This window comes from Hafnia paralvei ATCC 29927 (genome assembly GCF_001655005.1).
Lineage (GTDB): Bacteria > Pseudomonadota > Gammaproteobacteria > Enterobacterales > Enterobacteriaceae > Hafnia > Hafnia paralvei.
Genome location: NZ_LXET01000046.1, coordinates 115,344 through 230,686, shown reverse-complemented (window position 1 = coordinate 230,686; position 115,343 = coordinate 115,344). Strand labels below are relative to the sequence as shown.

General features: G+C 47.9%; 101 protein-coding genes, 8 tRNA genes and 2 pseudogenes (2 of these 111 cut by a window edge). 40 read left to right on the top strand and 71 right to left on the bottom strand.

Annotated features, from left to right (window positions below):
- Nucleotides 1–625: the 3' end of a glutamine hydrolyzing CTP synthase gene (gene pyrG / locus M988_RS14725; RefSeq protein ID WP_004847142.1), read on the top strand. 1,013 nt of this gene lie to the left of the window's left edge; the window shows 625 of its 1,638 coding nt (coding positions 1,014–1,638); the start codon falls outside the window, past its left edge; it ends in the stop codon at nucleotides 623–625.
- A gap of 83 nt (nucleotides 626–708) precedes the next feature.
- Nucleotides 709–2,013, top strand: a complete 1,305-nt coding sequence (eno, locus tag M988_RS14720) for a phosphopyruvate hydratase (protein ID WP_008812661.1) — start codon at nucleotides 709–711, stop codon at nucleotides 2,011–2,013.
- Between the two features lie 123 nt (nucleotides 2,014–2,136).
- On the opposite strand, the gene M988_RS14715 is transcribed toward eno, so the two are convergent.
- Nucleotides 2,137–2,364, bottom strand: a complete 228-nt coding sequence (locus M988_RS14715) for an HP1242/YdcH family protein (RefSeq protein ID WP_004847134.1) — start codon at nucleotides 2,362–2,364, stop codon at nucleotides 2,137–2,139.
- 354 nt (nucleotides 2,365–2,718) lie between these two features.
- Between M988_RS14715 and M988_RS14710 the strand changes: the two genes are divergently transcribed.
- The 3 genes from M988_RS14710 to M988_RS14700 all read left to right on the top strand — a co-directional run bounded on the left by M988_RS14710 (nucleotide 2,719) and on the right by M988_RS14700 (nucleotide 5,069).
- On the top strand, nucleotides 2,719–3,489 hold the full coding sequence (locus M988_RS14710) for a basic amino acid ABC transporter substrate-binding protein (RefSeq protein ID WP_061060320.1): 771 nt from the start codon (nucleotides 2,719–2,721) through the stop codon (nucleotides 3,487–3,489).
- 106 nt (nucleotides 3,490–3,595) lie between these two features.
- Complete coding sequence (locus tag M988_RS14705; protein ID WP_008812664.1) at nucleotides 3,596–4,360, top strand: amino acid ABC transporter permease; 765 nt, start codon at nucleotides 3,596–3,598, stop codon at nucleotides 4,358–4,360.
- Nucleotides 4,347–5,069: an amino acid ABC transporter ATP-binding protein gene (locus tag M988_RS14700; protein ID WP_008812665.1), complete on the top strand. Its 723-nt coding sequence runs from the start codon at nucleotides 4,347–4,349 to the stop codon at nucleotides 5,067–5,069. Before M988_RS14705 ends, M988_RS14700 begins: the two co-directional genes overlap by 14 nt.
- Nucleotides 5,070–5,119: 50 nt before the next feature.
- Here the strand turns inward: M988_RS14700 and M988_RS14695 are convergent, their stop codons facing one another.
- The 6 genes from M988_RS14695 to tesA all read right to left on the bottom strand — a co-directional run bounded on the left by M988_RS14695 (nucleotide 5,120) and on the right by tesA (nucleotide 12,832).
- Entirely contained in the window at nucleotides 5,120–6,553 is a 1,434-nt protein-coding gene (locus M988_RS14695; RefSeq protein ID WP_061060319.1) for an amino acid permease, read from the bottom strand.
- A gap of 164 nt (nucleotides 6,554–6,717) precedes the next feature.
- Nucleotides 6,718–8,253 (bottom strand): histidine ammonia-lyase, encoded by a 1,536-nt coding sequence (gene hutH / locus M988_RS14690; RefSeq protein ID WP_004847121.1) that lies wholly within the window; start codon nucleotides 8,251–8,253, stop codon nucleotides 6,718–6,720.
- The gene (gene hutU / locus M988_RS14685; protein WP_064574709.1) at nucleotides 8,253–9,941 is read right to left on the bottom strand and encodes a urocanate hydratase; all 1,689 of its coding nucleotides are present in this window, start codon (nucleotides 9,939–9,941) and stop codon (nucleotides 8,253–8,255) included. Before hutU ends, hutH begins: the two co-directional genes overlap by 1 nt.
- Before the next feature lie 498 nt (nucleotides 9,942–10,439).
- Nucleotides 10,440–11,294, bottom strand: a complete 855-nt coding sequence (locus M988_RS14680; RefSeq protein ID WP_064574706.1) for a co-chaperone YbbN — start codon at nucleotides 11,292–11,294, stop codon at nucleotides 10,440–10,442.
- A 71-nt stretch (nucleotides 11,295–11,365) separates the two neighbouring features.
- Nucleotides 11,366–12,139 (bottom strand): SDR family oxidoreductase, encoded by a 774-nt coding sequence (locus tag M988_RS14675; RefSeq protein ID WP_008812672.1) that lies wholly within the window; start codon nucleotides 12,137–12,139, stop codon nucleotides 11,366–11,368.
- A gap of 54 nt (nucleotides 12,140–12,193) precedes the next feature.
- On the bottom strand, nucleotides 12,194–12,832 hold the full coding sequence (gene tesA, locus M988_RS14670; protein WP_039187229.1) for a multifunctional acyl-CoA thioesterase I/protease I/lysophospholipase L1: 639 nt from the start codon (nucleotides 12,830–12,832) through the stop codon (nucleotides 12,194–12,196).
- Here tesA and ybbA point away from each other — a divergent pair.
- The 3 genes from ybbA (at nucleotide 12,803) to M988_RS14655 (ending at nucleotide 17,553) form a co-directional block, all read left to right on the top strand.
- On the top strand, nucleotides 12,803–13,489 hold the full coding sequence (gene ybbA, locus M988_RS14665) for a putative ABC transporter ATP-binding protein YbbA (RefSeq protein ID WP_064574704.1): 687 nt from the start codon (nucleotides 12,803–12,805) through the stop codon (nucleotides 13,487–13,489). The two genes, tesA and ybbA, sit on opposite strands and share 30 nt — an antisense overlap.
- Entirely contained in the window at nucleotides 13,486–15,891 is a 2,406-nt protein-coding gene (gene ybbP / locus M988_RS14660; RefSeq protein ID WP_064574702.1) for a putative ABC transporter permease subunit YbbP, read from the top strand. The genes ybbA and ybbP overlap by 4 nt, the downstream gene beginning before the upstream one ends.
- Before the next feature lie 243 nt (nucleotides 15,892–16,134).
- The gene (locus M988_RS14655; RefSeq protein ID WP_064574700.1) at nucleotides 16,135–17,553 is read left to right on the top strand and encodes a sensor domain-containing diguanylate cyclase; all 1,419 of its coding nucleotides are present in this window, start codon (nucleotides 16,135–16,137) and stop codon (nucleotides 17,551–17,553) included.
- A gap of 51 nt (nucleotides 17,554–17,604) precedes the next feature.
- Here the strand turns inward: M988_RS14655 and purK are convergent, their stop codons facing one another.
- Together purK and purE are read right to left on the bottom strand one after the other, a co-directional pair.
- Nucleotides 17,605–18,675, bottom strand: coding sequence for a 5-(carboxyamino)imidazole ribonucleotide synthase (gene purK, locus M988_RS14650; protein ID WP_008812677.1), 1,071 nt, complete (start codon nucleotides 18,673–18,675; stop codon nucleotides 17,605–17,607).
- Nucleotides 18,672–19,196 (bottom strand): 5-(carboxyamino)imidazole ribonucleotide mutase, encoded by a 525-nt coding sequence (purE, locus tag M988_RS14645; protein ID WP_004847104.1) that lies wholly within the window; start codon nucleotides 19,194–19,196, stop codon nucleotides 18,672–18,674. The genes purK and purE overlap by 4 nt, the downstream gene beginning before the upstream one ends.
- 314 nt (nucleotides 19,197–19,510) lie before the next feature.
- On the opposite strand from purE, the gene dnaT reads away from it, so the two are divergent.
- Both dnaT and dnaC read left to right on the top strand, forming a co-directional pair.
- The gene (gene dnaT / locus M988_RS14640; protein WP_061060310.1) at nucleotides 19,511–20,062 is read left to right on the top strand and encodes a primosomal protein DnaT; all 552 of its coding nucleotides are present in this window, start codon (nucleotides 19,511–19,513) and stop codon (nucleotides 20,060–20,062) included.
- Between the two features lie 20 nt (nucleotides 20,063–20,082).
- Nucleotides 20,083–20,811: a replicative helicase loader DnaC gene (gene dnaC / locus M988_RS14635; RefSeq protein ID WP_371272845.1), complete on the top strand. Its 729-nt coding sequence runs from the start codon at nucleotides 20,083–20,085 to the stop codon at nucleotides 20,809–20,811.
- Between the two features lie 27 nt (nucleotides 20,812–20,838).
- On the opposite strand, the gene M988_RS14630 is transcribed toward dnaC, so the two are convergent.
- Both M988_RS14630 and ppiB read right to left on the bottom strand, forming a co-directional pair.
- Nucleotides 20,839–21,564 carry a UDP-2,3-diacylglucosamine diphosphatase gene (locus M988_RS14630; protein WP_008812679.1) on the bottom strand — a complete coding sequence of 242 codons (726 nt, stop codon included), beginning with the start codon at nucleotides 21,562–21,564 and terminating at the stop codon, nucleotides 20,839–20,841.
- A gap of 10 nt (nucleotides 21,565–21,574) precedes the next feature.
- Nucleotides 21,575–22,069 (bottom strand): peptidylprolyl isomerase B, encoded by a 495-nt coding sequence (ppiB, locus tag M988_RS14625; protein WP_004847094.1) that lies wholly within the window; start codon nucleotides 22,067–22,069, stop codon nucleotides 21,575–21,577.
- 287 nt (nucleotides 22,070–22,356) lie between these two features.
- Here ppiB and cysS point away from each other — a divergent pair, with 287 nt between their 5' ends.
- Nucleotides 22,357–23,742: a cysteine--tRNA ligase gene (gene cysS / locus M988_RS14620; RefSeq protein WP_064574698.1), complete on the top strand. Its 1,386-nt coding sequence runs from the start codon at nucleotides 22,357–22,359 to the stop codon at nucleotides 23,740–23,742.
- Between the two features lie 65 nt (nucleotides 23,743–23,807).
- Here cysS and ybcJ read toward each other — a convergent pair whose 3' ends face one another.
- From ybcJ to folD, 3 genes are all read right to left on the bottom strand, one after another.
- Nucleotides 23,808–24,020 (bottom strand): ribosome-associated protein YbcJ, encoded by a 213-nt coding sequence (gene ybcJ, locus M988_RS14615; RefSeq protein WP_004847089.1) that lies wholly within the window; start codon nucleotides 24,018–24,020, stop codon nucleotides 23,808–23,810.
- A 226-nt stretch (nucleotides 24,021–24,246) separates the two neighbouring features.
- Nucleotides 24,247–25,614 (bottom strand): NAD-dependent succinate-semialdehyde dehydrogenase, encoded by a 1,368-nt coding sequence (locus tag M988_RS14610; protein WP_064574696.1) that lies wholly within the window; start codon nucleotides 25,612–25,614, stop codon nucleotides 24,247–24,249.
- Nucleotides 25,615–25,902: 288 nt separating this feature from the next.
- On the bottom strand, nucleotides 25,903–26,760 hold the full coding sequence (folD, locus tag M988_RS14605) for a bifunctional methylenetetrahydrofolate dehydrogenase/methenyltetrahydrofolate cyclohydrolase FolD (protein ID WP_008812683.1): 858 nt from the start codon (nucleotides 26,758–26,760) through the stop codon (nucleotides 25,903–25,905).
- A 204-nt stretch (nucleotides 26,761–26,964) separates the two neighbouring features.
- Between folD and M988_RS14600 the strand changes: the two genes are divergently transcribed.
- The 11 genes from M988_RS14600 (at nucleotide 26,965) to M988_RS14555 (ending at nucleotide 36,219) form a co-directional block, all read left to right on the top strand.
- Nucleotides 26,965–27,041 (top strand) — tRNA-Arg (locus M988_RS14600).
- Between the two features lie 218 nt (nucleotides 27,042–27,259).
- Nucleotides 27,260–27,667: a GFA family protein gene (locus tag M988_RS14595; protein WP_008812684.1), complete on the top strand. Its 408-nt coding sequence runs from the start codon at nucleotides 27,260–27,262 to the stop codon at nucleotides 27,665–27,667.
- Nucleotides 27,668–28,116: 449 nt separating this feature from the next.
- A complete protein-coding gene (locus M988_RS14590; protein ID WP_061060306.1) occupies nucleotides 28,117–29,229 on the top strand; it encodes an RNA ligase RtcB family protein in 1,113 nt (370 codons plus the stop codon).
- On the top strand, nucleotides 29,226–29,843 hold the full coding sequence (gene prfH / locus M988_RS14585) for a peptide chain release factor H (RefSeq protein WP_064574694.1): 618 nt from the start codon (nucleotides 29,226–29,228) through the stop codon (nucleotides 29,841–29,843). Before M988_RS14590 ends, prfH begins: the two co-directional genes overlap by 4 nt.
- Before the next feature lie 314 nt (nucleotides 29,844–30,157).
- Nucleotides 30,158–30,310 (top strand): hypothetical protein, encoded by a 153-nt coding sequence (locus tag M988_RS22870; RefSeq protein WP_156518181.1) that lies wholly within the window; start codon nucleotides 30,158–30,160, stop codon nucleotides 30,308–30,310.
- Nucleotides 30,311–30,635: 325 nt separating this feature from the next.
- Nucleotides 30,636–31,241: a CDP-alcohol phosphatidyltransferase family protein gene (locus M988_RS14580; RefSeq protein ID WP_039187198.1), complete on the top strand. Its 606-nt coding sequence runs from the start codon at nucleotides 30,636–30,638 to the stop codon at nucleotides 31,239–31,241.
- A complete protein-coding gene (locus tag M988_RS14575; RefSeq protein WP_008812689.1) occupies nucleotides 31,238–32,155 on the top strand; it encodes a phosphatidate cytidylyltransferase in 918 nt (305 codons plus the stop codon). The genes M988_RS14580 and M988_RS14575 overlap by 4 nt, the downstream gene beginning before the upstream one ends.
- Nucleotides 32,156–32,161: 6 nt before the next feature.
- The gene (locus M988_RS14570; RefSeq protein ID WP_039187422.1) at nucleotides 32,162–32,800 is read left to right on the top strand and encodes a lysophospholipid acyltransferase family protein; all 639 of its coding nucleotides are present in this window, start codon (nucleotides 32,162–32,164) and stop codon (nucleotides 32,798–32,800) included.
- Nucleotides 32,793–34,553 (top strand): bifunctional alpha/beta hydrolase/class I SAM-dependent methyltransferase, encoded by a 1,761-nt coding sequence (locus tag M988_RS14565; RefSeq protein WP_064574692.1) that lies wholly within the window; start codon nucleotides 32,793–32,795, stop codon nucleotides 34,551–34,553. Before M988_RS14570 ends, M988_RS14565 begins: the two co-directional genes overlap by 8 nt.
- The gene (locus M988_RS14560; protein ID WP_064574690.1) at nucleotides 34,550–35,836 is read left to right on the top strand and encodes a phosphatase PAP2/dual specificity phosphatase family protein; all 1,287 of its coding nucleotides are present in this window, start codon (nucleotides 34,550–34,552) and stop codon (nucleotides 35,834–35,836) included. Before M988_RS14565 ends, M988_RS14560 begins: the two co-directional genes overlap by 4 nt.
- Nucleotides 35,812–36,219 (top strand): hypothetical protein, encoded by a 408-nt coding sequence (locus tag M988_RS14555; RefSeq protein ID WP_064574688.1) that lies wholly within the window; start codon nucleotides 35,812–35,814, stop codon nucleotides 36,217–36,219. The genes M988_RS14560 and M988_RS14555 overlap by 25 nt, the downstream gene beginning before the upstream one ends.
- Before the next feature lie 272 nt (nucleotides 36,220–36,491).
- On the opposite strand, the gene M988_RS14550 is transcribed toward M988_RS14555, so the two are convergent.
- The 3 genes and pseudogenes from M988_RS14550 to megL form a co-directional block, all read right to left on the bottom strand.
- Nucleotides 36,492–38,024, bottom strand: a complete 1,533-nt coding sequence (locus M988_RS14550; protein ID WP_224452378.1) for a sigma 54-interacting transcriptional regulator — start codon at nucleotides 38,022–38,024, stop codon at nucleotides 36,492–36,494.
- A 135-nt stretch (nucleotides 38,025–38,159) separates the two neighbouring features.
- Nucleotides 38,160–39,395, bottom strand: a pseudogene (locus tag M988_RS14545) (amino acid permease); the annotation flags it as partial.
- 208 nt (nucleotides 39,396–39,603) lie between these two features.
- Complete coding sequence (gene megL, locus M988_RS14540; RefSeq protein ID WP_064574682.1) at nucleotides 39,604–40,797, bottom strand: methionine gamma-lyase; 1,194 nt, start codon at nucleotides 40,795–40,797, stop codon at nucleotides 39,604–39,606.
- A 606-nt stretch (nucleotides 40,798–41,403) separates the two neighbouring features.
- Between megL and M988_RS14535 the strand changes: the two genes are divergently transcribed.
- A complete protein-coding gene (locus M988_RS14535) occupies nucleotides 41,404–43,656 on the top strand; it encodes a TonB-dependent siderophore receptor (RefSeq protein WP_373368215.1) in 2,253 nt (750 codons plus the stop codon).
- A 45-nt stretch (nucleotides 43,657–43,701) separates the two neighbouring features.
- Here the strand turns inward: M988_RS14535 and M988_RS14530 are convergent, their stop codons facing one another.
- Nucleotides 43,702–44,628: an alpha/beta hydrolase gene (locus tag M988_RS14530; protein WP_064574680.1), complete on the bottom strand. Its 927-nt coding sequence runs from the start codon at nucleotides 44,626–44,628 to the stop codon at nucleotides 43,702–43,704.
- Nucleotides 44,629–45,052: 424 nt separating this feature from the next.
- On the opposite strand from M988_RS14530, the gene M988_RS14525 reads away from it, so the two are divergent.
- Complete coding sequence (locus tag M988_RS14525) at nucleotides 45,053–45,250, top strand: hypothetical protein (protein ID WP_004096344.1); 198 nt, start codon at nucleotides 45,053–45,055, stop codon at nucleotides 45,248–45,250.
- An 86-nt stretch (nucleotides 45,251–45,336) separates the two neighbouring features.
- On the opposite strand, the gene M988_RS14520 is transcribed toward M988_RS14525, so the two are convergent.
- Both M988_RS14520 and M988_RS14515 read right to left on the bottom strand, forming a co-directional pair.
- On the bottom strand, nucleotides 45,337–45,543 hold the full coding sequence (locus tag M988_RS14520) for a hypothetical protein (RefSeq protein WP_008812700.1): 207 nt from the start codon (nucleotides 45,541–45,543) through the stop codon (nucleotides 45,337–45,339).
- A 50-nt stretch (nucleotides 45,544–45,593) separates the two neighbouring features.
- Complete coding sequence (locus M988_RS14515) at nucleotides 45,594–46,169, bottom strand: TetR/AcrR family transcriptional regulator (protein ID WP_064574678.1); 576 nt, start codon at nucleotides 46,167–46,169, stop codon at nucleotides 45,594–45,596.
- A gap of 178 nt (nucleotides 46,170–46,347) precedes the next feature.
- On the opposite strand from M988_RS14515, the gene M988_RS14510 reads away from it, so the two are divergent.
- The 3 genes from M988_RS14510 to M988_RS14500 all read left to right on the top strand — a co-directional run bounded on the left by M988_RS14510 (nucleotide 46,348) and on the right by M988_RS14500 (nucleotide 49,629).
- Entirely contained in the window at nucleotides 46,348–47,445 is a 1,098-nt protein-coding gene (locus M988_RS14510; protein ID WP_008812702.1) for an MBL fold metallo-hydrolase, read from the top strand.
- Nucleotides 47,446–47,465: 20 nt separating this feature from the next.
- Complete coding sequence (locus M988_RS14505) at nucleotides 47,466–47,813, top strand: helix-turn-helix domain-containing protein (protein ID WP_008812703.1); 348 nt, start codon at nucleotides 47,466–47,468, stop codon at nucleotides 47,811–47,813.
- A 358-nt stretch (nucleotides 47,814–48,171) separates the two neighbouring features.
- Entirely contained in the window at nucleotides 48,172–49,629 is a 1,458-nt protein-coding gene (locus M988_RS14500) for an EmmdR/YeeO family multidrug/toxin efflux MATE transporter (protein WP_039187177.1), read from the top strand.
- Between the two features lie 63 nt (nucleotides 49,630–49,692).
- Here the strand turns inward: M988_RS14500 and lldD are convergent, their stop codons facing one another.
- The 6 genes and pseudogenes from lldD to M988_RS14470 form a co-directional block, all read right to left on the bottom strand.
- The gene (gene lldD / locus M988_RS14495) at nucleotides 49,693–50,838 is read right to left on the bottom strand and encodes an FMN-dependent L-lactate dehydrogenase LldD (protein ID WP_008812705.1); all 1,146 of its coding nucleotides are present in this window, start codon (nucleotides 50,836–50,838) and stop codon (nucleotides 49,693–49,695) included.
- Nucleotides 50,835–51,626 carry a transcriptional regulator LldR gene (gene lldR / locus M988_RS14490; RefSeq protein ID WP_008812706.1) on the bottom strand — a complete coding sequence of 264 codons (792 nt, stop codon included), beginning with the start codon at nucleotides 51,624–51,626 and terminating at the stop codon, nucleotides 50,835–50,837. Before lldR ends, lldD begins: the two co-directional genes overlap by 4 nt.
- Nucleotides 51,623–53,278 (bottom strand): L-lactate permease, encoded by a 1,656-nt coding sequence (gene lldP, locus M988_RS14485; RefSeq protein ID WP_020303880.1) that lies wholly within the window; start codon nucleotides 53,276–53,278, stop codon nucleotides 51,623–51,625. Before lldP ends, lldR begins: the two co-directional genes overlap by 4 nt.
- Nucleotides 53,279–53,517: 239 nt before the next feature.
- The gene (locus tag M988_RS14480; protein ID WP_082919462.1) at nucleotides 53,518–54,273 is read right to left on the bottom strand and encodes a helix-turn-helix domain-containing protein; all 756 of its coding nucleotides are present in this window, start codon (nucleotides 54,271–54,273) and stop codon (nucleotides 53,518–53,520) included.
- Between the two features lie 183 nt (nucleotides 54,274–54,456).
- Nucleotides 54,457–58,281: an autotransporter outer membrane beta-barrel domain-containing protein gene (locus tag M988_RS14475; protein ID WP_064574674.1), complete on the bottom strand. Its 3,825-nt coding sequence runs from the start codon at nucleotides 58,279–58,281 to the stop codon at nucleotides 54,457–54,459.
- 776 nt (nucleotides 58,282–59,057) lie between these two features.
- Nucleotides 59,058–59,950: pseudogene (locus M988_RS14470) on the bottom strand (LysR family transcriptional regulator).
- Nucleotides 59,951–60,134: 184 nt separating this feature from the next.
- On the opposite strand from M988_RS14470, the gene M988_RS14465 reads away from it, so the two are divergent.
- Entirely contained in the window at nucleotides 60,135–60,530 is a 396-nt protein-coding gene (locus M988_RS14465; RefSeq protein WP_008812709.1) for a (R)-mandelonitrile lyase, read from the top strand.
- Nucleotides 60,531–60,735: 205 nt separating this feature from the next.
- The gene (uraH, locus tag M988_RS14460) at nucleotides 60,736–61,149 is read left to right on the top strand and encodes a hydroxyisourate hydrolase (RefSeq protein ID WP_008812710.1); all 414 of its coding nucleotides are present in this window, start codon (nucleotides 60,736–60,738) and stop codon (nucleotides 61,147–61,149) included.
- Nucleotides 61,150–61,219: 70 nt separating this feature from the next.
- Here the strand turns inward: uraH and M988_RS14455 are convergent, their stop codons facing one another.
- Nucleotides 61,220–61,834, bottom strand: coding sequence for a TetR family transcriptional regulator (locus M988_RS14455; RefSeq protein ID WP_008812711.1), 615 nt, complete (start codon nucleotides 61,832–61,834; stop codon nucleotides 61,220–61,222).
- A 598-nt stretch (nucleotides 61,835–62,432) separates the two neighbouring features.
- Between M988_RS14455 and M988_RS14450 the strand changes: the two genes are divergently transcribed.
- Together M988_RS14450 and M988_RS14445 are read left to right on the top strand one after the other, a co-directional pair.
- The gene (locus M988_RS14450; protein ID WP_064574673.1) at nucleotides 62,433–63,596 is read left to right on the top strand and encodes an efflux RND transporter periplasmic adaptor subunit; all 1,164 of its coding nucleotides are present in this window, start codon (nucleotides 62,433–62,435) and stop codon (nucleotides 63,594–63,596) included.
- A 38-nt stretch (nucleotides 63,597–63,634) separates the two neighbouring features.
- Nucleotides 63,635–66,757: an efflux RND transporter permease subunit gene (locus M988_RS14445; protein ID WP_064574671.1), complete on the top strand. Its 3,123-nt coding sequence runs from the start codon at nucleotides 63,635–63,637 to the stop codon at nucleotides 66,755–66,757.
- A 237-nt stretch (nucleotides 66,758–66,994) separates the two neighbouring features.
- Here the strand turns inward: M988_RS14445 and M988_RS14440 are convergent, their stop codons facing one another.
- The 6 genes from M988_RS14440 to rhaB form a co-directional block, all read right to left on the bottom strand.
- Entirely contained in the window at nucleotides 66,995–67,600 is a 606-nt protein-coding gene (locus tag M988_RS14440) for a transglycosylase SLT domain-containing protein (protein ID WP_064574669.1), read from the bottom strand.
- A gap of 181 nt (nucleotides 67,601–67,781) precedes the next feature.
- Nucleotides 67,782–68,096 carry an L-rhamnose mutarotase gene (gene rhaM / locus M988_RS14435; RefSeq protein WP_064574667.1) on the bottom strand — a complete coding sequence of 105 codons (315 nt, stop codon included), beginning with the start codon at nucleotides 68,094–68,096 and terminating at the stop codon, nucleotides 67,782–67,784.
- A gap of 9 nt (nucleotides 68,097–68,105) precedes the next feature.
- Nucleotides 68,106–69,254: a lactaldehyde reductase gene (gene fucO, locus M988_RS14430; protein WP_064574665.1), complete on the bottom strand. Its 1,149-nt coding sequence runs from the start codon at nucleotides 69,252–69,254 to the stop codon at nucleotides 68,106–68,108.
- 76 nt (nucleotides 69,255–69,330) lie between these two features.
- Nucleotides 69,331–70,155 carry a rhamnulose-1-phosphate aldolase gene (rhaD, locus tag M988_RS14425; RefSeq protein ID WP_008812717.1) on the bottom strand — a complete coding sequence of 275 codons (825 nt, stop codon included), beginning with the start codon at nucleotides 70,153–70,155 and terminating at the stop codon, nucleotides 69,331–69,333.
- A 24-nt stretch (nucleotides 70,156–70,179) separates the two neighbouring features.
- Nucleotides 70,180–71,436 (bottom strand): L-rhamnose isomerase, encoded by a 1,257-nt coding sequence (locus M988_RS14420; RefSeq protein ID WP_064574663.1) that lies wholly within the window; start codon nucleotides 71,434–71,436, stop codon nucleotides 70,180–70,182.
- Nucleotides 71,433–72,854 (bottom strand): rhamnulokinase, encoded by a 1,422-nt coding sequence (gene rhaB / locus M988_RS14415; RefSeq protein WP_248846514.1) that lies wholly within the window; start codon nucleotides 72,852–72,854, stop codon nucleotides 71,433–71,435. The genes M988_RS14420 and rhaB overlap by 4 nt, the downstream gene beginning before the upstream one ends.
- Nucleotides 72,855–73,243: 389 nt before the next feature.
- On the opposite strand from rhaB, the gene rhaS reads away from it, so the two are divergent.
- The 4 genes from rhaS to M988_RS14395 all read left to right on the top strand — a co-directional run bounded on the left by rhaS (nucleotide 73,244) and on the right by M988_RS14395 (nucleotide 76,622).
- Nucleotides 73,244–74,065: an HTH-type transcriptional activator RhaS gene (gene rhaS, locus M988_RS14410; protein WP_008812720.1), complete on the top strand. Its 822-nt coding sequence runs from the start codon at nucleotides 73,244–73,246 to the stop codon at nucleotides 74,063–74,065.
- A gap of 134 nt (nucleotides 74,066–74,199) precedes the next feature.
- Entirely contained in the window at nucleotides 74,200–75,060 is an 861-nt protein-coding gene (rhaR, locus tag M988_RS14405; RefSeq protein ID WP_064574659.1) for an HTH-type transcriptional activator RhaR, read from the top strand.
- Between the two features lie 72 nt (nucleotides 75,061–75,132).
- Nucleotides 75,133–76,050, top strand: a complete 918-nt coding sequence (locus M988_RS14400; protein ID WP_008812722.1) for an aldo/keto reductase — start codon at nucleotides 75,133–75,135, stop codon at nucleotides 76,048–76,050.
- A 119-nt stretch (nucleotides 76,051–76,169) separates the two neighbouring features.
- Entirely contained in the window at nucleotides 76,170–76,622 is a 453-nt protein-coding gene (locus M988_RS14395) for a GNAT family N-acetyltransferase (RefSeq protein WP_039187158.1), read from the top strand.
- A gap of 6 nt (nucleotides 76,623–76,628) precedes the next feature.
- On the opposite strand, the gene M988_RS14390 is transcribed toward M988_RS14395, so the two are convergent.
- Together M988_RS14390 and rhaT are read right to left on the bottom strand one after the other, a co-directional pair.
- Nucleotides 76,629–78,053: an arabinose isomerase gene (locus M988_RS14390; protein ID WP_008812724.1), complete on the bottom strand. Its 1,425-nt coding sequence runs from the start codon at nucleotides 78,051–78,053 to the stop codon at nucleotides 76,629–76,631.
- A 10-nt stretch (nucleotides 78,054–78,063) separates the two neighbouring features.
- A complete protein-coding gene (gene rhaT / locus M988_RS14385; protein ID WP_008812725.1) occupies nucleotides 78,064–79,098 on the bottom strand; it encodes an L-rhamnose/proton symporter RhaT in 1,035 nt (344 codons plus the stop codon).
- 410 nt (nucleotides 79,099–79,508) lie between these two features.
- On the opposite strand from rhaT, the gene M988_RS14380 reads away from it, so the two are divergent.
- The gene (locus tag M988_RS14380; RefSeq protein WP_008812726.1) at nucleotides 79,509–79,832 is read left to right on the top strand and encodes a hypothetical protein; all 324 of its coding nucleotides are present in this window, start codon (nucleotides 79,509–79,511) and stop codon (nucleotides 79,830–79,832) included.
- Between the two features lie 57 nt (nucleotides 79,833–79,889).
- Here the strand turns inward: M988_RS14380 and M988_RS14375 are convergent, their stop codons facing one another.
- Nucleotides 79,890–80,312, bottom strand: a complete 423-nt coding sequence (locus M988_RS14375) for a rhodanese-like domain-containing protein (protein ID WP_039187153.1) — start codon at nucleotides 80,310–80,312, stop codon at nucleotides 79,890–79,892.
- A gap of 109 nt (nucleotides 80,313–80,421) precedes the next feature.
- Here M988_RS14375 and ftrA point away from each other — a divergent pair, with 109 nt between their 5' ends.
- Together ftrA and tatE are read left to right on the top strand one after the other, a co-directional pair.
- Entirely contained in the window at nucleotides 80,422–81,399 is a 978-nt protein-coding gene (gene ftrA / locus M988_RS14370) for a transcriptional regulator FtrA (protein WP_064574657.1), read from the top strand.
- 117 nt (nucleotides 81,400–81,516) lie between these two features.
- The gene (tatE, locus tag M988_RS14365; protein ID WP_008812729.1) at nucleotides 81,517–81,714 is read left to right on the top strand and encodes a twin-arginine translocase subunit TatE; all 198 of its coding nucleotides are present in this window, start codon (nucleotides 81,517–81,519) and stop codon (nucleotides 81,712–81,714) included.
- Between the two features lie 181 nt (nucleotides 81,715–81,895).
- Here tatE and lipA read toward each other — a convergent pair whose 3' ends face one another.
- The 13 genes from lipA to leuS form a co-directional block, all read right to left on the bottom strand.
- Complete coding sequence (gene lipA, locus M988_RS14360; RefSeq protein ID WP_064574655.1) at nucleotides 81,896–82,861, bottom strand: lipoyl synthase; 966 nt, start codon at nucleotides 82,859–82,861, stop codon at nucleotides 81,896–81,898.
- Nucleotides 82,854–83,525: a lipoyl(octanoyl) transferase LipB gene (gene lipB, locus M988_RS14355; protein WP_004096416.1), complete on the bottom strand. Its 672-nt coding sequence runs from the start codon at nucleotides 83,523–83,525 to the stop codon at nucleotides 82,854–82,856. The genes lipA and lipB overlap by 8 nt, the downstream gene beginning before the upstream one ends.
- Before the next feature lie 155 nt (nucleotides 83,526–83,680).
- Nucleotides 83,681–83,944: a DUF493 family protein YbeD gene (gene ybeD / locus M988_RS14350; protein ID WP_008812730.1), complete on the bottom strand. Its 264-nt coding sequence runs from the start codon at nucleotides 83,942–83,944 to the stop codon at nucleotides 83,681–83,683.
- Between the two features lie 109 nt (nucleotides 83,945–84,053).
- Nucleotides 84,054–85,265 carry a D-alanyl-D-alanine carboxypeptidase DacA gene (gene dacA, locus M988_RS14345; protein WP_008812731.1) on the bottom strand — a complete coding sequence of 404 codons (1,212 nt, stop codon included), beginning with the start codon at nucleotides 85,263–85,265 and terminating at the stop codon, nucleotides 84,054–84,056.
- 163 nt (nucleotides 85,266–85,428) lie between these two features.
- Entirely contained in the window at nucleotides 85,429–86,526 is a 1,098-nt protein-coding gene (rlpA, locus tag M988_RS14340) for an endolytic peptidoglycan transglycosylase RlpA (protein ID WP_020303877.1), read from the bottom strand.
- 8 nt (nucleotides 86,527–86,534) lie between these two features.
- On the bottom strand, nucleotides 86,535–87,647 hold the full coding sequence (gene mrdB / locus M988_RS14335) for a peptidoglycan glycosyltransferase MrdB (RefSeq protein WP_008812733.1): 1,113 nt from the start codon (nucleotides 87,645–87,647) through the stop codon (nucleotides 86,535–86,537).
- Nucleotides 87,648–87,666: 19 nt separating this feature from the next.
- A complete protein-coding gene (gene mrdA, locus M988_RS14330) occupies nucleotides 87,667–89,562 on the bottom strand; it encodes a peptidoglycan DD-transpeptidase MrdA (RefSeq protein WP_064574653.1) in 1,896 nt (631 codons plus the stop codon).
- A gap of 86 nt (nucleotides 89,563–89,648) precedes the next feature.
- Nucleotides 89,649–90,119 (bottom strand): 23S rRNA (pseudouridine(1915)-N(3))-methyltransferase RlmH, encoded by a 471-nt coding sequence (gene rlmH, locus M988_RS14325; protein ID WP_004096425.1) that lies wholly within the window; start codon nucleotides 90,117–90,119, stop codon nucleotides 89,649–89,651.
- Nucleotides 90,120–90,122: 3 nt separating this feature from the next.
- Entirely contained in the window at nucleotides 90,123–90,440 is a 318-nt protein-coding gene (gene rsfS, locus M988_RS14320) for a ribosome silencing factor (protein ID WP_008812734.1), read from the bottom strand.
- A 175-nt stretch (nucleotides 90,441–90,615) separates the two neighbouring features.
- Entirely contained in the window at nucleotides 90,616–91,278 is a 663-nt protein-coding gene (nadD, locus tag M988_RS14315) for a nicotinate-nucleotide adenylyltransferase (protein WP_008812735.1), read from the bottom strand.
- On the bottom strand, nucleotides 91,268–92,302 hold the full coding sequence (gene holA / locus M988_RS14310) for a DNA polymerase III subunit delta (protein WP_008812736.1): 1,035 nt from the start codon (nucleotides 92,300–92,302) through the stop codon (nucleotides 91,268–91,270). The genes nadD and holA overlap by 11 nt, the downstream gene beginning before the upstream one ends.
- Nucleotides 92,299–93,036 (bottom strand): LPS assembly lipoprotein LptE, encoded by a 738-nt coding sequence (lptE, locus tag M988_RS14305; RefSeq protein WP_020303876.1) that lies wholly within the window; start codon nucleotides 93,034–93,036, stop codon nucleotides 92,299–92,301. The genes holA and lptE overlap by 4 nt, the downstream gene beginning before the upstream one ends.
- Before the next feature lie 14 nt (nucleotides 93,037–93,050).
- Nucleotides 93,051–95,633, bottom strand: coding sequence for a leucine--tRNA ligase (leuS, locus tag M988_RS14300; RefSeq protein ID WP_064574651.1), 2,583 nt, complete (start codon nucleotides 95,631–95,633; stop codon nucleotides 93,051–93,053).
- A gap of 413 nt (nucleotides 95,634–96,046) precedes the next feature.
- On the opposite strand from leuS, the gene M988_RS14295 reads away from it, so the two are divergent.
- Nucleotides 96,047–96,529, top strand: a complete 483-nt coding sequence (locus M988_RS14295) for a zinc ribbon-containing protein (protein ID WP_008812739.1) — start codon at nucleotides 96,047–96,049, stop codon at nucleotides 96,527–96,529.
- Nucleotides 96,530–96,583: 54 nt separating this feature from the next.
- On the opposite strand, the gene rihA (M988_RS14290) is transcribed toward M988_RS14295, so the two are convergent.
- The 12 genes from rihA (M988_RS14290) to miaB form a co-directional block, all read right to left on the bottom strand.
- Nucleotides 96,584–97,516 carry a pyrimidine-specific ribonucleoside hydrolase RihA gene (gene rihA, locus M988_RS14290; protein WP_064574649.1) on the bottom strand — a complete coding sequence of 311 codons (933 nt, stop codon included), beginning with the start codon at nucleotides 97,514–97,516 and terminating at the stop codon, nucleotides 96,584–96,586.
- A gap of 11 nt (nucleotides 97,517–97,527) precedes the next feature.
- A complete protein-coding gene (gene rihA, locus M988_RS14285; RefSeq protein WP_039187138.1) occupies nucleotides 97,528–98,478 on the bottom strand; it encodes a pyrimidine-specific ribonucleoside hydrolase RihA in 951 nt (316 codons plus the stop codon).
- Between the two features lie 203 nt (nucleotides 98,479–98,681).
- Entirely contained in the window at nucleotides 98,682–99,407 is a 726-nt protein-coding gene (locus tag M988_RS14280) for an amino acid ABC transporter ATP-binding protein (RefSeq protein ID WP_008812742.1), read from the bottom strand.
- On the bottom strand, nucleotides 99,407–100,081 hold the full coding sequence (gene gltK / locus M988_RS14275) for a glutamate/aspartate ABC transporter permease GltK (protein WP_008812743.1): 675 nt from the start codon (nucleotides 100,079–100,081) through the stop codon (nucleotides 99,407–99,409). The genes M988_RS14280 and gltK overlap by 1 nt, the downstream gene beginning before the upstream one ends.
- Nucleotides 100,081–100,821, bottom strand: coding sequence for an amino acid ABC transporter permease (locus tag M988_RS14270; protein ID WP_004096447.1), 741 nt, complete (start codon nucleotides 100,819–100,821; stop codon nucleotides 100,081–100,083). The genes gltK and M988_RS14270 overlap by 1 nt, the downstream gene beginning before the upstream one ends.
- Nucleotides 100,822–101,161: 340 nt before the next feature.
- Nucleotides 101,162–102,076 (bottom strand): amino acid ABC transporter substrate-binding protein, encoded by a 915-nt coding sequence (locus M988_RS14265; protein WP_008812744.1) that lies wholly within the window; start codon nucleotides 102,074–102,076, stop codon nucleotides 101,162–101,164.
- 532 nt (nucleotides 102,077–102,608) lie between these two features.
- On the bottom strand, nucleotides 102,609–103,196 hold the full coding sequence (locus M988_RS14260; RefSeq protein WP_064574647.1) for an MSMEG_1061 family FMN-dependent PPOX-type flavoprotein: 588 nt from the start codon (nucleotides 103,194–103,196) through the stop codon (nucleotides 102,609–102,611).
- A 143-nt stretch (nucleotides 103,197–103,339) separates the two neighbouring features.
- A complete protein-coding gene (gene lnt, locus M988_RS14255; RefSeq protein ID WP_061060287.1) occupies nucleotides 103,340–104,863 on the bottom strand; it encodes an apolipoprotein N-acyltransferase in 1,524 nt (507 codons plus the stop codon).
- Nucleotides 104,864–104,870: 7 nt separating this feature from the next.
- Nucleotides 104,871–105,755 (bottom strand): CNNM family magnesium/cobalt transport protein CorC, encoded by an 885-nt coding sequence (gene corC / locus M988_RS14250; RefSeq protein ID WP_004096455.1) that lies wholly within the window; start codon nucleotides 105,753–105,755, stop codon nucleotides 104,871–104,873.
- Between the two features lie 111 nt (nucleotides 105,756–105,866).
- The gene (ybeY, locus tag M988_RS14245) at nucleotides 105,867–106,340 is read right to left on the bottom strand and encodes an rRNA maturation RNase YbeY (protein WP_020303875.1); all 474 of its coding nucleotides are present in this window, start codon (nucleotides 106,338–106,340) and stop codon (nucleotides 105,867–105,869) included.
- 26 nt (nucleotides 106,341–106,366) lie between these two features.
- Nucleotides 106,367–107,425 carry a PhoH family protein gene (locus tag M988_RS14240; RefSeq protein WP_008812747.1) on the bottom strand — a complete coding sequence of 353 codons (1,059 nt, stop codon included), beginning with the start codon at nucleotides 107,423–107,425 and terminating at the stop codon, nucleotides 106,367–106,369.
- Nucleotides 107,426–107,770: 345 nt separating this feature from the next.
- Nucleotides 107,771–109,195: a tRNA (N6-isopentenyl adenosine(37)-C2)-methylthiotransferase MiaB gene (gene miaB / locus M988_RS14235; RefSeq protein WP_004096460.1), complete on the bottom strand. Its 1,425-nt coding sequence runs from the start codon at nucleotides 109,193–109,195 to the stop codon at nucleotides 107,771–107,773.
- Between the two features lie 284 nt (nucleotides 109,196–109,479).
- On the opposite strand from miaB, the gene ubiF reads away from it, so the two are divergent.
- On the top strand, nucleotides 109,480–110,655 hold the full coding sequence (gene ubiF / locus M988_RS14230; RefSeq protein ID WP_064574645.1) for a 3-demethoxyubiquinol 3-hydroxylase: 1,176 nt from the start codon (nucleotides 109,480–109,482) through the stop codon (nucleotides 110,653–110,655).
- A gap of 97 nt (nucleotides 110,656–110,752) precedes the next feature.
- Here the strand turns inward: ubiF and M988_RS14225 are convergent.
- The 10 genes from M988_RS14225 to nagC all read right to left on the bottom strand — a co-directional run.
- Nucleotides 110,753–110,827: transfer RNA gene (locus tag M988_RS14225), tRNA-Gln, on the bottom strand.
- Between the two features lie 90 nt (nucleotides 110,828–110,917).
- Nucleotides 110,918–110,992: transfer RNA gene (locus M988_RS14220), tRNA-Gln, on the bottom strand.
- Between the two features lie 2 nt (nucleotides 110,993–110,994).
- Nucleotides 110,995–111,071 (bottom strand) — tRNA-Met (locus tag M988_RS14215).
- 45 nt (nucleotides 111,072–111,116) lie between these two features.
- Nucleotides 111,117–111,191 (bottom strand) — tRNA-Gln (locus M988_RS14210).
- 50 nt (nucleotides 111,192–111,241) lie between these two features.
- Nucleotides 111,242–111,316 (bottom strand) — tRNA-Gln (locus M988_RS14205).
- A 26-nt stretch (nucleotides 111,317–111,342) separates the two neighbouring features.
- A tRNA-Leu gene (locus M988_RS14200) sits at nucleotides 111,343–111,427 on the bottom strand.
- Nucleotides 111,428–111,455: 28 nt separating this feature from the next.
- Nucleotides 111,456–111,532, bottom strand: a tRNA-Met gene (locus M988_RS14195).
- A 226-nt stretch (nucleotides 111,533–111,758) separates the two neighbouring features.
- Nucleotides 111,759–113,426: an asparagine synthase B gene (asnB, locus tag M988_RS14190; protein ID WP_004096463.1), complete on the bottom strand. Its 1,668-nt coding sequence runs from the start codon at nucleotides 113,424–113,426 to the stop codon at nucleotides 111,759–111,761.
- A 327-nt stretch (nucleotides 113,427–113,753) separates the two neighbouring features.
- Nucleotides 113,754–114,506 carry an HAD-IIA family hydrolase gene (locus M988_RS14185; protein ID WP_020303874.1) on the bottom strand — a complete coding sequence of 251 codons (753 nt, stop codon included), beginning with the start codon at nucleotides 114,504–114,506 and terminating at the stop codon, nucleotides 113,754–113,756.
- 314 nt (nucleotides 114,507–114,820) lie between these two features.
- On the bottom strand, nucleotides 114,821–115,343 hold the final stretch of the coding sequence (gene nagC, locus M988_RS14180) for a DNA-binding transcriptional regulator NagC (protein WP_064574643.1). Its footprint extends 710 nt past the window's final position; the window shows 523 of its 1,233 coding nt (coding positions 711–1,233); the start codon falls outside the window, past its right edge — the gene reads right to left on this strand; its stop codon occupies nucleotides 114,821–114,823.

Below are 115,343 nucleotides of genomic sequence, written 5' to 3'. Positions count from 1 at the left end.
TGAACTGCTGAAAGGTCTGGATGCGATTCTGGTACCGGGCGGCTTCGGCTACCGTGGTATCGAGGGTAAAATCGCCACTGCACGCTATGCACGTGAAAATAACATTCCATATCTGGGCATTTGTCTGGGTATGCAGGTTGCCCTGATGGAGTTTGCCCGTAACGTGGCAGGCATGCCTGATGCGAACTCTACCGAGTTTGTACCAGACTGCAAATATCCGGTTGTTGCGCTGATTTCAGAATGGCGTGACGAAGAAGGCAACGTTGAAGTACGTACAGAAGAAAGTGACTTGGGTGGCACGATGCGTCTGGGTGGACAACAATGTAATCTGGTCGAAGGCAGTTTAGTTCGTCAGATGTATGGTTCACCGACAATTGTAGAACGTCATCGCCATCGCTATGAAGTAAACAATATGCTGTTGAAACAGATTGAAGATGCGGGTCTACGTGTGACCGGTCGCTCTGCAGATAACAAGCTGGTGGAGATTATCGAGTTGCCAAACCATCCGTGGTTTGTGGCCTCTCAGTTCCACCCAGAGTTTACTTCTACGCCGCGTGATGGACATCCGTTGTTCGCAGGTTTTGTTAAAGCGGCCGGTGAGTACCAGAAGCGTCAGGCAAAATAAGTGAATATACTGGTGGGCGCGGAACATGGGTTCCGCGCCTGTCGTCTGGAGTTTTTAGTTTAACTTGTATCGAGGAAAACCTAATGTCCAAAATCGTTAAAGTCATTGGTCGCGAAATCATCGACTCACGCGGAAACCCAACTGTAGAAGCTGAAGTTCATCTGGAAGGCGGCTTTGTAGGTATGGCTGCTGCACCATCAGGTGCTTCAACAGGTTCCCGTGAAGCGCTGGAACTGCGTGACGGTGACAAATCCCGTTTCATGGGTAAAGGCGTACTGAAAGCCGTTGCCGCTGTAAACGGCCCAATCGCTCAGGCGGTTATGGGTAAAGATGCGAAAGACCAGGCTAACATCGATAAGATCATGATCGATCTTGATGGTACAGAAAACAAATCCAAGTTTGGTGCTAACGCCATTCTGGCTGTTTCTCTGGCTGCTGCTAAAGCTGCTGCTGCCTCTAAAGGCCTGCCGCTGTATGCGCACATCGCTGAACTGAACGGCACTCCAGGCAAATATTCTATGCCTCTGCCTATGATGAACATCATCAACGGTGGCGAACATGCCGACAACAACGTCGACATTCAGGAATTCATGATCCAGCCTGTTGGCGCTAAAACTCTGAAAGAAGCGGTTCGCATCGGTTCTGAAGTGTTCCACAACCTGGCTAAAGTGCTGAAGTCTAAAGGCATGAACACTGCTGTTGGTGACGAAGGTGGCTATGCGCCAAACCTGGGCTCTAACGCAGAAGCTCTGGCTGTTATCGCTGAAGCGGTTAAAGCTGCAGGTTACGAGCTGGGTAAAGACGTTACTCTGGCTATGGACTGTGCTGCTTCTGAATTCTACAAAGACGGTAAATACGTTCTGGCTGGCGAAGGCAACAAAGCTTTCACTTCTGAAGAGTTCACCCACTTCCTGGAAGAACTGACCAAACAGTACCCAATCGTTTCTATCGAAGACGGTCTGGACGAATCTGATTGGACTGGCTTCAAATACCAGACCGACGTTCTGGGTAACAAAATCCAGTTGGTCGGTGATGACCTGTTTGTAACCAACACCAAGATCCTGAAAGAAGGTATCGAAAAAGGTGTTGCTAACTCTATCCTGATTAAATTCAACCAGATTGGTTCTTTGACCGAAACTCTGGCTGCAATCAAAATGGCTAAAGATGCGGGTTACACTGCCGTTATCTCTCACCGTTCAGGTGAAACTGAAGATGCTACCATTGCTGACCTAGCTGTTGGTACCGCTGCAGGCCAGATCAAAACAGGTTCTATGAGCCGTTCTGACCGTGTTGCTAAGTACAACCAGCTGATTCGTATCGAAGAAGCTCTGGCTGCTGCCGGTACTCCAGCTCCGTTCAACGGTCTGAAAGAAGTTAAAGGCCAGTAATTCGTTACTGAGCACTAAGCTTCATGAAAAAACCCGCCAATTGGCGGGTTTTTTCTATTCTGCGTAAATAAAGTGTCTGCGTAAAACAAAGCGTTTGCGCCAATAAAGCCGCTTGGGTTGCTATCAGGTTGTCGCTTCGTCTTCATACGATTTCAGGATTTGATAGAGCTCATCTTTTAATCTGAGCTTTTCCCTCTTCATGCTTGCAATTTGCTCATTGAACGGCGCTCTTGGCTGGTTCTCGGCCCTTCGAATGGTATGATCCAATTGGTTATGCTCATGAAAGAGCGTGGCAAAACGGACGTCTTCTGTTTTCAGTCTTGAGATGAGATCTCGATACTCTGGGAACATATGCACTCCTTTTTGTCAAAACCTAGTATGACTATGCCACAAAAAATCTGTTTATTTTGCAATCGATCTCTCAAGATGTTCGATAAAGCGTAAAGTTATGTCTGGATCCCAGCCTTGAAAGAGGAGCCTGAAATTCCTCTAATCCGAATAAAACGTGGTTAACTTACTCCCGCGTGAAATCTCCTTCTGTTATACAAACTCTCTGCAACAGCCAATGCTTAAATGTGATCAATGACTGAATTTTTATTCTAATGGTTTGGTTTTATGCCTAATGGTATTGAGTTGGTATGCTTTGTTGTGTATTTTTATGCATTAAAACTGCATAAATAAAAAACCTAACATCAGGGGACAGACATGTTGAAGAAGATGATATTGGCCGGATGCTTTGCAGCGGCAATGGTGAGCGGCATGACAATGGCGGCACAACAGACTTACGTTGTGGGTTCCGGTGGCACCTACCGTCCGTTCGAGTTTGAAAATAGCCAAAAGCAGCTGGAAGGTTTTGATATCGATATCATCAAAGCGATCGCTAAAGCTGAAAATTTTGATATCAAACTGGTTAACACGCCATGGGAAGGCATTTTTGCCACTTTGAGCTCAGGTGACCGCGACATCATTATTTCCGGTATCACTATTACAGACAAACGTCAGAAAATGGTTGATTTTTCTACGCCATATTTCCCTGCTGAGCAGTCTATTGTGGTGCCTAGCGGCTCTAAGGTGGATTCAGTGAATGCGCTAAAAGGGCAGAAAGTTGGGGTGGTGAATTCTAGCACCGGCGATATCGTGGTATCCGATGTATTGGGAAAAAATAGTACAGATATCAAACGGTTTGATAATACGCCGCTGATGTTGCAGGAACTGTATGAAGACGGTTTGGGTGCTGCCGTGGGGGATGTAGGCGTGGTGAAATACTACATTAAGAACCATCCAGAGAAAGAGTTCAAATTGGTGCCCGATAGCAAATTTGAACGCCAGTATTTTGGTATTGCAGTAGCAAAAGGGAATCAGGAGCTGTTAGGCAAAATTAACGCTGGCCTGCAAAAAATCGTTGCCGATGGTACTTACGCCAAAATCTATACCCAGTGGTTTGATGCTAACGTTCCCGTTCTTCCTACCAAATAAACCGCTTGTGTTGCGCTCATCAACGGGCGCAACAGCCTTTCACGATAAACAGGATTGTTGTGACTGTTGTAATAAATAAAAAAGCTGCAATGAACAGGAAAGCTGTATGACCGGATTCCGTTGGGAAATCATTCAGGAATATGCCCCGCTGTTTGCTGAAGGCGCGTGGATGACCATCAAATGCACGATTATATGCGTGATTTTAGGGACGCTGTGGGGGCTCACGTTAGGTTTAGGGCGGATGGCAAAGGCAGAAAACGGCCCGTGGCGCATCGTGCTGCGTTATTTTGTGCAGTGGCCAGTACGCGTCTACGTAAGTGCTTTCCGTGGCACCCCGTTGTTTGTGCAAATTATGGTGGTGCATTTTGCACTGGTTCCGCTGTTGATAAACCCGCGTGACGGCGTATTGGTTACCAGCGGGCTGATGTCGGCTGATTTCGCCCGTATGCTACGTTCAGATTACGGCGCGTTTCTCTCTTGTATTGTGGCGATCACACTCAATGCGGGCGCGTATGTATCAGAAATATTCCGTGCAGGGATACAGTCAATCGATCACGGACAGATGGAGGCATCTCGTGCACTAGGAATGAGCTGGGGCAAAACCATGCGCAAAGTGATTTTGCCGCAGGCGTTCCGACGCATTCTGCCACCGCTAGGCAACAACGCGATTGCGATCGTCAAAGATTCCTCACTGGCATCGGCGATAGGATTAGCTGATTTGGCCTACGCTGCGCGGACAGTCTCTGGTGCCTACGCCACTTATTGGGAACCCTATCTAACAATTTCAGTGATTTACTGGATGCTAACGTTCATCCTGTCGCTGCTGGTGCAACATATGGAAAAGAGGTTGAGCAAAAGTGATTCACGTTGATAACTTGCAGAAACAGTTTGGCGAAACACACGTGCTACGTGGGATTTCCTGTGAGATTAAGCCGCAAGAAGTCGTGTGTATCATTGGTCCGTCAGGCTCGGGAAAAAGTACCTTTTTACGTTGTTTGAATGCGCTAGAGAAGCCTGACGGCGGGGAAGTGTCGGTGAACGGCTTTGACGTTCACAACCCTAAAACCAATTTGAATAAAATGCGCGAAAGCGTAGGCATGGTGTTTCAGCGTTTTAACCTATTTCCACACATGACAGTGTTGGATAACCTGATTATGGCACCAATGTCGGTAAAAGGGATGTCTCGCGCCGATGCGCTAAAACGTGCAGAAATTTTGCTGGATAAAGTGGGTTTGCTCGACAAAATTGATGCGTGGCCTGCGAGTTTGTCCGGTGGACAGCAGCAGCGCGTGGCTATCGCCCGTTCAATGGCGATGGATCCTTCTATTATTCTCTTTGATGAACCCACGTCTGCGCTCGATCCTGAATTGGTTGGCGAAGTGCTGGAAGTGATGAAAAAACTGGCGCAGGAAGGGATGACAATGGTGATTGTGACGCATGAAATGGGGTTTGCCCGTGAAGTGGCCGATCGCGTAGTGTTCATTGATCAAGGCATTATTCAGGAGCAGGGCACGCCGGAACAAATCTTCACTGCGCCACAAAACCCACGCACGGCGGCATTTTTGAGTAAGGTGCTGTAGCGCGATCGTGAATTTCGCCTCCTCCTGTATAAGAGGAGGCGTGAATAGCCTTAGATTTCCGTCTCGGTTTCAGTGGTAAAATTGTTCAACTCAGCATTTTTGGGCTTTCTCACCCACATCCACCATGCCAGTGTGAGGAATGCCATCCACACCACGCCGACGGCGAGAGCGACTCGGCTATCTTCAAAGTACCCTAGCAACGCGATGACAAATGCCATGAACGCGATGGTCAGCGCTGGAGCTAACGGCCAAAATGGGACGGGGAATTTCAGCGTTGCGGCTTCTTCTTTACTCATTTGGCGGCGCATAGCGACCTGAGACAGCAGGATCATCAGCCAGACCCAAACGGTGGCGAAAGTCGCGATTGAGGCGATGATCAGGAATACTTTCTCAGGGATCAGATAGTTCAGCACCACGCCCGTCAGTAGCGCAATCGCCATCACCAACACTGTCATCCAAGGTACACCGCCCGCGGTGAGTTTGGTAAAGCATTTGGGAGCCTGTCCATCTTGCGCCATGCCGTACATCATACGACCTGCACCGAAAATATCGCTATTAATCGCGGAGATGGCTGCGGTAATGACCACGACGTTGAGGACGTGTGCCGCTGAGCTAATTCCCAGACTTTTGAAAATCTCGACAAATGGACTCCCGTGCTGGCCGATGCTGTTCCACGGATAAATAGCCATTAATACCATCAGGGTAAGCACGTAAAAAAGCAGGATGCGCACGGGTACGGTGTTAATGGCTTTCGGGATCACTTTGGCTGGATCGCGGGCTTCACTGGCGGTTACGCCGATAATCTCGATTCCACCAAAGGCAAACATCACGACCGCTAACGATGCGATAACGCCGGTGATACCGTTCGGCATAAAGCCGCCGTGTTGCCATAGATTGCTAAATCCAGTCGCCTGTTCGTGCTGACCAAAACCAAACATCATGATAGCTGCACCACCAACGATCATGGCCACAATAGCCACCACTTTAATCAGTGACAGCCAAAATTCCATTTCCCCAAACACTTTTACACTGCAAAGGTTTAAAGCGCCGATAAAGCAAACCACGCTTAAAACCCATATCCATTGGGAAACGTCGGGGAACCAGAGCCCCATGTAAATACCGAAGGCGGTAACGTCAGCCATACCGACAATCACCATTTCGAAAGTGTATGTCCAGCCGGTAATAAATCCGGCTAGGGGGCCTAGGTAACGGCTGGCGTAGTGCCCGAAAGAACCTGATACGGGTTGGTGCACCGCCATTTCACCTAGCGCACGCATGACCATAAATACGGCTAACCCCCCCACCAGATAGGCCAGTAGCACCGCAGGGCCCGCAAGCTGAATAGCGCCTGCTGAGCCGTAAAAAAGTCCGGTTCCAATGGCTGAACCGAGGGCAAGAAAACGAATGTGGCGAGCGTTCAGACCACGTTTGAGGTGCGATGGGTTGTGAGGTTGCAAGGCTGATGTTTCATTATTATTTTGCATGTTTTATCCCGTCATATTTTTGTTATGTGGCTGGCAGGTACAGACCACCAACGCAGGGGATAAATTCCCTGCGTGTATTTGTGCAGACGTTTAACCCCGTCACGCGTCAAGAGGTAGGCGTATTGGCTGCATCTTGACGTCGCTTGGGGTGATATAGATAGGGCTTAGGCTTGGCTAGGCAGCAGCGCGGTAGGAATCAGCGCTTTAAGCTGGCCGGAACCTAATAGCTGGCTGGCGGCTTCAATGTCGGGGGCGAAGAAACGATCCTTGTCATAATAAGCCACGCTTTCGCGTAACAGCTGGCGTGCTTGTTCCAGCCGCGGGCTTGTTTTCAAGCCGTTGCGAAAATCTAGCCCTTGACAGGCTGACAACCATTCAATAGCCAAAATTCCACGTACGTTTTCAGCCATTTCCCACAGGCGTCGGCCAGCAGCCGGAGCCATTGAGACATGATCTTCCTGATTAGCCGATGTTGGCAGGCTATCAACGCTGGATGGGTGCGCCAACGCTTTATTCTCGCTTGCTAAAGCGGCTGCGGTGACCTGTGCAATCATAAAGCCAGAGTTTACGCCGCCGTTGTTGACCAAGAACGGTGGCAACTGTGACATATGTTTGTCCATCATCAGCGATGTGCGACGTTCAGACAGAGCTCCGATTTCAGCCAGCGCCAGCGCCAGATTATCGGCCGCCATTGCAACGGGCTCGGCATGGAAATTACCGCCGGAAACCACGTCATTTTGTTCAGCAAAAACCAACGGATTATCGGAAACCGCGTTGGCCTCAATTTCAAGTACGGCGGCAGCGTGACGGATTTGGGTCAAACAAGCGCCCATGACCTGCGGCTGACAGCGTAATGAGTACGGGTCTTGCACTTTGCCGCAGTTGTGGTGGGAATCAGAAACTTCGCTACGCTCGCCGAGTAGATGGCGGTAGGCGGCTGCGCTGTCTATTTGTCCAATTTGGCCACGTACTTCATGAATACGCGCGTCGAATGGGCTGCGTGAACCTAGCACGGCTTCAACCGTTAATCCGCCGCACACCAGAGCAGAAGCAAACATATCTTCTGCATCGAACAGGCCTCGCAGCGCATAAGCGGTAGAAACCTGAGTGCCGTTGAGTAGCGCTAGCCCCTCTTTAGCGGCCAACTGAATGGGCTTCAATCCGGCTTTTTCCAGCGCTTGTGTGGCTGGCAGCCATTCACCTTGGTAACGCGCCTGGCCTTCACCCAGCAGAACTAAACTCATATGTGCCAGAGGAGCCAAATCACCGGATGCACCTACCGAGCCTTTCACGGGAATATGTGGATAGACTTCTGCATTGACTAAAGCAATCAAGGCATCCAGAACTTCTTCACGGATCCCTGAAAAGCCGCGCGCTAGGCTGTTGATTTTCATCACCATGATTAAACGTACTACCGCGTCATCGTTGGCACTGCCGACGCCTGCTGCGTGTGAAAGTACAATAGAGCGCTGCAGATTTTCTAAATCACAGGCTTCTATGCGCGTTGACGCAAGCAGACCAAAGCCAGTGTTGATGCCATAGGCTGTACGTCCTTCAGCAACGATGCGTTCAACACAGGCGACGCTTTGGCGAATGGGATCGCGAGCGCTGCTATGCAACTGAATATGAACGGGATGATGATAGATCTCACGTAGCTGGCTAAGGGTTATTTTTCCTGGCTGAAGCATTAATTCGTACATTATTTTTTCCCCTGAACGGAGGTAATCATTGGCAGGTTGAGTCCCTGCTCGCGTGCACATTCAATCGCAATCTCATAGCCTGCATCTGCGTGACGCATCACGCCGGTTGCCGGATCGTTATGCAATACTCGGGCAATACGCTCCGCCGCTTCATCAGTACCATCGCATACGATAACCATGCCGGAATGTTGTGAGAAGCCCATACCCACGCCGCCGCCGTGATGCAATGACACCCAAGTCGCGCCGCTGGCGGTGTTCAGCAGGGCGTTCAGTAATGGCCAGTCAGAAACCGCATCAGAACCGTCCTGCATGGATTCGGTTTCGCGATTTGGGCTGGCGACTGAGCCGGAGTCCAAGTGGTCACGACCAATCACGATAGGGGCTGACAGTGCGCCGCTGCGAACCATTTCGTTGAATGCAAGACCCAGTTTGGCGCGTTGGCCAAGGCCAACCCAGCAGATACGTGCTGGTAATCCTTGGAAATGAATCCGCTCGCGTGCCATATCCAGCCAATGGTGCAGGTACTCATCATCAGGAATGAGTTCTTTCACCATAGCATCGGTTTTATAGATGTCTTCTGGGTTGCCTGATAGCGCAGCCCAACGGAACGGGCCTACGCCGCGGCAGAATAGAGGGCGAATATAGGCTGGAACAAAACCTGGGAAATCAAAGGCATTGGCGACGCCCATCTCTTTTGCCATCTGGCGAATGTTGTTGCCGTAGTCGAAAGTTGGAATGCCCATTTTCTGGAATGCCAGCATCGCAACCACGTGCTCTGCCATAGATTCCTTAGCGGCGTTAACCACTAATGCAGGCTCGCTTTGTGCGCGTTCGCGGTACTCTTCCCATGTCCAGCCTTTTGGCAGATAGCCGTTTAACGGATCGTGTGCGCTGGTTTGGTCGGTCACCATATCTGGGTGTATGCCACGGCGAACTAATTCAGGCAGAATTTCGGCTGCGTTACCGCACAGCGCGATAGAGATCGCTTTACCTGCCTCGGTGTATCGCTTGATGCGGGCCAATGCATCATCCAAATTCGTGGCTTGCTCATCGACATAGCCGGTTTTGAGACGGAAATCGATACGGCTTTGCTGGCATTCAATATTCAGCGAAGTGAGACCCGCCATTGTCGCAGCCAGTGGTTGTGCTCCACCCATACCGCCTAAACCCGCAGTAAGCACCCAGCGTCCTGTCAGATCGCCATTGTAATGCTGACGTCCAGCTTCAACGAAAGTCTCATAGGTACCTTGTACGATGCCTTGGCTGCCGATGTATATCCAACTTCCGGCGGTCATCTGGCCATACATGGCTAAGCCTTTGGCGTCGAGCTCGTTAAAGTGTTCCCATGTTGCCCAGTGCGGTACCAGATTGGAGTTGGCAATCAGTACACGCGGTGCATTGCTGTGGGTTTTAAATACGCCTACCGGCTTACCAGACTGGACTAGCAGTGTCTCGTCATCGTTCAAATTTTTGAGTGATTCGACAATTTTGTCGTAGCACTCCCAGTTGCGGGCCGCTCGACCAATGCCGCCATAAACTACTAATTCATGGGGATTTTCAGCTACATCGGGGTCAAGATTGTTCATCAGCATGCGCAGAGGGGCTTCGGTTTGCCAGCTCTTGGCAGTCAGTTGAGTACCACGCGGAGCGCGGATATCGATTTCACGCAGTCGGTTTGGGAGAGTCACTTTTATTTTCCTTTCGCGTTATCAGTTCAGATATCAGGGGGTGCAAGTTAACTAGTGTTTAACAAAAGCTGTTATTGATTAACATATACTTGTATAGACAAGTATATGCAAATGGATTTTAAGGGGCAGATGAAACGGTATCAGTGAGCGCGAGAGGAATAAAAAAACAAATAAAACAATGAATTAATTTATTAAGTGAGCGTCTTTTTTTCGGGTTGCTGTGCGAGAGTTTGTATAGGAATTGGGAAGGGGATCACAAGGAAATAGTTTGGAGTGTGGGTAGAGATAGCGATAGTTTGAGACTTTGTATGCTAATGATTACGAAATGACAGTGTAAGGAATATAGCGCTGTATTGGTTCATCATCGACGATGAAGGACAGAGACCACTGCTGGTGCTCTCTGTCCTTATGCCTACTGTGATGGTTTTATGAAACCACGATTAGCGGATGAAACCATTCACCGTGCGAACTTAGAAGAACCTAAAGAATGGGCTGCACTTAGTACATTAACGAATACAACTGCTTCCGATACTTAGACGCTAACGCATCTCCATTCCCCAGTGCGGCCAGAATATCCATCAGCGTTTTACGGGCTGCGCCATCGGCAGCAGCGAGGTCTTTACGTAGGTGAGCCATTAGCAATTCTAACGCTTCTTCATTGCGACCGACCTGATGCAGTTGTAACGCCAGTTGAACGGCGATAATGGCGTTTTCAGGCTCTGCTTCGACCTGTTTTTGCAGTTGCTGGATTTCAGGGGTGTCCGCGGCTTGTTTCAATAGTTCAATCTGAGCCACTAAACCATGATAACGGGAATCTTGATCCTGCAATGGAATTGTCGTCAGTATGGCTTCAGCATCATCGCTGCGGTTAAGGGCAATTTGTACTTCCGCCAGCGTGAGGGCGATATCGCTGCGTTTTGGATCCAGAGCACGCGCTTCTTTCAGCAGAGGTAATGCTTCGGCCATTTTACCTTCTGCGATCAGCTCTGCGGCCTGAGCTGCTTTCAGCTCTTCTTCTTTTGGCAAGAAGCGACCCAGTAGTTCGCGGATGAATTCTTCTGGCTGTGGGCCTTGGAAACCATCGACCGGCTGGCCATCTTTGAACAGATATACGGTAGGAATTGCGCGCAAACCAAACTGTGATGCCACCATTTGTTCTGCGTCACAGTCGACCTTAGCGAGAACAAACTGACCTGCATATTCAGAGGCCAGTTTATCAAGAATAGGGTTGAGCTGCAGGCAATGCTGGCTGCGTTCAGACCAAAAATAAAACAGCACTGGAATGGACGCGGAATGTTCCAGCGTCTGGTGTAGGTTAGCTTCAGTGACGTTAATAACGGAATTATTTAGCATTCTTGTTTCTCTCAGACGCTTAACATATGTACCGATATGGGGGTAATTCGGCTATTTACAATGCCGACCTATTAATTCCCGCTCAGGATCTTGTCCAGCATACGGCCTGGTAAAATACGGCGTAGCACGGTAAGCGCATGGGCTACCAGAGTGACTGGATAGCGAAGCTTCGGCTTATGGCTCTCTAACGCATGATGCAGTTTAGGCAAAATGGCGTCAGGCGTTAAGGTGAAGCGCGCCGCAATCCCCGGATTCGTCACCGGTTTGTCTTTATCCATCTGATGCACGTTTTTAGTAAAGCGTGTATTAATCGGACCAGGTTCAATCAGGGAGACATGAATCCCACTGCCATGCAGCTCCATACGTAATGCATCCGACCAGCCTTCAAGGGCAAACTTGCTGGCGGCATAAGCGCCACGTCCTGGCGTGGCAACCAGCCCCATTACCGAGCTTGTTTGAATAATTCGACCTTCGCCGTGCGGCAGCATGATCGGCAGCAAGAGCTGGGTGAGTTGATGAGTACCGAATAGGTTGGTGGCGAACTGCCTTTCTAATTCAGACCGGCTGATGGTATTGAGCGGGCCATACAGGCCAAAACCACCATTATTAAACAGTGCATAGAGGCGCCCTTCCGTAAGACGAATTACCTCCGCGGCGGCACGTTCTACGCTGGCGCTATCGTCTAGATCCAGTTCGATGCCTTCCATGCCCAGATCGCGCATCACCTCGACGTCCTGTGGCTTACGGCAAGCGGCTAACACACGATACCCTCGGTTGCGGAGATCCTGTGCCGCTGTGAGTCCGATTCCACTGGAACAGCCGGTGATAAGGATAGCTTTTTGCATAACTTTACCTATGTAAACCTTTTGACTCGGCATTAAAGATGCTTAATTAAAACATTACTGATGGGTATTCGTCAGCAATGGGCGGAGCTGTTCGCTCATCCACTGCGCAATAAACGCCTGTGCATCGCCGTTGGGATGTAATCCATCCTGCTGCATCCATTCAGGTTTTAGCGCGACTTGCTCCATATAAAATGGAATTAAGGGGATTTGATACCGTTTTGCCAACTGTGGATACATTGCCGCGAAGGTTTCGGTATAGCGGCGTCCATAGTTCGGTGGTAGCCGAATTTGCATTAGCAAAGGTTGAGTTTTGGCTTGCTGAAGCTGAGTGATGATTTTATCTAAATTGGCTTCAATATCGGCGGGTGCGAAACCGCGTAACCCATCATTCGCACCGAGCTCAATCAGCACCCAGCGCGGCTGGTGCTGTTTCAAGAGTGCCGGCAGGCGAGCTAAACCTTGCTCGGCAGTATCGCCGCTGATACTGGCGTTAACGACCGTAATTGGCGGCGTGAGTTTTTGCCACTGCTGTGCCATACGCGCAGCCCATGAATCAGCAACAGATAACTGATAGCCTGCGCTGAGGCTATCACCTAATATCAGCAATGTATCTGCGGCCATCGCCCGCCCACACAACAGGCTGAATAGAAGAAGGAAAGGGATATGCCAACGGAAAATGTTCTTGAAGTTCATCATTTAGCCAAACAGGTCGGTCAGGGTGAGAGTCAGTTATCCATCCTTACCGGAGTTGAGCTGGTTGTCAAACCGGCGCAGACATTAGCGCTTATTGGTGAGTCCGGATCGGGTAAATCAACGCTGTTAGGTATTTTAGCTGGCTTAGATGACGGAACCTCGGGAGAGATTTCTTTGTTGGGGCAGCGTTTAGATCTGATGGATGAAGAAAAACGCGCAGCGCTGCGGGCGAAGGACGTCGGATTTGTATTCCAATCATTTATGTTAGTGCCAACGTTAACCGCACTGGAAAACGTGCAGTTGCCTGCGTTGTTGCGTGGTGACAGCGAGCGTCAAAGCCGCCAACAGGCGGTGCAACTTTTAGAACAGTTGGGATTAGGCAAGCGTTTGAATCACCTACCCGCGCAGCTTTCTGGTGGTGAGCAGCAGCGAGTGGCGCTGGCTCGTGCATTCAGCGGACGACCTAAAGTGCTGTTTGCTGATGAGCCAACCGGCAATCTCGATCGCCATACCGGTGACCGCATTGCAGAATTGCTGTTCTCACTCAACACCGATTTTGATACCACCCTGATTCTGGTCACGCATGACCCGCAATTGGCGGCGCGCTGTCAGCGCAGAATGCGTTTGGTGGAAGGTGTTTTGCAGGAGGAAGCATGATTCTGCGTTGGTTTTGGCGTGAATGGAAATCGCCTTCGTTGCTGATTGTCTGGATGGCACTAACGCTGGCTGTAGCCTGTGTTTTGTCATTAGGCAGCATCAGCGATCGCATGGAACGGGGACTGAGCCAGCAGAGCCGTGATTTTCTGGCGGGTGACAAAGTGCTGCGCAGCGCGCACCCAGCTAATGAAGATTGGCTAACTCAGGCGAAATCGGATGGACTAACGGTTAGTCGCCAACTGTCATTTACGACAATGACGTTTGCAGGAGATAGACCGCAGTTAGCGGATGTTAAGGCCACGGATACGCTGTATCCACTTTATGGTGAGTTGATTACGCGCCCAGCCGGATTGCGGCCAGAACCGGGAGAAGTGTTGGTGGCCTCCCGCTTGCAGGCGCTGTTAAATCTTAAAATCGGTGATGATCTGGACGTGGGGGATACTACCCTGAAAGTGGCGGGTGTTGTCGTGCAGGAGCCGGATAACGGTTTTAATCCGTTTCAAACTGCGCCAAGGATCTTGATCAATCTAGCTGACGTTGAGAAAACTGGGGCTATACAACCGGGCAGTCGTTTGAGTTATCGCTACATGTTTGCTGGCCCTGCCGATGCGATACAGCGTTTTACTCAGTATTTGACACCGCAGTTGAAAGCCGATCAGAAGCTGTTCGGGCTGGAGGAGTCTGGCGGAACATTAGGCAAATCGTTACAGCGTTCGCAGCAGTTCCTTTTACTGTCTGCGCTGCTGACTTTATTACTCGCAGTAGCGGCGGTGACGGTGGCAATGAATCACTATTGCCGCAGCCGCTATGAACTGGTAGCGATCCTAAAAACATTGGGAGCCGGACGCAAAACGTTGCTACGTTTGATTGCAGGGCAATGGCTAGCGTTGCTGCTGGTTTCTGGGGGCGCCGGGAGTGTGCTGGGATTATTATTTGAAAGCCTGCTCATTCGCCTGCTTGCGCCAGTGCTACCTGCGGAGCTTCCCGCGGCTAGCGGTTGGCCTTGGGTTTGGGCGCTAGGTGGCATGGCGCTGATTTCATTGATTGTCGGGCTAAGACCCTACCGTCAACTGATGGCAACTCAGCCTTTGCGCGTGTTGCGTAGCGATGCATTTCGTGTTGTGTGGCCGCTGCGCTATTACCTGCCGATTACCGCGTTGATATTAGTGGCGGGGTTAGTTGCTCTGGTTGGATTAAGCACCCTGCTGTGGTCGTTGTTGCTAGGAATGTTGGCGTTAGCCCTGTTGCTAAGCGTGGTCGGCTGGGGGGGATTAATACTGCTACGTCGTCTGACATTGAAAAATCTGGCGCTGCGGCTGGCGGTAAATCGGCTATTGCGCCAGCCAGCGGCAACTATCAGCCAATTGGCGGCATTTTCGCTGTCGTTTATGTTATTGGCTCTGCTGCTGGTACTGCGTGGCGATCTGCTCGATCGTTGGCAACAACAGCTGCCGCCGGATAGCCCAAATTATTTCTTACTGAATATGACGGAACAGCAGGTTCCACAGGTGAGGACGTTCCTTGGTCAGCATCAAATGGAGGCTCGGACGTTTTATCCGGTGGTGCGGGTACGGCTGACGGAAATTAATGGTCAGCAGGCGACGAAGCTGATTGCGGAAGATGCGCCGGGCGGCGAAGCCGTCAATCGTGAGCTCAATCTGACATGGCAAACTGATTTGCCTGAACATAATCCATTAACGGCGGGATATTGGCCTCCTAACGTTGGAGAGGTATCGATAGAGCAGGGGATTGCAGAGCGCCTTGGTTTAGGTCTAGGTGATGAGGTGAGCTTCAGCGGTGATACCCAGAGCTTCAGTGCGAAAATAACCAGTTTGCGTAAAGTGGATTGGGAAAGCCTGCGGCCGAACTTTTATTTTATCTTCCCTCCGCATGCGCTAGATAACCAGCCTCAAACATGGTTGACCAGCTTTCGCTATACCGGTGATGAACGCCTGCTGACTCAGTTGAATCGTCAATTCCCTACGTTGAGTTTGTTGGATATTGGTGCGATTTTGCAGCAAGCAGGGCAGGTATTGCAGCAGGTGAGTCGTGCATTAGAGGTGATGGTGATTTTGGTGATTATCTGCGGTGTATTGTTGCTGATGGCGCAGGTTCAGGTCGGCATGCAGCAGCGGCGTCAGGAGCTAACGGTTTATCGCACGCTCGGTGCTGGTATGCGCTTATTACGCCGCACATTATGGAGTGAGTTTGCATTACTCGGGTTAGTTTCCGGTATTGCGGCGGCGGCGGGGGCTGAAGCCGCGCTTTGGCTGTTACAGCGGCAGGTATTTGATTTTCCATGGGAACCAAACTATTTAATGTGGTTCTTGGTTCCAATCAGTGGCGCGATCTTGCTTTCTCTGTGCGGCGGTTTTTTAGGTTCGCGCTTGTTAAAGCGTTAATTAAATACCCATCGTGACGAGCATGCCTTCTCGGGTGCTCATTTTTATTATAGATATTTACTTCATGTACTTAATTAATATTGTTTAATGAATGAGTTTAGGTGTTTAATTGATTTATTGAATGTTTATTATTGATTATATTCTAAATAATTGCATGTCATCTAATTCAGTCGTACTATAATTTTAAGGAATTGCACGTGAAGATATGGATGCGTTTGCTGATTTATTAAAGGGATATTATGTATGGATAGGGTTGGCATAGAAAATGAGTCTGTAAAAATAAATCGGTTTACAATTTTTTCATTTGCGATTTTAACTGCTCTTTTCATTTTTTTCCGGCAATACGGCTATTTGCGAATGCCTGCTTTAGAGGCTCTATTTCCAGTATCAACCTCGGTCATTCTGGTTCTGCATGGGTTGCTGGCGTTGTTCATGTTGATGAAGTTTAACTTTGAGCGAAATCACTTATATCTGGTAGTTCTGGCATTTGTTTATGGTGTTTCATCTATCTATCTGGTTAGTAAACTTCTCAGTTATCCAGGTGTTGTCTTTACTGAAGGTGGGCTTGGAACGAATGCCAATGATATGGCTATCTATTTCATATTCCGTAGCGCGACGATGGCAATATTGATTCTATTTTCATTGTTGGTTTATCGCCTTCGTCATAAATCCTTTATTAATATTTATTTAGTCGTTGGTTTATGTTTATTTTTAACCTCGTTTTCATTTTTGTTAGCTTACTTTGTTTCAAGTCACAGTGAGGTATTAGCATTATCCATCGTGGATGAAAAACATCTTACCTATGATAACTTTTGGAGCAGTGCTATAGGGTTATACTTGGTTATTTTATGGGGTGTTACGTCCTCTTCGGTGATTTTTTTTGCGGGTGCTAGAAGTGGGTTTTGGGCGAGTTTAAGCCTGAGCTGTATTGCTTTTCTTGGTAGTACGTTGTTGCTTAGCGGCAGCAACTATTTAGCTTCTTTAGCTTGGTACGGCGCTCATCTTTTTGAGGTGCTCGCGACTTTTATTGTTATGCTGGCGTTTCTGTTCGATATATTTAAGCTATACCAAAAAGCACGCAGCGATTATCAAATCTCTTACAATAATTCTATTCGAGATCCCATGACTCGGTTATACAACCGCAGCTATTACTACGATGTGTTAATTCAGCGGATGAAGACGGTTTCAGAGCAAGAACCGATAACGTTACTGGTTGCTGATATCGATCACTTTAAACGGGTAAATGATGTCTACGGCCATGTGACCGGTGACAGAGTGATCCAATATGTTGCTAAAACATTAGAATACTCAATTCGTAAAACCGATATTGCTGCGCGTATTGGTGGGGAGGAATTCTCTATCATGTTGAATGGTATTGGGCGGGCAGATGCTGTGCTTTTAGCTGATAGGATCCGAATGAGTATTAGCGACCACATGAATTCGCCATTTGCTCAAGATGTCCCAGATAAAGTCACGATAAGCATTGGCGTCTATACCGTGACAGATAATGCACTTGGCGCTGAACAATGTGTCGCATATGCTGATGCGGCAATGTATCAGGCTAAACAGGAAGGGCGAGATCGCGTGGTGTTATATTCCGCTAGAGCTTCTGAGCTCATGGGGGATAAAAATAGGGGGACGCTAGAGCCTGCCCATGTTTGATCATTTTATTACTGGCAAAATGCGGAGCGCTTAGGCTCCGCTTTTTTGTGCCTAGGATGCTAATTTTTCCTGTGCCCAAACTAGCCCGCTTTGATATTCGCTAGGGAGATGGGACGAGATTGCTTGTAATGTTTCCGCAAGAAGCACGGGATCGCGATCGTTAAGGTTAAGGTGCCCAACTTTACGCCCCGCGCGTACCTCTTTGTCGTACCAGTGGAGGTGGATGAGTGGCCATGCTAACCAGTCATAGTTCAGTTCGGTGCCGATCAGATTAATCATGACTGACGGTGTACTGACCACGGGAGTCGGTAGCGGTAAGTCGAGAATGGCACGCAGATGGAGCTCAAACTGGCTGATTGATGCGCCATTTTGTGTCCAATGCCCACTGTTATGCACTCGCGGAGCCAGTTCGTTAATCAACAGGCTATCATCGACAATGAAACATTCCATGGCCATGACGCCGACGTAATTAAGCGCGTTCATGAGCGCGCTGAGCATCTGTTCTGCTTGCTGCTGCAACTGTGGATTAGGCTGTGGCAATGCAACGCTGGTACGTAAGATACCCTCTTCATGCAGGTTATGTGTCAGAGGGTAAAATACGCAGTGACCATCGCGAGCGCGAGCGCCAACCAGAGAAACCTCTCCAGAGAAGTTGATGCCTTGCTCGACGATGCATTCGCCGTAGGCATCGGCAGGTAGCTGTGATTCATCGCCGGGACGAATGCGCCACTGTCCTCGCCCGTCATAGCCACCGGTACGACGCTTCACTATGGCAAACTGACCGATATTGCTGAATATGGTCGGCCATTCACCGGCGCTGGACAACAACTGCCACGGCGCCGTCGCGAGTGTTAACTCGTCAAGCAGCTGCTTTTGCGTTAAACGGTCGGCCAAACGCGGGAAAATATCGCGGTTCACAAAACCGTTATGGCGAGCTAATTCACGCGTTAATGGCGTTTCAGGCCAACGCTCTATTTCTGCGGTGATGACGCCTTGCTGCCAAGGAACCGCTTCAGGATCAACATCTAGACCCACTGGGAAAACGGTGATACCCAGCGGCTCACCGGCCTGACGTAGCATTCGTCCAAGCTGTCCATTACCTAAGACGCAAACGGGTTTCATGCTTCCTCCCGTGGGTCAGGATGAGCCAGTACTTCGTCGGTTTGTGCCTGACGCCATGCCGCCATGCGGCGCGCTAGCATAGGATCATGCAGCGCTAGAATTTGTGCCGCCAGTAAACCGGCATTTGCCGCACCGGCTTTGCCAATCGCTAGTGTGCCCACCGGAATTCCACGCGGCATCTGTACGATGGAATAGAGGCTGTCTACGCCGCTTAACGCTGCGCTTTGTACCGGAACACCAAGCACGGGAACCAACGTCTTAGCGGCAAGCATGCCCGGTAGATGAGCCGCACCACCGGCACCGGCGATAATCACATCGAAACCTTGTTCGGATGCCTGCTCGGCAAAGCTAAATAGCTTATCGGGAGTACGGTGCGCGGAAACCACCTCCACATGGAACTTAACATCAAGCTGGGTCAAAACTTCGGCGGCAAACTGCATGGTGGCCCAATCGCTTTTGGAACCCATAACGATGGCAATTTTTGCCCCTGACGGGTTAGCCGGAACAACGTTGGCTGGCATTGATGGCAAGCTCCTGTTTAACTTACTGACTTTGGCAACTCAGTACTCACTGAGCAGGTAAAGAGGTGCGAAGTATATCACGTGTTTTGGGTGACGAAAACGGTTGCGTCAGCGTGGCGATGGGAACAATTTTGATAGCCGAGTGAGGTTTCATTCCCTCTCTCATTCGATATAAGACTGATTTATACTGTATGGGCTGGTAATATACCGCCACATAGTCCAGACCATAAAAAGTCTGCGGTCAATAAGCATTCGGCCGGTATGAACCGTTGCTCGCTTTCATCAGTTCACACTTCATCAGAGTAAAAAGAAACATGTCTGTCAAAATTTTGGCCTCTTCAATTACGAGCCTAGACACATTTAGCCGCGATCCGGAGACGGCGTTAAAATCTGGCGATCGCGGGGTGATCACCGTGCTTGATAACAACATGCCGATTTTTTACGCTGTTACGCCGGAAAGAATGGCCGAGCTGTTAGCCTTTGAAGAGGCTGCTAGCCGGGCCAACTCAGACGTCGTTTTGGAGGAGTGTCTATTCAGTGATGAAGCAGTGGCTCCCACGGCAGCCAATATTCCAACACCATTGGGTAAATTTGTGATGTATCCCGGCTGGCAGCCAGATACGGATTTTTTGCGTATGGCGGCTATGTGGGGATGTATCCTTACCGCTCCTGTCACGCCCACTGAGTTAGCATCCTTTGTGGCTTATTGGCAGGCGGAAGGGAAAGCCTTCCACCATGTGCAATGGCAGCAAAAATTGGCGCGCAGCATACAGCAAAATCGCATGAGTAACGGCGGCCAGCCAAAACGCGATATCAATGACATAGGCGAACAAGACTATTCCATCCCTAAAGGTTTTAGAGGTTAATGATGAAAGATGCCGCTAGCATGAACCTGATGCAGAGATTGAAAAAAATGATGCCTGCTCATGTTTCACCTAAGTTCACCAATGCTGAAGAGTGGCGTATTTGGCAGGAAGAAGAGGGGCGTAAGCGCTCCGAAGCAATTTCACGCGAAAATCAGGCGATGAAAATGCAGCGCGTTTTTAAACGCTCAGGTATTCGTCCTTTGCATATGAACTGCTCGTTCGATAATTACCGAGTCGAGTGTGAAGGTCAACGCATCGCGCTAGAACGTGCTCGCCAGTATGCCGCAGAGTTCGATGGCAATATTGCTAGCTTTGTGTTTTCTGGCAAACCCGGCACAGGAAAAAATCATTTGGCTGCTGCGATTGGCAACGATCTGATTCTGCGTAATAAATCGGTGTTGATTGTTACCGTGGCGGATTTGATGTCGAGTATGAAAGGAACATTCAGCGGTAATAGTGACACCACTGAAGAACGCTTGCTGGAAGATCTTAGCGCGGTAGATTTGTTGGTGATTGATGAGATTGGGGTACAGACTGAATCGCGCTATGAAAAAGTGATTATCAACCAAATTGTCGATCGCCGCTCTTCATCTAAACGCCCAACCGGTATGCTCTCTAACCTGAATGTTCAGAGCATGAATACGCTGTTGGGGGAACGCGTGATGGATCGAATGAGTTTAGGCAACAGCCTGTGGGTTAATTTCGATTGGGAAAGCTATCGTAGCCGCGTGGTTGGTAACGAATACTAAGCATAGGCGCGTAGCCACGCTGCGCGCTTAGAATGGAAATTCAATCAGTTCAATGCCTTCGGGCGTAACGCTTATCATCGACCCTTGATAATGCCATGCGCCCAACACCGCGCGTTTCGCCAGCTTGCCGTTTGGCATGTCAACGTTGTGAATTGCGGGGCGGTGTGTATGTCCATGAATCAGCCACTCGGCCTGATTTCTCTCTAACGCTTCTATAACAGCCTGCTGATTGACGTCCATGATAGCCTCTGACTTACCATCGTTGGTCATCTGGCTGCGATCGCGCATTTTAGCCGCGATATTTAAGCGGGTGCGTAGTGGCAACCACGAAAATAGTTTTTGAATAAACGGGTTATTCACTTTTCGACGATAGCGTTGGTAATCCACATCGTCAGTGCACAGGGTGTCACCGTGCATAATAAGAATGGGGTGTCCATATAGCGACAGCCGTTTCTCCTGCGGTAATAATGTCATTCCGCACTCTTGAGCGAAGCGCTTTCCAATCAGAAAGTCACGGTTACCGTGGATGAAATAACAGGGAACGCCTGAATTGGTAAGATCGTGCAATGCAGAGCTGATTTCACGATGCAGCGGTTGCGGATCGTCGTCGCCAATCCAGTATTCGAAAAAATCGCCGAGAATATATAACGCATCAGCCTGATAGGCTTCACGTTGTAAAAAACGAAGAAAACCGGCGGTGATCGCCGGTTCCTGTTCGCTAAGATGCAAATCTGCAATAAATAGCGTGCGCATCAGAAAACGATTACTCGCTAACAGTGACGCTTTTGATGATCACGTCTTCACGTGGAACATCTTGGTGCATGCCGCTACGGCCAGTAGAAACCGCTTTGATTTTGTCTACAACGTCCAAGCCTTCAACCACTTCAGCGAAAACGGCATAGCCCCAGCCGTCTGGGCGTTCTGAACGGAAGTTCAGGAAGTCGTTATCAACCACGTTGATGAAGAACTGTGCTGTGGCTGAATGTGGATCGTTGGTACGAGCCATCGCCAGTGTGCCACGTGTGTTTTTCAGACCGTTATTGGCTTCGTTTTTGATCGGAGCTTTAGTTTCTTTCTGTTTCATGCCAGGTTCAAAGCCGCCGCCCTGAATCATGAAACTATTGATAACACGGTGGAAAATAGTGTTGTCGTAGAAACCTTCACGGCAATATTCCAGGAAGTTGGCAACGGTAGCCGGTGCTTTGTCGTCAAAAGTTTTGATGACGATGTCACCGTGGTTGGTGTGGAAAGTAACCATAACAATAATCCTGTTTTTTTGATGTTTAGGACGAAAGAAAGCGATTGTAGCCGATGCGCCGCGGGCTGACATCCTTTTGTCGCAGTTAGCCGCTCGCCTTTCTTTGCGGTACGTCACTACGATAACGGAAAATGCCCCCAGCCTGCAAAATTCCCTGAAAAGCCAAAACCAGAGAGAACACAAGAAATCGCCAACCAAACAGGTGAAAACAGGGGTTATTCTTGCAAACGGCCTTTCTTCGCGGTTCAATACACCTATATTTTATGTCAAACCTCACGGATACCCCGATGCTAAAGATTTTTAACACACTCAGTCGTCAGAAAGAGGAATTCAAACCTATTCACGCCGGTGAAGTCGGTATGTATGTGTGTGGGGTAACCATTTACGATTTGTGTCACATTGGTCACGGGCGTACCTTTGTTTCTTTTGACGTGGTTGCGCGTTATCTGCGTTATTTAGGCTACAACCTTAAATATGTGCGCAACGTGACCGACGTGGATGACAAGATCATCAAGCGTGCGCTGGAAAACGGTGAGACTTGCGATCAGCTGACTGAACGCATGTTGGCAGAGATGCATAAAGATTTCGATTCTCTGAATATTGCGCGTCCAGATCTTGAGCCACGAGCGACGCATCATATCCCAGAGATTATTGAGATCGTTGAACAACTGATTACGCGTGGTCATGCATACGTCGCCAGCAACGGTGACGTGATGTTTGCCGTTGATACCGATCCTGATTACGGGTTGCTTTCTCGTCAGGATTTGGAGCAGTTGCAAGCGGGAGCCCGTGTAGAGGTTGCTGATGTAAAACGCAATCCGATGGATTTCGTGCTGTGGAAAATGTCTAAGCCGGGTGAACCTAGCTGGGAATCTCCATGGGGTCCTGGCCGTCCAGGTTGGCACATTGAGTGTTCTGCGATGAACTGCAAGCAGTTAGGCGCGCATTTTGACATTCACGGCGGCGGTTCAGACCTGATGTTTCCACATCATGAGAATGAAATTGCTCAGTCGAGCTGTGCTCACGATGGCCCGTATGTGAACTACTGGATGCACTCCGGTATGGTGATGATCGACCGCGAAAAGATGTCTAAATCGCTGGGTAACTTCTTCACTATCCGCGATGTGTTAGAGCACTACGATGCTGAAACGGTACGTTATTTCCTGATGTCTGGTCACTATCGTAGTCAATTGAACTACAGTGAAGAGAACCTCAAGCAGGCACGTTCGGCGTTGGAGCGTCTGTATACTGCGCTGCGTGGTACCGATCCTCAGGCTGAACCTGCGGGTGGGGACGTGTTTGAAGCTCGCTTCCGTGAAGCGATGGACGATGATTTCAACACGCCAGAAGCTTATTCGGCGCTGTTTGATTTGGCACGCGAAGTGAATCGCCTAAAATCAGAAGACATGGCTCAGGCTAATGCGCTGGCGGCTGAATTGCGTAAATTGGCGAAAATCTTAGGTTTGTTGGAACAAGATCCTGAAGTTTTCCTGCAAGGCGGCGCTCAGGCTGATGATAGCGAAGTTGCACAGATCGAAGCGCTGATTAAACAGCGTAACGATGCGCGGGCCGCTAAAGATTGGGCAATGGCTGACTCCGCACGCGATCAGTTGAATGCGTTGGGTATCGTGTTGGAAGACGGTCCACAGGGCACGACGTGGCGCCGTAAATAACGCATTCTGTTTAGAAATAATAAAGCCGGCTCATGAGCCGGCTTTTTCGTATCTTGTGTAAGCAATTACGCTTTTACCTGCACACTTTGACCGTTATAGGTTACGGTCTGTCCATCGATGATTTTGCAGCGTTTGCGGGTTTCGATCTTCCCATCAACTTTCACATAGCCGTCAGCAATTGCATTTTTGGCTGATGCGCCACTGTCGTTCCAGCCTTGCAGTTTCAGCAGGTCGCACAGCTCTACGTGCGGATGGTTTTCCAGGTGGAAAATTTCCATGGTGTTATCTCTTTATTCTTGCGAGTGATTCGTTCGGGATGCCGTAACCTTATAGTCCATGCTAAATGACTATCAATATACGGTAGGCAATACGCTATTATGCCAGCTTGCTCTTAGCAGCGCACAGCTAATATGCTATTTGCGGGTGCATAGAAACACCCGCACAGAGGGGATGCCTTTTGGTGTCAGATCCAAAAGGCACAGGCTATATTCATTTAAGCCACAACTAAGCCACAACCACCAGTTTCTGGTTAACAAACTCTTTGATGCCGAGATCGGCGAGTTCATGGCCGTAACCGGAGCGTTTAACGCCACCGAAAGGGAGCTCTGGTGCGGTGCCGCTGAGGGTATTGATAAACACCATACCGGTTTCAATGCGTGAAGCCATTTTCTTGCCGCGTTCAATGTCACCGGTGAAAATCGCACCACCCAGACCATAGTGCGAATCATTGGCAAGTTTCACCGCTTCATCATCGTTTTTCACCACAAATATCATGGCGACAGGGCCAAAGAACTCTTCAAAATAGGCGGGGTTTTCACGTTTGATGTCGGTCAAAATAGTGGGTGCATAGAAGTAACCTGTGTGATCCAGCGCTTTCCCTCCCAGTTTGACTTTCGCCCCATTCTTCACTGCTTTATCGACCTGTTTGACTAAATTCTGCAAGGCACCTTTGGACGATAACGGCCCCAGCGTTGTTTGCGGATCTAGCGGATCGCCGGTTTTTACTGATTCCAACGCTTGGGTAAAGCCAGCCATAAATTTGTCGGCTACTTTCTCGTGTACGATAAAGCGTTTGGCCGCGGTACAGACCTGTCCGGCATTTTGTAACCGAGCCTGTGCGCCCACTTTTATTGCTTTATCGAGATCGCAGTCGTCTAGAACCACAAAGACGTCATTACCGCCGAGCTCCATCGTTGATTTTTTCAGGTTTTTAGCAGCCTGAGCGGCGACAACGCTACCGGCTTGTTCAGAACCCGTTAGCGCAACGCCGCTGACACGGTCATCGTCGATGATTTTTGCAACCTGATCTTGTGAGATAAACAGGTTCGTATAGGCACCTTTTGGCGCACCGGCTTGAGACACCATGCGTTCAAAGGTTTCTGCGCAGTGTGGAACGATGCTGGCATGTTTAACCATCACGCTGTTGCCCACGGCCATGTTTGGTGCTAATACGCGCATTAGTTGGTAGAAAGGGAAGTTCCAAGGCTCAACGGCCATGATGATGCCGATCGGATGGTTTTCAACCCATGCATCGCCCAGTTTTGAAGGGTATTTAACCGGTTTAAGCAATGCTTTGGCGTTATCGGCGTAGTACTTAGCAATAGCAGCACAAATCTTCACTTCGCCTCGACTCTGTTCGATCAGTTTGCCCATCTCTTGGCTGATGGTTTTTGCGAGCTCTTCCTCATGTTGGGTGAAAAGCTCAGCTAGCTGAGTTAATACGGCGAGACGCTGAGAGATATCACCTTGCGCCCAGTCTGATTTATAGAGTTGATGTGCGGTTGCTAATGCGGATTCGACATAGTTGTCGTCGTGCTGGGGATATTCTTTGATGAGTTTGTCTGTGTAAGGATTGATTGTCTGGTATGGCATGATGGCTCCTTGCGGGTGATGATCATGTTGACGAAGACGAGTGTCTATTTCTCCGAGATATTTAGTTGAACGACATGATGATTGTGGATTAACACTGACGATTAGAACCGAGAGTGCAGTGCCCTAATCGCAGATACGTAATAGTTAACTGTAGACATGAATATGAGATTCTCAAGGCGCGCTAACTAAACTAAGAATTATCTCCTCGGTGTCACTTAGCGTTGCACATCGGCTTTCAAAGCAAAAAAGCCAGTCAGTGACTGGCTTAATTTACTCAGAGTCTAACGATTAAATATCGTGAAATTCTTCGCAGGCTTGCAGAGTGTTCTGGATGAGCGTGGCAACGGTCATTGGACCGACGCCGCCGGGAACAGGGGTGATCCAGCTAGCACGTTCCACTGCAACATCAAATTCGACGTCACCGACCACTTTTCCGCTTTCTAGACGGTTGATGCCAACATCGATCACGACGGCACCCGGTTTGATCCATGCTCCGGGAATAAAGCCGGGTTTACCTACGGCAACGACGACCAGATCGGCATTTTCGACATGCTTTTGCAGATCTTTGGTAAAGCGATGGGTAATTGTGGTGGTACAGCCTGCGAGCAAGAGCTCAAGTCCCATAGGACGGCCGACAATGTTAGACGCGCCAACGACTACGGCGTTCAGGCCGTATGTATTGATTTCGCAACGTTCTAGCATGGTGATAATGCCACGCGGGGTGCAAGGTCGAAGTTTCGGTGAACGCTGGCACAGACGGCCCACGTTGTACGGATGAAAACCGTCGACGTCTTTATCGGGGCTGATACGCTCTAATACCTTAACGTTGTCGATACCTGCAGGCAGAGGAAGCTGAACCAGAATGCCGTCGATGGTGTTATCGGCGTTAAGGTCATCAATTAAGCTTAACAGCTGCTCTTCGCTGGTGGAGATAGGGAGGTCGTAAGATTTCGATACAATACCCACTTCTTCACAGGCGCGGCGCTTGCTACCGACGTAAATCTGCGAGGCAGGATTATCACCTACCAAGATCACTGCCAGCCCAGGGGCACGTTTCCCCTCTGCTAAACGTTGTTGTACACGCACAGCCATTTCGCTTCTAACCTGCTGCGCAATCGTTTTACCATCAATAATCTTTGCTGCCATCAGTGACGAGGTCCATCAATATTATTTAAGCGGGGGAGGGCTGCTATTGTGTCAGATGCAAAGCGTGCTGTCAGGCAAAGAATAACCATAAAATAACCAAGTGGATGATCAAACGGACAAAAGGCATTGACTCAAAGCAGACTGACCGTATAATCCAAATCCGCTGCACTGCCTGACAGTTAGCCTCTGCTACACCGTCCCAATGCGCCCTTAGCTCAGTTGGATAGAGCAACGGCCTTCTAAGCCGTAGGTCACAGGTTCGAATCCTGTAGGGCGTACCATTAAAATCAATCAGTTACCAAATATTTTACGACACGGTTTCTAGTTTTCTAGACAAATAACAAGTCAAATTAATTAAAATCCCATCATTGTTTTCAATCCCTCCTTAAAAATTGTTCCTTTGTCGCAAAACATGACGCGAAAAAACGGCCTCTGTGTGATGCCTTGTGCCCAATACGCACTAAGATAATGAAAGTCAGAAATCACACTCGGGGTTGCTATGAACCAAAAAATGCCTGCTCAATGCCATTGTGGTGCCGTCGCCTTTACCGTTGAACTTAGCGATGGGTTTAATACCGCGCGCCGCTGTAACTGTTCATTTTGCCGGATGCGTGGTGCCATTGCGGTATCTGCACCACTGTCCGGAATCGAGATAATTCGCGGCAAAGATAAGCTTACCGAATACCGTTTTAACACCCAGCAAGCGGTACATTTTTTCTGCTCGGTTTGCGGCATCTACACCTTCCATCAACGCCGTTCAAACCCTGAACAATATGGTGTTAACGTTGCGTGTATTGAGAACGTTTCACCTTTCGACTTTCCATCAGTTGCCGTGATGGAAGGCACCCACCACCCGAAGGATGGTGGTGGCGGTATTGCGGGATATTTAACTTATAAGCCATTGTAGGATATATGGAATATCTGTGTTTAATCACGCCACTACAAATATACTATCACTCTTTATATATATTCTTTGTATTGAATTAGAGTGAGGTGCAGTAACAATAATATTATAAAATCATCAGGAAATAATATTTACTGTCGTGGGTGTTTTAAATATTCAGGTATAATTCAGTCTGTTTCAGAATACGGAAATAGTCGCATCTCACTCGCTAAAATCGCCAAAAATAAAAAACCTGCTTGTCAGAGTGTTTTTTATTATGTAGTATCGCCCCGTTTTAAACCCTATCACTTACTCAGCAAAGGAGGTCACACCATGCAACGACAAGCTATGTTTACCCTTTGCAGGTCTCGTTCCCAGGCATAATAGCCCTGTCTTCTTTTTGTTTTCAGGTATTGCTCTGGCTACGGCCTGCCACATCCTAAATTTAATAATTGATCGTCAGGATTGGTTTAATGAGCAATATTATTCGCTCCGTGTCGCCACGCGTCTCATATATCGCGTCTGAACACACCTGGATTGAAGGCAAAGCAATCCAACAGCTCGAAACAACGGCAAATTTACCCGACATGGTCCAAGTTACAGGGATGCCAGATTTACATCCCGGTCGTGGTTATCCTGTCGGTGCCGCTTTCTTTTCACAACATCGTTTTTATCCCGCACTGATCGGCAATGATATTGGCTGCGGCATGTCTGTGTGGCTGACGGATTTAGCTGTCGCTAAACAGTCGCTGGATAAACTGGAAAAACGGCTGGGAAATATCGATGGCCCGCTGGAAGAACACTTACTGGCTGATATTCCCGCCGAATTTAGCCATTGCTATTCATTAGGCACCATTGGCGGCGGTAATCATTTCGCTGAGTTTTTACAGATTGATGAGATATTCACGCCGTTTTCAGCGCTTGATAAAAAAAGGCTGATTTTACTGGTTCACAGCGGTTCACGTGGATTAGGTCAGGCTATTCTGGAAGCTCATATTCGCGAGTACGGACATCACGGGCTGGAGCAGGATTCGCCGGAATCCGGCGATTATTTGAACCAGCATCAACACGCGCTGGATTTTGCCGTCTGCAATCGCCACTTTATTGCTCGCAGAATAATGGAACGCCTGCGTACCGATGGACAGCAGTTGCTTGATATTGCGCATAATTTCCTGCAAAAAACCTCGGTCAATGGCATTGATGGCTGGCTTCATCGCAAAGGTGCGACTCCGTCAGATCGGGGGTTGGTTGTTATTCCCGGCTCTCGCGGGGATTTCAGCTATTTAGTGGAGCCTCATCCAGACGCAGAAAGTTTGTTTTCTCTGGCACACGGAGCTGGCAGGAAATGGATGCGCTCGGAATGCAAAGATCGGTTGTCAGCAAAATTCACCGTCGATCAAATGTCACGCACGCATTTTGGCAGCCGTGTTATTTGCCGCGACCGTCAGCTGATTTATCAGGAAGCGCCGCAGGCGTATAAGCCCATCGATACGATTGTTGATTCCTTGCAACAAGCGGGACTCATCACGGTGGTTGCTCGTCTCAAACCGGTTCTGACCTATAAAACCAGTGGAGAAACTGTATGATTTTATTGCAGATCTCTTCAGCTCAGGGGCCGGATGAATGTGCTTTAGCCGTCGCGCTGGCGTTAAAGCAGTTGCAAAAAGAAGCGGCAGCGCTGGGTGTGAAAGTCACGGTTGCAGAACAGGAACCGGCCCTACGCGCTGGCACTTTGCGCTCTGTTTTGCTCTCGCTTGACGGAGATGCGGCAGAACACATTTCGAATATTTGGTGCGGCACTTTGCAGTGGACGTGTGAAAGCCCATGGCGTGGTGGGAATGGCAGAAAAAACTGGTTTATCGGTGTTGCACGTTACTGCTTTGAGGACGTGGTGATAGAGGGGGAAATAAAGTTTGAATCCCTTAAATCATCCGGTCCTGGCGGGCAGCATGTTAATAAAACGGAGTCTGCTATTCGCGCAACCCACCTTGCCAGCGGCATCGTGGTTAAAGTGCAAACCGAGCGTAGCCAGCATGCGAATAAACGGCTGGCGAAGCTGTTAATTGCTCATAAGCTCGAGCAACAGCAGCAAAATATGCAAAGTGAAATTAAGGCTCAACGCAGGATGTTTCATCATCAAATCACACGGGGTAATCCTGAGAGAATGTTTAAAGGACTCGATTTCACACCGGTGAAATAATAAAAATGGCTGGGTTTTTCAACCTGACCCAGTCGTTTCAATGGAAGAGTAAAATTATGGAAATGCAAAGAAAAAACGCACAAGAGCCGCTCTTTGATAAAAACAATGTTTGTGTGGGGACTATCATCAGCGTAAGGCATGTGAATATTATCACCCCATATCATTGCTTACAGGTAAAATAAATCAGCATGCAGTTTTTCAGGCACCATCCGATCTTTTCACAGAAAAAGAATGGGAAATAGTTTATTTGATGCAGTGCAATTTAAGCCTCAAGGAGATAAGTGGTGTTCTTAAGGTCTCTGTTGATGCGATAAATGGCAGGCTCAGGAGTTGTTATAGAAAAACAAGCGTCTTCTTTGATTGAATTCGGCTGGACTATCAAAAATAGCTTATCTAAATATATCCGGAATGATGATAAGAAAATTATCGCTAATCAAAAAATGAGTGTTGCCTTAAAAATCTTTTGATTATAGTGGGCAAGGGAATTTAAAAGCTTCTTAGTAGAAAATGACCATGGGAGCTGGCTGATGTTCCATGAGGAATAATTTGTACGTACATGGCGCTGACGAATGTCTATTTTTCAACATTTCTTTCCCACTGGCCAGCTTCAGTGTCCACAACATTTACCTATGATCAACGAACGAAGCTAATGAATCATCTCATGGTTCTAGCACATTTTCTTTTTAGAAATCATAAATTCTGATTTTTGCCTCAGGCTGAGAAAAATACTTCTCATCGTGAGCTTAATTGAGACATCATGGCGAAATCTGCGAATGTTCAGGGAACAGAGTCATGACGCTTTATCAGATCAAACCCGCTTTTCAGGGGCTTTTGCGCCCACTGATGTTCTTATTGTATAGGCATCGTATTACCGCGAACCATATTACACTCGCTGCGATGGTGCTCTCCTTCATTACGGGAGCGTTGCTGATTGCTTTCCCTCGCCCAAGTCTGTTTATTCTGCTGCCCATCGTGTTGTTTGTACGCATGGCGCTTAATGCACTAGATGGCATGCTCGCTCGTGAGTGCAACCAAAAATCTCGTCTCGGCGCTATCCTCAATGAAACGGGGGATGTGCTCTCCGACATCGCACTCTATCTTCCTTTTATGTTGCTTCCCGACAGTAATATACCGTTGGTTCTTGTCATGCTGTTTTGTGCAGTAATGACTGAGTTTTGTGGCGTTTTAGCGCAAACCATTAACGGTATACGCAGCTATGCAGGGCCTTTGGGAAAAAGCGACAGAGCATTGGTATTTGGTACTTGGGGACTCGCGTTGGCGATCTGGCCGCAGCTTGTGCAATGGAACAACGTCATGTGGGGGATTGCAACCCTATTGCTGGTATGGACAGTCATTAACCGCTGCCGTAGCGTTCTACGTGATGAGGTTGCGAAATGATGATGCTGGAAAAATCCCTCGCGGTCGTTTTTGCAATTCTACTGGCGGCAACGGTGGTGAATGGGTTGCTGGTGCTGTTACGTCCGAGTAAAGACTGGCGGGAGCTAACGCTACGAATCCGAACGTGGTGGGTCATTATCATACTGTTTTCGCTGGCGCTACTTAGCCCTCATTGGTTGGCGCTGATATTTTTCGCGTTGGTCAGCTTTATGGCGCTAAAAGAGTTTCTGACATTGGTGCCGTCACGACAATCCGACCGCATGCCACTGTTATGGATGTTTGTTGTTATTCCCATTAACTACTGGCTGATTGGTATCGGTTGGTACGGAATGTTTGTGGTATTTATCCCTATCTATGTTTTTTTGTTTTTACCGGCGCGTATGGTGATTGCAGGAGATACGCAGGGCTTTCTACGTACGGCATCCCAGCTACACTGGAGTTTGATGACCACCGTTTTTGCCTTTAGCCATGTTGCTTTTTTACTGATGTTACCTGCTGATGGTAAGCAGACGGGGGCTCTGCTGGTGCTGTTTCTCGTCGGTCTGACGGAGTTCAACGATATTGCGCAATATCTGTGGGGAAAATCTCTTGGCCGTATCAGAGTGACTCCGAAGGTCAGCCCTAACAAGACGTTAGCGGGGTTACTCGGGGGCGTGGTGACGACGGCCTTAGTGGCTGCAGTGCTAGGTCCCTTGCTTACGCCGTTAGCTTGGCCAATGGCGCTGTTGGCGGGCGTTATTATTGGGATAACTGGTTTTTGTGGCGATGTAGTGATGTCTGCAATTAAACGTGATATCGGCGTTAAGGATAGCGGCACGCTGTTGCCAGGGCATGGTGGCATTCTAGACAGACTGGATTCTCTTATCTTCACCGCGCCGGTCTTCTTCCATTTCATTCGCTATTTCTGCTATTAATCTATGATGACACGTATTCTTCGCCTGTTGTTTTCGCTGTGTATTGTCTGGCCAGTCATTTGGCTGTGGCTTGGCCTGCGTGTGAAGCATCGTGAGACGCTGCCAAAAAGTGGGCCGGCGATAGTGGTGGCTAATCACAACAGCCATATGGATGTTTTTGCGTTACTTTCTCTTTTTCCTCTATGTCGTCAAGCAGAGGTGCATCCGGTCGCTGCCGCGGATTATTTTTTACGTAATAAATGGATGGCATGGTTTGCCCTCAATATTCTCAACATTATTCCTATTTCGCGAAAGGGTGGGGAAGCTAACCCATTGGCGCTGTGTGAGCAGGCACTGCGTGAGGGCAAAACGCTAATCCTCTTTCCAGAAGGCTCACGTGGAGAGCCTGGAAAACTGTCTCCGCTGAAGTCCGGATTGTGGCATCTAAGCCAAAGTATGCCAGAAGTGCCAATTATTCCCGTTTGGTTGCGGGGAACCGAACAAGTGATGGCTAAAGGGAATCGTATTCCACTCCCCCTGTTTATCGACGTCACTATTGGTGATGCGCTGAGTTTTAATCGCGATAAAAAAGTGTTTATGGACGATCTGAAGCACCAGTTGTTGGCGCTTTCGCAACAAACAACAGGAAATAATTCTCATGATTAATACACGGACGCCGGATGAGCGGCAATTTTTGACCAGCGATCATACGGAGCTGTTTTATCGCTATTGGCCTGCAACGTCGGCGGGTGTAACGCCAAAAGTGATTGTTTTATTTCATCGTGGTCATGAACATTCCGGCCGTCTACAGCATATCGTCGATGAACTGGCGATGCCGGATACGGCTTTTTACGCGTGGGATGCGCGTGGCCATGGCTGTTCGCCAGGTCAGCGAGGCTATAGCCCGTCGCTAGCGCGTTCGGTACAGGATGTTGATGAGTTTGTCCGTTTTGCCGCAGCCGATAGTCAGGCGTCAATGGAAGATGTGGTGGTAGTGGCGCAAAGCGTCGGCGCAGTTCTGGCGGCCACGTGGGCACATGATTACGCCCCGACTATTCGCGGCCTTGTTCTGGCATCCCCTGCCTTTAAGGTCAAACTGTATGTGCCGTTTGCCCGCCCAGGATTGGCATTGATGCATCGCCTACGTGGTCTCTTTTTCGTTAACTCCTATGTGAAGGGCAAGTACCTGACTCATGACCCGGAACGGGTAGAGAGTTTCAACCACGATCCGTTAATTACCCGCCCCATTGCGGTCAATATTCTGCTCGACCTCTACAAAACGGCAGAGCGTATTGTCAGCGATGCCAGCGCGATTACGCTACCTGTACAGATGCTGGTTTCAGGAGAGGATTACGTTGTACACCGGCAGCCGCAGATCGATTTCTATCAGCGATTGCGCAATCTGCAGAAGGAACTACATGTTTTACCAGGGTTTTATCACGATACATTGGGTGAGAAAGAGAGACATCTGGCGTTCGATAAAATGCGCGAGTTTATTGGCACCCTCTATTCCAAACCCGCGCAGCGTTTTGATTACAGCAATGAAGACCGTTGGAGTCAGGGGGCTGATACTTGGCGAATGTTAAGTGGTGGGCCGGAACCCTACTCTATGGACGATATTGTGTACCGTGGTTTACGTTATGGTATGAAGATTTTGGGTACTCAGTCCGCAGGAGTACGTCTGGGGTTTGATACAGGATTTGATTCCGGCAGTACGCTGGATTATGTCTACCGTAATCAGCCGCAGGGCAGCAGCGCGTTGGGACGCCTGATCGACAAAAACTATCTCAATAGCGTGGGTTGGAAAGGAATACGCCAGCGTAAGATTCATCTACAGACGCTGATTCAGCAGGCGGTCGTTACACTTGCGGAGCAGGGTAAAACGGTGCGAGTGGTGGATGTTGCTGCCGGTCACGGGCGCTATGTGCTTGATGCGCTGGAGGGTGAAACTGTAGTGAATGAAATCCTGCTGCGCGACTACAGTGAGCTGAATGTATCAAAAGGGCAGGAGATGATTGCCAGCCGTGGCATGGCCGGACGCGCCCGCTTTGAACAGGGTGATGCGTTCAATCGTGAAGAACTGGCCGCGCTGGAACCTCGCCCGACGCTTGGGATTGTCTCCGGGCTGTATGAACTGTTTCCGGAGAATACGCTGGTACGTAATTCTTTGGCTGGGCTGGCGGAGGCGATTGAGCCGGGTGGGATTCTGATTTATACCGGACAGCCTTGGCATCCACAGTTGAAAACCATCGCTTGGTCGCTTACTAGTCATAAAGACGGCAAAGCGTGGGTAATGCGAGTGCGTACTCAGGGAGAAATGGATGCTCTGGTGCGGGAGGCTGGTTTCGATAAATGCGCCCAGCTCATTGACGAGTGGGGGATTTTCACGGTGTCTATGGCGGTACGTCGCGCATCATGACCACTCGGCGCTCCGTCTACTGGCAGGGAATGGGCTGGCTGATTCTGCTTGCCCCGTTTTTCTTTTTAACTTACGGGCAAGTTAATCAATTTACCGCTGGGCGAGATAACATTGGCAGTCTGGTTTTTGGCTGGGAACACTATATTCCCTTTGTGCCGTTGACCATCATTCCCTACTGGAGTCTGGATCTGCTGTACGGTCTATCGCTGTTCGTCTGCACGTCGCTGAACGAACAACGTCGGTTGGTGTGCCGATTGGTACTTGCATCGCTTGTTGCCTGCGCTGGCTTTTTACTATTTCCGCTGAGATTTACCTTCACGAGGCCGGAGATTCCCGGTCTCGCCGGTTGGTTATTTGGCCAGCTTGAACAGTTTGATTTGCCGTACAACCAGTCGCCATCTTTGCATATTATTTTGTGTTGGCTGTTATGGCGCCATTTTCAGCGTCATCTCGCTGGGAAATGGCAAATGCTGAACAGCGGCTGGTTTTTGCTGATCGCCGTTTCTGTTTTGACGACTTGGCAACATCACTTTATTGATGTGATTACGGGGCTGGCAGTCGGAATGGTTATTGACTGGATGATACCGGAGCCGGGGAAGTGGCTCTGGCGTAGTGCCTCAGCTAAGTACAGGGTTTTGGCTATTCGTTATCTCTGCGGTTCGCTGGCGTGTTTGGCTGGGACTTTTTTGACCGCTTGGTTGTGGTGGCCCACATTGTCGTTGCTGATTGTGGCGTTGGCTTACGGCCTACTCGGCGTTGATGCGTTACAAAAAGATGATAAAGGGCGGTTAACTCCCGCCGTTTGGTGGCTGTTGTTGCCATGGCGAGTTGGAATGACGATCTCTATGTATCTGTATACTCGCCATTTACCGGCCTATAGCCCATTAACGGATGGCGTGTTCCTTGGGACATATCCGCGCAAACCTATCGCACAGCAGGCGGTACTGGATTTGACCAGTGAGTTTTCTCGCCCCCGAGTAACACAAAGCGTTACTTATTACTGTGTGCCCATGCTGGATCTCGTTAATCCAGATGAAGCGACGCTACGCCGAGCCGTTGATAAGTTGGAGCAGTTGCGCGTAACGCACGGCAGCGTACTTATTCACTGTGCGCTAGGTCTTTCGCGCAGTGCGCTGGTGGTTACCGCGTGGTTGGTGCAGCGTTATCCCGCGCTGACGTTGGAACAAGCCGTAGAACACGTTCGTAAAGCTCGCCCTCAGGTTGTTTTCACCGCTGAACATATGGAGTTGCTGAAAGGATGGACGACAAAAATCACGGTGTGACCAGCAGAGCTACTCTGCAACCACTCCTCGTGCAACAAACCCTGAAGAGTTGGCGTTTCTTTATACTCTTTTCTGTTCCCCCTATAGTCTGGGTGATCTTTACTGACCCGTCGTTTTTACTCCGAGCTTTTATCGCTTTACTGTGCGGCGCTGTGTGGTTTGGTTGCTGGCGGCTTTGGCTGGATGAACACTACTTTCGGCTTATGAGCGAAGAGAACAACAAGGTTGCTGGAGAGGTGCTCTTTGTTATCTGGCGCCGAGAAAAGCTACAGGAGCTTACGTTTATCGAGCGCCAACAGGGGGCTATGAATCAGTGTCGATACACCATGTGGATTACGGGGGGGCTGTGGGTTATTTGGTTGATGGGGTTGTTGTGGCAATAAGTGTTTTTTCATTACCTAACCTTTTTTAAAAGATAGCCACTCACTGAATAATCAGTTTTTTGATAAGGCACTGTTAGTCAGTCAGAAAGGCAACGAAACGTCTAATAAAATGCACAAATATGTGTGCAAGGTTTTTCCTGCACACATTCCTAGATAATTCTTTTCTTATACGCATCCGAATTTTGTAAAAGAGGGGATTTTCAATTCGCTCGCCTCTACCGTATTCCTTCATATCCCTTTGAAATAGCATGATTTTACGGTCTTGAAGAGAGCTATTTCCTTTTGCTCAATAGCAGATGTTCTAAATGATATTGCTTAATTTTATTGAGTACGGTGGTGTGTGACAATCCGATTTGGTTAGCGACCTTTCTGGCAGAGCCCAGTGATACAAGATATTTTCTGATAATCTCTCGCTCTTGAGTTTCAATCATCGTTTTAATGCTGCCATTTTGTATGCTGTTTTCAGTGTTTTTATCCTCTGGCAGAGAAATATCTGCACCGGAGATTTCAGGTTTTTCAGCTAATAGCATGGTTCTGAGCAGAATATTTTTTAGCTCACGTACGTTTCCTGGCCATGAATAGCCCATCAGAACTTCAAGTGCACTCGGGAGCAAGATAAGTTTTTTGTTCAATTCGGCAGCGTATTTTTGGAAAAAATAGCTCACAAGTGGGAGGATATCCTCTTTGCGTTCTCTCAGTGGTGGAATGGTGATGGGGAGAATGTTGACGCGATAGTAGAGATCCTCGCGAAATAGTTTTTGCTCTATTAAATGCTCTAGGTTTTGGTTGGTGGCTACGATGACTCTTACGTCTACATATTGGGTCTTGAGTCCGCCAACTCGTTTGATCATACCATCTTGCAGCACGCGTAATAATTTACTTTGCAGCGAAAGTGAAAGTTCACCAAACTCATCAAGAAAAATAGTGCCATGATTGGCGCTTTCAAATAAGCCCATCTTCCCGCCTTTAAGTGCACCACTAAAAGCACCATATTCATAGCCAAATAACTCGCTTTCGACTAACGTTTCAGGGATTGCAGCACAGTTTATCGCTTCAAATGGGCACTCTTGGCGCTCGCTAGCATGATGAATTGCTCTGGCAATGAGTTCTTTGCCTGTCCCTGTCTCCCCACGAATAAGAACCGTATATTTGCTTTGGGCTATTTTTTTTGCAGCGGCTAAGCAGGCTACCATGCTAGGGCTAGCATAAATGAACTCATCAAAGTCTGATGGTGTTTTTTCATTTTTATATTTTTGCAAAACTTTTTTAGTTTCAGTGTTTTTGATGACAGAGTTATTAATGAATATAGTTGCGCCAGTAATCTTGTTTTCCTGTAAAATAGGACGAATAGTACAGCTAAACAGGTCTCCATTTGTTTTGCTCTTAATTTCTTTTGCGTATATTTTTCCACAGCGAAAATCCTTTATTTCATTCCAGTTTACAATAGAGGATATATTTCTGCCGATTATCTCATTTCGTGATAAGTTAAATGTTTTCTCTGCAATATGATTAAACTCATTAATAATGCCGTAGTTAGAGATAACAATATGACCATAATCAGAAAATGAGAGTTCAGAATGGTCGCCGTTAGCAGAATATACGCTAAGAATATCATGATTGATCAGCAAATTGCCGAGTAGATATTGTAATTTTCTTTCTGAAGGAATGTTAAATCGAATAAAAATCTCGCAAGAGGATACGTGTAGGGCATCAATATAAATATCCATATTGCTGAACTCAGTGATGACATCAGCAATCATCGCAGTACGATCAATTGTTTTTATATTCCATCCAACGGTAAGCATGATAACCACCATAGTCAAATGTATGGCATTCATGGTATCAATGTTTTTAACTAGAGCAATTATAGATTGTCCAACAGGTGATTTACCCCCTGCCGGACATCACAGTATTGTGAGAATTTTTCTTGGCGGCAAAAACTACTCAAAGACCTTGAGGAAAGGGGATATCACCAGTAGTAAGCCAAATAAAAACACACACCATGTCTGTACTCCTTTGAATTGGTGAAGTTTTTGAACTCTATAAACGAGATAGCATGGGATTAGGCATGAGACAATCCCATACAATGGACTACCGATATGAAAGAAGATAACCACTGAGAAACCGAGAGAAACCCAGAGGAAAAGCAATAGAACGATGAACACATATACGCCAATACCGAGGGCGGTATGGTTGATCCTGCTTGCTGGGATAAAACGTTGAATAATATTGAGTAGAATACCTTTGACCGCTTCTTGGAAACCTAAATATATGCCAAAAAATGCAGTGAGCACTGCAAAGATATTTAGCAAGGTTGTCATAATATGAACGAGCGTGCCAGGGATAACTTTCGCCGCCATAGCGAGAGCAGAAATATTAAGATTGAATGCCTCTACCGCTTGCTCGTGGCTCATTGAGAAGGTAAAAGAAAATGAGAAAAATATAATAATACTTATTAAGATGATATAGGAAATACGATGAACGCGAATCGCTTTATAGGTTGCTAGATGCTTATCTTCTTCTCTTTTCCTATAAGCAATGTTCATTGGATTGAGTATTTGGACAAATACGGCAGAGAAAAAAGCAAACGGTATCGTTAATAAAACATCGCGTGAGAATACGCCAATGTCAGGAAATGCGGTGATATTCTTTAGATCCCAATGAGGGATCATGACGAGTCCAAGTAAGACGATAATACCCACTTTGACCACGACCATTGGGCCAGATATTTTAAAGAGTAGTCGCTCCCCTCTAGAGGCAATAAAAACTAAAACCATAAAGACGATCAATTTGTAAACAGCTGAGTCAGATAATAAGTGTTCTGTGACGCCAAATGTTTTTAGATAGGATGCGCTATCATAAATTACTGAAATAGAATAAATAAACATGCCATGGACAAGCATGACAAAGTAAATTATCCCGAGTGCGATGCCCCAGTTCTTCCCAAGATATTGAGTGATAATGTTAGAGTAGTCCTCGCAAATGTCACTCTCAGATAGGGTTTTCATGTACAGATTTTGTAGCATATAGGTGGCAGGGTAGGCGATTAAAAAAGAAACGATGAAAACCCAAATGCCTTTTAGTCCAATCTGCACGGGAACAAGTACCGTACCTGCTCCGATGGCCATACCAATACACAACAGTATCCAACCAGCATCATAGGCGGTTAGGGGAATATTATTATATTGCCGCTTTGTTTCACTTATGGAAGCAATAGTGGACATGAGTTACTCCTGTCTGAATAATCAATTAGAGTTAAAATAACAGCCGTTACCTATCTGTTTTATATGCTTGTCTACGGCTGTATCCCCTCAAGCTTGCGTTGCTGTTTCAGTGCCTGCTTTTTATGCGGTTTCAGCAGCTGAGGGGACAAATTAATCAAAGCTAAAAAGCAGCCTTGTTAAAGGCTTGTTTAAGGTCGGCGATGATATCTTCAGGATCTTCAAGCCCTACAGATATTCTTATTAGCCCATCGGTAATGCCGGCTTTCATTCTTTCCTCTGGCAACATAGGGGAGTGTGTCATTGAAGCGGGATGCTGAATTAATGTCTCCGTGTCACCAAGGCTGACGGCCAGTAAACACAATTCAACAGAATCCATTACGGTTTGGCCTGCTTCCACTCCACCTTTAATTTCAAAACTGATTACAGCGCCAAAATTCGACATCTGCTTTTTGCCCAGCTCATAGTTTGGATGTTCTGGCAGGCCGGGATAATAAACCTTTGTGACTGCAGGATGCGAGGATAAAAATTTTGCAACCTGCATTGCGTTTTGACAATGTCGTTCCATACGCACGGCTAACGTCTTTAATCCACGCAAAGTGAGCCAGGCATTGAAAGGGCTGATACAGCCGCCGGTAATGTCTTTGACCCCAACAAATCGAGCCTGATTGATGAACTCTTGGCTGCCGACAATGACCCCGCCAATAACATCACCGTGGCCGTTTATATATTTGGTTACGCTGTGTACCACGATGTCTGCGCCAAACTTGAGTGGATTCTGGCAATAGGGCGACATAAAAGTGTTATCAACGACCAATAATGCATCATTGGTATGGGCTAGCTGAGCACAGGCGTCAATATCGATAATAGATAATGTGGGGTTTGCAGGCGTTTCAATATAAATAACTTTGGTATTTGGCCTGATCGCATGCCTGATATTTTCGATATTCGTCGCGTCGACGAAGGTAACGTCAATACCAAATTTCGGCATGCTGTGTGATAGCAAAGCATGTGTGCAGCCGTAGATAGCTTCAGAGGCGATGATGTGATCGCCCTGCCCACACAGGGTCAACAGCGTGGAAGAAATCGCAGCCATTCCTGATGCAGTCGCGAGGGCAGCTTCTCCGCCTTCTAGAATAGCTATTTTTTCTTCTAGTGCGGTTTGAGTCGGATTTCCAAGACGTGTGTAGATATAACCAGGCTCTTCAAGTGCAAATCTGGCAGCACCCTGTTTGGCATTTTCAAAGACAAACGTAGAGGTTTGGAAAATAGGTGTTGCAAGAGCACCGGTGGTGGCGTCTGGATGTTGTCCCGCATGGATGATTTTAGTGTTATAGCCTTTATCGTCCAGTTTCATGCTTTGTTTCCTCATTAGTTTATGTATTTCCCATAATCTAATAAGCAACCTTTGTACCAAAATGTATTGTATTGAAATATATTGTTTTTATTTTATTATGTTTATCTGTTGGCAATATTAAAGCCGGAAGTGGAAATAATGTTTACAGCATAATGTGATATTATTTTTTAATTATATTTATAATATAAAAACATTAAAAAACTTGTTGTTTATTTAAAATTTTTTGTGGTGATATTTAAAATAGACCATAAAATATATAACTCCTTTTTTCGTATTCAATTCAGAGATCTACTTTTAAGTGCTACAGCTTTAGATATAAATCATCACGCGAGATGATTTCCTCCAGTGAATCCGCCCCTTACGTTAAAAATCAGCCAATAATGCAGGCTTTATACCCATACGTTTTGTAGCGCAAACGCGTGTGTTGACTCTCGTCAAACAAATGCAAATGATACTAACTATCATTTGCATTTGTTTGCGTGAAGCTATATAAAAATGCCGACTTGTTAACAGTCATAAAAAAACAGCCAATGCAGCGATTTTCGTTAGCGAAGGCATTTTTATCTTGTCGCTTTGCTTTTCCGCAGGATTTGAAAGCAGGCGAATATGCTTATGGGGAAAGGAATGGAAAAATTTCAGTGGACTCGCCTGTGTGTGGCGACGTTGGTTGGGATCAGCGGTGCAGCATCAGCCGTAGATGATGCTTCAATTGAAAAAGATACAGAGGCTGACACCATTTTAGTCACGGCCAAGCAGCAGACTTTACAAGCGCTTGGCGTTTCGGTTATCAATGCCGAAGCCATTAAAGAGCGCCCACCTGCACGCGATATTTCGGAACTTATTCGCACCATGCCAGGTGTAAACCTGACCGGTAACTCAACCAGTGGACAGCGGGGCAATAACCGCCAGATCGATATTCGTGGTATGGGGCCTGAAAACACGTTAATTCTGGTTGATGGCTTGCCTGTATCCAGCCGTAACTCAGTGAGATTGGGCTGGCGCGGCGAGCGCGATACGCGAGGTGATACTGGCTGGGTTCCGCCTGAAATGATTGAGCGTATCGAAGTCATTCGCGGCCCCGCTGCTGCACGTTATGGCAATGGCGCTGCCGGTGGTGTGGTCAACATCATAACAAAGCGCCAGATGGAAACGCTGCACGGCACATTGAACGGCTACATGAACTTCCCACAGCACAAAGAGGAAGGCGCGACTAAACGTACCGATTTTAGCTTAGCAGGACCTTTAACCGATAACTTCAGCTTCCGTTTATTTGGTGGCTATAGCAAAACACAAGCCGATGGAAAATATCTAAACCAAGGACATCAATCTGAACGTACAGGAAGCTATAGCGACACAATCCCAGCAGGGCGTGAAGGTGATATTGATAAAGATATCAATGCAATGCTGCACTGGGATGTTATGGATGGGCAGTCACTAGAGTTTGAAACTGGCTATAGTCGCCAAGGAAACCTCTATGCAGGGGATACTCAAAATACGAATACGAGCAAGTTGGTTAAAGATATGTACGGTAAAGAAACCAACCGTATGTATCGTCAAACCTATGCGCTAACCCATCGTGGACTGTGGGATAACGGTGTATCGGCTATCAACTATGTTCAATATGAAAGAACGCGTAACTCCCGTATGAACGAAGGATTAGCAGGGGGAACTGAAGGGATTTTCGATTCCAGCAATCGAGGCTTTTCCACGACTCAATTGGATAGTTTGTTGCTGCATAGCGACGTCAGCATTCCATTCAATTTAGGCGTTAGCCAAACGGCGACAGTGGGTGCTGAATGGAACGAGCAAAAGATGAAAGATCCTTCATCTTTCACTCAGACGACGGCTGGCGGTTCTGTTCCTGGTATTGCTGATGCCAATCGTTCTCCCTACACTTCTGCGCAAATAACGTCTTTGTTTGCTGAAGACAATATTGAGCTAACCGATAGCACTATGCTCACTCCAGGGCTGCGTTTCGATTACCACAGCATTGTTGGCAATAACTGGAGCCCATCGCTGAATTTATCTCAGGAACTGGGCGATTATTTCACGATGAAGATGGGGATTGCGCGCGCTTATAAAGCACCAAGCCTCTATCAAACGAATCCAAACTATTTGCTTTATAGCCGCGGTCAAGGCTGTTATGCCAGCGCTGGAGCCTGTTATTTGCAGGGGAACAATGATTTAAAAGCTGAGAACAGCATAAATAAAGAAATCGGTATTGAGTTTCATAACGGCGACTATCTAGCGGGTGTCACTTACTTCCGTAATGATTATCGTAATAAAATTGAGGCGGGATACTCACCGATTGGAAAATCCTCAACCGGTGCAGCAGATATTTATCGTTGGGAAAACGTCCCTAAAGCCGTTGTTGAAGGACTTGAAGGTTCATTAAATATTCCAGTGAGTCAAAATGTGACATGGAATAACAATATGACCTATATGTTCAAAAGCGAAAACAAGAAGACAGGTGATTACCTCTCAATTATTCCTGAATATACGCTTAATTCATCATTGCGTTGGCAGGCTCGTGAGGATTGGTCAATGGAAACGACCATGACATGGTATGGCCGTCAGAAGCCGAAAAAATATAATTACAAAGGCGAAAAAGTGACGGGGTCTGAAAATAATGAAGTAAGCCCATACGCCGTCTTTGGTTTGAGCAGCACCTATACGGTTAATAAAAATCTCAGCCTAACCGGGGGTATTGAAAATATATTCGATAAACGCCAGTTCAGAGCAGGGAATGCACAGACAACAGGAAATGCAGTCACTCATTCCTATATGTATGGTGCGGGTGCTCAGACGTATAATGAGCCGGGAAGAACGTTTTATGTTAGTGTAAATACTTCTTTCTAATTCAATGAATTATGCGCCAAGGTAGTGTTACTTTGGCGCATTTTTTTATCGTGCGAAGTGTATTTTCAGCGCATCACTCAGAGCCATGCTGCTGACTGAAATATGTGATTGATGAGGATAGCATTGGAAGCTAACCTTCTCGCTGTAACCATCTATTTTCTTTAGTGTATCGTTAAGTGTTTTCACGCCGTCAACCATAGCTCTTTGTGCTCTATGTTGTTTGAGTATCGCCTGTTTTTCTTCTGGTAGTTTCTGTTCAAATGGTTGAAGAGTTTGCTCGTCACCACCGACCGATAAACGGATAATTCCTGATGGGCTTACCATTGGCCGCTTATTCACGAGAAATTGCTCGGCCTGTTGCTGTAAATAACGTTGATTCCACCAAACTGAAGGGCTTGATGCGAACCAATTAGTGAAGGACTGTGGATGCTTGGTAGCCATATCAATAGTAAACAATCCGCCATAGGAGTGACCAAATAGCCCTTGGTGTTGCTTATCAATAGGAAAACGCTGAGCGATATCTGGCTTCAACTCATCTTCTATAAAGGCAAAGAATAGATCTGATTGCCCTGCAGCGCCGGTAGGGTAGGTTCCTCCCTGTGGATTGTGCTCTTGTGCGATTTTCTGTACATGCGGACGATAATCACGATCCCGACGGCTTTTACCGTCATATCCAATAGCCACAATAACGCCTGGTTCTAACGCACAGCGCGCGCAGCTTTGCTGGGCGAGTAGTGAAGCCGCCTGCGCAAAATAGGTATCGCCATCCAAAATATACATGACCGGCCAGCCCTGCGCCGATGGCTTTGTTTTTGGAGCGTAAACCATGATTTTGTAGTCACCATTCTGTGGCGAATGAAATGTGAATATTTGTGTATCGGGAATTTGATAGGGAGAGGATGCAGTATCTGGGTTAGCAGCAGAAATGAATGGAAGTAGGGCGACAATAATCCCCAATAAATAGCGCAACATCAGTAGTGATCTCCGGTTAGATGCGTGGTTGCATGGCCTTAAGCGTTGTTCGAACGTAGGCTGGCAGTGGTGGTCTACTGCCAGCAAGAATATGGAATGCATGCAAACTACCATAGCGGGCATGTGCCTTCAAATGAAAATCATTATCACTAATGCGGCGATGATATTTGGCGATTACGGATGTGTTTTACAGCGGCAGACTAGACTTAAACTCTATGCTCTTGCCAAATTGAGCTAACCAACCCCTATTTTAAATAGGAGTTTATAGATAGCTTATTTTTATATTAGTACCGCAATAAACTATTCTCTAACAATGTATTTTTCTGGAAGATGCCGGTGATTTGCTTTCAACGTTGAATTACGCAATAGTGAAGTGGTTTGGAGTTGGCTCATTCATTGATTAGACGATAAATAAGGATGATTTATGTTAGAGAATTATTTCCCAGACAATGCTTCCAGTGAGCAGAAACAACGCGTGATTGCTGTTAATGCCGCGCTTGAATTAATCAAGGTAACGTTGGCTGATAGCAACGATGGAAATAGCGTTAGCCATCAGCTTCAAGCTGCCGAACGTCATATTGAATCTTTAGCTGACGCAATCCAGAAGGCAGTAAAAATTTAGTGGCTTAAAGAGAATTGCATCCTCCAGCATGTTTGGACATGTGAAGCTGAACATACTGGAGGAACAACAATAAATAAACAAAGCGTTTATTTATTATCTGTGCCATTTTTCATATGGAATGATAGGCGGGCTTTGAAATAAGCCTTAATATTTTCTTCCATTGCATGGATCTTCTTATCAATACTTTGGCATAAAAATTCATCGCTATTCATTGCTCTAACTCTTTGTAGCGCTATCTCGTCGATCTCTTCTTTTTGTGTTTCGGTCAGTCCGAAGTCGTTTTGCTGTGTCATTGTTAGTGTGTCCTTATGGTGGGATTTAGCACTATTTTAACTGCGAAAAGTTAAACGTCAGCGTTCAGTGCGTGCCATATTGCTTGGAAACCAACCTCTTTGAAGGTTTTCGCTTTGCTAGGCTCTTTGATGGAGAACTCGATAGTGGTTTCTGCCAGAGAGAAAAAGAGTGCATCGCCAAAAGAGCTAAAGCCCGCATTCTGAAACTTATGGCACATACTTTTTCTCGATATTTCGTAAAGCTCAGGAAACATAATATTGACCTCGTCCTGAACCTCCTGGCTAATTTTATCGCTAACAATCAGGAGACGGATCGTCCGATTCGCGTCTGAGTTGTGCGCGCCCCAGTTGATATAGCTATTCCAAATATTTTGCATCTGTTGTTTAGGATCGCTGTCTACCACTAACTCATTCATGATTGCGCTGCATAGCGATTTTTTTAGGTGTAAGTAGAGCGCATTAAACAGGGCATCTTTGGTTGGAAAATAACGAAACAGTGTTCCTTCAGCCACCTCTGCTTTTTTAGCGATGATCGCTGTTGACGCGCTAATCCCTAGCTGTGCAATAGCATGAGTCGCTGCGGTAAGTAACGCCTGTTTTTTCTCTTCGCTCAAAGGTCGAGCCATGCTGAATACCCTCATTGTGTGTGATTAGGACAATTTTATTGTTGGTCATCCCTTCCCATGCTCATAGATATAATCTTATCAAAATGTAGTTGACGAAGTGGTTATTGTTTTTATAATGAGTGATTACTTACTCATTATCAAGTTAAGAGCTTCGCCATCAAGAAGCGAAGCATTATTCATGAAAATACTCATCACCTGCGTGGTACTTATGATTTTAGCTGCAGCCGGAGGCGTGATTTCCGCCTTAGTTCCTAGTATGGGTCGTTCACCAGATACTGAACAACGTCACAAATTTGCGAAATCACCGCAATATCGTGACGGAAAATTTCACAACGAGGCTCTAACGCCGATGGTCAGTGGATCGAAGGGGCGTATGGCTGTTATGTGGGATTTTTTATTCAAAAAAAGTCGCCTAGCCAAACCCGATCACGCCTTGCCTTATGTGAATACCGATCTGGTATCCATTGATACAGATAAAGATGTCATTGTCTGGTTGGGGCACTCTTCGTGGTACTTGCAGCTTGATGGCAAACGGATCTTGATCGACCCTGTACTCAGCGATCATGCTGCGCCATTTTCTTTTATGAATAAATCGTTCATTGATGACTATCCGTGGCAGGCTCAGCGTATGCCCAAATTGGATTATGTGCTGATTTCACACGATCATTACGATCATCTCGACTATGAGACCATGCAGATTCTTCAATCACGCATTGGCCAGATTATTACTCCACTTGGTGTCGGAACCCATTTGTTACGGTGGGGATTTGTACCTGAACAGATTGTTGAAGCCGATTGGAATCAACAAGTGGTCCTCGATGAAACGCTGACGCTACATGTTTTACCGGCTCGCCATTTCTCCGGCAGGGGATTTGAAGGTAATCCTACGTTATGGGCCAGTTTCTTGCTGCAGTCGTCGCAACGTAGACTCTATTACAGTGGTGATAGCGGGTATGGAACGCATTTTAAAAAGATTGGTGATCGGTTTGGCCCTATTGATGTTGCCATCTTAGAAAATGGTCAGTACGACTCTGATTGGCAATATATTCATATGTTGCCAGAGGAGACGGCGCAGGCGGCGCTTGATTTAAACGCGGCGGCGGTCCTGCCTAGCCATGCCGGACGCTTCGTGATGGCGAAACATAGTTGGAACGAACCCTTTATACGGCTTGCGTTGACAAGCCGAGATAAGCCATACCGACTATTAACGCCAAAGCTGGGGGAAGTGGTTTGGGATGATGGGAAAACACAGCAATTTGATGTCTGGTGGAATTAAAGCTTGGAGCGGATATGCCAATGACGATCCCAGAGCAGGTGATTCAATCGTTGATCGTATGGATTGACGAAAACATTCATCGTCAGCTGCATATCGATGATATTGCAAAACATGCGGGTTATTCTAAGTGGCATTTACAACGTATTTTTGTTCATTATCGCGGCGAAACGTTGGCTCGTTATGTCCGCTCTCGGCGACTTGAAATCGTTGCGGAGGAATTGCTGTGCTCAGATGAGCGTGTCTTGGATATTTGTTTGAAATATGGCTTTGAGTCGCAGCAAACCTTTACACGAATTTTTACGCGCCATTTCAAACAGCCACCAAGCCTGTGGCGTAAAACTCATCAGCACGATGAGCTGGTAGGATGAATGTCGACATTGTGAATTTCCATATTACCTCTCTTCTTAGAAGCGGTTCATCTCTCTGAGCCGCCTAATCTCCCTAAACTCGCCGGATTTGTATTAATAATAAAAATGCATACCAGTAGGTATTAACTACTATGTCCGTTATAAAACCTTGTCCATGATAGCTTAAAGGCTTAGCACCTCTATGTTTATATTACAATGAGTTAGCTGATTTACTTCCTCTTGCAACCGGCCTATTACGTGATTAATGAGTTAAATTCTGTGATCGCAACAACAGTAAGATACAAAAAATACTTTGCAGAATAAGTATCTATAAATCATTATTTGAAACGTGGTTTCACTCCAATTCTGTAGGCTAATCTTGAACTTACATGCAGTACTGCGCCAGCGTGTGGCGAAAACACGTTGGTATGCCAAGCGAAAAAGTTACCGAGTTTTGTTCTGGCGGGAAATAACGCCGCTGGCTGTTCCTATCTTTATGGAAAATGCCTGTGTGCTGTTGATGGGGGTTCTCAGTACTTTTCTGGTGAGTTGGATTGGTAAAGAAGCGATGGCAGGAGTGGGGCTTGCCGATAGTTTCAACATGGTGATTATCTCGTTCTTTGCCGCCGTTGACCTCGGAACAACCGTGGTTGTTGCTTTTAGCTTGGGGACGCGTGATAGACGTAAGGCTCGTGCCGCAGCCAGGCAGTCACTGGTGTTGATGACGGTGGTGGCCCTGTTACTGGCCGCAGGGATCCACTTAGCGGGTGAGCAAATCATTGATGTGATTGCAGGCGATGCGACGTCTGAAGTCAAAGGTTTGGCGCTTTCGTATCTGCAAACGACGGTATGGAGCTATCCTGCCGCTGCTATTGCGCTGATCGGTAGCGGGGCGTTGCGCGGTGCGGGAAATACCAAAATTCCTCTATTAGTGAATGGCGGAATGAATATTCTGAATATCATGATCAGTAGCGTACTGATTTATGGCGCTCTCGGTTGGCATGGTCTTGGATTTATCGGCGCAGGCTTAGGGTTGACTATTTCCCGCTATATTGGCGCTGCCTGCATTATTTATGTGCTGTTAAAAGGTTTTAACCCCGCACTGCGTATTTCGATCAAAAGCTACTTTAAACCTCTGAAGCTGAATATTCTGTGGGAAGTGCTAGGGATTGGTATTCCTGCCAGCATTGAATCGGTGTTATTCACTGGGGGTAAGTTGCTGACGCAAATGTTTGTAGCAGGCATGGGAACGAACGTTATTGCCGGTAACTTTATTGCCTTCTCGGTAGCGGCATTGATAAACCTGCCCGGAAATGCGTTGGGATCGGCTTCAACTATTATCGTCGGGCGACGTTTGGGCAAAGGCCAAATTGGTCAAGCGGAAAGACAGTTGCGGTATGTCTTCTGGTTATCAACCGTTGTACTCACCTTAATTGCTTGGGGAACCGCGCCTTTTGCTGGTCTATTTGCCTCTTTTTACACGCGAGAACCCGATGTTATTGAAGTCGTGAAAATTCTGCTGTGGCTGAATGCGGCATTCATGCCGATATGGGCTGCGTCGTGGGTGCTGCCTGCTGGGCTGAAAGGTGCGCGCGATGTGCGTTTTGCCATGTGGATCTCCATGCTTGGCATGTGGGGGTGCCGCGTGGTAGCAGGTTATATATTAGGCATTGTACTGGGTATGGGCGTTGTTGGAGTATGGCTTGGTATGTTCTTTGACTGGGCGGTGCGCGGCGTATGTTTCTATTGGCGTATGGTCAGCGGCCGCTGGTTGTGGAAGTATCCGCGAGCGGTGCGTCCTGAGCTAACCGAAGTCGATGTGAGATCTGAAGGTTAATGTTTTTATGCCATCACCCAGCCTCTTCAAGAGGGCTGGGTGAATGCGTGAGATCCGTTTACATCAGCCTAATCCTTCCTGAACTAACGAGTCACGACTGATCTCAGCAATAGATTTCGCGCCGGTCAGCGTCATTGCTACACGCATCTCTTTTTCGATTAATCCCAATAGGTTCTCAACGCCGGCTTGTCCAGCAGTGGCTAGCGCATAGAGATAGGCACGTCCTAACAGAACGGAATCTGCACCGAGCGCAATCATACGCACTACGTCTAAGCCGCTGCGGATCCCACTGTCGGCTAGAATCTTTATATCGCCTTTAACTGCGTCGGCAATGGCGGGGAGTGCTCGAGCGGAAGACAGCACACCGTCTAGCTGACGACCACCGTGGTTTGACACCACAATACCATCGGCGCCGAAGCGAACAGCATCGCGCGCATCTTCGGGATCAAGAATGCCTTTAATAATCATCGGACCATCCCAGAAATCACGTATCCACTCCAAATCGCTCCACGAAATAGAAGGATCGAAATTAGATGCGAGCCAGCCGATATAGTCTTCAAGACCAGTCGGTTTCCCCAGATAGGCAGAGATATTACCGAGATCGTGCGGACGACCATTTAAGCCCACGTCCCATGCCCATGCGGGATGAGTCATTGCTTGCAAGTAGCGACGCATGGCTGCATTAGGGCCGCTCATCCCTGAGTGAGCATCGCGGTAGCGCGCGCCAGGCGTGGGCATATCTACGGTAAAGACCAGCGTGGAGCAGCCTGCCGCTTTAGCGCGTTCTAAAGCGTTACGCATAAAACCACGGTCTTTGAGAACATAGAGTTGAAACCACATAGGCCGCTTAATCGCCGGTGTGACTTCTTCAATTGGGCAAACTGAAACGGTCGAGAGCGTGAAAGGGATGCCTTTTTGTTCTGCGGCGCGCGCAGCTTGAACTTCGCCACGGCGTGCATACATACCACACAAGCCAACGGGACCTAGCGCCACCGGCATAGCCAGTTTTTCATTAAAAAGCTGGGTTTCGAGACTGAGCGCAGACATATTCTTGAGTACGCGCTGCCTTAACGCGACCTGCGCGAGATCTTCCACATTACGTCGCAATGTATGTTCGGCATAGGCTCCGCCGTCGATATAGTGAAACAGAAACGGTGGTAGTTTGCGTTGCGCCGCGGCGCGGTAGTCGGTTGCAGCTGAAATAATCATGGATTTCCTTCCCTTATTGCATTTGTTTCTTCATCTGGCAGGCGGGTTATTCGAGCCTGTCGGGCCTCATCTTCGTGCAGATTTTTTATCGTGGAGTGAACGAAACCGAGATGTGCTTTTGCCGCTTTGCTGGCTCGATCCGGATCGCCGGCCAAAATGGCCTGAAGGAGTTCACGGTGTTGCTCGGTAAGACGAGCAAAAATGGTGGGGGCGGTGTACATACGCTGGCGACTGTGCATCACTGATGATTGCATCAAATCGAAGAATCCGCGCATGGTTTGCAGTAACACCACGTTGTGTGATGCCTCTGCAATAGCCAGATGAAAGCGAACATCGGCCTGTGCAGCCAAATCAGGGTTATCGCTTTCTTTAAGCATGAGCGTGGCATCAAAACAGTATTGAAGTTTTTCTTTATCAGCTTCGGTTGCGCGCATGGCTGCGTGCCATGCGGTGCTCGCTTCGATGGCATGACGTGCTTCAAGAATGTCGTAACGATAGTTGGGATCTTCTGCCACCAACGTTCTCAACGGCTCAACAATACGTTGCTCAGACCAAGGCTGAAGCTCGAAGCGCACGTATGTACCGCCGCCGCGACGGCTAATGAGCACATGTTCGCTAATCAGCTTTTGAATTGCTTCGCGTAGTGACGAACGGGAAACGCCCAACTCGGCTGCTAACTGCCTTTCGGCAGGCAACCGCATGCCTGCCTCCAGTTTTCGTTCATGAATAATCGCCTTAACACGCTCGACCAGATGGTCAGCAAGGCGAGGTTGATGCAGTGGTGTCATGGAATCATCCAAGTCAGCAGATAGGCCTGCAAGGTGGTGATAACCCCAACCATACAGGTGAATATCAGGCTGTGTTTAACGGTGAAACGGAACAGATCGGACTCTTTACCCACCAGTCCAACGGCTGCGCAGGCAATCGCAATAGACTGTGGTGAAATCATTTTGCCAGTTACACCACCGGTGGTATTGGCAGCAACAAGTAGAACGTCAGAGACGCCGATTTGCTGCGCTGTTGTCGCCTGAAGTGCGGCAAACAACGCGTTTGATGAAGTATCTGAACCGGTAAGGAATACCCCTAGCCAGCCAAGGAACGGCGAGAAGAAGGTAAACGCATCGCCGGTATGAGCCAGAGCCAACGCGAGCGTTGCCGAGAGGCCTGAATAGTTAGAGATAAAGGCAAAGGCCAGTACCATACCAATAGAGTAAATCGGTAGCGCCAGCTCTTTCATCGTAGAGAAAAATGTCTCAACCGCCGCCCGTGGTTTCATGCGTAGATAGATAACGGAAATCACCGCCGCTACGATAATGGCCGTGCCAGTAGCCGACAGCCAGTCGAGTTTATAGACGGCTGCATACGGCATGCTTTCCGCCACCACCGGAGGCATTTTGGCCACCAGTTTATCAAGGAACGGGACTGAGAAATTAAAGACCCAATCCTGCAATGCGCCGCCTTTGGCAAACAACGCTTTGAATGGCGGAATACTCCAGATGGTGACCGTGGCGGTGAGGAAAATGAACGGCATCCACGCGCGTATAACCTGTTTCAACGTATAATTCTGGCGCGCCAAAGTTTGGTCGGTTATCGAGGCGCCCACGTCGTTAAAGCGGAAGATGCGTTTAGGTTGCCAAACGCGAAGAAACAGCGTTAAGCAAACCAGTGACACCAGCGATGAAATAATATCTGGCAGCTCAGGGCCAATAAAGTTTGAACTCAGATACTGGGCTACGGCGAATGATCCACCGGCGACGACTACGGCAGGCCACGTTTCTTTAATCCCGCGCCAGCCATCCATAATAGCCATGATCCAAAACAGTACGATGATAGTCAGAAACGGTAGCTGACGTCCGACCATCTGGCCAATCTCAAAGCTATCTAACCCCGTGACCTGACCCGCGACGATAATCGGGATCCCCATGGCACCAAATGCAACGGGGGCCGTGTTCACGATCAAACACAGACCCGCGGCATACAAGGGATTGAACCCCAGACCGACGAGTAAAGCGGCGGTAATAGCGACCGGAGCCCCAAACCCTGCTGCGCCTTCTAGGAAGGCGCCAAAGCAAAAGCCGACGATCAGCATTTGTAGGCGTTGGTCAGGTGTGATGGAGAGTATCGAGGAGCGGATGATGTCGAACTGCCCCGTTTTTACCGAGATTTTATACACAAATACTGCGGCAATAATGATCCAAGCGATAGGCCAGAGGCCATAGAAAAAACCATATATGACGGATGCAAAAGCGCGATCGGCTGGCATTTTGTAGAAGAACAGAGCCACTAATAACGCAATGCCCACGGTGATGGTGGCAGCGATATACCCCTTTAGCTTGAGCTTTATCAACGCATAGAAGAAAAAGAGAATGGGCAGTGCAGCGATGAGACTAGACAGCCAGATATTCCCGATAGGGTCGTAAACTTGTTGCCAAACTTGCATGCAGGTATCTCCAGAGATCAGACACTTTATCGTCCCGCTCCATTGGTAGGACCAATGATGGCGGGTAACTTTTATGATGATTAATGGTTAACCTTTTGTTAAATGATCGCAACGATAGCATTTACTTTTTTTATTTTTCTGTACTGAATGCCACGTTTTTAAGTGGATTGGTACGACCAAAATGGGGGGAAGATAGGAAGGCTCCGTGCAGATTGCCACGGAGCGAAAGGATTTTGCTGTTAAGCGACAGAGGTGTGAGATCTCGCTGCGTGTTTTGATATGTCCATTTCCACATCGAGTTCTTTTTGCCATTTGATATCGACAAGAATATTCTTTCGATGATCTTCAAATTTCCGTATATCTAATCGTTGGTTGATTTCTCGACGGTGGTGATAGACAGTTTTTATACTAATATTCAACAAGGTGGATATCATAGTAATTGAATAACCTGAAAGTATTAAAAAAAGTACCTGCGTTTCTCGTTTGTGTAATCCCGTCGCTATACAAGTGAGATGATGAGCAACGATATAATTATTTATCTTCTCAATGGTATATTTTAGTGATTGGGATAAAAACTTCACATTTATAAAATTTTGTCTGTTATGTGTATTTTTATAGCGCAGCCTTCTGGATATATATAATGGAAAATCATTGGCTATGTTCCTATATTCTATCACATGAGTGTTAGAGAAATAGTTAGCTACACATCGATCAGCGAAAATGCTTCTATCAGAACAAATCACGATGATGACATTCGGGTTTATGTGATGTAGTGAACTCAGTAATAATATATGTTCATGAGCAAGGATATCCATGAAAACTAACGGTGATGATGATTGGCTTACTTTGCTAAGCAGTTCGCTAATACTCAGTATTTGTACTGTACGTGCCCTTTCTTTTAATTGGTTTAGCTGTTTAGTATGATTATTGGCATGATAAAGCAGATAGGATGTAATTGGCCATGATTCACCATATATGAATATATCCATCATCATATGTCACCTTACTTTTATGCTGTTATTAAATGTGACGAACTAAAGCGAACGAAAATAGTTAGTGTATAATTTCTTGTGCTCTTGTTTTATTGGCGAATGGTAAATTATCAGCAGAATTAAAAATAGGGCGGAAATAATGCCGCCCTTAGCGTGTTAATGAAAATTTAGAATTTGGTTTTTAACTTAAAACTTAAGATTAAATGTTGCTGCTACCCCTTGTCCTGTTTGGTGTTGAGAGGCGTCAAGATTATAATTAATCCCTAAGGTGATATTATCTTTTTGAGTTTTAACGCCAAACTGTCCCGCGAAGGAGGTATCGTCCACGATACGAGACGTTATGCTATCCGTTGCATCAATGCCGTAAGCGCGAATTTTAGTTGTGGAGTTGGTATCGCCGGTGACTGGAACAATTGACAGATCTGCCTGTGGACTCAGGCTCCATCCAGAGTCTAAGGTGAAGGTTTTATTCAGGCGAACACCGACAGGGAACTGCCATAGATCTTGCTTATCCTCAGCGGTGTTAAACAGGGCGCCGCCGGTTTGGGCCTTGGTATCAAAACCTTTAGTCTTAAGCTGCGCATAACGCATGCCTACGTGAGGGACAATATCTAAGACCGAGGTCGTAATCAGATATTCCCCAGTAAGACCTGCAGTTAGCATTTTAGAATCTATGTCAGCTTTTAATTTGCTGCCCATATCTAAATAGCTCGACAGATTTTGCTTCACCGTGTTGCTGTTTTGAGAGTATCCAAGATCGGCAGTTACGTTGAAATTGCCAACAGACCAGTTCTCGTAGAGCGATACCCCCCAGAAATCGACATTGTTTTTGGTGTAGTTGAAATCACCTTTGGAAGAGGAGTTTCCCTTACCTGCGTTGAAGGCAAAGCCACTGCGCAGGGAACCGGCACTGATTTCATGGGAAATATCTGCCCCCATCACTAACCCATAGAAATTCAAGCTATTACCGGTGTTAAAACTGCCGGCACCAAAATCTCGAGTTTGATTATTACCATACAGCACGTTAGCCCACAGGTTTGCTCCCGCGATCTCTGCGTTTGCGTCTTGGTTAATAATGGATGTGTGGTCGAGAATGGCGTTAACAGCTGACATCCCCGTAGCCAGCGTCGTATTTTGCACGCCTCCTGCAACGGCGATTTGTGAAGCGCTATTAATCGTTTTCACAACATCTTGGGCTGAGACATTAGGGGTGTCGATCGCGCGTGATAGGAATTGGATCCCCATGGTGTTGCTGTTGGTATCATTCAGTGCTTGCCCTACCATGGTATCGAGCGCATTTGACATGGTTACGCCGGGCAATGCATCTGCAGCGGCTCTGACGCCAGTGGTAACCTTGACTTGCCCAAGAGATTCATCCCAAGTGCGTGTTGCGGTTAACAGGTGGTTCGTTAGCAGATTCGCACCGTTCCAGCCGTTATCTGCCACGTCTGATGATGCATTGCTAAAACCGTCAATGACGTTGTAGATCGTATTGGCTTTAGCGTTAGAGATGTACAGCTTGGCCCCATCGCTAACATCCAATGTTCCCGCTACGCTGGATAACGCATAAGAACCTTGTGCTATTGCATCACCATTAACCATTAGCAGTGAGTTGTCGCCAAAGGTCGCGCTGTTGTTGGTTACAGCAGTATTTTTGTTTGTTGAACCTAATGCTCCATCAACGCGGATACCACCGGTATTCGCATCGAGCTTTTGAGGTGCATTAATGGCAAGGGCTGCAGTGATTGCATCCTCTGACCATCGTAGACCGGTTTTGGCGAATTCGGCGCGCGCCCACTCGGTAGTCAGATCGCCGAGAGACAGCAGCGAGTTTTTGCCTGCAACCAATGAACCATCGATCAGGTTATTCGTGAATTTAAGAGCCGCTTGGGATGCTTGTCCAATGCTGCTGTTCTCTTGCCATTCAGGGTCGAGGAACAGCGTTGCGCCATTCAGACTCACGTTATCTGCCGATAGCGTGCCAGCCGCGCTGTTTTTTCCATCAACACCAACGCTAATGACGGATCCGTGGCCAGCTGTTAGGTTATCGGTACGAAGAGAACCGTTAACCTGTAGTTCTGCTTCGGTTAAATGGAGTTTACCCGTGGACAATGATGCTGCATTTTCAATTGTGACACGGCTATTGGCTGCGGCCTGAATTCCGTTTTCTCCCGTGATGGTGTAGCTGCCCCCAGCAACGTTGAGGCTGGTGCCATCATTCAGATTGACGTCTGCATGTAATTGGCCCGTTGCGTTAGGCAAAGATGCATGCCCTAACTGCAACGTACTGCCGCTGCCGGAGACATCAACCGTTGCGCTTTTACCGTCTGGGGTAGTAATGAGATCGGTATTTTCACTGCCGCTATGATCGCCTATCAGGGTTAGGGTTTGCTGGCCTTGAACTTTAACTGATGCGGCACCGCCAGCGCCTAGCTGGAGATTTTTCACGCTGATGCCGTTGGCAATAGACTCTGCGTTAGCATTTCCGATTCCACCGATGATGACTTCATTCTTATCACTCGTTGCTGTCACGCCTGCGAGAATAGTACCGCCAACCGATGCAGCGTCATCTAGGCCGATATTCCCGCTAGGTTCTTGCCCATTCACGGTAGTGTGTTTGCCCAGCATGATGAGCGTTGACTGCTTACCTTGCTTATTCAGTAAGCTATTCACACTCTTGACGTATTCGAGGTTATACAGTGAATCGCTCAGCGCTAGCGTACTGTTATCAAGCGTGGTTTTCTGGCCGTTAGCGTTAAAACCATTTGCATCGGTGGTTTGGCCTTCGGCGCCTAACTGTTCGTTGAACAGCTGATTCGAACTGGTTTGCAGTGTGCCGTTGCTCACGGTAAGCGAGGCATTGTCACCTAATTCGATACTCTCTGCTTTCAGCGTACCGCCGTTTACCGAGAGTTTACTTTCGGATAGGTTAACATTGGCTGAGAGCATGTCGGCAGCCGTCACGCTCAGCTGTAGGCCGGTATTCGCATCAGTAAAGCCACCGGATAATGAGGTTTTGCCTTCAACGTTTAGCGTATCAAATCCAGAAAATTTACTGCCGTCCAATGCCGTGACGCTTTGGCCTAGCGTCAGCGTTGAATGGCCGTTGCCGATGAGGGCGGTAACATGATTTGCCGCAACGTCATCGCCGAGCAGGATTTTACCTTCAGAGGCAGTTCTTAGATCGATATTGCCGGTTATTTTAGAGCCATCGGTGACTGCAATATTGGCAGTGCCTTTGCCTGAATTGATACTGCCATGAACCGCTGAATTATTTTTCACGCTTACGGTCATGTCTTGGCTGGTGGGCAATATCGGGTTTCCTTGATAGCGACCATCAATATTTCCGTGTACGGTACTTTGGTTGATACTAATTATCGCGTCTGATGCCCCGCCTAAATAGATACCGGCCTGACGCTCTTCATTCCCTAACCGACTATTTTGAATATCGATATTAACGGTTCCGCTGTCACCGCCATCAATATAAACACCATATCCTTTAGCATAATTCTTCTGTTTTGCTGTGCCATTCTTAATTGCATTATCGTAGTTAGTATCGGATTGAACACCGTTTAATACGGAGTCTTTGAGATTGATTGCAATATTGGTATGGCTTCCGCTATTTCCGCTTTCAATAAAATCAAGAGTTGCTTTTGAAAGATTTAATACAGAGCTATTTTCGTTGGGCTGTTCTTTATTGTAGCTAAAGTTAATATAGTAATTGCTGAGATCGAGGTCGTGAACGCTAAGCGTTCTTTGCAGATGGTCTTTTGGCGCAGGGTTGAAATAGACGTTACCTTTACTATCGTCTTTACCTAAGGTTGCAGTGTCTGAATCGTTATTGAAGTTGTAGGCGTTTACTCCTAGTACCGCCGTATCACCGCTGCCGCTGTTTGGCTCTAAAGGTAGATAGCTTAAACCACTATAGGCTACCGCGTTTCCCGATAGTCCCAGTAAAATAGAAATTGCCAATGCACTTTTGACAAATGCCACTTTATTATTTTGATGCATAATTAATTCATCCGTTTATTATTAATGCTGAATATGACGAGGCCTCCCAGAGAAAGCCCGAGATAGATCTTTTTCTAACTTTATTTACTCCTTGGTTATGATATGGAGTCTCACAAAGATAATTCCTCGAAGAATGCCATGTATTTAATTCTGCTTCAGTGGTGCTATTGCCATAATGAATTTTGCTTTATAGCCATTAAAAAATGGCTTATGACACATTCCTTTTAGTTATAACATCTCATTCATTATTTTTTATTTCATATGGGAAAAATCTTATCCCTATAGTGAGTGTTACACGATTAGTATTTTTCATCGTAATGATTGATTGAATTATCATTCATTGATTATGGTACCTTTAGGCTCTCTGAACTGATTTTTCTATGGTATTCCTCAACGTTTAGTTAACAAATTTCAACCTTATTGCTTATGAATTTATATTAATTCATTGTTATCAAATGGGATTTTAATTTTAGGAGAAATTCCAACCAATAGGGTGGAATTAATGCGGAAAAAACGGTATTTTTTTTGTAAACTGACGAAATATTCAAAGAGGTATAGTTGTAACTATCATAAATGCTTAGTTTAAGCTTTCGAGACACACTAGCAGCTTTGAAATTTATTTATCATCGTATAAATCTTGATTAGTAAAGTGGATGCTTGATTATTGAGAAGTATGGAATATATCTAAACACAAGCCGTTCGACAGTAACTATAGAGAGTGAAATTGACATGGAGTGAAATTGAACGTGAAGATTCATCACTCCACTTATTGTGTGTTAGCGCTTGTAACGCAGAGCTTCGACAAACAGAGAAAAGGCTGTCGTATGCTGTTTGCGACTTGGGTAATAAAGATAGTAGCCAGGAAACGTGTTGCACCATTCTTTAAGAACTTGCACAAGTCGGCCATCGGCTAGCTCATTTTTAACCGAATCTTCAGGAACGTAGGCGATGCCAAAACCCAAATTGGCGGCATCAATACGTTGGCGCAGGCTATTAAAGATAAGCTGTCCATCGACCCTGACTCTCAATTCCTGCCCCTCTTTTTCAAACTCCCATGCATACAAACCGCCCATTGTTGGCAAACGCATATTGATACAGCGGTGATTCTGCAAATCTTGAGGTGTCTCAGGCGTGCCATATTGTTCGAAGTAACTAGGTGAGCCGACCACTGCCATGCTCATATCTGGACCGATACGTACGGCAATCATGTCTTTCGCTACCTGTTCGCCGAGGCGAATGCCTGCATCAAAACGTCCGCTAACAATATCGGTTAACGTGTTATCAACGACGATCTCAACGTTAATATCAGGATAAGATGCGAGAAAAGGCTTTAATACCGGCCACAAAACTGAATCGACAGCGTGTTCACCCGCGGTAATCCGAATATTGCCGGCTGGGGTATCGCGCATGTCGCGAAGGGCGTCTAGCTCGCTTTCTATCTCAGCAAACCTGGCTCAAGGCTTGTTGCTAACTTCTCGCCCGCTTCGGTTGGCGCAACACTGCGTGTTGTTCGGGTTAGCAGGCGTATATCGAGGCGTTCTTCTAATCCGCGAATGGAGTGGCTGAGTGCAGATTGTGACACACCCAACTTAGCAGCCGCTTTAGTAAAACTACGCTCTCTAGCGACGACAAGAAAAGAGATCAAATCGTTGAAGTTTTCTTTAAGCATTTCCTGACCCGCATTTTAAAACATAGATCCCATTATAATCAGATTAATGAATTTATTTCATAGCTCCTTTCTTGTTTCTCTATCTAGTGACCTGCTGCAAATGGGGGTAACTTTTAGTCAATAAAACGAGATGTGCTCACTCCGGTTATGTTTGCCGAAGTCGAAGAGATCATAAGAGGAAAAAATGAAAATTATTCGTAACGCTTCACAGGCATCCGTGTCAGGTTCAGCAGATTATTTTACCGGAAATGTTCGTATTGATGGCATGTTCCAAGCTGAAGAACCCGCTCGTGTTGGCGGTGCAACGGTAACTTTTGAGCCTGGCGCTCGTACCGCTTGGCACACTCATCCACTGGGACAAACGCTGATCGTCACGCAAGGCCGTGGTTGGGTGCAGGAACTGGGGAAAGATGTTCAAGAGATCAATCCGGGCGATATCGTTTGGATTCCAGAGGGCGTCAAACATTGGCATGGCGCAACGGCTGAAACAGCAATGACACATATCGCTATTGCTGAATCCCTAAACGGAAGCGTCGTTGACTGGATGGAGCACGTTACAGACGAGCAGTATCGCAAATAATTGAGAGAAATACGGCTTAATATATTGAAAATAAAGTCGTTGTTATCTGCTCATTGAAATAATGCCTCGCCAGAGACACTGTCGCTGAGCGGGGCATTTTTATTCTGTTATCTGCTCAAACTTAAACTTTTTGTGATAAACCCAGATTGGCGATTTCACATGTTAGATTCAAATTCCTCAATAAATACAAAAGGGCTAACTTCTAATGAAATCGTTGAAAGTCTTACTTCTGGCCTCACTGATAAGTTTAACGGCTACGGCTGGGGCTGAGCAGATCAAAAATCCCCTTAGCGTACACATACTGAATCAACAGACAGGACTGCCATCCGCGGGTGTCACTGTGACGCTGGAGCATAAAGAAGGGGATAAATGGGTCAATTTATCTAGCGCTGTCACTGACGAAGATGGCCGGATCCCTGCACTATATCCGGCACATAAAACGATGGCGCTTGGCGACTATAAAGTGACGTTTAAAACGGGAGCATATTTTTCAGCGCTAAAACAGGACACTTTCTTTCCTGAAATACCCGTAGTCTTTCATGTCACAAAAATGAATCAGCATTTACATGTGCCGTTGTTGCTTAGCCAATATGGCTATTCAACTTATCGGGGTAGCTGATGTTGATTGTTAGATTTATTTAATTATTAACTAGGTCGCGGCTCATCGCGGCCTTTTTTATGTAAATGAGTTACTGTATTTTTAATAATGTAATTAGGTTATCAACTAAGCCGGATGCGTTGCTGTTGAGATCGTAATTTTCAGAGCAGAGCAGCCAGTTCTCTATTAAACCACTCATATATGCCCTGATTATAATTACTGATTGTTCAATATTTAATTTTGATGGTAATTGATTTAATGTAACACAACGTTTTAAATTATTAGATAAACGTTCCTCTTCGAAATAAACCATTCGTCTAATTTCACTACGGGAAGTCATTTCTTTTGTGAATTCACACTGGTGAAACATTATTTTCATTAATGATTTTTGTTGCGGATCGCTGACCGCTGCACGTAAAATATAGGTCAGTGTCTCTTGCAGCGCTTTTAATGGATTATCTTTGTTTTTACTGTGAATTTTTTCTGAAATATACAGAGAGTAGTGAGCAGATTGCTGCCATATTTCATTAAATAGCTCTTCTTTATTTTTAAAGTGCCAGTAAATGGCCCCTCGCGTTACGCCAGCGGCACTAGCAATATCGGCGAGCGATGTTGAGGAGAATCCCTGCGTTGAAAATTCACGAATTGCTACATTTATTATTCTCTGTCGAGTAATAAACGCATCTTCTTTAGTTTTACGTGCCATAGCGATACCAAATTTTCCAGACTATGATTTACAGAGGGTTGTGAAATTCTGTACGATGCATTTCTTATTTTATTCACTCTATGGCTATTTTGTCATTTGTTTCTCTCGTCGAAAGTTACACTGATGATGTGGTGATGATTTCCTCACAAAGAGTCTTATAAGCGAGAAGGTAGTAGCCTATTCCATTAAATAATTTCAATGAATTATTCAACATAATTGTATGTGTTTAATTTATCTGTAAGCGGTGGGCATAAAGACTACGTAAGTTTGATAATTAAATTTACATAACAAATGACAGGTTATTACTTTTTAACTGGATGTTGTGCGCTCTATCTTTAAGTATATCATCATGGTTTTAGTGCATCTGATTGGTTGTATTGATTTATATAAAAAATATATGTATTTGAGTTTATGTGCCTCATGAATTTATCAATGACGTAGCTGTAGCTAAAGTCATTTTTATGTCATTCATTTTTTTTGATAGTCAGTTGGGTAATTAATAACCACAAAAGTGATTATGTGATGAATCATATTCTATTAAAGCATTCTCATTATTTATGTACGCCTGGCGTAGCTTCGAAATATTTAAGGAATAGCAATGAAGAAATACAGTGAGTTTATTCTCCTGCCCTCAGTCATCCTTCTTTCTGCCTGTTTCACTTTATCAGGATGTGATAGTGAGGACGTGAAAGCTCCGCTGCCACAACCGCAGGTAGGCGTTGTCACGCTTAAGGCTGAAGCTCTGCAGGTAACCACTGAATTACCAGGCCGTACTGATGCATATCGAGTTGCTGAGGTTCGTCCTCAGGTCGGCGGAATTATTCTGAAACGTAATTTCACGGAAGGTAGCGATATTCGCGGGGGGGAATCTCTGTATCAGATCGATCCTGCTCCTTATAAAGCGGCTTATGACAGTGCTCAGGGTGAATTAGCGAAGGCTGTTGCGGCGGCCAAGTTGGCACATTTAACCGTACAGCGCGATAAACCTCTATTAGGCGATCACTATGTTAGTCAGCAAGAATTTGATACTGCGATAGCGAATGCTCAGCAGGCTGATGCGGACGTGCAGGCAGCAAAAGCAAATGTCGAAACGGCGCGTATTAATTTGGCCTATACCAAGGTTTCATCACCGATTGATGGACGTATCGGACAATCCAATGTCACTGAAGGTGCATTGGTCACAATAGAGCAGGCGACAGCGTTGGCGACTGTGCAACAGTTAGACCCTATCTACGTTGATGTTACCCAGTCGAGCAATGATTTTATGCGCCTCAAACAAGCCGTGACTCAGGGAAGCTTGGAGAAAAGTGCTCAACAAGCTGAAGTGACGTTGGTTATGGAGAACGGACAGGCATATCCGTTAAAGGGCAAGCTGCAGTTCTCCGATGTCAGCGTAGATGAAAGCACCGGATCCATCACGATTCGCGCTCTATTCCCTAATCCTCAACACGACCTTCTACCGGGAATGTTTGTTCGTGCCCGTGTTGATGAAGGTATGCAAAAAGATGCCTTGCTGGTTCCCCAACAGGGGGTAACACGTAATCCGCGTGGTGAAGCGACAGTCATGTTAGTCAATGCTAAAAGTCAGGTCGAAGTACGTAATGTGACGGCCTCGCAGGCAATTGGCGACAAGTGGTTAGTCACCGAGGGATTACATAGCGGTGACCGCGTCATAGTGAGTGGACTGCAAAAAGTTCGTCCAGAAATGACGGTGAAAGTCGAAGAACAGAACCTACAGGCCAATGCGCCTCAGGGACAGTAATCGCTGTGGCGATGATTTATACAAGGTAAACCAAACTCATGGCTAAGTTTTTTATTGAGCGCCCGATCTTCGCCTGGGTACTTGCCATCATTCTGATGCTGGCGGGGGGATTGGCTATTCTGCGACTGCCTGTAGCCCAGTATCCAACGATTGCACCTCCTGCCATCGCGATCACAGCCACCTATCCAGGGGCTGATGCGCAAACGGTGCAAGATACGGTCACTCAGATTGTCGAACAGAATATGAACGGTATCGATAATCTGATGTACATGTCGTCCACGAGCGATTCTGCTGGTGGCGTGACGATTACATTGACCTTTAATTCTGGCACCGATCCAGACATCGCACAGGTACAGGTACAAAACAAACTACAGCTGGCAATGCCTTTGTTGCCACAGGAAGTTCAGCAGCAGGGGATTAGTGTTGAAAAGTCCAGCAGCAGCTTTTTGCTCGTTGCCGGTTTTATCTCCGATAACAAGAACCTGACGCAGGATGATATTTCCGACTATGTCGCATCAAATATCAAAGACCCTATCAGCCGTAGTAACGGTGTCGGGGATGTACAGCTATTTGGTGCGCAGTACGCGATGCGTATTTGGTTGAATTCCGATCAACTGAATAAGTATCAACTCACTCCAATTGATGTTATTAACCAGCTTAAAATTCAGAATGACCAGATTGCCGCAGGGCAATTAGGCGGAACGCCATCTGTGCATAATCAGCAACTGAATGCGTCAATTATTGCGCAGACACGTCTGAAAGACCCTGAGCAGTTTGGCCAAGTTTTGCTGAAAGTTAACCAAGATGGTTCGCAGGTTAGGCTAAAAGATGTGGCTCGTATTGAGTTAGGCGGTGAAAACTACAATATCGTCGCTAAAATCAATGGGCAACCGGCAGCAGGTTTAGGGATCAAATTAGCGACGGGGGCAAATGCTCTGGATACTGCGGCGGCTATCAAAGCTAAGCTGGCAGAGCTACAGCCTTATTTTCCACAGGGGATGAGGGTTGTTTATCCGTACGATACAACGCCGTTTGTTCAAATCTCTATTCACGAAGTTATCAAGACGCTGTTAGAAGCGATTATCCTCGTCTTTTTAGTCATGTATCTGTTCTTGCAAAATATTCGGGCGACGTTGATCCCAACGATTGCGGTTCCCGTTGTGTTGCTAGGAACGTTTGCGGTGCTTTCTGCGTTTGGTTATTCGATCAATACCCTCACCATGTTCGGAATGGTATTGGCGATAGGACTATTGGTCGACGATGCGATCGTCGTTGTTGAAAACGTCGAGCGTGTTATGGCGGAAGAACATCTATCGCCAAAAGAAGCCACCAAAAAGTCGATGGAACAAATACAGGGCGCATTGGTGGGTATTGCCATGGTGTTATCGGCCGTGTTTATCCCGATGGCTTTCTTTGGCGGTTCAACTGGTGCGATTTATCGCCAGTTCTCCATAACTATTGTGTCAGCCATGGCGTTGTCGGTATTGGTGGCATTGATCTTGACACCTGCGCTTTGCGCCACGATGCTCAAGCCGGTTTCTGCGGAAGGTCATGGCGAGAAAAAAGGCTTCTTTGGCTGGTTCAATCGGACGTTTGAGAAAAGTGCACATCACTATACGGATAGCGTCGGTGGGATTTTAAGAAGTACCGGTCGTTATTTAATTATCTATGTGTTGATAGTGATTGGTATGGGCGTGTTGTTCCTACGCCTTCCAACGTCGTTTTTACCCGAAGAAGATCAGGGCGTATTTATGACAATGGTACAGCTACCCGCGGGTGCAACTCAGTTGCGCACCCAGCAGGTGTTGGATCAGGTTACTCAATACTACCTGACAAAAGAGCATGCTAACGTTGAGTCAGTTTTCACTGTAAACGGCTTTAGCTTCAGCGGGCAAGGGCAAAACTCTGGGTTGGCATTTATCAGCCTGAAGCCTTGGGATCAACGCTCAGGCAAAGAAAACGGTGTGACAGCCATAGTCGGCCGCGCAATGAAGGCCTTCACGAAGATCAAAGATGGATTGGTCTTCCCATTCAACCTCCCTGCAATTATTGAATTGGGAACCGCAACCGGTTTTGACTTTGAACTTATCGATCAGGCTAACCTAGGTCATGAGAAATTGACTCAGGCACGTAATCAACTGCTCGGTATGGTGGCTGAACATCCTGAGGTCATGGTGCGAGTGCGTCCGAACGGTCTGGAAGATACACCTCAATACAAATTAGAGGTCGATCAGGAAAAAGCGCAGGCACTGGGGGTATCGCTGTCTGATATCAACCAGACTATCTCCATCGCTTTGGGGGGAAGCTACGTTAACGATTTTATTGATCATGGGCGCGTGAAGAAAGTCTATGCACAGGCTGATGCTCGTTTCCGTATGCTGCCAAGTGATATCAATAATTGGTATGTCCGCGGCGATAGCGGAAAGATGGTACCGTTCTCTGCATTTTCTACAGCGGGTTGGATTTCTGGATCGCCACGTTTAGAGCGCTATAACGGTTTACCTTCAATGGAAATTCTGGGGGAACCCACGCTAGGTAAGAGTACTGGTGATGCTATGCAGATGATGGAGCAACTGGTCGCTAAATTACCTGCTGGCATTGGCTATGACTGGACGGGAATGTCGTATCAAGAGCGTCTCTCGGGTAATCAGGCTCCCGCGTTGTATGCTATTTCTCTGGTTGTGGTATTCCTGTGCTTGGCAGCGCTCTATGAAAGTTGGTCTATCCCGTTCTCGGTCATGTTGGTTGTTCCACTCGGCGTTGTCGGGGCGCTCTTAGCGGCTGCGATACGGGGTATGAACAACGATGTTTATTTCCAAGTCGGTCTGTTAACCACCATTGGGCTTTCCGCTAAGAATGCGATATTAATCGTCGAATTTGCGAAAGATTTGATGGAGAAAGAAGGGAAAGGACTTATCGATGCGACATTAGATGCCGTGCGTATGCGTTTACGTCCTATTCTGATGACCTCACTGGCGTTTATTCTCGGTGTTTTACCGTTGGTCATTAGCTCCGGTGCGGGGTCTGGTGCTCAGAATGCTGTCGGCACTGGGGTAATGGGCGGAATGTTAACAGCGACGCTGCTGGCTATCTTTTTTGTACCCGTTTTCTTTGTGGTCGTGCGTCGTCGATTTTCTAAGGATGGAGCTCCTAGCAAATAAATAACGCTAGATCGTATAAAAAGGCCTGTGATGATGAGTCATAGGCCTTTTTACTGAGTCAAGGCTTACCGACAGGGGGAAAATCGGCAGACGGCTGAGGTCAAAAGGAAGAGCTGTTTGGATCATTGGGTAAGATAAGAATATGTTCGTCTATGATCGTGATTTTATTAAAGTACTGGTGCAGACCGACGAACGAAGCCTTGCATCACGATGCTATGTGCATCAGCGTTTGAAACCTTACAGGGTATTGTATACCTGTTCCACTTTTGCCATATATTTTGGCGCTTGGGCTGCGGGGTGATATTGGCGAACGTGCCAATGAAAGGCTTCCGGCGAGAGTTGATTGATCATTTTAATTGCCGTTTTTCGATTGCTCGAAAACGTGCGTAACAGTGCACCAGCGCCGTTTGCATAGGCAACTTCGGTGGCGTAGCGACGCGTCACAGGATCGTCGATCCAATTTAATTGCTGATATTGAATTGCGCCGATATAGGCAGCGCCTAGATCAATATTGGTTTCAGGATCGAGCAGATCGTCATCATCTGGACATCCGCTTTTACCTTTATAGCGATATGCATCGCAGCCGCCCGTTGAGGCTTTGAGCTGCATGAGGCCAATGGCATTGGATGGGCTGACTGCTTCAGGGTTGAAACTGGACTCCACCTGAATAATCGCCGCAATAAGCTTAGGATCGACTTTGTAGTCATCAGCGGCATCCTCAATAACATCATCGTAGGCATGAGCATCATACTTTTTATAACTATGTTTATGCGAACAGCCCGCTAAGAAAAGTATGCACGCAATGATGGCAAGTCTGGCTGGGTGTTTAGGTAATGAAATCATTGTGAACACCAATTTATTCCTAATTAATTGATATAGGTAAGTAATTTGGCGACTGTTGCGAATGGCTTATCAAAGAAGATCAGACAGCATCCTGCGCCCGAAACCGACGCAGGAATCATATAGTTATCGCGCTTTTAGATCACCTGATGATTTGTATCTTTTAGCAAAAAACTCAACGGGCTCAGGCAAGATAAAAGACTTCTCTCAGATCGTCGCTGACCGGACTGCAATCAGGATTACTAGGCATCACATCGCCCATGTGTTTCCACCAACGCTGACAGACATCCGTTTCGGCAATGGCATTCCAGCGCGCTTCAGATTCAACTTCGACGACCCCAAATAACAAATTGCGCTTTTCATCGAGAAAGATTGAATAGCGGTGTGCGCCATGTGCTTTGAGCTCAGCCTCCAGTTCGGGCCAAATTGGCGAATGGCGGCGTTGATACTCGGTATGTGCATCAGGGTTAACCTGCATGACGAAAGCTTTACGGATCATATCGGCTCCTTACAGCGCTTGGAGATAGAGTGCGCGTACCTGTTCGCGATCGGCACTGCGTGGATTACAAGGCGCGCAAGGATCGGCTAACGCTTTGTCTAACCAGCCTTCGATATCCGCTTCTTTGATGCTTAGCGTGTTAAATCCTGAAGGAATGCCCACGCGGGCGGAGAGCTGTCGAATCGCTTGAATTGCGCTTTGACTTGCTTGTTCTTCATTCATTTCATCTGTATTGACGCCCATGGCTTGAGCGATGCGAGCGAAACGAGCAACCGCATTCGGACGATTAAATTCCTCAATAACGGGGAGTAAAATGGCGTTACATACGCCGTGCGGCAGATTGTGGGTCGCGCCAGGCTGATGAGCTAACGCATGAACTAACCCCAAACCTGCACTGTTGAATGCCATACCTGCTAAATATTGGCCATAAGCCATCATTTCACGAGCTTGGAGATTCTGACCATTATCCACTGCTTGTGGCAGCCATTCGGTAATCATACGGATGGACTCAAGTGCGGAATGGTCGGTGAGCGGATGTGCACCAACGGAGACATAGGCTTCAATCGCGTGGGTCAGTGCATCCATACCGGTTGCGGCAGTGACTGACGCAGGGATATTAAGCATAACGGCAGGGTCATCGACGGCGATATCAGGAATGATATTGCTGTCGATAATGACTTCTTTCACCTGTCGCTGGCTATCGATAATCACGGCGTTGCTGGTAAGTTCTGCAGCGGTGCCCGCGGTGGTATTAATTGCGACGAGCGGTACGCCTGGGTTCTTCACTTTCCCCACGCCGGAATATGCCGTGGAAGGTGACGGATTTGCGGTCAAAATTTTAATGGCTTTAGTCGTATCAATCGGGCTACCACCACCAAAGGCAATCAGATAATCGCACTGATTTTGTTGATAAGCTTTAAAGCCCGCCTGTACTAGTTCTTCGGTAGGGTTAGGATAAACATCTTTGAATAAAGCGTAGGAGAGGTGGTGCTGTTGCATGGCATCAAACAGGCCATCTAACAGTCCCATTTCAACTAATTGGCCATCTGTGACGATCAGGGCTTTTCCCCATTTTTTGTCGCTGAGTAGCTTAACCATATCGCTGATTGCGCCGTTTCCGTGCAAGCTAATTTTGGGTAATGCCAACATAAAGCTCATGATATTGCTCCTGAAAATGAAAAACCGTTATGATGCGCCTCCGAAAAGAGGCGCATGCGATCGGTCTTTCTAGCGCTTAATCCTTGAGTGCGGCGGCCATTGGCGTAACACCAAACCGTGCCGCCAATGCGATGAGCTCTTGGGTGGAGATGGTCTGTCTTTTTCCGCCCATAGACAGTACTTTCACCATGATTTCCGCTGATTTTTCGGCGGTATCAATTAGGCCAAAAGCATCGTCGAGCGTTGGGCCGCTGCCGAAAATGCCGTGGAATGGCCAGAGTACTAATCCATGCTCGCGCATCTGCTCTGCGGTCTGAGCGCCAATACCATCGGTGCCTGGTACCATCCACGGTACGATGCCGATCCCATCAGGGAACACCACCAAACACTCGGTGCTGCCTTCCCATAAAAGGCGGGTGAATTTGGCATTGTCTAAGTCATGTACGTAACTTAGTGCAATTAAATTGGTGGCATGACAGTGCATAATGACGCGGTTATCGCCGCCGGTGACTTGCATGCGCACTATGTGTGACTGGAAATGTGCGGCGAGCTCTGATGTCGGTAACCCGCCTTTAGTCAGTCCCCAATGAATGTTGTAAGCCATACCATCTGCACTGACTTGTAATAGCACCAGATTTTCTTCCGGTGCGATTTGCACATTGCGGAAAAACTTCCCTGAACCGGTGACCAGAAACCAGCTGTTTGCCAATTCTGTTGCTGGCTGTGTCAGTTCAACGCAGCGCGGTTGAGCATTAAAGTCAGCGCGAAACGGCGCTACTTCTTCTTCTAAAAGACGCAGGCTGACATTACCGCCATTGCGTTCGTCCCAACCTTTTAGCCACATATCGCTGGTGGCCTTAATCATCCCCTGAACAAACCAAGAGTCGATGATGGATTGCATAGTTTTATTCCTTATTTTCAATAACTAACGCTGAGACAAAACCTGTTCTTCATATTCACGAACGGCATTCAACCAACGAGCGTCGGCGGGAACATCATTGCGCTGGCAATACATTTCCCATACGGCCTGCCATGGCAGTGATTTTTGCTCTTCCAGCAACGCGAGTCGCGCTGTGTAGTCGCCGCTTTCTTCCAGCTCGCGTAGATGCTCGGTCGGTTCTAACAGCGCGCGTAGCAGGGCTTTTTTCATGTTGCGTGTGCCGATAACCCACGCTGCGATGCGGTTAATGGAAGCGTCGAAGAAATCCAAACCGATATGCACACGGTCAAACAGATCGTGACGCACGATCTCATTGGCAATGGCCTGTGTTTCATCGTCGAGCAACACCACATGATCGCTATCCCAGCGAACAGGGCGACTGACGTGCAGCAGCAGGCGCGGTACATACAGCATGGCGCTGGAGATTTTGTCTGATATCACTTCGGTGGGATGGAAATGTCCCGCATCCAGACACAGGGCTGTCTGACGACTCGCGGCGTAACCGAGGTAAAACTCATTGGAGCCGACGGTATAGCTTTCAGCGCCGATGCCGAACAGCTTGCTTTCAACGGCATCGATATGATGAGCTGGATTGAGTTTTTCTGAGATGACTTCGTCCAGCGCTGAAGCTAAACGTTGACGCGGAGCCAGACGGTCAATCGGTGTATCTTTCATCCCGTCAGGGATCCAAATATTCATGACGGACGGAGTGCCTAGCTGCTCGCCAAAATAGGCAGAAATACGACGGCTGGCTTGGCAATGCTCAATCCAGAACTGACGTATTTCCGGATCGGAGGATGATAACGTGAACCCATCTGCGCTGAGCGGATGAGAAAAACAGGAAGGGTTAAAGTCTAATCCTAAGTGGTGTTTTTTCGCCCATTCAACCCAATGAGCAAAATGGCGAGGCTCGATTTTATTTCGAGCAACCGGCGTGTCAGACTCTAAATAAATCGCATGCAGATTAAGGCGTTTTGGACCAGGAATAAGCGAGAGCGCCATTTCCAAATCAGAGCGAAGTTCAGCGGCGTTACGTGCTTTACCCGGATAATTACCAGTAGCCTGAATACCGCCGGTTAGCGAGCCCTCTGGGTTTTCAAAACCGGCGACATCGTCGCCCTGCCAGCAGTGCATGGAAACAGGCAGTTGCTCCATCGTTTTCAATGCATTTTCAACATCGACGCCAACGGCGCTGAAACGCTGCTTTGCCAGTTCCCAAGCCTGATCGATTAAAGTGGTCATACACAAGTTCCTTTGAATTGGGCAGAGGTTTGCGCACCACTGTGAGTCTGTGGCGCGGATAAAGAATGCGGGTGGTTGGGGATGAAATGTTCTAAAGGGAAGTTATGCGCAACGATGCGGCGGAAATCAGCCACGTTAGCCACGTCGCCTAGCGCAATGAGCTGGCAACCGATATTGCCTAATGTGGAGGCCTCAACGGGGCCCGCGGTGACGTCTAGATTACATAGGTCAGCACATAGCTGATTGAGAAAACGATTCTGACTGCCGCCACCAACGATATGCAGGTGGCGGAGCGGCTTGCCGCGTAGCTCTTCGAGTTCTTTCGCCACCTGTTGATAGAGATTGGCTAAACTGTCGAAAATGCAGCGTGCTAATTCGGCTGGGGTTTCAGGAACCGGCGCTCCACGTTCACGGCAGTCATTCTGGATTTCCAAACACATGTTGTCTGGATTAATGAAACGTTCATCATTGGGGTTAATCAGAAAATATTGTGCTGGCTGTAAAGCGGCTTCAGCGATGAGGTCAGGTAGATATTGAACGTGCAACTCCTGCGTCGCGCGTTGTAGCAACCACAAACCCATAATATTTTTGAGGACTCGATAATGACCTTCAGTCCCCCCTTCGTTGGTGATATTAGCCTGTAGCGCCGCGTTATCAGTGAACGGTGTGACACTCTCGATCCCCATCAGTGACCATGTGCCCGAGCTAAGATAGGCTGCGTCAGGATCTTGTATTGGCGTTGCCATTACCGCGCTAGCGGTGTCATGTGTTGCAACGGCGACGACCGGCACGTTTTGCCCTTTAGGGCTATGCCAATAGCCGACGCGGTTGCCTGGCTGAGTCGGTTTCTGAAACCAGCGAGCGGGAATACCGGCATAGTTCAGCAAATCGGTATCCCAATCACCGGTATTGATATTGAGCAGTTGAGTGGTGCTGGCATTGGTGTATTCCCAATTCATTTTTCCTGTCAGTCGATAGTGCAGATAGTCAGGGATCAGCAACAAATGCTCGACACGATCCAATACCTCAGGCTGTTGTTCGCTGAGAGCTCGCAGTTGGTAAATCGTGTTAAAGGGTAAAAATTGGATACCGGTGCGTTGATAGATAAATTCGTGCCCCAGCGTTTTCTGTGCCTGAGTCATGACGCCATGGGTTCGGCTGTCGCGATAGGCTATGGGGTGTCCGACACGCTCACCGTTGGCATCAAGCAGCACATAATCGACACCCCAAGTGTCGATACCAATACTGTCTAGCAAGATTTTTTCAGCATCGATTTGTGTCAGCCCTGCGAGGATTTCACGCTCAATGCTATCGAGATCCCAAGTATCAAAACCATCGCGTGAGACTAGCTGGTTAGCAAAACGGCGAATCTCTTTGAGAGTCAACTTCTGAGTGCCGAGATGGTAGCTGGCTAGCATGACCCTCCCGCTTGAGGCACCAAGATCAATTGCGACAATATGGCGTGTGGTCATGTGGAACCGTCCGTCGTTTAACAATCTTATTAATCAATGACGGCCAGTGTAAAAACTTGCTTTGGAGGACACCTTCTCATGAATGCCAATGAAATACTGGTTTTGGCAATACAGCAAAGGTGAAAGTGAAGTTGGTCACATATCTTAGAGAGATCGCCCTGTGATGTTCGCCGCATTTCTAAATATTGGCGACGTTTTCTTAAATAAATGCGCGCTTAAAGTGGTTTTGGCGTCAAAAGTTTAAGGTTCGCATTGGCGCCTTCTTCTACTATCGCAATACAGAAGTGCTGGAGAAGTAACCAGTGCTGATACCCGAGACGATGAGGAGGTAGACCATGACTGTTTTGCACAGCATTGATTTTTTCTCTTCCGGCTATGCGCCCGTCGCGATAGAGCCGCGAGCACCGCAGCCTGAGTTTCCTGAGCACCATCATGATTTCTATGAAATCGTTATAGTGGAACAGGGCGCTGGCGTACATGTATTTAATGGTAATCCTTACACGCTTAACAGCGGATGTGTATGTTTTGTCCGTGACCATGACCGCCATTTGTTTGAGCATACGGATGGATTGTTTTTAACCAATGTCCTGTTTCGTTCACCGGATGCATTTAAATTTTTGTCAGGTGTTGAACAATTTTTGCCGAGCGAGCGTAACGGCGTTTACCCTTCGCATTGGAGAATCAGCCAGCAGGTATTGCAGCAGGTCAAAGTCTTAATGTCGAAGTTAGAGCAGGCGCCAGACAGCGAACGAGCCGAAGATATCGCCTTACATGAAAGCGTTTTTATGCAGCTAATTGTACAGCTTTGGCAAGGCTGCTCAGCGCAAATTGGTGATGACCAAGAAGGGCGTTTACGTCAGTTGCTCGATTGGCTACAAGACCACTATGCGGAGTCAGTGGAATGGTCAGAATTAGCCGATCGTTTTTCTTTACCGCTGAGAACGTTACATCGCCAGCTAAAAAATCATACAGGCATGACACCACAGCGTTATCTCACTCGACTGCGGCTTTTACAGGCTAGACATCAGCTTTGTCACAGTGATAACAGCATAACGGATATCGCTTACCAGTGCGGTTTCGGTGACAGCAATCATTTCTCTACCTTATTCAAACGCGAGTTTGACCAATCACCGCGGGCGTTACGCTGCCAGTCATAGCTTTCTACAATCTGACTTTGTGGTTTTTTATGCAGAAACCATAAAGAACAGATATGTGGAATAGAGAAAGCCGTCAACGTACGTTGCTGAAGATTTTGTCATACTGTCCGGCTATTTAAGAGTGGAGACAGGAGATGGGTAAGCTATTATTGCTCGAAAGTCGGGATTATCTACCATCCGAACAGATGCCTGTCGCTGTGGCAGATCGCTACCCGCAGCAGGTATTTGCTGAACATACCCATCAATTCTGTGAGATTGTTATTGTGTGGCGCGGCAACGGGCTACACATTCTTAACGATCGTCCTTATCGAATTACCTGCGGAGATATTTTTTATATCAACGCTGACGATTGCCATAGCTATGAGTCTGTTAATGAACTGGTATTGGATAATATTATCTACTGCCCAGAACGTTTGCGCCTGAATGCACAGTGGAATCTTCTGCTACCGCCCTTTGATGAAACGACGCGCCAGAATCATTGGCGTTTGAGTACGGGAGGATTAGCGCAGGCACGACCCATTATTGCTCAGCTGACGCAGGAAAGTCGTAAAAACGATGCGCTCTCTATGCAACTCACCGAGGCTTTATTGCTGCAACTCGCCATTGTGCTCAAGCGTTACCGTTATACTGCTGAAAGTGCACATTTACTCCCTGCGGGAGAACAGCTTGATCTGCTGATGGCATCCTTGCAAGGTGGGTTAGACAATCATTTCGATTTAGCGGCATTCTGTGCTGAGCATAAGTTGGTTGAACGTTCACTTAAACAGCTTTTCCGCCAACAAACCGGTATGACAATTAGCCATTATCTACGTCAATTACGTTTATGTCAGGCTAAGCGACTGCTGCGACGCAGTGAGTATCGCATTAGTGAAATCGCCACACGCTGTGGATTTGAAGACAGCAATTATTTTTCCGTGGTGTTTACCCGTGATGCAGGGATAACGCCGAGAGAGTATCGCCAGCGCTTTGTGACGGAACCTGAACGGGTGGTATAAACATGGGTAGGTATGTACTCTCAATAACATACGGGCAAGCACCGCGAGCCGTAAACCAGATAGGACAGTTTGATGAAACAAATTAAATTAGGTGGTTCTACTCTTCAGGTTCCAGCCATTGTCGTTGGATGTATGCGTATGGACGAACTGAAAGCGGTTGAAGCAGAAACCTTCGTGCAAACAGCACTCGATTTAGGCGCTAACTTCTTCGACCATGCGGATATTTACGGCGGCGGTGAGTGTGAGCGTATTTTTGCGCGTGCCGCTAAGCTAAATGACGACCGCCGCGAGAAAGTTTTTCTGCAGTCTAAGTGTGGTATCCGCAAAGGACTATTCGATTTCTCGAAAGCGCACATTCTCAAATCGGTTGACGGTATTTTAGAGCGCCTTGATACCGATTATCTGGATATGCTGCTGGTGCATCGTCCTGACGCGTTGATGGAGCCAGAAGAAGTCGCGGAAGCTTTCGATCATCTGCTGGATACTGGAAAAGTCCGTCGTTTCGGCGTGTCTAACCAAAGTCCTATGCAGATGGCGCTGTTGCAAAAATTTATGAGCCAAAAGATTTTAGCTAACCAGTTGCAACTGAGTATTACCAATAGCGGGATGATCCGCAGCGGTATTAACGTCAATATGGAGAACGCTTCAAGCATCGATCATGATGGTGAGGTGCTGAATTATTGTCGTTTAAATGATGTGACTATTCAGGCTTGGTCACCGTTCCAATACGGTATGTTTGAAGGCGTCTTCCTAGGAAATGCAAAGTTTCCAGAGCTAAACCAGAAAATTGACGAAATTGCAGCGCGCTATGGTGTTTCTAATACCACAATTACGACGGCATGGATCCTGCGCCATCCTGCAAATATGCAAATGATTTCTGGCACCATGAGCACCTCGCGCCTGAAGCAGATTTGTCAGGCTTGCGACATCACGTTAACCCGTGAAGAGTGGTATGAAATATATCGTGCTGCTGGCAATGAGTTGCCATAAAATTTGAACCGAATCCGTGACAGTAGCCAGAGGGGTGCTTCTGGCTATTTTTTATTTCTCTTTATCTCAATGCCGCGTAATATTTCGACCTGTTTATTTTCCAACCATGCTCCTTATTTATGATCCGTATCTTGCCGCTGTTTGAAGTCCCAGAGCATAGTGAACTAATAACCGACTGGCTGTTTCAGGCTTTTGGCAGCGAAAACAGTCGCGATTTTTTCGCGAGTATCGTTAACAGTAGTTTGCGGCCTGAAGGCTTGCCTGTCACATTTGTGGCCTTGCTCGATGATAAACCCGTCGGAACTGTGGGGTTGTGGCGCTGCGATTTGATTAGCCGCCAAGATTTGTATCCGTGGTTAGCCGCGCTCTATATTGATGAAAGTCAGCGAGGTTGTGGATTAGGTGCTCAACTCCAACATCATGTGGAAGCATTTAGCCGCCGAACAGGGTTTAGAGAACTTTATCTCTATGCGACCTTTGCCAATTATTATGAACGTTTTGGCTGGCAATATATCGGCGACGGGCTGGATTATCCAGACCAGCCCGTGCGTTTGTATCGCAAAGATATCTAAAGAAAATTAGATAATACGTTGGGTGCGCACACCTAATACATTGGCTAACTTCTCTAACTGTGATCCCCAGTGACCTAAGCCTATTGCGCAATGGTGTGCCGGCCCCGCTGTAGACCATGCTCGAGTGAAGTTTCGTGCTCCCATGCTAAAGCGGTAACGGCTATTGGTATTGCCGATATCCAACGTTTCTCCCTCTACCGACTCGCCCTCTGCGTATTGCAGCACGATTTCCCCACCGCGCGTTTCAACGACAGATAAAAAGGTGATCGGCCCATTTTTAACCGTCATTTGAATGGATACCCCACAGCCCGGTTTTCCATGATAGACAGGCAAAGGTACCAGTCTGACATCGCCTTCAGCCATCAGCGGGTGAGCGGGACCGTCGTGCCCCCAAAGCACCACATCGTCTTGGAGTTCAATGCCATAAGGTTCAGAGAAAGATCCTCCTGCGCCTAGTAATGAAAATATCTTCATCGCGATGACATTTTTAACTTCATACTCACCGGCAACAGGGATCTCTTTTTGTGTCAGCAGCGTATTGCCTGCAATCACGGAGGTGACGATGTTTTCATAGTCGTTCCCATGTTGTCCTTCGTAGTAGTAGGCCAAAGCGCCGAGATGATGTTGTTTAACCAACGCATCCAGCGCGCAGGCGGTATGTGCAGCACGCATCAGTTCTGATTCCGAGCATAGGGGATCAATCGTGAAGGCTTGGCTCATTTCTGTGCGTTTGCTATCTAACAACGCGGGCGTCGTATTTTGTCGCAGTTGATTGAGTTCGCACATTTCAAGGGGCTTGAAGCGTACGCCCAAACGGGCAGACAGATTGGTTAGGTTGCTGTAGACGTCATACATACCGTCATAATAATGCCCAAGTAAGCCGATTTGAGTTTTACTCAGAGCCATGCGTATCTGATAGGCGTTTAGCCACTCATCCAGTTCCGACCATACTTCGTCGTCGTTATGCAGTGCGCCAACTAAAAGTTGAAAGCCAATATTGGCGCGGTTAAAAACGTTAGCTAACTCGGGGGCGCTACAGGCCTGACAGTGCGCTAACCATTCCCCAGTACGGTCTCCACGATCGTCCATTTCTCTTATGCGCTGATAAGGAAGGCCGGTGTCTGGCTGTAGCGCAAGAATGAGCACGGGTTTTCCCAGTGCCTGAACCAGTGGCAATACGGTGGAGCTCAGTGCATAGGTGCTGATATAAAGCACGACCACATCCAAGGGGCGGTGGCGCATTTGTTCAAGTAGTTGATCCGTTGCGGTAACGGAGTCGATAAGTCCGCCGTTATGGATGTCATGTTGCTGTGCAAGACGTTGCTCAATTTCGCCAAGATAGCTTTCAAGGCGGCTTTTTAAGCCATGAAACTGCGGCCAGTAGGTGTCCAACCCGATCCCAAAAAGGAGAATATTTAATGGATGAGTCATCATTAACTCCTTATGACGCCATGCCAAGGCCGACAATATTGGCAGCGAGAATAATGATTAGGCAGCCTATGCACAGCACGCTAACCGGTTTTTTGCTGCTGCATTTCCATTCTTTGAGTAGTAGACCCACAATGCCGCCGCATAGCACGTAGAAGCTCATGTGTAGCATCCAACTCATGTAATCATACTTGGCTGGGATTTTTGCGTGTCCCCATGCGTAGAAGAAAAACTGCAAGTACCACATAAGACCGGCCAGCATCGAAAACAATACGTTGGTCACGATAAGCTTACGAGGCCAAGAAAAGTCAGCCTTGATGGAGATATTTTTTAGAGTCGCAAGGCGAATGAAGCAGTAGCCAAGGTTGATAAGCGCACCACCTCCCATAATAATCACATAGCTTGGTAACGCCACGTAGAGGGCATTAATACCGAGTGCTGCGGCAGCTTCATGCATAGGTTTAGCGGCATCCATTGCGAATGACATGCCCGCCGAAAAAATCCCGCACATGACGGCAAGCACTAACCCTTTTTTTAGGTTGAACTCTTCAGCACGGATTCCCATTGCGCGCTCTTTGAGTAAACCGGCATAGCTCACCGTTGCCACGCCGATAAGTGCGACGAATACACCTAATAGAGTCATGCGGCCGCCAGGAGTACCAAACAGCACGTCGATTCGGCCTTGCAGAATTGGCGTCATTAACGTGCCAATAATCAAGGTGATACCAATAGCAATGCCGATTCCCATCGACATCCCTAAATAACGCATTGTCAGGCCATAGTTGATATTTCCGATGCCCCACATGGCGCCAAACAGAAATACCGGTAAGAGAACAGCAAAGCTGAATGAGCCATAGTAGGCCCAGAAGTCGGGCAGCAAAATGTAGCTGACGAGCCAAGGAAGAATGAGCCAAGAAACGAATCCACCAATTGACCACATGGTTTCCCAAGACCAGTTTTTTACCTGTTTAAACGGCGCATAAAAACATGCTGCACTGGCTGCGCCCACCAGATGCCAGATGATGCCCAAAACTACAGAGTCGTTCATGAGTCCTATCCTTTTTTGTTATAAATGAGAGGCGACCGGTAGATGGGGTTTATGTGTAGGACGCCGCTTCTCTGAAGATTGGAGTCTAAATAGTGTTCAGAACGCGAACCTTCAGATGACTGCCGCAGGCATCTAGAAAATGGCAAAATTTAGTGGGTCGAGCAGATGTCGATCACAAAAGCATTTAAAAGCAGTGGGTTATTCTTGCTGCCAATTGACCGAGAGTAATAAGCGTGTATTTGTGAGAATTGAATGAAATATAAGAACTTTCCGATGAGCGGTGATTTCCGTAATCAACATTCGCTTTTAGCCAGCAAGCTAATTATGATTGCCGATGTAATCTATTTTTTGGTGCGTCGGAAGCCATTGGGTATACTCTATGGCTAACCTGTCGAGGGATGAGAAACGCGATGTCTGATTTGGAAGTGCAACTGCGTAATTCGCTAGCGGCTTTGGATGATCTTAAAGAAAGCTTTGAGCAACAGCGTCTCGTATGGCAACAAGAATGCGAAGGAATACGCATGCAGCTAGAGCAGGCGCGTCAGCGCGAGGCCGCGCTCTTGCAAAAGAATGAACAGCTGACTCGTAAACTAGTTGAACTGGGTTCATTGCCAGAAAATAATCCGTTATTAAAACAGTTCAAGATGGTTGGTGCTCACATTGAGGCTTTAGCTCAGGAGGCCACGGCTTTTAATAACTACATTTCTTCGGTGACCATAACCACACAAAGATAAGATTATCTATGTTTACATGGTGCATCTGAGCCGCTCGCTGTGAGCGGCTTTTTACGATTAGCAGCCGCATGTTACATTTTTTTGTGGCTCCCCAAAAAATGTAAAACCTTCATCTTGCCATCCCGTCATGCCTCCGATCATTTCTTTCACTGGATACCCCAATCGACTCAGCGCCAATGCCGCTTTTTGTGCACCGTTACAGTGTGGCCCAGCGCAATAAACCACAAACAGGGTGTGGCGGGCGTAGCGTTGATAAAGGCGTTGATCTATCTCTTTATGCGGCAGATTGATCGCTTGAGGCAGATGAGAGCGTTGATACAACTCTGGCGAGCGAACGTCGAGCAATACAAAATCTATATTTTGTTGCTGCAAGCTGTAATGAACATCTGAGCAGTCGGTTTCAAACTGAAATCGACGAGAGAAGTGGCGCTCAGCATCGGAAGAATCTGCTGGTGGAACATGGCTGACTAAGCTGGTCATCGTCTAAACTCCCTCGGTTGAATGAGTGACTACTGTATTGTTCATCCAGCCTTGCTTACAGTGGCAAATATGCCATATTTCCCAGTAAACCTGCCAATCATTGACCCCTATGGATAGAAACCCTGGTTTAGTAGCAACCTTAGCCTACGATGGCTTATGTAGTTTTGAATTCGGTATTGCGCTAGAGATTTTTGCTTTGCCGCGTCCCGAATTCGATTTCCCATGGTATCAGCACTGCGTGGTAGGTGTTGACGATGGGCCCATGCGAACCACCAACGGCGTGACGATGTTGGCTGAGCACGGGCTTGAATACTTAGCGCAGGCCAATACTATTGTCATTCCTGGATGGCGCGGGAATGACGTACCACCGCCGCCAGCATTATTAGAGGCTGTGCGAGCCGCATATAAGCGCGGCGTGCGTTTTATTACTATCTGCTCGGGTATTTTTGTATTAGCAGCCGCGGGGATACTCTCGGGTAAGCGAGTCACCACTCATTGGCGTTATTGCCAACAGTTAGCTGAACGTTATCCGGATGTTCAGGTTGATGCCGATGTACTCTACGTTGATAGCGGACAGATAATGACTTCGGCGGGGAGCGCGGCAGGGATTGATGCCTGCTTATATCTGGTTTCCAAGGATTTTGGGGTACAAATCGCGAATCGAGTGGCGCGCAGACTGGTTATGGCTCCTCAGCGTAGTGGGGGACAAAAGCAGTTTATTGCGCATTCTCTAGAGGTGAAAACACATGATGGTCTGTACCTGCTGTTAGAGAAAGTACAAACCAGCCTGCATTTATCGTGGAGCGTGAAAATGATGGCTCGTGAATCTAATATGAGTGAGCGGACTTTGGCTCGGCGTTTCGCAACGTCATTGGGGATGTCCCCCGCAAGTTGGCTTCAGCAGGCTCGAATGTCGCTGGCATGTGAGCAACTGGAATTGGGTAATAAACACATTGAGTCCGTTGCCGAGATGTGTGGTTTCTCAACCAGCGAAGGTTTTCGGCAAGCTTTTCGCCAACATTTAGGGATATCGCCTTCAGTTTATCGCCGCCGTTTTTCGCAGAACAATCCGTTAAGCGACGTCTAACTCTGTTACATATTCACATTGCTAATAGGGCTAAATTGGATATTAATAGATAAATTATGAAGAACGTTTTTTAGTCAGTCGGCTCTGTCGTCTGATGTATTCATTAAGAAGGTGTTTATGGAAGGTATCAGTATTACCAAATTGCTGGTGATTGCGGTTCTGATTGTTTTGCTGTTTGGCACTAACAAGCTGCGTACTCTGGGTTCAGACTTGGGGGCTGCGTTGAAAGGCTTTAAGAAAGCCATGAATGATGACTCAGCAAAATCAGGTGCAGATGCCGATAGTGCTGCACCCCGCGTTGACCATAAAGACTGATTCGGTTTTTCAGCGGTAGCTGAGTAGCCAATAAAAAAACCGTAGAGAGTGAGCCTTCTACGGTTTTTTCTATATAGTTTGCTAGAAATGAGGCCGCAGAGATATTTGCTCTGGCCTCATGGATTCTGGCTGTAGTCCTGTTCTCTTGTAAAAAAATATGTCTACAGAAACAGACTGGGTATTACTTCACTTCGACGCCCTTGGCCTGCAAGTCTGCGTGGTAAGAAGATCGTACGAACGGGCCACAAGCAGCATGGGTAAAGCCCATAGCCATAGCTTCTGCTTTCATCTCTTCAAATTCGTCAGGGCTTACGTAGCGCTGTACCGGTAGGTGGTGGCGACTCGGCTGCAGATATTGGCCGAGAGTTAGCATCGTGACTCCGCGTGCACGCAGATCGCGCATCACTTCGATGATTTCCTCATTTGTTTCCCCCAAGCCTACCATCAGACCGGACTTGGTTGGAATCTCTGGATGTGCCGCTTTGAAGTTCTCGAGCAGCTTCAATGACCAGTTGTAATCAGCACCTGGACGTACTTGGCGATAGATACGCGGAACGTTCTCAAGGTTGTGGTTAAACACGTCCGGTGGTGTTTCCGTTAAAATATCTAGTGCACGTTCCATGCGGCCGCGGAAGTCCGGCACCAACGTTTCGATACGAATGGTCGGGTTTTTGGCTCGAATGGCACGGATACAGTCGGCAAAATGTTGAGCACCGCCGTCGCGCAAATCGTCGCGGTCAACGGAGGTGATGACCACGTAACGCAGCCCCATATCAGCAATAGTTTGTGCTAGTTTTTCTGGTTCATTGGCATCTGGCGCAACTGGGCGACCATGTGCAACATCGCAGAACGGACAGCGGCGGGTACAGATAGCCCCTAAAATCATAAAGGTGGCCGTACCGTGGTTGAAGCATTCAGCCAAGTTAGGGCAGGAGGCTTCTTCACAGACGGAATGCAGGCCATTTTTACGCATGGCCGCTTTAATACCTTGAATACGACTGGAATCCGCGGGGAGTTTGATTTTCATCCACTCAGGTTTGCGCAGCAGCTGTTCTCTTTCTACGGCCACTGTTTTCACTGGGATAAGGGCCATTTTGTCTGCGTCACGGTATTTGACGCCGCGTTCCATCAGAATTGGTTTACTCATAATCGTGCGGGTTCCAGTTGCTTAACTCGGCTGATTGATAGCCCAGTATTTGAATAAATTGCTCGACCAGTACCGACTGTACGTTTTCCAGCGTAACGTCGGGGTTCAGTGCGCTGATCTGTGTCATTTGCATGCCTGCGTAACCACAAGGGTTAATCCGGCTAAATGGGCCGAGATCCATGGCGGTATTCAGCGCCAGCCCGTGGAATGAGCAACCTTTACGGATGCGTAATCCCAGCGAGCAAATCTTTTTTTCACCCACGTAAACACCGGGAGCATCAGCTCTGGCATGTGCCTCGATGCTGAACTTTTCAAGCGTGTTAACGACGGTTTGCTCTATCGCGGTCACCAGTTGGCGAACGCCAAATTTGTTACGTTTCAAATCGACAAGGACATACATCACCTGCTGGCCAGGGCCATGATAAGTGACTTGGCCACCGCGATCGCTTTGGATCACAGGAATGTCTCCTGCAGCCAATACGTGCTCGGCTTTGCCTGCCTGACCTTGTGTAAATACCGGATGATGTTGCACTAACCAGAGCTCATCGGGCGTACTTTCTGTGCGCTGGTCGGTAAAAGTATGCATGGCTTGTGATACGGGAACATAGGGCTGCAACCCTAGTTGACGCAGTATGATCTTGTCTTGTTGCAAACGAGTCATCATCCGGTTACAAAATTGGTAAAGCCATTATACCGAGATGCACCCTCAGCGACCAGTGCTGATCGTTCAAAAAAAAGCGGCTCAATAAAGCAATCATGCCTCATCGAGCCGCTTAGCCTGCATACTTGATGCAGGGAGATAACGTTAAAAAACTGTAATTACAATACGGTACGTACGATTTCGATTTTACCCAGTTCTTCATACAGCGTTTCTACCTGCTCAATATGAGTCGCATTAATTGTAATCGCGACGGAGTGGTAGGTGCCTTTGCTGCTTGGCTTAACCTGTGGCTGATAATCACCAGGTGCATGGCGCTGCACCACTTCGACCACCTGATCGACCAGCTCAGGCTGCGCTAAACCCAATACTCTATAGGTAAAAGAGCAAGGAAATTCGAGCAGTTCATTCAGTTTAGTTTTCATGTTGCGCTCCAGCATTTTGCTTCAATCTATAAATTATAACTCCCGCCGGAGCGGGAGTTATTGTTATTCATTATATGGGGATGAAATTTCCCGCTTTCAAGAGGCTGGATTAACCAAACCAACGATGGAACATCAGTTTGATATGGTCGATCATACGACTGAAGAAACCACCTTCTTGCACTTCGTTGAGCACCACTAATGGACGCTGTTCGATAGTTTTACCATCAAGTTGGAAGTTGATGGTGCCCACGACCTGATTTTTTGCCAGAGGCGCATCAAGTTCGGTTGAGTTCAGCGTGTAGCTTGCTTTCAAATCTTTCATGCGGCCGCGAGGGATTGTCAGGTAGACATCTTTATCGACGCCGAGCTGTGCGCGATCGGTATCACCAAACCATACTGGCTCAGAAGCGAATTCACGGCCAGCTTTCAATGGAGAAACGGTTTCGAAGAAACGGAAGCCCCAAGTCAGCAGTTTTTTACTTTCGCTTTCACGGCCTTTGCTGGTGTGCCCACCCAGTACGGCAGAAATTAAGCGCATCTGACCTTCGGTTGCAGACGCGACCAGATTAAAGCCTGCAGACTCGGTATGACCGGTTTTGATACCATCAACGTTCATGCTGGTATCCCACAGCAGACCATTGCGGTTCATCTGACGAATGTTGTTAAACGTGAACTCTTTCTCTTTGTAGATAGCGTACTCGTTTGGTACATCACGAATAAGAGCCTGACCAATCAATGCCATATCGCGAGCTGAGCTGTACTGCCCATCAGCATCTAAGCCGTGTACGGTCTGGAAATGAGTGTTCTGCAAACCCAGAGCCTTAACGTAGTTGTTCATCAAACCAACAAAAGCGTCTTGACTGCCAGCAACGTAATCCGCCATTGCAACACAAGCGTCGTTACCCGATTGCAGATTGATACCGCGGATCAGCAGAGAGACAGGAACGCGATCGCCTGGTTTCAGGAACATCAGAGATGAGCCTTTGAACACTGGATTACCGGTCGCCCAAGCATCTTGTCCAACGGTCACAACATCATTCTCAGTGAACTTACCGGCTTTCATTGCCTGACCAATAACATAACTGGTCATCATTTTTGTCAGGCTAGCAGGGTTTCGACGAGCGTCAGCGTTAGACTCCGCCAAAACTTTACCTGAGTTGTAATCAATCAGGATATACGCTTCCGCATCGATCTGCGGCACGCCTGGGATCATGGTCTTAAGATTAACGTCGTCAGCATGAACTACATTGACCATACCAATGGCGAGAAGGCTGCTGAGCGCAATGCGTTTTATCGAACGGGAAGCAAAATTGTATTTCATGATAGGGACTACAACATCCGTGAATAAAGTGAAAAAAACGAGCCACACTATAACAGAAGCCGATTTATCGTTCATACCCGAACAAGGCTTAATCGCGCCTCTTTACAGAGGCAATGTGTGACTAATTATTGCATACCCCACCATTTAGATGAGGTATGTATATTTACTGTGCGCTGGCAATAAACGATTGCTGCTGTGCTTCGCTGGCGAGACGCTGTTGTAACGCAGCGGCTTCTTGACGACTACTGAATGGCCCCAGTTGCACACGATACATCGCACCATTAGGTGATACTTTACCTGGTACGCCAAATTGTTGGCTTAACTTCTGCTGCCATTGTTGCGCACGGGCACCATCGCTGACCGCACCAACCTGCACCATAAATTTGCCATTGGCGGAAGCAGTCGTCGACGCTGCTACCGCAGCAGGGGCGGCAACCGCTGCCGGAGCCGGAGATGTGACCGGTTCAGTTCCTTCCAGTACGCCAGTGCGCAATGGCTGAGGTGCGCCCAAGAAACCAGTGCTGTTGCTTGCTGGCGCAGAAACCGGCATGTTGTCATCGTTATTCATGGTCGCAGGCGTTGGATTTGCCACAGGGCGTACGGCGACTTGAGTATCTGATGCCGATGGACTCATGGAAACCTGTGTGGTTTCTTGGCCAATCGTTGGGCGAGCGGGTAGGGCATAGCTCTGCTTCGCAATCGTGGTGCCAATCGTTCCTGGGCCTGACATCGTGCCGTCTGGCGCTACGCTAATAAAGTCGATACGGACTTTCGTATTATTTGAAATATTCAGGCGATCGGCCGCCGCGCGGGAGAGATCGATCACTTTACCCGCAGTGTATGGGCCACGATCGTTCAGTCGAACGACTAAACGGCGTCCGTTAGCTAAGTTGGTAACGCGTACGTAGCTTGGCAGCGGCAGCGTTGCGTGAGCCGCTGTCATGGCATTCGGATCAAACTGTTCACCGATAGCGGTCATGTTGCCGCCGTTCTCTTCCCCATAGGACGTCGCGTAACCCACCTGTGAGAAGTTAGACGGATCTTGCACGACTTTATATTGGGTACCGTTAACGCTGTAATCCTGACTGGTTGCCGGATTAAAGGGTTCATAGCGCGGTTCAGCACCGCTGATTTCCTCTACCGGGCCGTTATACGCAGGCTGCTGGGGAGCCGGGGTCTCGGTGGTTGTGGTGTTGGTACAGCCCGCCAGAAACAGACTGAGTAAACCAGCACTAAGCCATGATTTATGCGCCATTCGCATCGCGACCTCTATAGATTCTTAGATAACATTTTTCTGTGAGTATGGATCGACATTACGATACCAAACCCGGCCATAAGCACGATCAGGGCGGAACCGCCATAGCTGACCAGTGGCAAAGGTACGCCAACCACGGGCAAAATTCCACTCACCATGCCGATATTCACGAAAACATAAACGAATAAAATCAACATTAAACCCCCCACCATGACGCGGCCGAAGGTGGTTTGCGCTTTTGCCGCAATCATCAGCCCGCGCATAATGGTTAGCAGATACAGCCCAAGTAGAACGAGAACACCTACCAGACCCAACTCTTCAGCCAGTACGGCAAAGATAAAGTCGGTGTGACGCTCTGGTAAGAACTCCAACTGTGACTGGGTACCATGCAGCCAGCCTTTACCCCCAAACCCACCAGAGCCAATAGCGATTTTGGATTGGATAATGTGGTAGCCCGCGCCCAGTGGATCGCTTTCAGGGTCGAGCAGCATCATGACGCGAGCCTGCTGATAGTCGTGCATCAGGAAGAACCACAAAATCGGAATAAAGGCTGCAACTAAGACTACTGCGACCAGAATCAAGCGCCAACTGAGTCCTGCAAGGAAGAGGATAAACAGACCGGATGCGGCAACCAAAATGGAGGTTCCCAGATCGGGTTGAGCTGCAACCAGCAGCGTAGGCATAAATATCAGAATCAGTGCAATGCCGGTATTTTTTAGCGAGGGGGGACAAACGTCGCGGTTGATAAACCGAGCGACCATCAAAGGCACGGCAATTTTTGCAATCTCTGACGGCTGAAAACGGACAAAGCCCAGATCCAGCCAGCGCTGCGCCCCTTTACTAATCTGGCCGAAGGCATCGACCAGAATCAGCAAGATAACGCAGAATACATAAAGATAGGGCGCCCAACTTTCATATACACGCGGTGGTATTTGAGCCATAACCAGCATAACGCACAGGCCCATAAAGATCTGACCGATTTTTCGCTCCATCATGTCAACATCTTGCCCGCTGGCGCTCCACATGACAAAGGCGCTATAGGCCAGAATGGAGAGAATGCAGAGCAAAAAAGGCAGGTCGATATGCATCTTCGCCCAAATAGAACGTTTCTGTTGGTTTTCTGTCATGATTAGCCTGTATGCCTCATCAGTCGCCTTCAACGCCCGGAGGCGGCGCAGTTTCACTTGGGAGCGTCGTGTTGTTATCGCCGAGCATAATGTGGTCGAGAATTTGACGCACAATAGTCCCTACTGCGGGCCCTGCGCCGCCATTCTCCAGAATGATAGCCACAGAAACCTGAGGATTATCGTACGGCGCAAACGCCGTCATTAGCTTATGGTCGCGTAAATGCTCAGCCAAGGTATGCGCGTTATAGGTTTCATAACCAAAGACCTGTGCGGTACCTGATTTAGCAGCAATTTTATACGGCGCATTGGCGAAATACTTATGTGCCGTTCCGTTGGCGCGATTGGCTACACCATACATTCCATCTTTGGCTATTTCCCAATAGCCGGAATGGATATCGCCAATCTGTACTGATTCCTGCTGCTTATAAGGCACCAACTGTCCGTTGATGCGCGTGCTGTACAGCAGGTGAGGTACCTTCATGTTTCCGTCGTTGATAAGCGTGTTCAATGCTTTAGACATCTGAATCGGTGTCGCTGTCCAATAGCCCTGTCCAATACCAACCGGAATGGTATCACCTTGATACCACGGTTTTTTATAGCGTTTCTGTTTCCATTCGCGTGTTGGCATTAGGCCAGAACGCTCTTCTGATAGATCGATGCCGGTGTACTGACCGTAGCCAAATTTGCTCAGCCATTCAGACAGGCGATCGATGCCCATATCGTAGGCAACCTGATAGAAGAAGGTGTCAGCCGATTCTTCCAGCGCTTTGGTGACATTCAGTCGACCATGCCCCCATTTTTTCCAGTCGCGGAAACGTTTTTCAGAGCCAGGTAACTGCCACCAACCTGGATCGAACAGGCTATAGTTTTTGGTTATCACACCCGCGCTGAGTGCAGAAACGGCAATATAAGGTTTCACCGTGGATGCGGGTGGATAGAGCCCTTGGGTCGCGCGGTTAATTAACGGACGGTTCGGGTCATTGAGCAGGCGTTGGTAATCCTTGCTGGAGATACCGTCGACAAAAAGGTTAGGGTCATAGCTTGGGTTAGAGACCATCGCCAGAATGCCGCCGGTGCGCGGGTCGCTGACGACCACGGCTGCGCGACTGCCTGCCAGCAGTTGTTCAAGATAACGCTGAAGATTGAGATCTAACGTCAGATAAATGTCTTTACCGGCCTGTGGTGGCTGCTCATGCAGTTGGCGTATGACTCGACCCCGGTTGTTGACTTCAACCTCTTCATAACCGGTTTTGCCGTGCAGAACATCCTCGTAATAGCGCTCGATACCTAGCTTGCCAATATCATGGGTTGCCGCATAGTTGGCAAGTTTGCCGTCTTTGTCTAATCGTTCTACGTCTTTATCGTTGATTTTAGATACGTAGCCGATGACGTGAGTCAGCGCGGAGCCATAAGGATAGAAACGGCGCTGATAGCCTTTGACTTCAAAACCGGAGAAACGGAATTGGTTAACGGCAAAACGTGCCACCTGAACTTCATTCAGTGCTGTTTTCACTGGAATTGAGGTAAAACGGCGCGAACGTTTCCGCTCTTTCTGAAAATTATCTAAATCTTCGTCGGTGATATCGACAATGGGGCGCAATGCCTCAAGCTCAGCCTTTAAGTCTTCGACTTTTTCTGGCATGACTTCAAGCTGATAAATAGTGCGGTTAAACGCAAGTGGTGTGCCATTACGGTCATAAATCATACCGCGGCTAGGCGCAATGGGTACCAGCTTAATACGGTTCTCGTTGGAACGGGTTTTGTAATCTTCGAAGCGCAGAATCTGAAGATGGTACAGATTGAAGACCAAGATGCCAGACAGAATCAAAATGCCGAGAAACGCAACGAGAGCACGGCGAATGAACAGGGCGGACTCTGCTGAATAATCACGAAAAGGGTTACGATCTATTTTCATTCCATTCCGTCGTGTTCTGGGTGATGACTTGGTGAAAAATAACAAAACTCAACGGCGAAGCTTGAGACTATCGCCGTTGATACTGGCTATTCACGATGATACGGATGGTTCGTCGTGATACTCCACGCACGATATAGGCTCTCGGCGACCAGAACGCGTACCAGAGGATGCGGCATGGTTAGCGTGGATAACGACCAGCTTTGCTCAGCCGCAGCCTTACACGCGGGTGCTAGACCTTCTGGACCGCCGATAAGTAGGCTAACGTCACGTCCATCCTGCTTCCAGCGTTCCAACTGCGAAGCAAGCTCTGGCGTATCCCACGGTTTTCCGGGGATATCCAGCGTGACGATTCGGTTACCTTTACCCACCGCAGCCAACATCATTTCGCCTTCTTTTTCTAGAATGCGCTTGATATCAGCGTTTTTACCACGTTTGCCTGCCGGAACTTCAATCAGTTCAAACGGCATATCTTTAGGGAAACGTTTAAGATAGTCGGTAAATCCCGTTTGTACCCAGTCTGGCATTTTGGTGCCGACGGCGACCAGTTGCAGCTTCACCGCTTAGCTCCAGAGCTTTTCCAGTTCATACAGGCGACGACTTTCTTCCTGTAAAACATGAACAATCACGTCACCCAGATCAACAACGATCCATTCGGCGCCGTTTTCGCCTTCGATACGCGGAGGCAGCAGACCTGCCATACGTGCTTCTTGTACTACGTGAGTCGCGATTGAATGCACATGGCGGCTAGAAGTACCGGTGCAAACAATCATGCAGTCGGTGATGCTTGACTTGCCGGCAACATCAATCGCGATGATGTCTTGAGCCTTCATATCATCAATTTTATCAATAATAAATTCTTGGAGCGCTTTACCTTGCAAAGGTTCCCCCTCGGGTTGGAGCAGTATTGCTCGGAATAACGTTTTCAAATCAAATCGTTTATTCGGGCAATCAAATCTTTAAAGTTAGAACCACGACATATCACGTAACGAAATGGATTCGGTTGTGATATCGGTTCTGCGAAAATAGGCCGCGGAGTATAACACGCGACCAGAGCTAACGGTACAGCCCCTGCAATTCGATATAGCGTTGAACGGCACGCGGAAGTAGGTCATCACAACTGATGCCTTGGTGGCGGCGCTGGCGAATATCGGTAGCTGAAATCGCAAGTAGTGGTGTATCAGCGAGATAGATATAGCCATGGGGTTGTTGGCTAAGCCGTTTAGCGTCGAAAACCTGATGTTTCTCTAACCATTGCTGCAATTCTGGCGTATCTAACCGATCGGAGTATCCCGGACGCGCGCAGACCAGCAAGTGGCAATAGTGCAGGATTTCTTCCCAGCGATGCCATTTGTGTAATGTCAGTAGTGAGTCTTGGCCAATAATAAACGCCAGCGGTGCATTTGCACCTCGTTCTCGACGCACTTCCTCTAACGTATCAATCGTATAGGAAGGTATTGTGCGATGCAGTTCACGTTCATCAACGGAAAACAGCGGATTGCCTTGAATGGCTAATTCCACCATTTTGAGCCGTTGCTGAGCATTGGCCTCCGGCTGCGGTCGATGGGGGGGCACATGATTGGGCAGCAAAGTCACATTCTGCAAACCCACTTCGTTGGCCATGGCCGTCACTGGCTTGAGATGCCCGTAATGAATCGGATCAAACGTGCCGCCGAATAGCGCCGTTAGCTGCGTAGCGTTGGAACATTCATTCTGCATCTAGCATGCTCTCCGGCAATGATTTACCACACAGCAGCAGCGTCAGTGATTCCAGCTCGCTCCAAACGGACTGGCCATAATCTTGTTTCAGTATGACCTCGATGTGCGAGAGCAAAGCCACGGCCTGATAGAGCTGTTGTAAGCTGAGAAGCTGCAAGGCTTGTGTCATTGCGGGGCGACGATTTTGCCAAACCTTGTGTTGATCGAACAGATTACGTAGCGGTGTATGAGCCATCTGACTTTTTAACGTCAGTAGCAATAGCACTTCACGTTGTACGGTACGTAGCAGGATCACCGGTTCCATATCTTCTTGACGAAGCTGTTGCAGAATATGCCATGCACGTTTGCTTTTGCCTGCCAGAATGGCATCTACCCAATGAAATGGGGAAAAATGCGCTGCATCGCTCACGGCTTCTTCGACGCGAGGCAGTGTTAGCTTTCCGTCGGGATAGAGCAGTGAGAGGCGCTCTAAAGCCTGCGACAGCGCCAGTAGATTGCCTTCATAGCAATAGCAAATAAGCTGGTTAGCGGCGTCATCAAGTTGTAGGTTCATCTGTTTAGCGCGGGTAGCCACCCAGCGTGGTAGCTGAGCCTGCTCCGGTGTCTGACAGCTGATCATTGCTGCGTTTTGGCTAAGCGTCTTAAACCATCCGGCATTCTCTTGGGCTTTAGTGGGCTTATTTCCACGAATTATCAGCAACAGATCGGAATGTAAGAGCGTGGCGAGCTTAGCCAGTTGCTCACCAATGGCGGCATTAGCCCCATTTTCTGGCAAAGTTAGCGAGATAATTTGACGGCTGGCAAACAGGCTCATCGCTTGAGAAAGGCTAAAGATGCTTTCCCAATCGGTATGTGCGTCCAGCGAGAAACTGAAATATTCAGTAAAGCCTTGCTGCTGCGCCTGTTGGCGTATCAGATCAAGGCTTTCCTGCAATAGCAACGGTTCGTTGCCCATAACTAAATAACAAGCGCGCAGCCCCTCACGGAGCTGCGCGGCAAGTTGTTCAGGATAAACGCGAGTCATTGTGCGCTAATACTGCCTGTTGCGGTGGTGGTGTTAGCTGGCGTCGATGTGGTATCGGTGCTGACTGAATTGAAGTCATTCGCACTTTGCACTTTCGGTGCAGTCACTTCCGCGTTCATGCGATTGTCGTTGTTTTGCAACTCAGCGGCATGCACAGACAGCAGTTTACGTACTAGCTGTTGAGCCGCCTGATCGCGCATTTCCTGACGAATCATTTCCTGCTCGGAGTCTTTTGCCAGAGCGGTTAATGGGTTGTCGAAGAATGAACGATACACGCGAACGGTCAACGGATACAGATCGTGTCCACGAACCAATACCTGAGCACTAACGTTCAGCACCATTTGATATTCAGCCGTTTTACCATCTTTAAAGATAGAAACCGTTTCTTTTGACTCACTGCTACCAACAATACGCAGAGATGGCAGTTTATCTGAACCATCCGCAGGTTTTGCGGCTGCTGCAGAATTATCTACGATACTGGTGCTGTTCGTTGATACTGGGTCTTTGCTGCTGTCATCGGCTTTAGGATCGACAATAGTGATACCGCTCAGGCGCAGCTGTTCACGAATAGAGCGTGACAGGGGGCCATAAGGATCGCTGGTGTCGAACGTAATTTTCTGGAATTCGGTTGGCACTGACGTGTTACCACGCAGATGGAAACCGCAGCCAGCGGTAAGCACCGCCAGCCCCAGAACCGCAATTTTCAACAACGACGTCATAGTACGATGTCGCACAATTCCTCCTCGGCTCAACCTACAACTAGGTTCAGCAGTTTACCTGGAACGTAAATTACTTTACGAATGGTCACGCCGTCGAGATATTTGGCGACCTGCGCTTCTTGTCCAGCCAGTTCGCGAACCTGTTGTTCAGTCGCATCGGCCGCAACGGTGATCTTGCCACGGACTTTACCATTAACCTGAACCACGATCAGCTTAGAATCTTCAACCATCGCTTTTTCATCGGCAACGGGCCATGGTGCAACGTCGATGTCGCCTTTGCCGCCCAGCGCAGTCCACATTTCGAAGCTAGCATGCGGGGTGAATGGATACAGCATACGAACGACGGCTAGCAGTGCCTCTTGCATCAGAGCGCGGTCTTGCTCGGCCTCTTGCGGAGCACGAGCCAGCTTATTCATGAGCTCCATAATCGCGGCAATAGCGGTGTTAAAGGTCTGACGGCGGCCGATATCATCGCTAACTTTAGCAATCGTTTTGTGCAGATCGCGACGCAGTGCTTTCTGATCTTCATTCAGGCCAGCTACGCTCAGGTCTACGCATGCGCCTTTTTGAGTATGTTCGTAAACCAGTTTCCAGACACGTTTCAGGAAGCGGTTTGCACCTTCAACGCCAGATTCCTGCCATTCCAGCGTCATCTCAGCCGGAGAGGCGAACATCATGAACAGGCGTACGGTGTCTGCGCCGTAACGCTCAACCATGACCTGAGGGTCAATACCGTTGTTTTTTGATTTGGACATTTTGCTCATGCCCGCATAAACAACTTCACGACCTTCGTTATCGACAGCTTTGATGATGCGGCCTTTCTCATCACGTTCAACGGTGACGTCAACCGGAGAAACCCAGTTACGTTCGCCGTTAACACCGGTGTAGTAGAACGCATCAGCCAGAACCATACCCTGACACAGCAGGCGTTTCGCTGGTTCATCAGAGTTTACCAGACCAGCATCACGCATCAGTTTATGGAAGAAGCGGAAGTACATCAGGTGCATGATGGCGTGTTCGATACCACCGACATATTGATCGACCGGCAGCCAGTAGTTAGCGGCTTCTGGATTCAACATGCCTTCGTTGTACTGTGGGCAAGTGTAGCGAGCGTAATACCAAGAGGATTCCATAAAGGTATCGAAAGTATCAGTTTCACGCAGCGCTGGTTGACCGTTAACGGTGGTTTTTGCCCAATTAGGATCGGCTTTGATTGGGCTTGTGATCCCATCCATAACCACATCTTCAGGTAAAATAACCGGCAGTTGATCTTCTGGCGTTGGAATAACGGTACCGTCTTCCAGAGTGACCATCGGAATTGGCGCACCCCAGTAGCGTTGACGAGAAACCCCCCAGTCACGCAGACGATAATTTACTTTACGCTCACCAACGCCTTTTTCGACCAGCTTGTCGGCAATGGCGTTAAAACCAGCTTCGTGATCCAGTCCGTCAAACTCGCCGGAGTTGAACAGTACGCCTTTCTCAGTCATCGCTTCTGCATGGACGTCAGGCTGGCTGCCGTCTAGGCTCAGAATAACCGGTTTGATCTGCAGACCGTATTTGGTCGCGAACTCCCAGTCACGTTGATCGTGAGCAGGAACGGCCATAACAGCGCCGGTACCGTATTCCATCAGAACGAAGTTTGCGACCCATACCGGCAGCTTTTCGCCCGTCAGTGGGTGGATGGCAAACAACCCCGTCGCCATGCCTTTTTTCTCCATCGTTGCCATTTCTGCTTCGGCAACTTTGGTATTACGGCATTCATCGATGAACTGAGCCAGTTCTGGATTATTAGCGGCGCCTTGCTGTGCCAGAGGATGACCCGCGGCTACAGCAACATAGGTAGCACCCATAAAGGTGTCAGGACGCGTAGTATAAACGGTGACTTTTTCGTCGCTGTCGGCAACATCAAAGGTAATTTCGACGCCTTCTGAACGACCAATCCAGTTACGCTGCATGGTTTTGACCTGCTCAGGCCAATTTTCCAGCGTGTCCAGATCGTTTAGCAACTGATCGGCATAAGCGGTGATTTTGATGAACCACTGTGGAATTTCCTTACGCTCGACTTTGGTGTCGCAGCGCCAGCAGCAGCCATCAATAACCTGTTCGTTAGCCAGTACGGTCTGGTCATTAGGGCACCAGTTAACGGCAGAGGTCTTTTTGTAAACCATGCCTTTTTCGTACAGCTTGGTGAAGAACCACTGTTCCCAACGGTAGTAGTCAGGATCGCAGGTCGCGATTTCGCGGCTCCAATCATAGCCGAAGCCCAGCAGTTTAAGCTGGTTCTTCATGTATTCGATGTTGTCGTAAGTCCACGGAGCAGGAGCTGTTTTATTCTTAACCGCAGCGCCTTCAGCTGGCAGACCGAACGCATCCCAACCAATGGGTTGGAGCACGTTTTTACCCAGCATGCGTTGGTAACGGGAAATCACATCACCGATGGTGTAGTTACGCACGTGACCCATGTGGAGTCGGCCGGATGGATACGGGAGCATGGAGAGGCAGTAGTACTTCTCTTTGCTTGCATCTTCGGTAACCTGAAAGGTTTTCTTTTCATCCCAATGGCGCTGGACGTGTGATTCTATGTCCTCTGGACGATATTGCTCTTGCATGGCTGCTGAGGGTCCTGTTAGTAAAAAACAGCTATACCCTTCGTCTTTCAAGCCGCAGCGGTGTTGGCTGCCTTCACTTCCCCTAGTCACTTAGTGACCTAAGCTCTTAGGGATTCGCTCCGTTGCCGCCTTGCTGCAACTCGAATGACTTTGGATATACACCGTACTTTTAGTAAAGATGGCTTTTTTGACAATATGTCATCAATAGTGATCGGCATAGAATAGCCGATAAGCGCGGCGTGCAACAACAGCTAGCGCCCCTCAGAATCGCTTTTCTTTATCATAAAGGACAAAAGCGTCACGCTGAGATGCCGATCACAGGCTAAAGATCACGGCGACTCAGGTATTTACGGCTAAAATAATTGACTGTAGGTTAGACTAAAAGAAGCATTCACGTCACGCGGAGATAAGGTATGAACAAGGTTGCTCAGTATTACCGTCAATGGGTCGCGGCATTAACCGAACGATTGAAAAACGGCGAGCGTGATATTGATGCGCTGATTAATAGTGCCGAAAAACAATTGAACAAGGCCGAGGATTTGACTCGTGATGAAGTGGAGCAGATCAAACGGGCGGTGCGTCGCGATCTGGAAGAGTTTGCTCGCAGTTACGAAGAGAGCAAAGACGAGCTTAGCGACAGCGTCTTCATGCGCGTCATTAAAGAGAGCCTCTGGCAGGAACTGGCAGATATCACCGACAAAACCCAGTTGGAATGGCGTGAAGTGTTTAAAGATGTGAGCCATCACGGCGTATACCACAGCGGTGAAGTGGTTGGTTTAGGCCATTTAGTCTGTGAGAAATGTCATTACACGCTAGATTTCTACACGCCGGAAGTCCTGCCCCTGTGTCCGAAATGTGGGCATGACCAATTCCATCGCAAACCTTTCCAGCCGTAGGGCTCGTTAAAAGTCATCCCCAATATTCTGGGGATGACTAACGTTATGACATGCTTAATATCGCGCGACTCTTTCCAGCAACAAATCCACAAAGCCCTTGCGGTCAACGCTGAGTAATACTTCCGTATTGGGCGTATTTCCGGTGAGATTGTAGACGTCAGCCACGGTCATGCCGGTGGTGTATTTCCCCTGAGTTTCAACGCCAACCCAATAATGGGCAGAGGTAAACAGTTCAGGTTTCAACAACCATGCCACCACGCATGGGTCATGCATTGCCGCGCCGGGCAGTTTACGTGGCCCGCTGAGGTAAAGCGGCAGATAGAAATCGAGCATCTCGGCAACGGCTTTTGCGACTGGATTATTAATAGCACGGATCTGTTCGACTTCATCGGCCATCACTAACGCTTGATGTGTCATATTGAGACCGGCCATTACCAGAGGCACACCAGACTGTAAAACAATCTCTGCGGCCTCTGGATCGACAATGATGTTGAACTCAGCCGCCGGTGTGGCATTACCGCCGTCGATTCCACCGCCCATAAATACGATGCGGGCGATTTTCGCTTTCAGCTCAGGATATTGCGCCAGCAGTAGCGCGGCGTTGGTCATTGGCCCTGTAACCACCAGCGTGATGGCACTTTCTGCTTCGCGCAGGATTTTTGCCATTAGTTCGACGGCGTTGAGCTTATTAGGTTTGATGCTGGGCGATGGCAACTTGGTGGTTCCCATCCCTGTTTCGCCGTGAACGTGATCGGCAATCATCAGTTTGCGCATTAGCGGTTGGCTGGCTCCACCGGCCACCGGAATATCGGTGCGCTGCATTAAAGTGAGCAGGCCTAAGGCGTTATGCAATGTCTTTTCTGGGGTTTGGTTACCCGCGGACGTGGTTACGGCTTTGATATCCAACTCTGGCGAATGGAGCGCCATAGCGAGTGCAATCGCATCATCGAGGCCGGGGTCACAATCGAAAATGATTGGGGTGGACATGTTTTATCTCCTTAGCGAGCCAGATTGGCGTAGGCCGCGCCGATACGTTCGACCAGTAAATCAACAAATGCCTGACGGTCGACGTCCATCATGACCGTAGTATTAGGCTGGTTAGCGGTGAGAGAGTAATAATCCACCACGGTCATCCCCTGTGTGTATTTGCCCTGTGTTTCCACGCCCACCCAGCGATCGACACAGGTGAAAATTTCTGGCTTGATAAGCCATGCAATGGTGCAAGGGTCGTGCAGCGGTGCGCCTTGGAATCCCCATTTTTCTTGTTTGTGATATTCCATGAAGAAATCCAGTAAATCCGCGACGACATCTGCAACCGGGTTACCAAGATGGCGGAATCGCTCGATATCTTCACTCATAATTTGGGCGCGATGAGTTACGTCCAGCCCAGCCATGACAATGGGTAAACCGGATTGAAAGACGATTTCAGCGGCTTCAGGATCAACGTAGATATTAAACTCAGCGGCGGGGGTCCAGTTTCCTAGCATCGCTGCCCCCCCCATGATGACGATACGGCTTATTTTGGCGTGAAGCTCTGGATGCGACGTCAGCAGCAGCGCAATGTTAGTCAAGGGGCCTGTTGCGACCACGGTGACGGGCTGCTGGCTCGCCCGCAACGTCTGAGCAATCAGCTCTACGGCGTTACATGTTTGTGGGGCAAAGTTCGGTTCGGGGAGATCAGGTCCGTCTAATCCGCTTTCGCCGTGTACATTATCGGCAATAATCAGTTCGCGCATTAGCGGTTTTACTGCGCCACCCGCGACGGGAATATCGCTTCTTTGCAGTAATGTCAGAATGCGTAGAGCATTACGCAACGTTTTGTCTGGTGTCTGATTACCGGCAGAGGTCGTGACAGCTTTGAGCTCGAGCTCTGGTGAGGCAAGAGCAAGGATCAACGCGATAGCGTCATCATGGCCTGGGTCGCAATCAAGAATAATAGGTAAAGACATTAGGTAAGACTCCTGTCATTAGCGGTTTTTATTGTTTGAGCGTTATTGTGTGACCAGCTTAACGTGCAGAAGAAATTTGGAATAGAAATAGGAGCTTAAAGCGTGAGGTAATGCGCAATCCTACAAAAATGTAGAAATTGCGCACAAAATCATTTGTTCACCAAGGCGTTCGTTAACAACGTCATTCGTGAAACAAAAAAATGCTAATGAATAATTTTGGCCAAGAAATCTTTGGCGCGTTCGGATTCAGGATTATTGAAGAAGTCGTCTTTATTGCGATCTTCTACGATTTTGCCTTCGTCCATAAAGATCACCCGATGCGCGACTTTGCGAGCAAAGCCCATTTCATGCGTCACCACCATCATGGTCATTCCTTCTTTGGCGAGTTCCACCATCACGTCGAGCACTTCGTTGATCATCTCTGGATCGAGCGCCGAGGTGGGTTCGTCAAATAGCATTGCAACAGGATCCATGCACAGCGCACGGGCGATAGCCACACGCTGCTGCTGGCCGCCGGAGAGCTGGCTTGGGAATTTATCTGCGTGCGAAGAAAGCCCAACGCGTTCCAGCAATTTTAATCCTTTGCTCTTAGCCGCGGATTTTTCGCGCCCGAGAACTTTCACCTGCGCCAGTGTCAGGTTTTCGATGATCGACAGATGAGGGAACAACTCAAAGTGCTGAAATACCATTCCGACCTTTGAACGTAGTTTGGCTAAGTCAGTGCGCTTATCGTTAACCTGAATGCCGTTAACGGTAATCTCACCTTTCTGAATGGGTTCAAGGCCATTAACAGTTTTAATCAAGGTAGATTTACCTGAACCCGAAGGGCCGCATACCACCACCACTTCGCCTTTTTTCACTTCCGTGGAGCAGTCTGCCAGCACCTGAAAGTGACCATACCACTTAGAAACATTTTTCAGGGAAATCATCAAACAGTCCTTTTTTTCAAGTAATTAACCAGCGCAGACGCTGCAAGGCTGATAATAAAATAAACAAAACCGGCAAATAGGATCATTTCTACCTGCGTCCCATCTCGCTCACCGATGGTTGAGGCGGTGCGGAAGAAATCGGCCAAGCTAAGTACGTACACCAGCGACGTATCTTGAAACAGCACGATCCCCTGAGTCAGTAACAGTGGCACCATAGCGCGGAACGCCTGCGGCAGGATCACCAAGCGCATTGATTGCCAGTGGGTCATTCCTAGCGCAAGTGATGCACCAGACTGACCTTTGGAAACGCTTTGAATACCGGCTCGAATGATTTCCGAGTAATAGGCCGCCTCAAACAAGGAAAACGCTACCATGGCTGAGATAAGCCGAATATCAGTTTTTGGTGATAAGCCTAGAACTTGTTGTAATAAGCTAGGCACAACTAGGTAGAACCACAGCAACACCATCACCAGCGGTACGGAACGGAATAGGTTAACGTACAGGGTGGCAAACCAACTGATGAGCTTGAATGATGATAGACGCATCACTGCCAAAATAGTGCCCCAGATAATGCCGAACACCACGGCGATAAGCGTAATTTTCAGCGTAATGACCATGCCGTTCATCAGATACGGCAGGCTGGGAACAATAGAGCTCCAATCAAATTCGTACATTATTTGCTCCCCATATTCCCTGGTAGCTGGATCTTGCGTTCAACAAAGTGCATCACCAGCATGATCACGGCATTAATGGCAATGTAGGCTAGCGTAATTGCCGTAAAGGACTCGTAGGCATGCGCAGAATAGTCCAGCAGTTTGCCGGCTTGAGCCGCCATGTCGACAAGACCAATTGTTGAGGCAATGGCCGAGTTTTTAACCAGATTAAGCATCTCGGAGGTCATTGGCGGGACGATGACACGATAGGCGTTAGGAAGGAGGACGTAGCGATAGGTTTGTGGCAGCGTCAGCCCCATCGCTAGACCGGCATTTTTCTGTCCACGCGGCAGCGACTGAATGCCTGAGCGCACCTGTTCGCAGACGCGAGCGGCGGTGAATAGGCCAAGGCATAACATCGATGAAACAAAGAACTGTACGTTAGGATCGAGTTCACTCTTGAACCACATACCCAGATCGGCGGGCAACAGTTCAGGGATGACTAAATACCAAGTAAAGAACTGCACGATCAATGGCACGTTACGGAAGAGCTCGACGTAACACATCCCAATGGTCGAGAGAAAACGGTTCGGAACGGTTCGCAGGATCCCGAAAATCGATCCCACGAAGAACGCGATAATCCAAGCGCAAATGGACAGGGCGACGGTGACCTGAAAGCCCGACCAGATCCAGCCCAAATACGTGGTGTTGCCGAAAGGCGCCGGTTGCAAAAATATGCCCCAGTTCCAGTCTATAGACATAGATAACTCCCTAAAGTGATATACGGCTGGCGCTTATCAGATTTTAGGTTTGATAGGCGACCGCATACACGAAAGATTGGCGACAGTAACTTTTGATTTGAAGACAAGACAACTGCGACGAGAGAGGGGGAGGGAACGATCTCCCCCTTTCTGCCTGCCCAAAGTTTTGTCAGCAATCTATCGCCTATTGACTGGATGCTACGGCTATACAACAGCATTCGTTCACCTTAACGACTTGTTTACACAAGTTTATCGGGTGCCGCTGATTGCCAGCTTTGCCGCCACTCCAATGAATTTGGCGATAATCCTCTTTATTCTTAAATCGTGCAGAGGCTATGAGTTACTTAGCAATTTGGTCGTTTGGTGCTTTAAATAGAGCCTTCATATCGTCAGAGAGTGCGAAGTTCATGTTCATATTTTTTGGTGGGATAGGCTGATTAAACCAACGCTCATACGACTTAGCCGCTTCGCCAGAGGTTTGTGCTTTGGCAATGGTTTCATCCATCAGCTTTTTGAATGCAGGATCGTTTTTACGCAGCATACAGCCGTAGGCTTCGTGCGATTGCGGTGTGCCAACGATTTCCCACTGATCTGGTTTCTTCGCCTTCGCGCGCTCACCGGCCAGCAGAGCATCGTCCATCATAAACGCCACCGCACGGCCGCTTTCCAGCGTACGGAAGGAGTCACCGTGATCTTTGGCACTGATGATGCGCATTTTCATATTGTCTTTTTCATTCAGCTTATTCAGCAGAATTTCAGACGTGGTTCCTGATGTCACGACTACCGGTTTGCCAGCCAGATCTTTGAAATCTTTAATGTCGCCGCCTTTCTTCACAAGCAGGCGCGTACCGACAACAAAGATGGTATTTGAGAAGGCGGCCTGTTGCTGGCGTTCCGCGTTATTGGTGGTGGAGCCACACTCAAAATCAAAGGTGCCGTTTTGCAGTAGAGGGATGCGGTTTTGTGAGGTGATTGGCAGCATTTTTACCTGTAAATTAGGCATGTTCAGCTGTTTTTTCACCGCATCCACGATTTGGTTTGAGTAATCCTGAGAGTAGCCAACCACTTTCTGAGCGTTGTCGTAGTAAGAGAAAGGAACAGACGATTCGCGGTGACCAACAACGATCACGCCGTTGTTTTTAATCTTTTGCAGGGTGTCTGATGTGGCTTCACTTTTCTGATCGTCAGCGGCATGAACCATAGTGCTCGACATACCGATCAGCAACATTGATAACGCCAGTTTGCGCATTTGCATTCGCGTACTCCTTCGATTGTTGTGCTACAAGTTTTATCCCCTTCATACTTCACGTTGTATGTGCGTTAGCTCTCCCGCTTACCCTGTTGGGTCCAGCGCTTTGCGCAGTGCAAGAAAGCTGACGTTTTGTCGTACAACCCAAAATATGTGGGTATATAGGTTTTTGTTTTATAAGTTTTTTGCTGATTTATTATCAGCTTGCACTTGGGTGCCGGAACGACGGCGCTTTAGTACATTTACCCGACTGTCCAGATTCTTTGCTTCTCGTGAAGCGAGCGAAAAACATCGCTACTTGATAGCAAAATAGCCTAATGTAATTAAAATGATATTATTATGTTTATAATTTGAGACATAAACCGCACCATTTAGTGGCATAAAATTCGCGATGCACAAAAATAATGCACTTAATGCATCAAATTTGTGCAATCGTACTCGCCAATGACTGCTAACCAGTGTTTTTGGGTTTTATGCTGAAATTACTGCAAGAGGTGTGCCAGAAAATGAGGGCTCACAGGGGAGCCCTCGGAAGATATCAGTCGCGGGAAGGGGCTTGGGATAGGGCAATGTGGGCGTGAGCTATTTCCATAATTGAAGGAAGCGATTTGGGATTAATATGACGCTCAGTGTCCCACAGTCCGCCAAAGGTCACTGCTCGACCACAGTGAATGAAAGCTTCTTCCACGTTTATGACCAGCACACTGCGTGCTGCATTTTCTTGCACATAGAATCGCTCACACAAATCGGGATCGACGCTGATTTGGGCGGTGCCATTGACGCGAAATGCTTCGCTCCATCCTGGTATTAAAAACAACAACCCAATCGTTGGGTTATGTAGCAAATTGCTAATACCATCTAAACGATTATTGCCGGGCAGATCGGGCAACAGCAGTGTTTTCTCATCCGCAACCTGTACAAAACCTTCATCGCCGCCTTTGGGGGAGCAATCCATGCCTTTTTCGCCAATGGTAGAAATCACCACAAACGGAGAGGCTTCAATAAGCTGGCGCGCATAGCTATCAATGTGATCAATCTGCTTTTGCAGCACCATCTTATTGGGCTGAGCATAGTGTTCACGCAATTTTTGCTCATCGGCAATGATAAATTCAGGGTTTAGCTGCATAGCTTTCTCATTAACGGCAGGGAAATTGGCGGGAACATTAACAGTAGTGAGTGTGATTCGCAATCGTGAGGTGAAAGAGGGCTTCTCTCGGCTCCCCTAGTGAAAAGGGGAGGCAGAGAGAATGAGCGTTATAGAATCGGAGATTAACGGCGTTTACGTCCAGCAATCAGCGCAACACCCGCCATGGCAAAGGTAATGATCCATAATGGAATGGAGCCAAAGAGAACATAAGGCGTGATGCCAGTGGTTGGTGCGACATTCACTTCCAAGACCTTACGTTCAAACTGTGGGATTTCAGCGATGACATTACCTGATGCATCTACCGCAGCAGTCACACCGTTGTTAGTGCTACGCAGCAGTGGGCGCCCTAACTCCAGTGCACGCATACGAGCCATTTGGAAATGCTGCCACGGGCCGATAGAGTGTCCAAACCAAGCATCGTTAGACACGGTGAGCAAGAAGTTGGTATCAGCACGGAAATTAGCTCGCACCTGTTCACCCAGCACGATTTCATAGCAAATCGCCGCAGTGAGTTTATAACCCTGAACGCTAAGCTGTGGCTGGATGTAATCACCGCGGCTAAAAGCTGACATCGGTAGATTAAAGAACGGCGCTAGTGGTCGAAGCAAATCTTCCATTGGTACAAACTCGCCAAACGGTACTAGATGGTGCTTGTTGTAACGGTTTTTGCTCGGATATACATAAGGCTCTTTTTCCCCCAAGACGATTACGGTGTTGTAATAAGTCGGGCCATAATGGGTCATTCGCTCATCAACAATGCCGGTGATCAGGCTGCTGTGGTGCGAGCGGAAAAGGGTATCGAGCATTGTCAGGAATTGATTCTGATTTTTCTCAGTGTCTGGAATAGCAGACTCAGGCCAAATAATAATTGGAGCCTTGCCCAAGTAAGGGCGAGATTCGTCGAGATAAGCCTGTAACGTCGTGATGAGCGCGTTCGGATCCCACTTCATTGATTGCTCAATGTTGCCCTGAACCATCGCGACATTAACGGCCTTATCGGTCTGGTTCTGATACCACTGAATGCCACGCAGCGGCCAAGGGAGCAGTAACAACGCGAGAGCGACAATGGCTGGCGCTATTTTGCGCAGCGATAGGGCAAGTACAAACAATCCACTGATGATCATCAGTAGATAGGTAATGGTATCGACACCGGCAATAGGAGCCAGTCCTTTCAGCGGACCGTTGATTTGGCTATAGCCAAACTGCAACCATGGAAAGCCAGTTAAAACCCAGCCGCGCAGGAACTCGGTAAGCTGCCACAGCGCAGGTGCCGCAATGGCTAAACGCCAAACGTTGGTGGTGGGCCAAAATCGGTTAAGCAAACCAGCAAATAGCATTGGATACAACGCAAGATAGGCGGCTAGCAGTACTACCAGAGACATGCTGACCGGCGTTGGCATTCCACCAAACTGTTCGATACTGACGTAAACCCAGTTGATTCCGGTGCCAAATAATCCCATTCCCCATAGGAAGCCCAATCCAACGGCCTGCTTAGTTGTGCGATTAAGGGTAACGGCAAGTAGGCCAATCAGCGAAATTAGCGCTGCGGGCCAGATATCGTAGGGGGAGAACGAAAGGGTGCCAGCGGCACCCAATATGAGCGCCAGTAAGGCGCGAACCCACTGGCGTTGAAGTAATGAACACATGTTGTTATTAATCTTCCAGATCCAATTTCGGTTGAGGGGACTCATCCGGGATTTTGACATGAACCTGTATAATGCGTCGACTATCGGCCATGGCTACTTTGAATTGGTAACCATCGATGTCAATGGTTTCGCCACGAGCCGGTAAATGACCAAACGCCTGCATCACCAACCCCCCCACGGTGTCCACTTCTTCATCGCTGAAGTGGGTACCAAAGGCTTCGTTAAAGTCTTCAATCTGAGTCAGCGCACGCACGGTGTACATATGACGGCTGATCTGGCGTACGTCGCGATCTTCAACTTCATCATATTCATCATCGATTTCCCCTACGATCAGCTCGAGAATATCCTCGATGGTGACCAAGCCGGAGACGCCGCCAAATTCATCGATGACGATCGCCATATGATACCGCTGTGAGCGGAACTCTTTGAGCATACGGTCAACACGTTTGCTCTCTGGGACAACGACCGCAGCGCGCAGCACTCTATCGATGCTGAAGGGTTCGGAATCACTGCGCATAAACGGCAGCAGATCCTTAGCCATCAAAATCCCTTCGATGTGATCTTTATCTTCGCTAATCACTGGGAAACGAGAGTGCGCAGAATCAACAATCACGTCCAGACACTCTTCAAGCGTCTGATTACGTTTCAAGGTGACCATTTGGCTGCGTGGGATCATGATGTCACGAACGCGTTGCTCGGCAATATCCATCACGCCTTCCAGCATGTCACGGGTATCGGGATCGATCAGGTCGTTTTGTTCGGAATCACGGATCAGTTCAACTAAATCTCCACGGTTTTTCGGTTCACCGTGAAATAGTTGGTTGAGAATCAGAGAGAAAAAGCCCTTTTTGGGACTGGGGCTATCGTTGTTTTGTGAATGGTCGTCGCTCATGGCGTTAGTGTGTGGTTACCTATAATTAATGGTCAATATATCCTGCATGTTTAAAGTCATATCAGGATATAACAATAGTGACCGCGCATTTTACGTGGTCACTGTAATCATTTAGTCGGATTCTTTTTCAGCTGCATAAGGATCGGGATACCCGAGTTCCTGCATGATTTCAGCTTCTAAAGCCTCCATTTCTTCTGCTTCTTCATCGATGATGTGGTCATACCCTAGCAGATGCAGACTGCCGTGGACAACCATATGTGCCCAATGCGAGAGCAGGGTAATTTCTTGCTCTTTTGCTTCCGCTTCAACAACCTGTCGACAGATAATCATATCACCCAGCAGAGGAAGCTCAATGCCCGGAGGCGCTTCGAACGGGAAGGATAACACGTTGGTCGGTTTATCCTTACCACGATAGGTCATATTCAGTTCATGACTCTCAGCTTCATCGACCAAGCGGATGGTGACCTCTGCCTCTTCCTGAAACTTTGGCAGCACGGCTTCCAGCCATAAACGGAAATCAGCTTCGGCGGGCAGCCCCTCAGTATTCTCGCAGGCGATTTGCAGATCTAATATTACATTGCTCATATTTTGTTGCTCATAATACATCCAGCTTAGTGTGTTTCTTGCCCTGAGGCTGATGTCTGAGCTTCACGCTTGCGCTGTTCAGCCTGCTCATCTTTACGTTTCTGCTCGGCGATTTCCCATGCTTCATAGGCCATAACCACCTGTGCAACGACAGGGTGGCGTACCACGTCTTCGCTGGTTAGGAAGTTGAAGCTGATCTCTTCAACGGAAGAAAGCACTTCAATGGCATGGCGAAGCCCTGATTTTTGCGCACGTGGCAGGTCAATCTGGGTCACGTCACCGGTAATAACCGCTTTTGAGTTAAAACCGATACGGGTCAGGAACATTTTCATCTGCTCGATGGTGGTGTTCTGGCTTTCATCCAGAATAATAAACGCATCATTCAATGTTCGTCCGCGCATGTAGGCCAGCGGCGCAACTTCGATAACGTTACGCTCCATCAGCTTTTCAACGCGTTCAAAGCCCAGCATTTCAAACAACGCATCGTATAACGGGCGCAGGTATGGATCGACTTTTTGGCTCAGATCGCCCGGAAGAAACCCGAGTTTTTCACCGGCTTCAACCGCGGGGCGGGTTAGCAAAATACGGCGAATTTCTTGGCGCTCTAATGCATCCACGGCAGCGGCAACGGCCAAATATGTTTTACCTGTACCGGCAGGACCTACGCCAAAGGTGATGTCATGATCGAGCACGTTAGCAATGTACTGTGCCTGATTAGGGGTGCGAGGCTTGATAACGCCGCGTTTGGTCTTGATATTGACCGCTTTGCCATATTCAGGAACATGGTCTGTAACCTGTTCCAATACACCACTTTCTTTGATTGCCAAATGGACTTGTTCAGGGATGATATCAGGGATATGTCCACGCATCGGCGCAGTATCAACATACAGATGACGCAGGATATCTTTTGCCGCGCTGACACAGGCCGACTTACCCACCAGCTTAAAGTGGTTATCACGATGACTGATTTCTATGCCTAAACGGCGCTGGAGTTGCTTAATATTGTCATCAAACGGGCCACACAGGCTGTTTAGTCGCTGATTATCTGCCGGTTCTAATGCAAGTTCTTCAGTGATAATGTTCAAACTATTCCTCTGAGCTGAATACCCTATAACTAATAGCGTAAATGATACATGGCATAACGCTATTATTCTTCATCTGCGGGCCATTGTGACCAGAATTGTCAATACGCTTCGCAATTTCTCATTATTCAATGGGGGAGGATGCGCGTTATTTCAACGGTGAATAATAAAAAAGCACCGTAGAACGATAATGAGCGTTTCTGACGTCTGATTTTAGGGGAATCGTAGGGATGGGGTCGTAGCAGCTTTAGCTGCCGGAGCGCCCCACCCTGCGGTAAACCCGTGTATCTCGATCTTGTCAACAGCTCGCATTACCGACGCACGGTGCTTAATTTTGCGTATCAAGAACTAAGGCTGATAGCTTCCTACCCCCAGAGCATCCTCTTTTCGGGTTCGCGCAATGACCGACTCCGGGGATTCGTGCACACGCAGATCCATTTGATCTTCGGTACGAACTAATACGCCACGCAGTGAGTTAGTTCTCACTTCTGTGATTTCTACATCGACAAAGGTTCCAACCAATTCCGGTGAGCCTTCAAAGTTCACCACGCGATTGTTTTCAGTACGGCCTGACATTTCCATTACGTTTTTACGTGAAATGCCTTCAACTAAAATACGCTGTACGGTGCCCACCATTTTACGACTGTAGCTCTGAGCTTGCTGGTTGATGCGATCTTGCAGAATATACAGACGCTGCTTTTTCTCTTCTTCTGGTACGTCATCAGCCATATCGGCTGCAGGAGTGCCTGGACGCGGTGAGAATACAAAGCTGTAGCTCACATCGAAATTGACTTCGGCAATCAGTTTCATGGTTTGCTCGAAATCCTCCTGCGTTTCACCAGGGAAGCCAATAATAAAATCAGAACTGATAAGAATATCAGGTCGTGCCTTACGCAGCTTACGGATGATGGACTTATATTCGAGCACTGTGTGAGTGCGCTTCATCAAATTGAGTATGCGGTCGGAGCCGCTTTGCACCGGAAGGTGCAGGAAGCTCACCAGCTCAGGTGTATCTTCATAAACGGCGATAATATCGTCGGTGAATTCGATGGGATGGCTGGTGGTAAAACGAATGCGATCAATGCCGTCAATCGCGGCAACCAAGCGCAGCAGTTCGGCAAACGTACAAATATCGCCGTCGAAAGAGGGGCCGCGGTAGGCATTCACGTTTTGTCCGAGCAGATTGACTTCACGTACGCCTTGAGCCGCTAGCTGAGCGATTTCAAACAGCACGTCGTCGGCAGGGCGGCTGACTTCTTCACCGCGAGTATAAGGCACAACGCAGTAGGTGCAGTATTTATTACAGCCTTCCATGATCGAAACAAAGGCGCTAGGGCCTTCAGCGCGCGGCTCTGGCAGGCGGTCAAATTTTTCAATTTCAGGGAAACTAACGTCAACAACAGGGCTTTTGCTGCCCCGTACCTTGTTAATCATTTCCGGTAGACGGTGCAGTGTTTGTGGGCCAAAAACGATATCCACATAGTGGGCACGTTGGCGCAGCAGTTTACCTTCCTGTGAGGCAACGCAGCCGCCGACGCCGATAATGACGTTCGGGTTGGCTTCTTTCAGCAGCTTCCAGCGACCGAGCTGGTGGAAGACCTTCTCTTGTGCTTTTTCGCGAATTGAGCAGGTATTAAGCAGCAAGACATCTGCCTCTTCGGCATTGTCAGTCAGTTCGAAACCGTGCGTGCTGCCCAGTAAATCAGCCATCTTAGATGAGTCATACTCATTCATCTGACAGCCCCAGGTTTTAATATGCAGTTTTTGTGTCATCGAATTGCCATTGCTATATGCAGGTGGATTTCGGACAGACCGGCACTGGTATCTAAAACAGAATGAATATCGGGTGACCCCGTTTTAGATAATCAAAGGTAGAGGTGTCGGAACAAGCCCATACGCAGGTCGGCTATTGTAATCTTTGCCATTAGCCGTGACTACCCTATCACCTCACGCTTTATGTACCCATAATATCTTGAGCAACGCCAATTATTTCGGGGATAGGCTGAGTCAGAGGTAAAATCCGGTACACTAGGAGCATTAATTGATGGGAGACAGCGATGGCCGAGCAAAAAAGTGATGTGGTGGTAATTGGTGGCGGCATGGTCGGTGCCGCTACGGCGCTAGGATTGGCACAGGCTGGTTTTTCAGTCACGGTAGTAGAGAATCGTCGCCCACGGCCGTTTGACCCGTCACAGCCGCCAGATTTACGAATTTCGGCTATCAGTGCCTCTTCGGTGGCGTTGTTAGACAGCTTAGGCGTTTGGAAAGATGTGCGCCAAATGCGTAGTGCAGCCTATCGTGGTTTGGAAACTTGGGAGTGGGATGCTTCTCGCGTTAGTTTCAGCGCTAAAGATCTGGGGATACCTGAACTAGGCCACATGTTGGAAAATGAGGTATTGCAGCTCGCACTTTGGCAGCACTTGGAGCAGATGCCCAATATTACGCTCAATGTTCCGGCTGAACTAAAAATACTAACGCGGTTAAACGACGGTTGGGGTGTTAGCTTGAATGACGGCAGCCAAATCGAAGCCAAACTGGTTATCGGTGCGGACGGGGCTAACTCACAGGTACGTTCATTAGCCGGCATTGGTGTGCGTGGTTGGCAATATCGCCAATCATGCATGCTGATCTCTGTTCAAACGCAAGATGACCCATTAGACGTCACTTGGCAGCAATTTACGCCACAGGGACCGCGTGCGTTTTTACCGCTGTGGGAAAATTGGGCATCTTTGGTGTGGTATGACAGCCCTGCTCGAATTCGTCAATTGATGGCACTGCCCATGACGCAGCTCACGCAAGAGATCAAGCATACGTTTCCTGAGCGTTTAGGCAATGTCACGGCTATCGCGGCCGGATCTTTCCCGCTGGTGCGACGTCACGCTAACCGCTATGTGCAAGAAGGGCTGGCGCTGTTAGGTGACGCTGCACACACCATTAACCCGCTGGCGGGGCAGGGCGTTAATCTTGGCTATCGTGATGTGGATGCGTTGCTGGATGTCGTAATTAAAGCGCGTCAGCAGGGCGAGATTTGGCACAGCGAGGAGATCCTCAAGCGTTATCAGCGTCGTCGTCGTCCGGACAATTTATTAATGCAGGCAGGCATGGATGTTTTTTATGCTGCGTTCAGCAATGAATTGAAACCGCTACAGCTTATAAGAAACTTCGGTCTGATGGCCGCTGAGCGTTCCGGTGAACTGAAGAAACGGGCGCTGAAATATGCATTAGGTTTATAGTGTGCAAACCCCTCCTTGGTGAAGAGGAGGGGAAACGTCATCGACATCAAATTAAAGACGAAAAAAAAGCCCGCGATAAGCGAGCTTTTTCTTTCTTTGGCTGGGGTACGAGGATTCGAACCTCGGAATGCCGGAATCAGAATCCGGTGCCTTACCGCTTGGCGATACCCCAAATGTTCGTTTAAAACCTTGGGTGCGTGAGTAATCTCTAACGCGGCATCTTACGATGCGTAAACCTGTTAAGAAGACAGACTTATGGAATTGGCTGGGGTACGAGGATTCGAACCTCGGAATGCCGGAATCAGAATCCGGTGCCTTACCGCTTGGCGATACCCCAAATGGTGGCTACGACGGGATTCGAACCTGTGACCCCATCATTATGAGTGATGTGCTCTAACCAACTGAGCTACGTAGCCAACTCAAGGAATTTCTGTGTTGCTTGATTCTATTAGCCAATTCTATGGCTGGGGTACCAGGATTCGAACCTGGGAATGCTGGGATCAAAACCCAGTGCCTTACCGCTTGGCGATACCCCAATCGGGTATAGAATTCAGCAAACCTTTTCGTGGATTTCCGAGGAAAAGGATGGCTGGGGTACCAGGATTCGAACCTGGGAATGCTGGGATCAAAACCCAGTGCCTTACCGCTTGGCGATACCCCATCCGCTGCAAAACCGAGTCGTTTAAATGGTGCGGGAGACGAGACTTGAACTCGTACACCTTGCGGCGCTAGAACCTAAATCTAGTGCGTCTACCAATTTCGCCACTCCCGCTCATTTAATCGAAGGTGTTCAAAATAGATGGTGGCTACGACGGGATTCGAACCTGTGACCCCATCATTATGAGTGATGTGCTCTAACCAACTGAGCTACGTAGCCATCTATTTATCGCCAACCTTCATCGGCGTTGCGGGGCGCATTATGCGTATATGAGAAAGTTGCGTCAACCCCTTTTTTATCGGAAAAGGGCATCTGAAGCACGTTTGCGCGGGGATTATACAGCTCGGTGAGAAAATCAACAAAAATTAGGCTTATTAATGGGCTAAAACAGCGTTAGTGGTAAAAAAAACGGCGAACTATAAAAGTTCGCCGTTTAGTTAAAATGTTATTTTTGATAAGCAGATTGATGTACGCCTACCGCACGACCCGATGGGTCGTCCATTTTTTTGAAAGATTCGTCCCATTCGATAGCTTTTGCCGAGGAGCAAGCAACCGATGGCCCGCCGGGTACACACTCCGCTGCGCTTGGCACTGGGAATAATTCTTCAAAAATTTCGCGATACAAATAGCCTTCTTTTGAGTTTGGCGTGTTGTAAGGGAAGCGGAAATGCGCATTTGCCAACATTTGATCGCTAATCTGCTGATTCGCAGTTTCTTTTAAGGTATCGATCCAGCTATAACCTACGCCATCCGAGAACTGTTCTTTTTGACGCCACGCGACGCTGGCAGGCAGATAGGATTCAAAACATTCGCGCAGAATGTATTTCTCCATTTTGCCGTTACCACACATTTTATCTTTCGGGTTAAGACGCATCGCCACATCAAGGAATTTTTTATCCAAGAACGGCACACGTGCTTCTACCCCCCAGGCTGACATCGCTTTGTTGGCGCGAGCGCAGTCATACATATGCAGAGCGAGCAGCTTACGCACCGTTTCTTCATGGAACTCTTTAGCATTCGGCGCTTTATGGAAATAGAGGTATCCCCCGAATACTTCGTCGGCACCTTCACCGGAAAGCACCATTTTGATGCCCATGGCTTTAATTTTACGCGCCATCAGATACATCGGCGTAGACGCACGAATGGTGGTCACATCATAGGTTTCAATGTGATAAATCACATCGCGAATAGCATCTAAGCCTTCTTGTACGGTGAAATGAATTTCATGATGCACCGTGCCTAAATGGTTCGCGACCTCTTGGGCTGCTTTTAAATCGGGAGAGCCTTCTAAACCGACAGCAAAGGAGTGCAACTGTGGCCACCAGGCTTCACTGCGCTCATCATCTTCCACTCGGCGGGCGGCAAATTTTTTAGTGATGGCTGAAATGACCGAGGAGTCTAACCCGCCGGACAGCAATACGCCGTAAGGTACATCAGACATCAAATGACTTTTTACTGAATCTTCCAGCGCTTCTTTTAGCTGCGCTGCGTCAGTGACGTTATCTTTGACATTGTCGAACTCAAACCAGTCACGTTGATAGTAGCTATGAATCTCACCATCATCGCTCGACATATAGCTACCGGCGGGGAATTCTTTAATCGTGCGGCAAACGGGCACCAGCGCCTTCATTTCAGAAGCCACGTAGAAGTTACCGTGTTCGTCATATCCCATATACAGCGGGATAATCCCTAGGTGATCGCGGCCAATCAGATAGCTGTTTTTGTCAGCGTCATACAGGATAAAAGCAAACATTCCCTGCAACTCATCCAGAAACGCTGCGCCTTTCTCTTCATACAGTGCCAAAATCACTTCGCAGTCGGAGGCGGTCTGGAACTCATAGCGCCCTTCAAAGCGTTGACGCAGTGCCTGATGGTTATAAATTTCACCATTCACGGCTAAAACATGGGTGTGCGCGGCATTGTATAACGGCTGAGCGCCGTTGTTGACGTCAACGATAGACAGACGCTCATGCGCCAGAATCGCGTTATCAGACGCATAAACGCCAGACCAATCTGGGCCACGGTGACGCATTAAGCGTGACAGTTCGAGCGCTTTTTTACGCAGCTCAACAGGATCGGTTTTTAAATCAAGCACACCAAAGATAGAACACATAGATTTCTCCCATACTGCATTGTCGAGTTGTGACGTTGTGGGTCAGTTTTAGGCGGTAAATGGTTTTTGGTTTATGTTACCGCTGCTATGCATAACAAATTGCGTCAAAACCTGAACATAATGCAAGTGGTTTAACTTAATGGTGAGAAATAGTTTGTGCCACCCGCATAAAAATTAGCGGATATTCATTTTGCGCGCGATTTAATTGATGAATCGCTAATTTTTTGCAGCAGGGAGGCGAAGGAGAAAAATGCGGAAAAATAAAATTTCAGCCAATAGCGCCTGCTGGCTATGAAGCGAAGTACTCAGACGCTATTGGCGGGGGAATTAGATGATGTCGATATCCGCAACAGAGGGATAAATGTAATTCGGGCGGAAAGGCATATTATCGACGTCATTTAACGTAGACACGCCAGATAACACGAGAATGGTTTCCAAACCGGCTTGGAAGCCCGCCAGAATATCCGTATTCAAGTTATCACCGATAATAACGGTACTTTCTGAATGGGCCTGCATTTTGTTGAGTGCGGCACGAATAATCCACGGGCTAGGTTTACCTACATAGAAAGGCTTGCGGCCTGAAATTAATTCGATAGGTGCGCACAGCGCGCCACAGGCAGGATAGAAACCACGGCCGTGTGTGTCAGGGTTGGTGGCAATAAAACGCGCGCCGTTAACCACAAAGTAAGAAGCTTTATGGATCATCTCCCAGTTATAAGAACGGGTTTCCCCCACGATAACGAAATCAGGGTTGATGTCGGTAATAGTAAAGCCGGCTTTATACAGTTCGTGGATAAGCGCCCCCTCGCCGATGACATAGGCTTTTTTCCCTTCCTGACGCTTTAGAAAATCAGCGGTTGCCATCGCCGAGGTATAAAAGGCACTTTCAGGGACTTCAAGACCCGCAGCGGAAAAGCGATTAGCTAAATCCTGTGCGGTTTGAGATGGATAGTTGGTTAGAATAACCAGAGGAATGTCTCGTTCCTGAATACGCGCTAAAAATTTATCAGCCCCCGGAACTGGAGTGTTGTCGTGCATCAAAACGCCATCGATGTCACAAATAATACTTTTAATTGTCATAGGGTTATTACTCATTAGATTGACAGACAGATACCCGTCATATTTGAAGCAGTGTGCGCGTTGGCTGCGTTTGTTCACTCTAGTAACATCGTTACCTCTGCGCCTAGTGACTCACAAACTTGCCGACTGCATGCCGCCCCAATTATTTCGGGGGTAAATTGTACCACGCCTGTCAGCAATTCTGATGAGCTTACTCGCGTCAGTGATGACGACCTCTGGGAGCGCAGTAAACTGCGCTTAAATATGCGCCTAGCAGAAGATGTATTGGGGGACGAATACAACTAATGCTGATCCGGTTTTACATAAGCAGAGGATTAGTGCGGATGTTGCCCTTCCAGCAATCGCTGCAGCAGCACGCCGTTAAGCATAGCGCGTTTTACCAGCGCAAAGGCACCAATGGCTGAGCGATGATCAAGCTCTGAGGTCACGACGGGCAGATTTTGGCGGAAATTCTTCAACACCTGCGTATTGATACAGCTTTGAATCGCAGGCAGTAGCGTTTTCTCGGCTTCAATAATCTCACCGGCAATCACGACTTTTTGTGGGTTGAACATATTGATAGCAATGGAGATAGCTCGACCTAAGTAGCGTCCAACCAGCTCAATGACTTCTGTTGCCAGTGCGTCGCCTTTGTTTGCCGCTTTGCAGATAGCGCTGATAGAGCAATCGTCTAGTGTGAGCTTGCTTGGATAGCCTTGCTCTAATAAATGGCGCACACGTTGTTCTATCGCAGCATTGGCTGCCACGGTTTCTAAACAGCCGAAATTACCGCAGTGGCAGCGCTTGCCCAGCGGATCGATTTGGATATGCCCAATCTCACCAACGTTGCCTTTGCTA

What these genes read in the sequence shown, in the direction of transcription:
- M988_RS14680 (WP_064574706.1), bottom strand. Translation starts at nt 11,294, where the DNA reads ATGCTAAATAATTCCGTTATTAACGTCACTGAAGCTAACCTACACCAG.
- ybbA (WP_064574704.1), top strand. Translation starts at nt 12,803, where the DNA reads ATGCCAACGGAAAATGTTCTTGAAGTTCATCATTTAGCCAAACAGGTC.
- ftrA (WP_064574657.1), top strand. Translation starts at nt 80,422, where the DNA reads ATGGATAGAAACCCTGGTTTAGTAGCAACCTTAGCCTACGATGGCTTA.
- ybcJ (WP_004847089.1), bottom strand. Translation starts at nt 24,020, where the DNA reads ATGGAAATTTTCCACCTGGAAAACCATCCGCACGTAGAGCTGTGCGAC.
- M988_RS14610 (WP_064574696.1), bottom strand. Translation starts at nt 25,614, where the DNA reads ATGCCATACCAGACAATCAATCCTTACACAGACAAACTCATCAAAGAA.
- lnt (WP_061060287.1), bottom strand. Translation starts at nt 104,863, where the DNA reads ATGTGTTCATTACTTCAACGCCAGTGGGTTCGCGCCTTACTGGCGCTC.
- M988_RS14395 (WP_039187158.1), top strand. Translation starts at nt 76,170, where the DNA reads ATGATCCGTATCTTGCCGCTGTTTGAAGTCCCAGAGCATAGTGAACTA.
- rihA (WP_039187138.1), bottom strand. Translation starts at nt 98,478, where the DNA reads ATGTCTTTACCTATTATTCTTGATTGCGACCCAGGCCATGATGACGCT.
- tesA (WP_039187229.1), bottom strand. Translation starts at nt 12,832, where the DNA reads ATGAACTTCAAGAACATTTTCCGTTGGCATATCCCTTTCCTTCTTCTA.
- M988_RS14260 (WP_064574647.1), bottom strand. Translation starts at nt 103,196, where the DNA reads ATGCAGCTAAACCCTGAATTTATCATTGCCGATGAGCAAAAATTGCGT.
- rhaS (WP_008812720.1), top strand. Translation starts at nt 73,244, where the DNA reads ATGACTGTTTTGCACAGCATTGATTTTTTCTCTTCCGGCTATGCGCCC.
- lipA (WP_064574655.1), bottom strand. Translation starts at nt 82,861, where the DNA reads ATGAGTAAACCAATTCTGATGGAACGCGGCGTCAAATACCGTGACGCA.
- nadD (WP_008812735.1), bottom strand. Translation starts at nt 91,278, where the DNA reads ATGCAGAATGAATGTTCCAACGCTACGCAGCTAACGGCGCTATTCGGC.
- M988_RS14390 (WP_008812724.1), bottom strand. Translation starts at nt 78,053, where the DNA reads ATGACTCATCCATTAAATATTCTCCTTTTTGGGATCGGGTTGGACACC.
- M988_RS14530 (WP_064574680.1), bottom strand. Translation starts at nt 44,628, where the DNA reads ATGTTGCGCTATTTATTGGGGATTATTGTCGCCCTACTTCCATTCATT.
- folD (WP_008812683.1), bottom strand. Translation starts at nt 26,760, where the DNA reads ATGGCAGCAAAGATTATTGATGGTAAAACGATTGCGCAGCAGGTTAGA.
- M988_RS14710 (WP_061060320.1), top strand. Translation starts at nt 2,719, where the DNA reads ATGTTGAAGAAGATGATATTGGCCGGATGCTTTGCAGCGGCAATGGTG.
- lipB (WP_004096416.1), bottom strand. Translation starts at nt 83,525, where the DNA reads ATGATGACTCGTTTGCAACAAGACAAGATCATACTGCGTCAACTAGGG.
- M988_RS14270 (WP_004096447.1), bottom strand. Translation starts at nt 100,821, where the DNA reads ATGTCTATAGACTGGAACTGGGGCATATTTTTGCAACCGGCGCCTTTC.
- M988_RS14520 (WP_008812700.1), bottom strand. Translation starts at nt 45,543, where the DNA reads ATGACACAGCAAAACGACTTCGGACTGACCGAAACACAAAAAGAAGAG.
- M988_RS14265 (WP_008812744.1), bottom strand. Translation starts at nt 102,076, where the DNA reads ATGCAAATGCGCAAACTGGCGTTATCAATGTTGCTGATCGGTATGTCG.
- M988_RS14515 (WP_064574678.1), bottom strand. Translation starts at nt 46,169, where the DNA reads ATGGCTCGACCTTTGAGCGAAGAGAAAAAACAGGCGTTACTTACCGCA.
- leuS (WP_064574651.1), bottom strand. Translation starts at nt 95,633, where the DNA reads ATGCAAGAGCAATATCGTCCAGAGGACATAGAATCACACGTCCAGCGC.
- fucO (WP_064574665.1), bottom strand. Translation starts at nt 69,254, where the DNA reads ATGAGCTTTATGTTGGCATTACCCAAAATTAGCTTGCACGGAAACGGC.
- ubiF (WP_064574645.1), top strand. Translation starts at nt 109,480, where the DNA reads ATGGCCGAGCAAAAAAGTGATGTGGTGGTAATTGGTGGCGGCATGGTC.
- dnaT (WP_061060310.1), top strand. Translation starts at nt 19,511, where the DNA reads ATGTCTGTCAAAATTTTGGCCTCTTCAATTACGAGCCTAGACACATTT.
- M988_RS14575 (WP_008812689.1), top strand. Translation starts at nt 31,238, where the DNA reads ATGATGATGCTGGAAAAATCCCTCGCGGTCGTTTTTGCAATTCTACTG.
- dnaC (WP_371272845.1), top strand. Translation starts at nt 20,083, where the DNA reads ATGAACCTGATGCAGAGATTGAAAAAAATGATGCCTGCTCATGTTTCA.
- rihA (WP_064574649.1), bottom strand. Translation starts at nt 97,516, where the DNA reads ATGTCCACCCCAATCATTTTCGATTGTGACCCCGGCCTCGATGATGCG.
- M988_RS14185 (WP_020303874.1), bottom strand. Translation starts at nt 114,506, where the DNA reads ATGACAATTAAAAGTATTATTTGTGACATCGATGGCGTTTTGATGCAC.
- rhaR (WP_064574659.1), top strand. Translation starts at nt 74,200, where the DNA reads ATGGGTAAGCTATTATTGCTCGAAAGTCGGGATTATCTACCATCCGAA.
- M988_RS14580 (WP_039187198.1), top strand. Translation starts at nt 30,636, where the DNA reads ATGACGCTTTATCAGATCAAACCCGCTTTTCAGGGGCTTTTGCGCCCA.
- M988_RS14560 (WP_064574690.1), top strand. Translation starts at nt 34,550, where the DNA reads ATGACCACTCGGCGCTCCGTCTACTGGCAGGGAATGGGCTGGCTGATT.
- purK (WP_008812677.1), bottom strand. Translation starts at nt 18,675, where the DNA reads ATGAAACCCGTTTGCGTCTTAGGTAATGGACAGCTTGGACGAATGCTA.
- M988_RS14630 (WP_008812679.1), bottom strand. Translation starts at nt 21,564, where the DNA reads ATGCGCACGCTATTTATTGCAGATTTGCATCTTAGCGAACAGGAACCG.
- M988_RS14705 (WP_008812664.1), top strand. Translation starts at nt 3,596, where the DNA reads ATGACCGGATTCCGTTGGGAAATCATTCAGGAATATGCCCCGCTGTTT.
- megL (WP_064574682.1), bottom strand. Translation starts at nt 40,797, where the DNA reads ATGAAACTGGACGATAAAGGCTATAACACTAAAATCATCCATGCGGGA.
- uraH (WP_008812710.1), top strand. Translation starts at nt 60,736, where the DNA reads ATGAAATCGTTGAAAGTCTTACTTCTGGCCTCACTGATAAGTTTAACG.
- holA (WP_008812736.1), bottom strand. Translation starts at nt 92,302, where the DNA reads ATGACTCGCGTTTATCCTGAACAACTTGCCGCGCAGCTCCGTGAGGGG.
- lldD (WP_008812705.1), bottom strand. Translation starts at nt 50,838, where the DNA reads ATGATTATTTCAGCTGCAACCGACTACCGCGCCGCGGCGCAACGCAAA.
- prfH (WP_064574694.1), top strand. Translation starts at nt 29,226, where the DNA reads ATGATTTTATTGCAGATCTCTTCAGCTCAGGGGCCGGATGAATGTGCT.
- M988_RS14525 (WP_004096344.1), top strand. Translation starts at nt 45,053, where the DNA reads ATGTTAGAGAATTATTTCCCAGACAATGCTTCCAGTGAGCAGAAACAA.
- M988_RS14675 (WP_008812672.1), bottom strand. Translation starts at nt 12,139, where the DNA reads ATGCAAAAAGCTATCCTTATCACCGGCTGTTCCAGTGGAATCGGACTC.
- mrdB (WP_008812733.1), bottom strand. Translation starts at nt 87,647, where the DNA reads ATGACAGAAAACCAACAGAAACGTTCTATTTGGGCGAAGATGCATATC.
- tatE (WP_008812729.1), top strand. Translation starts at nt 81,517, where the DNA reads ATGGAAGGTATCAGTATTACCAAATTGCTGGTGATTGCGGTTCTGATT.
- M988_RS14445 (WP_064574671.1), top strand. Translation starts at nt 63,635, where the DNA reads ATGGCTAAGTTTTTTATTGAGCGCCCGATCTTCGCCTGGGTACTTGCC.
- M988_RS14375 (WP_039187153.1), bottom strand. Translation starts at nt 80,312, where the DNA reads ATGACCAGCTTAGTCAGCCATGTTCCACCAGCAGATTCTTCCGATGCT.
- M988_RS14480 (WP_082919462.1), bottom strand. Translation starts at nt 54,273, where the DNA reads ATGATGATGGATATATTCATATATGGTGAATCATGGCCAATTACATCC.
- M988_RS14655 (WP_064574700.1), top strand. Translation starts at nt 16,135, where the DNA reads ATGGATAGGGTTGGCATAGAAAATGAGTCTGTAAAAATAAATCGGTTT.
- M988_RS14565 (WP_064574692.1), top strand. Translation starts at nt 32,793, where the DNA reads ATGATTAATACACGGACGCCGGATGAGCGGCAATTTTTGACCAGCGAT.
- dacA (WP_008812731.1), bottom strand. Translation starts at nt 85,265, where the DNA reads ATGAAATACAATTTTGCTTCCCGTTCGATAAAACGCATTGCGCTCAGC.
- purE (WP_004847104.1), bottom strand. Translation starts at nt 19,196, where the DNA reads ATGCCAGCCAACGTTGTTCCGGCTAACCCGTCAGGGGCAAAAATTGCC.
- M988_RS14570 (WP_039187422.1), top strand. Translation starts at nt 32,162, where the DNA reads ATGACACGTATTCTTCGCCTGTTGTTTTCGCTGTGTATTGTCTGGCCA.
- M988_RS14475 (WP_064574674.1), bottom strand. Translation starts at nt 58,281, where the DNA reads ATGCATCAAAATAATAAAGTGGCATTTGTCAAAAGTGCATTGGCAATT.
- cysS (WP_064574698.1), top strand. Translation starts at nt 22,357, where the DNA reads ATGCTAAAGATTTTTAACACACTCAGTCGTCAGAAAGAGGAATTCAAA.
- rhaT (WP_008812725.1), bottom strand. Translation starts at nt 79,098, where the DNA reads ATGAACGACTCTGTAGTTTTGGGCATCATCTGGCATCTGGTGGGCGCA.
- ybeY (WP_020303875.1), bottom strand. Translation starts at nt 106,340, where the DNA reads ATGAGCAATGTAATATTAGATCTGCAAATCGCCTGCGAGAATACTGAG.
- gltK (WP_008812743.1), bottom strand. Translation starts at nt 100,081, where the DNA reads ATGTACGAATTTGATTGGAGCTCTATTGTTCCCAGCCTGCCGTATCTG.
- ybbP (WP_064574702.1), top strand. Translation starts at nt 13,486, where the DNA reads ATGATTCTGCGTTGGTTTTGGCGTGAATGGAAATCGCCTTCGTTGCTG.
- M988_RS14400 (WP_008812722.1), top strand. Translation starts at nt 75,133, where the DNA reads ATGAAACAAATTAAATTAGGTGGTTCTACTCTTCAGGTTCCAGCCATT.
- ppiB (WP_004847094.1), bottom strand. Translation starts at nt 22,069, where the DNA reads ATGGTTACTTTCCACACCAACCACGGTGACATCGTCATCAAAACTTTT.
- M988_RS14280 (WP_008812742.1), bottom strand. Translation starts at nt 99,407, where the DNA reads ATGATTTCCCTGAAAAATGTTTCTAAGTGGTATGGTCACTTTCAGGTG.
- M988_RS14380 (WP_008812726.1), top strand. Translation starts at nt 79,509, where the DNA reads ATGTCTGATTTGGAAGTGCAACTGCGTAATTCGCTAGCGGCTTTGGAT.
- rhaD (WP_008812717.1), bottom strand. Translation starts at nt 70,155, where the DNA reads ATGCAATCCATCATCGACTCTTGGTTTGTTCAGGGGATGATTAAGGCC.
- asnB (WP_004096463.1), bottom strand. Translation starts at nt 113,426, where the DNA reads ATGTGTTCTATCTTTGGTGTGCTTGATTTAAAAACCGATCCTGTTGAG.
- hutH (WP_004847121.1), bottom strand. Translation starts at nt 8,253, where the DNA reads ATGTACGAATTAATGCTTCAGCCAGGAAAAATAACCCTTAGCCAGCTA.
- lldP (WP_020303880.1), bottom strand. Translation starts at nt 53,278, where the DNA reads ATGCAAGTTTGGCAACAAGTTTACGACCCTATCGGGAATATCTGGCTG.
- eno (WP_008812661.1), top strand. Translation starts at nt 709, where the DNA reads ATGTCCAAAATCGTTAAAGTCATTGGTCGCGAAATCATCGACTCACGC.
- miaB (WP_004096460.1), bottom strand. Translation starts at nt 109,195, where the DNA reads ATGACACAAAAACTGCATATTAAAACCTGGGGCTGTCAGATGAATGAG.
- M988_RS14440 (WP_064574669.1), bottom strand. Translation starts at nt 67,600, where the DNA reads ATGATTTCATTACCTAAACACCCAGCCAGACTTGCCATCATTGCGTGC.
- M988_RS14465 (WP_008812709.1), top strand. Translation starts at nt 60,135, where the DNA reads ATGAAAATTATTCGTAACGCTTCACAGGCATCCGTGTCAGGTTCAGCA.
- M988_RS22870 (WP_156518181.1), top strand. Translation starts at nt 30,158, where the DNA reads ATGGCAGGCTCAGGAGTTGTTATAGAAAAACAAGCGTCTTCTTTGATT.
- corC (WP_004096455.1), bottom strand. Translation starts at nt 105,755, where the DNA reads ATGAGCGACGACCATTCACAAAACAACGATAGCCCCAGTCCCAAAAAG.
- M988_RS14550 (WP_224452378.1), bottom strand. Translation starts at nt 38,024, where the DNA reads ATGCTTACCGTTGGATGGAATATAAAAACAATTGATCGTACTGCGATG.
- M988_RS14450 (WP_064574673.1), top strand. Translation starts at nt 62,433, where the DNA reads ATGAAGAAATACAGTGAGTTTATTCTCCTGCCCTCAGTCATCCTTCTT.
- M988_RS14505 (WP_008812703.1), top strand. Translation starts at nt 47,466, where the DNA reads ATGACGATCCCAGAGCAGGTGATTCAATCGTTGATCGTATGGATTGAC.
- rhaB (WP_248846514.1), bottom strand. Translation starts at nt 72,854, where the DNA reads ATGCTAGCCAGCTACCATCTCGGCACTCAGAAGTTGACTCTCAAAGAG.
- M988_RS14295 (WP_008812739.1), top strand. Translation starts at nt 96,047, where the DNA reads ATGAACAAGGTTGCTCAGTATTACCGTCAATGGGTCGCGGCATTAACC.
- M988_RS14715 (WP_004847134.1), bottom strand. Translation starts at nt 2,364, where the DNA reads ATGTTCCCAGAGTATCGAGATCTCATCTCAAGACTGAAAACAGAAGAC.
- M988_RS14555 (WP_064574688.1), top strand. Translation starts at nt 35,812, where the DNA reads ATGGACGACAAAAATCACGGTGTGACCAGCAGAGCTACTCTGCAACCA.
- M988_RS14695 (WP_061060319.1), bottom strand. Translation starts at nt 6,553, where the DNA reads ATGCAAAATAATAATGAAACATCAGCCTTGCAACCTCACAACCCATCG.
- rlpA (WP_020303877.1), bottom strand. Translation starts at nt 86,526, where the DNA reads ATGCGAATGGCGCATAAATCATGGCTTAGTGCTGGTTTACTCAGTCTG.
- lldR (WP_008812706.1), bottom strand. Translation starts at nt 51,626, where the DNA reads ATGACACCACTGCATCAACCTCGCCTTGCTGACCATCTGGTCGAGCGT.
- M988_RS14535 (WP_373368215.1), top strand. Translation starts at nt 41,404, where the DNA reads ATGCTTATGGGGAAAGGAATGGAAAAATTTCAGTGGACTCGCCTGTGT.
- rhaM (WP_064574667.1), bottom strand. Translation starts at nt 68,096, where the DNA reads ATGATCCGTAAAGCTTTCGTCATGCAGGTTAACCCTGATGCACATACC.
- M988_RS14455 (WP_008812711.1), bottom strand. Translation starts at nt 61,834, where the DNA reads ATGGCACGTAAAACTAAAGAAGATGCGTTTATTACTCGACAGAGAATA.
- M988_RS14595 (WP_008812684.1), top strand. Translation starts at nt 27,260, where the DNA reads ATGAACCAAAAAATGCCTGCTCAATGCCATTGTGGTGCCGTCGCCTTT.
- ybeD (WP_008812730.1), bottom strand. Translation starts at nt 83,944, where the DNA reads ATGAAAACTAAACTGAATGAACTGCTCGAATTTCCTTGCTCTTTTACC.
- M988_RS14590 (WP_061060306.1), top strand. Translation starts at nt 28,117, where the DNA reads ATGAGCAATATTATTCGCTCCGTGTCGCCACGCGTCTCATATATCGCG.
- mrdA (WP_064574653.1), bottom strand. Translation starts at nt 89,562, where the DNA reads ATGAAAATAGATCGTAACCCTTTTCGTGATTATTCAGCAGAGTCCGCC.
- M988_RS14420 (WP_064574663.1), bottom strand. Translation starts at nt 71,436, where the DNA reads ATGACCACTTTAATCGATCAGGCTTGGGAACTGGCAAAGCAGCGTTTC.
- M988_RS14510 (WP_008812702.1), top strand. Translation starts at nt 46,348, where the DNA reads ATGAAAATACTCATCACCTGCGTGGTACTTATGATTTTAGCTGCAGCC.